The following is a 115343-nucleotide window of genomic DNA, read 5'->3' as shown; positions in this document are numbered from 1 at the left end:
AGCAACAGTACGTCAGGTTTGGAAACAGCTACATCCCGGTCGGTGAATACGGCGAGGATTATGTTTGTTATGCCGCCGGGGGAACGTGTACATACTATCTCGCCAATCCGTTCAATCCCAATAGCTGGACACCCTGCCGCACCGGCGCATTCTCCTGGTTATTAAAATAGCCGTAACCTTTATGGTTAGCGGGGATTTTGCACAACGGCACTATTGATCGCAATTACATCTGGTGGAATGGGCAATACATACCTTTTGTCGCCGGGTGAAAGCGTATATGCCTGTTGTTTGAACCATCTTTTCAGGGTAATGGAAGCGCCCTGTTTGTTGAGCCTGCGAATGTCGGCCAGCCTGATGCCCCGGAACAGCAGCTCCTTACGCCGCTCAGCTAATATGAGCTCAAGAATTTCTTTGGCTGTATTCAATGGCGGTAGCGTATAACTTCCATTTTTCCATCTGCTTTTCATTAAACCGGAAAGATCCTGTAATGCGTCTGATAAATTATACATCCGGGCGTTACATTCTGCTCTTATCAGTATTACTTCATCTACAGCCAAGCCGCTAAACCTGGTAATGTTACCGGTGTAACTATAGCGTGGTACAGGCAAGTTGCTGTTGTCAAGAGAAAAGAACAGGTATTTCCTTAGGTCATCTATTGCAAAAGACCGGTACAACGAGGAATCAATATAACAGTTGCCGGGGTAAAACATAGAGGTTGTTGAGAGCAGGTTGCTTTGATACAACACTTCTGCATTATTGGCTGTAAACGGATAAGCCAAAGTGGTATCTATACTGTTATAGTCTATAAGGCTTGCATATTGCATCAGGCATGAGTCTGCATACAATTTGGCATTTTCGTAATCGCTCATACTTAAATAAACCCTGGCCATCAAAGCGAAGGCAGCCGGTATCGATGGCCGGTTTTTTCGGAGCGGGTCTGGGGCCTGGGGCAGATAACGCGCCGCATCACTTGCATCGCGGATGATCTGCTTATAGGTTTCAGATACAGTAGCGCGTACCGGTACCGCGAAAGGCTCCGGCGATAAAGGTAATGGAATTCCCATGTCTGATGCTGCGGTTGCAGGATCGTAGAGGTTGGCGAACTCCAGCGCTACATTATGAAAGGCATACGCCCTGATAAATAAAGCTGCGCCTTTAACATGAGTTCCCAGTTGTTCTTTACCGCCCGACAAATGCGGCAAGGCGTCGAGTATTGTATTGGCGTAAAACACCTGCCGGTAAGGTTGATACCAGTCCCCGGCCAGTTTCCGGCCTTCAAAAATGTCGTCTTTCCATAGATAAGTATTCAGTTCCACTTTGTCGAACACGCCGGAATCGGGAATGTAAAAGTTATCTGCCGAGATCTCGGAAAGGGCAGGGGTTTCCTGCATCACGATCATGTTGTCGAGCAGGGCCTGTGCATCTTCCACGCTTTTAAAAACAGTGAGATTACTGTCAGGCACCTTGTTGAGGTCTGATTGTTTTACGCACGCGGCGCAAATGATCATAAAAGAAAAGGGTAGGATGGTTAAAAGGTTAATCGGTTTGTTGTTCATTGATGTGGCTTTAATGCTTAATAATAATTACACTTTATTTGAAAGTTCCTCTAAAGCCGATGGTGTAAAGAACGGGTGACCGCAGACCGGTTAGTTGATCCGGATCGATGCCCCGTTTGTTGGCTCTCCAGATAATACCTGCATTACTGCAATTCAAAAAGAAATTGGCCATTCGCAGGTGCAGCTTTTTTAAAACGCTTCCTTCCAGGTTATAACTTAATTGTATATTCTGCAGCCGCAAATGATCGGCCTTTTCAGTCAGTACGCTTGAATAATTATAAAAAATATCCCTGTTCAGGTCGGGCCTCCGGGTAACGGGCATTGAAGGCACTGTCTTTGTTTCTTCATCGCCCGGTTGCTGCCAGCGTTGGCGGAAGTCGGCAGAACCGGCTGACTGGCCCAGGTATAGTTTATAGTAATTGACAGATTGTCTTCTGAAATAATAATTCAGCTTGTACAATAAGGTTACCGACAGGTTAAATTGTTTATAACTGAAGTCGTTGGTGATACTGCCGAAGATGCCGGGCGTAGCCCGCCCGTTATAAACAAGATCGCTGTCGCCATTTGCCGTTACCATGTTTACGTAATCGATGCCTTTATTCCCAAGCGGATTGCCGGCATTATCGAGCCCTTTAAAATCAAAACTGAAGAGACCGTACAGGGGTTTGCCTTTTACTGCGGTGATGTATTCCGGATCGCAATACATCCATGCCGGCAGTAACGTATCCTCAACTTTGGTTACTCTGTCTTTTACCACGCTTAACTGAAAGGCTGTATTCCACCGGAACAACCTGAGAATGTTTTTAGTTTCAACCACCACATCGAGGTTGTTCGAAGCCATTCCCGCATAATTTCCGGTGAGGGTATTATTCCCCGAGGTAGGATTAAGCGCTATGTAGCTGACCACGTTTCTTGCCTTTTTGCCATACCAGTTTACGCTGAGCTCAATGCGGTCGTTAAACGTTCTTGCATTGAAGCCGATATGTATATTGCGTACTTTTTCCCAAAGCAGTGAAGACATTCCAATGCTGTTTATAAACGCAAAAGGATCGCCATTTGTATTGTAACCGGCATAGTCGAGTGTCCGTTGTGCCAGGGCATTATAGGGTGGATTGCCGGTATGGCCATAGGTAATGCTGAACCTGGCAACCGGCAGCCATTTCAGGCGATAAAAGCGTTCAGCGCTTAATTGCCATGCGAGGCCGCAGGATAATAATGGTATAAAGCTTCTGTTTGTAACAGTCCCGAACAGGTTCGAACGTTCCTTTCTGGCGCTGGCTGAAAGATCATATTTTTCTTTCCACCTGAAAAGCGCATTGATATAGGTAGATGAATAGTTATGACTTATCGATCGTTCAAGCCGGTAGTAGGGGATGGGAATAGCCACAGATGTGTTGTAATACAATGGGAAAAGCTGGTTGTAATTCAGGTTGTCGGCGCCGGACCAGTTATTTTCTATATAGTTATATATCCGGTCGCGTAAATACTCTTCCTTACGTTTGATGTGGTCCTGCCCGGCCATGGCAATAAGCCTGCTGCCATACCACTTTTTTGTATAAACAAGCTGTAACCGGAAGTTGGTAATGTTATAGCCCGTTTTATAAACATCTGCAATATGGCCTTCAGGTACAGGCTTAAATATTTCATTTGGCCGTACCTGGGTAAAACTGTTTACCAGGTTGCGGGAAAAAAAACTTTCTTTGTCATGGATCTCCTTCAACCGGTTATCGGCCAGCTGTTGCTGAAAAAAAGCATTGATCTCGAGGCCGGGTAAAACGGGCGCTGCGTTATATTTTAATGCCACGTCGTAGCGGTAGTCAGTTTGTGTAAGGGTATTGTTACGGAGGCGGAATTCCTGCAGCGGGTAATACTTCCAGTCGAGCCCGGTTTTTTTCCCGGCTGTATCTACATAACCATGCCGGTACTGCCATGCGATGGCCGCCGGATGGCCACTGACATCTGTAAGCATTTCGTACGGCCGCATTATTTCGGGAACCCCATTTGTGTTATGCTGCTTCCGGTGTGCTGCGGAGAACCCTATAGAAAGTTCCAGCCCATTTAGTTTGGTGTTGAAATTGAACAGGGTGGTTTTGCGTTCTTCAATGGCCGATCGTACTTCGGGGTTGATGCGATCGTAACCGGTTGAAAAATAAAAATTGTGTTTATCACTACCACCTTCACATTGAATGAAGAAATGATGCCGGAAGCTTCGGCGGTAAAAGAATTTTTTTAGCTGTTGCCGGTTATCGAGCGAGCTCAGGGTATCAAAATAAGCCAGTCGTTGTGCAGGCGTTCTACCATTGTTATACAATGCTTCTACTACCGGCGATAATGCCGGGTGGCTGCGGTTCTTTTCCATCAGGTCAAAAAAACCGGTGCGGAACAAAGTAGTATCAACGAAGATGTGTTCGGCAGCGCTCATTCGTTCGCCCTGAAAAGGATCTGGCCGCGCAGCGGTACCAACGGAAGTATTGAATGATACGCGAAAGCGATCGATATATTTAGCTGATCTGGTTTTAATAACCACAACGCCATTGGCAGCCCTGGCGCCCCAGATGCCAATGGCAGTCGCATCGCGCAAAACCGATATATCCTCCACGTCGTCCGGGTTAATGTTGATGAGGTTCCCCTCCAACGGAAAATCATCGATAACGATCAATGCGTAGGGGTTAACTAAACTGGTGCGGGCGCCGATAGTTAACCCGGCAGGCTTATTAGTGGCAGGGTTATTATTGGTGACCAACAGTGCGGGCACTAATCCTTCCAGCCTTTGTGGAACGTTGATCGCTACCCGCTGCTGAAACGGCGCCTGCTTTACGGAGAAATTTGCGCTGGTATTGCTGTTTTTTTTAAAGTACTGGTAACCGGTATGAATAGCTACCGTTGCTACATTGGAAGAAAGCTTTTTTTCTACATAAATAACGAAGCCCCGCTGCCGCCCTAAATAATAGGTGTCAGTGATTATATTTTTACCTGACACTTTTAGGTAGGTATATGGTTTGAGGTCCTCGAACATGACCCACCCGTCACTGTTGGTAGCCTTGGAAATACCGGTACTCAGGTTTTTAACCAGGGCATCGGCAACAGGCTCTTCGTTTCTTCGGTCTAACACCTTGCCTCCATTGGGCGTGTTTGTTTTTTTTGTTTTGGCGGTTGATGCTTTTTCAGGTGGCTTTTTTTTAGTACGGGTGTCCTGTTGCGCACGGGTTAGCTGCGACATCAATAAGAGGAGAATTAAATAAATCACTGGTTTTAAGATCATCTTCCTGAAGGTTTCAATTGTTGAAATGGCAGCGCAATTGCCGCAGCCGTTGATAAAAATATTTGGGAAGTACGGAGGGTATGCGTTTAATGGTTGAAAAAGTTGCGCGGTAATACTGGTGCACTTCCTGCATCCAGGAAGTGCAACGCAGCATTGGTGGCAGAACGAGGCTAATGGTCAATGTAATGCAGTGACCAGAATACAACATCAGAACGCATGGGGCTTATTCGATGACCAACCTGCCATCTGCCAGCTTAAGATGTGGTTTGTTGTCGGAGGTTGTGAGGTTGTTAATTAAATTTTTTAAATCTTCAAGATGCAGGCCCCGGGTGCCGGTGAAGGAAATCCGGATATGTGATGGGGCTGTGCCATCAAGTGGAACGTCATACCAGCGGGCAATTTCGGCAGCAGCCCTGTTTAGCTCTGCATTGTTGAATTGGAATTCCAGCCTGGTATAGGCGCTTATAGCGTTGGGATCAATATTGTTATACACTTCAATTGGCGATCCTTTGGTAATGACAGCCATCTGGCCCGGTTGAACAGTGGCCTGATAGGGGCCTGCAGCCACAACCAGGTTGTTACCGGTGAGCGCCGTGATCTGTGTTTGCGCTTCATCTTCATACGCCCGTACGTTAAAGGTACCGCCGGCCGTTTCTATATGTACGGTGTTCGCCACTACGAGGAACGGGAATGCGTCAGCCTGTTTTGCTTCAATATATCCTTCCCCGTTAAGCTCGATCCTTCTTTTGTTGCCCTTAAATATATTGGGGTATTTAAGAGTTGAAGCCGCATTGAGTGTTATAAGGCTTTGGTCGGGTAACGGGTGGTCTTTCAAAAGGGATTTGTCTTCATTCTGTAAAAGATGTTCTGCCTGTCTGGGGCCGATGATGTTGTTGGCCATGGGTTTGTTTTTGGCGGCGAACTCCATGGGTATCTGCGACTGTTTGGTAGCGGAAGTTGGTGGCTGCGTTTCCGGATCGTTCGCCCATGGGTTGGTGCGGGAAGCTGCCCCGGTGGACTGTACATCTGTGGTTTTTTTGATCTGGTTTGTTAGCAGGGGTGTTTTTTTTACAGACTTACTTTTGTTCAACCGAGGCGATGCCGGTTGGTGGTGGTGTTTTACAAATGTTGTTTCCGGGTGTGGATGATGGACTGTTTGCTTTTTTGATTTGGTTAAGGTAGTTGCAACAGATGGAGTAATTGCAGCATCACGGGTAAGCGCCAGTTTATAAAGGTAGGGGGCTACGAGGATTAGGCACAGGATGGCGGCCGCTGCTTCATATTTATACCGCCATAGTTTTGCAATGTGTTTGTTCTGCCATAGTTTTGTTGCCAGGGAGGTTTTTGTTTTGTGCTCCCTTAGGCGTCGGTGGAAATCGTTGACGCGTTCCTGTAAATCTATTTCATCCAGTTGCTGTAAACGGGACCTCAACAACCTGTGATTATTGAACCGGTGGAGTAAGTTCCTGTTTTCTGCTGAAAGAGAAGCCCATTTTTCAAGCTGCGTTATTTCGGTGGGTGTGGCTGTGCCCAACAGGTAATTTACAACGAGCGTTGAAATAGGTTTATGTGTTTCTGACATAAACATAGTTTGTTATTAAATAAAGGTAAAGGCTTACTTCGTTTTTATTATCCCATATTAAAGACGAACAGGTAGTAAAAAACTGCCAGATTTTGAAAAGTTTTTTTTGGAAACAGTGCGGCACATACGATCGAAAGTAAAAGTATAACAGTTATTACCAGGCACTTATTCTTAAGCATTTTGCGTAGTTTATCTATGGCCGATTTCTTTCGCCGGTACAGCGTACTAGGAGAAATATTAAGTGTTGAGGATATTTCCGAATTGTTCCTGTCGTGCCAGAACCAGAGCTTTATTACCGCTGCTTCCTCGGGTGTAAGCCGGCTTATAGCCTTGTGCAGTTCATTGATGATTTCAGCTTCCTGCCATGCCAACAGCACCATCGGATCTTCAAAGTTATTGTTGTGGCGCAGCTCCCGCAACTTTGCCTTGTATCGCTTGTTTTTTCGGCATATGTCGATACATTTATTTCGCGCAACGATGAACAGATAGTCCCGTACGTCTTGTTCAGTTATAAAGCGCTCATCGGGAGTAGTCCACATCTTAACTAATGCCTCCTGTGTGGCGTCCTCGGCAGCCTGTTGATCTTCCAACAGGATCAGGCAGAATAAAAATATGGGTGGGATAAATTCAGCATACAGTATGTCAATAACTGTATTATCACGCTGGTTAAGTAGGTCGATTTCCAGGTTGCTAGGCATTTCTGATTATGCATTTGAAGTGAAAGAATAGATGCGCGGGGCACCATAGTTGTAGTCGCAACAGTTTCGCCATTGCTACATTTTATCTGTATGCAAGGCATATCAATGCGGAAAAGGTGGGAGATAAAAAACGAAGTAAGTGGGATGGCGCAAAAATGAAGCATTAAGTTGATGCAGCAAAATACGACAGCTGAAAGATGAGAATTTTTTGCTGTCTTTTTCGATTAATTGATTTTAATCAATTGGGTTCCTGGTACCTTAAGTTATAGTTGTACCTGCTATTTAATGAGAGAGGGGTAAGAAGGTTAATAATAACGAATGAACAGCATATTGCATAAGTTGTGGCAATGCAATTATAATCAATAAAAGTTGAGATATAGTACAATTTAATGCATTGTTATTCACCAGCAGCTTTAATGCAGCAATTCACTACACCGATCAGTTGTACTATATTGATTGCAACAGTTATATATATATCCCAAAAAGCTTCCCATAAAACGCGGCAATGCCTGTATGGATAGCCGCACCCTTTCCCTGGTTTACATCGTGCTTTATATATTTGAAGTAATTGATCGTCAGATCCGGTGTGTTCGATATATAGTTCTGTACAACTGCTTCCGTATTGTCGCTGGAGCAATCATTTACAATGATCACCTCTTTTTCTATATTCCTGATCAGCTTTACCTCATTGATCCGGATAAGGATCAGCGCTATCGTCTTTTCCTCATTACGTGAAACAATTACAAATAGGCCTCGATCCGTTCTTTTTATTTCTTCCGGTGGCAATTACCGGAGCTTCATTCGTTCTGTATGCAAGTTACACCGGCTCATTATAGATTTTTGCTTCATTATTATCGCTTATTGCATAAATGTTGTAGAAAATTGCAACATCCATGTGCGTTAGCTCAGGCAAAACGCGTTTGCCATTCGGTTGGCGTTAAACCGAACTCCTTTTTAAACGCGGCGGCAAAAGCGCTTTGCGATCTGTATAAACATTTAGCCGCCACCTGCTTTTTACTCATACCAGCTTCCAGAAATTTTTTGGATGCATTCAAACGTTGTTTTACCTGGTATTCTTTGATACCAAAGCCAAACACGTCTTTAAATGCTTTTTCAACGGAACTTCTATTGGGGGAACATACCTGTTCCAGCAACTCTGCGGATGTTTTGTAACAAAAAGGATTGTCATCTATGTGCTGTTTGATGCAGCTGATGGCATCCCGCACATACTTCGAATAAGGCTTCACAATATTGATCATGGCGCAACGATTTATAACGTTTTAAGCGTAAATAACAAGCGTTGCATTTAATAAGTAAGGTTTATGCTGCGCATGTAGCGCTGAGAATGGTCATAATTCCAGTTAAAATTACAGGTCTGGCTAAAATGTAAAAAGAAAATAAGTTCATGTTTTGCCCATTTTAGTCATAGTTTGCAATCTTTTGGTGTTACTTTAGTGCCGGGATACAGCCTAAAGCTGAAAGCTGAAAGCGAATACAGCTGAAACCCAAACGCCGAAAGCTTAAGGCGAATACAAATACAGCTTCACTTCATTCAGCATACTAATTTTTCGGCAACACCAATTTTGCTTTTTCCTTTACGCGTGATCGCATAAATATTTTTGTCTTTAGTAATAATAACCCGCTATATATAATTAAAAAAATAATGCCGCTAACGCGGCCATGCAACGTTACGCTTCCCTTTGAATTTGAATAAATTTGAAAGAACAAATGCTGACTGCTATGAGCGCTCATCCCGGAAATAATGGCCGACGTAGAAAACGCCCCAACTATATGCACGCCGTTTTGGAAGCGAAAGGATACATTGTTAAAGCATATGAAAAACGGCTGCGCAAACTCGACAAATACCTCAAAGATGGCATCATCACCGAAGAACAATACCTGCAACTGCGCACCGAGTTCGCCCGCAACGCCGATAAACTCCTTCGCTACGAAGTAAAAGACCAGCAGGATTATTCGCATATTCGATTAATGGCAGTGTTCGATACAGCAGAAGCCCACGAATTTAAATTGTGAGAATACAGCCCCAGGCTTTAAGCCGCAAGCTGCAAGCAATACAGAATACAGCTGCAGGCTTCACGTAATAAAGCTTAAGGCTTAAGGCTAAAAGCTTAAGGCGAATACAAATACAGCAAAACGCAGAACACTTAACGCAGAACGTTTAACGCAAATACAGCCTAAGGGTGAAAGCATAAAACGGAAAACCCGAATGTAACTGTATTTGCTTTTGGCCTTAAGCTTTAAGCTTTTAGCCTTCTGCCTGAAGCCGATAGTTAATACCTGATAGCCCGCACTTCGCCACATTAAAATTTAATGTTAAAATGACGCATATTCCCCGTTAATTCGATATATTGAACCTCATTTCACACCAACCAAACACGATGCTATGCCAGGGGATTCGCTCAATGTTAACAGCAAAGCTGTTGTCCAAAACACATATGACGCTATTGTCATCGGCTCAGGAATAAGTGGCGGCTGGGCCGCCAAAGAACTTACCGAAAAAGGCCTGAAGGTACTGATGCTTGAACGGGGCCGGAATATCGAACACATCAAGGATTACAAAACCGCCAACAACAACCCGTGGGATTTCGAACACCGCGGTAAACAAACCCAACAAATAAAACACGACCTGCCCGTTGCTACCCGCGACTGGGCCGGCGGTACCATCGTTCATGAAGAGAACCAAACCGCCTGGGCCAATGAAAAGGATTGTCCGTACGTGGAGAAAAAGCCCTTTACCTGGTGGCGCAGTTACCAGCTGGGCGGCCGCTCCCTCTTATGGGGCCGCCAAAGCTACCGCCTCAGCGATTTTGACTTCGAGGCCAATGCCAAAGACGGGTACGGGGTAGACTGGCCCATCCGCTACCGCGACCTGGCCCCCTGGTACGACCATGTGGAGCGCTTCGCCGGCATCAGCGGATCAAAAGAGGGACTGCCCCAGTTACCCGATGGTCAGTTCCTTCCACCCATGGACCTCAACTGCGTGGAGAAAGATGTGGCCGCCCGCATCAAAGCCCATTATAAAAATCAACGCCATTTATTCATAGGCCGCGTGGCCAACCTCACCGCTCCCATCGAGGGGCGTACCCAATGCCAGTTCAGGAACCGGTGCTGGGAAGGCTGCCCCTTCGGCGGTTATTTCAGTACCCAGAGCAGCACCCTGCCGGCTGCCATGAAAACAGGTAACCTCACGGTGCGGCCCTGGAGCATCGTTACCAAACTCATTTACGACAAAGACGCCAAAAAAGCCAAAGGCGTTGAAGTGCTGGATGCGGAAACCAACAAAACCTATGAGTTTTATGCTAAGATCGTTTTTGTGTGTGCCTCGGCGTTGAACAGCGCCTGGGTGCTCATGAACTCGGCTACCGACATCTGGCCGGGCGGCCTCGGCAGCAGCAGCGGCGAACTGGGGCATAATGTGATGGACCATCACTACATGCTGGGCGCCGCCGGACTGGTGGAAGGATATGAAGATAAATACTACTATGGCCGCCGCGCCAATGGTTTTTATATTCCGCGTTTTGTTAACCTGTTTGGCGACAAACGCGATTTCCTGCGGGGCTACGGTTACCAGGGTGGCGCCAGCCGCGACGGCTGGTCGCGCGATGTGGCCGAAATGGGCATCGGCGCCGAACTGAAAGACGCGCTGGTGGAACCGGGCGCCTGGCACATCGGCGCCACGGGTTTTGGCGAAGTGCTGCCCTACCATGAGAATAAGATCACCCTCGATACTTCGGTTAAAGATAAATGGGGACTGCCTGTGCTGGCCATGGATGCCGAACTGAAAGAGAATGAATGGAAAATGCGCAAGGATATCTTAACCGAATTAGTGGCCATGTTCGAAGCGGCCGGGGTGAAGAACATCAAAACCTGGAATGCAGACAATTATGCCATCGGGCAGGGTATTCATGAAATGGGTACGGCTCGCATGGGGCGCGACCGCAAAACATCGGTGCTGAACGGCCATAACCAGGTATGGGATGCACCCAATGTCTTCGTTACCGACGGCGCCTGCATGACCTCCTCGGCCTGTCAGAATCCTTCGCTTACGTATATGGCAATGACAGCGAGAGCCGCTGATTTTGCGGTGGGAGAGTTGAAGAAGCAGAATTTGTAAGGAAGAGGCATAAGGGCATAAAGGCAACGAGGCAACTAGGCAACGAGGCAACTAGGCAACGAGAAAAAGGCATAAAGGCAAAATAGTTCGGACTCCCGATTGTTCGCAAAACTGCGAATAATCGGGAGGTTTCATTTAGGGTAACAACAAACAACAAACTCCTTAATAATCGTGAAACGGCAAACGTGAAACGTGAAAGAAAACCCTTATTTGTGATTTATAACTAAACTTCGGCCTCCTGATTGTGCAGCAACACTGCCAACAATCAGGAGGTTTGCATTTAAGAAACCATAAACAAAAAACCATAAACCATAAACTTGCATTTAGGATAACCACAAACTACAAACAGCAAACCACAAACAACAAACTCATTCTTTATTCTGCTTTCTCCATTCCGTTGGTGGCATGCCTAATTCCTTTTTGAACAATGTAGTAAAATGTGTTACATGACTATAACCGATCTCATACGTTATATCGGTTACCGACATGTCGGTGGTAAGTAAGAGTTGTTTCGCTTTCTCCAGCCGCAGTTGTTGCAGATAGTTATGAATGCTTTGGTCGTATAATTCCCGAAACCCTTCCTTCAGTTTTGCTTCATTGATCCCAACCTGCCGGGCCAGTTGCGGAATGGTGATGTTTTTGTCGAAATTTTCTTCCAGGGCGGCGCGGGCCTGCCGGATATACACCATATCCTGTTTCTTTAATGGCATAAAATAAGGTTTACAATCGTGCGATCGCATAAATGTTGATTACATACGGCGATTCACAAACGAAGTTAATAAAAACTGCCTGTCTATGTTCGCTTTCTCTTTGCGATTTGTGGGGGAGGCCGGGGAGTTATATAATTTACGCCTGTTTTTGTATTTCCTGTTGCCAGTTGTCGGAAAACCGCATGAATTTTTCGCGCGAATACAGGTAAACATGTACGCCGGGCCAGTTGTAACGGCTGTTTTTGATGAAGCCACACTGATTGGCCAGGCCGGTAAAATGTTTTTCACGGTCATGCAGCAGCCATACGATGCGCTGTACATGCTCATGCGAAAAAAAATAATGCAGGCTTGTATACATGGCGTACATAAGCCAGTTGCGCGTGTTGATGACTGTTGGAGACATTATTATGTTGATCATATGGTCGCCCCTTTCGGCGATAAAACAACCCGCTTCGTATTCAGTCAACTGTTTTTCACCATCACAGATCTCGATCATAAAAGCCGGTTGTGCGTTTATGATGCCCACAAACGGCTGGGCGAAATCGCATTGCAACATCATGGCCAGGGTTTCCTGCAAGTGTTTTACCGGCAGTTGCCAGGGGTGCGTGGTAGAGCGGGAGAGATCCCGGTTCATCCATTTACTGATAACGGGCCAGTCGCCCGGCAATGATAAAGGCCGCAACGCAACGGTTACCTTATTGCGGTTAAAATGTTGTTTATGAACCAGCCGGCCCGTATTGTCGGGCATAAGCGGCGTATACAATGGCATAATAATGTCGTTCATGGCGCAATCACCCGGTTTAATAATTAATAGTACGTACAGCGATGAAAATTCACTATTCAATCCGGTAAAGGAATGAACAGCTATGGTTCGATAAAGGGAATAGTTACCGGCTACCGGTTAAGGTGGTTGGCCGGAATGAAGTAGTTTTAAACGGGAACCGCCATTGCACGCGGTAGGGGCAATATAAAGAACCTGAACCTCTTTTGGTTATGAAATTGGAAGAAAATATTTTACCGCGCTGGCGCGGTGACGTTTGGGCAGTGATTCCTGAAAGCATATTCGATTTGGCAAACCATATTGTCAGTATTTTTAATACCTTCAGCCCCTTATGTTACCAACCCCTACATGTTCCCCGTTACTTCGACTTCCTTTATTTTTTACCATGGCCTCACTGCTGGCCTGTAACCATAAAAAAGGGGAAGGCAACCTGGCCGGCTTCGCCGTTACCCCGCAGGCATATGAGCTTAGCAACAAATCACTTAACGAAGCCTCGGGTATTGCTGACAGTAAAACCAATACCGGCTTTTTATGGGTGCAGCAGGATGGCGGCAACCCGCCTGCCATAGACCTGGTACAACAAAACGGCGCCTGGTTGAAGACCATTCATCTCGCCAATGTGGTTAACCGCGACTGGGAAGACATGGTGTTATCTACCGGCCCCAAAGCCGGTGGCAACTACCTGTACATTGCCGAAACGGGCGATAATTTGCTGGTGCATCCCGACTACGCCATTTACCGGCTGGAAGAACCGGCCGCTGCCACCGATACCGTTAAACAGGTGGAGAAGATCGGGTTCTTTTACCCCGATGGCAGCCATAATGCGGAAGCCATGTTGGTTGATCCCGATACAAAAGATATCTATATCATTACCAAGGTGGATAAAAGGTCACGGGTATATAAACTCACCTACCCATATAGCACCACGATAACCAACAAAGCCGAACTGGTGGGCAGCCTCACCTATAACCTGGCAGTAAGCGCGGCGCTTTCGCCCAAAGGCAATGAAATTGTGGTGAAAACCTATGACGCCATTTATTATTACCAGCGCGCCGCCGGCGAAACCATTATGCAGGCGTTAAGTAAAGACCCCGTTAACTTACCTTATGAGCAGGAACCACAGGGCGAAGCCATTGTGTTTGCGAATAATGACAGCGGGTATTATACGGTTAGTGAAAAGGCGTTAGCTACTTCGGTGAAACTATATTTCTATAAACGGGGTAAGTAGTTCTTAGTTTACAGTTTATTGTTTATAGTTTATTGTTTCGTTGACTGTTCAGTTTTCATGACTATTGGCAGCCTCAAAACAAAAAAGCCATTCCGAACCTTCAGAATGGCTTTTCAATTTTATATTTAGGTGGCTACGGTTTATAGTGCGTCTGCAATTAAACAACCATAAACAAAAAACCATAAACCATAAACAGCCTGTTAATCGTACTTTCTTCCTTTACTGTAAAGAACTTCCCTATATGCCAACGAGAGTGTGAACTGAAAATAGTTTTCTCTTACTAAATTATTGGCAATCGTTCCTCTTCTGCCGGCTTCGAGCGCGAGGTTGAAGGAAAGTGCGCGGTTCAGGTATCCACCGAAACCAACGGTTCCGCCCAGTTCTTTTATTTCCTGGCCCTTTACCTCTAAATAAGATTTACCGGTAAAGAAACCTGCCGAGAAATAATTCTTTTCGCCGGTTACGCCATAACGCGATACCTGGTTGCTTAACTGGAAACCCGCTGAGATGCGTTCGTTGTTCACCATCGTCCAGGTACCACCGCCGGGGTTCAGTTTGTTCCAGTCGCCATAACTATAGTCAACCGTGAAGGTTGCACGGCCTTTGTGCACCAGCGCAATACCGGCATCGTACTGCCAGGGCAGTTTATAGTCTACCGCTTCCAGTACTTTATCCTGTTCTACAAAGGTATTGCCTTCGGTAACGGTGAGTGTTTTTTCATTCTGCAGATCGCTTTTGGCGGTAACCTTACCGCCGAGGTTGAGGCGCCAGTTCTTGTTGATCTTAGCGCCGTACATAGCGCCGCCTTCGAACCGGAAACCGCTGTAAAAATTGGTCACCTGCGAAACGATGGGCGAGCTGAGGGTATTGCCGGCCAGCGTTTCTATCTGGTTTATAGAACCGAAAATGATATTCGAACGTATGCCAAGGGCGAGGTTCTTTTTCTTGCCTATTGAAAATGCGTTGTTCCAGAATACATTGTGTAAACCGCCATTGCCTTCATACAAACCGGTGTAGGTGTCGCTCGAGCCTTCGATGCTTTTTTGCGCATTGAATGAATAGTTCACATAGCTGAAGGGTTTGAAGCCTACGCTGCTGGCCCAGTGGTTGCCTAATTTGGCCGAGATGGAAATGCGTTTGATGGTAACGTCGCGGGTGGAGCTGTTGTCGCCGCTGATCGAATTGCCTTTGAATGATACGAATTTACCTACCAGGCCGAGGTCGACCTGGGCTACACTTCTTTCCAGCCCGATGAGGGAGGCCGGGTTTTTATTGATGAGAAAGCCCGGGGTACTCATAATGGCCATGGAGGTGTTGGCCATACCACTGCTGCGGTCGGGCTGCAGCTCCTGGATCTCGCCCACCCCGTATACCGAATACGGTGAGCTCATGTTCTGCGCACCGGCTGTACTCATAAGCACCACAAAAAGCCCGGTCAATACAATTAGTTTTCTCATTATATAGTGGTTATTCAATTGTCAGAATGTTTAAGATCAGTTTGCTTTGGTAATTCTCGTTCTGCAGGCTGCCTATTACGGCCCGGTTTATCTGGGTAGCGTCCTGGGGGTCTTCCTGCAAAAAGAAGATGCCGTTCTCGTTGGTGCCCGGGGTGTTCAGCAATGCGTTGATATAAGAAGTGATATTGAATGTATAGGTGGTGTTGATGCCGTACAGGTCGTCGATGGTGGCAAAACGTTGCTGCACTTCCTGACCCGTAGTATCGAGGAGGGCCGAACCGGGCGCATTGCCAAGATCGGTAACCCGCATGGTTACGGGACCGGGCAGTCGTTGTCCGTACCGGTCATAAGTACCTTTTACGGGTTTCAATACCAGGCGGGCATCGATGAGCCGCACCACTTCATTTATTTTAAGCACCTCGCGCAGGCTGGGGAATTTCGCTTTCAGGTAAACGCCGGTACCGGTTTGCATGAAAGCATACGGGTTGGCGTCGGTAGCGAAGAATTCCTGTTGCTGGCTCGATGCCGGCTGCAGGGGCGTACCGCTTCTGTCGGTAACGATGCGGTTGAACTGGTAATTGGTACGCGTAGGGAGGAACTCAATTACTTTATCCTCTTTCAAAGGAAGCGAGAGGTGGTAATGTAACCTGATCTTCATGCTGCTGTCGGCCAGGTTAAACGCATACACCGCACCGCTGGCGCTGGTGGTTGGTTTAATGGCAAGGCCTTTGAAATAATCGAGGAAGAGCTCCTGGGTGCTGAAGCGGTTGTCTTTGCTTTGGATCTTATCGAAGAAATCTTTTCCTTTTGCCCAGGGCAGTACGATCACTACCGAATCGTTCACGTTTGGCCGCAGTGCCCTTGAAAAGCTGGCAATAGGACCGCCGGCAACGGGAACGTTTGATTTGTTCCAGATCTGTAACCGTTCGGCGTCGGCGCTGGGTTGTGCGGCCAGCTCATACACGGAGATCGAAAACGGCACGGTGGTATCGCCATAATAATACCCGTTGGGTTTCATATACAGCACAATGGAGTCGAATTGGGCCGATTTGGGCAGGAGGGTGGAAGCATCTTCACTCAGCGTTGGTAAACCTGGTTGAAAAAAGGTGCTGGCTGATGTTTTACCGAGGTAGCTGTCGTGGTAGTTGCCGATGAGCGCTATGTTATTATTGGCGGTGACAAAGGAATCCAGTACATAACTCGATAAAACCACGCCAACGGTATCGACCGTAATAAGCCGGGTATGGCTTTCGGCCAGCTCGCTGCCCACCTGGATATCTTTTTTATAACATGAAGACAAAAGACCGGTAAAGATGAAGCAGTAAGTAAGAACGAAAGTTGCCCTTTTGTGTATGTGCATATTATGTTTAGTGAGTGATTGTTAATGCTAAATCAGGTTCAGGTTTATATATAGCGCGTTCAGCCGCCTGTTTTTGCCAGCCGGGGTGTAAAGTAATAGAATATAAGGTTTATAGTTTCGGCTGCCGTGAATATTGTTTTCATTTTAACACCTCTTTATATTGATATACACCCGATCTGCTATAGCTTGTGTTCGCTAAAATGGAACAACTGCGCCAAAGCCGGAAGATCAGTACCATATTGACAATCTGAGACCCGTAATTTATACGGCAGGCAGCACGAAAATTTGTTATTATATATTATTGCCACCGGATAATCGACGAACCGTTTATTTTTGCCGGTGGAAACTAATTTATAAATGTGCAACCGAAATTGTGCAAATTTGCAAATTTATAATAAGCCCGGTAAAAAAGAGCAAAAGTGCGGATAGGAAAATGGAATGGGCGAACTGATATGTTAATACTTGGTTAATCTTGTGGTTTACAGTATTTAACATGCCGGTTGTTTGTGTAAGCTTGCAGCTTTTTCAGCAAAAAAGTTGTTTATTTAGCGAATTCTGTAGGGTAAAACGGTGAAAATTGACACCTTTGTGGCCCGAAAGATCATAATACCATGCTGGTCGACTTAATAACCTTATCTATCTATTTTATAAAGTTGTTTGGAATACACGGAAATATTTTTACCTGCCGATATAATTAATTTAAAAAACCGGGGCATGTGAAAATGCCTGCCATGACCGGGATCGACGGCTTTCCCGGTCAGTGGTATAGTTACAAAAAAAACAGTAAAAAAAACAAAATGAAGAATTTTCTGGTTTACTCCCTGGCCCTTGTGATTGCTACCGCACCAATCCTGATCATTCCTGCTTGTAGTAAAAGTTCCGACAGCTCGAGCGACCTGGTGGGTAACTGGGCAATCAGTGATTTTTTTGACGGTAATGCCCGTAGTGAGGCTGTTTCGTTCACCATCAACGACACTGTATATGTAGGTACCGGTTTAACTGCTACCAAACGTTTGGAAGATTTCTGGAAATACTCTATCGATAAAAAATTCTGGACAAGAGTTGCCGATTTCCCGGGCGGACAACGCAGCCAGGCTATCGCTTTTTCAGTTAACAATAAAGGTTATGTAGGAACCGGTCTGGATCCTGCGCTGAACTACCATAACGACATTTGGGAGTATAATCCCGCTACCAACACCTGGATGCAGAAGAACGACTTTGGCGGTACCCCCCGCCGCGATGCCGTTGCTTTCGTTGCCAATGGAAATGCCTATGTAGCTACCGGTTATGACGACAACTACCTGAAAGATGTTTGGCAGTACAATGCCGGCGCTGACAGCTGGACGCAAAAAGCCGGTATCGCCGGTGCAAAAAGAGCCGAAGCAACAGTATTCAACATCAATGGTAAAGTATACCTGGTAAGCGGTAACAACAACAATTCAGCTATCAACGACCTGCAGAGCTATGACCCTGCTACCGACAGCTGGACCACTTTAAGAAAACTCACCAACGTAACCGATGAGAGCTTCGATGATAAATACACTTCTATCATCCGTTACAATGCAGCCGCATTCGTTATCGATGGCAAAGCATACCTTACCACCGGTGAGAACGGCAGCATGAACTCACGCACATGGGAGTACAATCCCGGTGACGATACCTGGACCGAAAAAACTGCTTTCAGCGGTGCCGCCCGTACAGGCGCTATCGGTATTACGCTGAAAAACCGCGGTTTCATCATGAGCGGCCGCAGCGGTACAAATCCTTTCGATAATATGTACGAGTTTCAGCCTTCAGCTGACGATGACGACAATGACAATCAGTAAAAAACATACACTGGTACTGCTGGCAGCATTGATGATCGCCGCCGGCAGTACTTTTTTTTTGCTGGTAATTAAACCCGCACCCAAAGAAGGCATCTATTACAACGTTTTTAAAACGGAGCATGGGTGGGGGTACGATGTGCTGGTGAATGAGAACATAGTTATACACCAGCCTTTTGAACCGGGTAAACCGGGCAATAACGGGTTCCGCACAAAAGCGGCTGCCAGCGCCGATGCGCAAAATGTTATAGAAAAGATAAAGTCAACCGCAAACCCCGTAAATGGTCAAAAGGAGGAGCAACGTCCCGCCGGTCCACCTGCTCAATAATGGTTTGAAAAACCAACCAGATTGACCATGAGAATTAATTGCCTTCTTATCGACGATGACCCCTCGGTACTTGACCTCCTGGAAGCGTTTATAGAGAAAATTCCCTACCTGAACCTGGTGGCCCGCTGTGAAGGGCCGTTGGAAGCCTTCCCTTATTTTGAAAAAGAACAGATCGACCTGGTATTGCTTGATATTCGCATGCCCGACGGCAGCGGTACGCAATTCCTGAAAACGCTGCACAAAAAGCCGGCGGTGATCTTTGTAACCGCCCACAATGAATATGCGGTAGAAGGGTTTGAACTGGACGCCATCGATTATTTGCTGAAACCCGTTTTGTTCAACCGGTTTATGGCCGCGGTGAACAAAGCGTATGAGCATATCAGCTACCGCAGAACAAGGTCGCTCCTGAAAAAAGATGATTTCCTGTTCATCAAAACCGCGCACAAAATTCAAAAGATCTTCTATAGCGATATCCTTTACCTCGAAGGCCTGAAAGACTATACCAAAATACACCTCGTTGACAGCAAGAAACCCTTTGTTACCCTGCAAAGCCTGAAGTATTTCGAGAGCCGCCTGCCGCATGAGGATTTTATCCGCATTCACCGGTCGTATATCATTTCTTTGAGAAAAGTGGATACGGTTTCCCGTAAGGCAGTGCTGTTGGGAGAAACGGAGCTGCCCTGTAGTGAGCATTACAGGAATATGTTGTATAGTATCATTGGGGAAAAATTGTAGAGACGGCGGATACAAAAACAGCTGAAGGCTGAAGGCTGAAGGCTAAACGCGAATACACAATACAGCTGAAGACTGAACGCGGATACAAATACAGCTGAGGGCTGAAGGCTGAACGCTAAACGCGAATACAAATATAGCTGAAGGCTGAACGCTGAACGCTAAACGCGAATACAAATACAGCTGAAGGCTGAAGGCTGAAGGCTAAACGCGAATACAAATACAGTTGAATTTTGAACTGTGAACGTTTTCGGAATGCAGGAAAAGCCGAACATTCGCGGGTGAGCGTTAAGCCTTCAGCGTTAAGCCTTTAGCGTTATTATAAAGAAATGCTTATATTTGGTGTAGAAGGAAATCAAATACCATCGTTATTTTATGTCTTATCCGGCATCACTGATAGCCTATGCCTTCGTAAAAAAAGGTATCGAAGAAGGAAAGTTTGTGACGCAAATGAAGTTACAAAAGCTGGTATACTTTGCGCAGGGCGCACATCTTGCCAAGTATAACAAACCGCTTATCAATGAAACATTTCAGGCCTGGAAGTACGGCCCGGTAATTCCCGAAATATACCAGGATTTTAAACTCTACGGAAGCAGGCCCATCATCGATACGTCCGAGTTCACGCCCTCTTCTACCTACAAACCGCCTTTTCGCCTCGATGCGGATGCCCTCGATACCATCAACTACACCTGGGGGGTATTGAAAGATTTCTCCGCCATGTCCCTTAGCAATTGGACGCACCAGCCCGATGGCCCATGGTCGAAAGTATATGACCCCGATACAAAATCAACGCACATCGGTAACAACGATATAAAACAATACTTCGAAAAACTGCTAATAAAGGCATGATGAAAACGCCGCCGTCTCATCCTGGTCGTGCCTCGGAAAGCGAGGTAAAGGACCTTTTACAGCCCAAACTCGATGAACCGGCAGATGAACGGGTGAATATCAAGGATGCAAATGCCGAAGAGGTGGAGGTACTGAATGCCGAGTTCACCAAGGCCCAGTTGAAACGGCTGATAGACGATAACAAAGCGCGAAAGATCTTCAGCCAGCGCCTGTTCTTCATTACCGTTTTATGGATGTTCATTGTACTGGCCATCGTGATCCAGTGCGGCCGTAAAAAGATCACCCTTTCCGACGGGGTGCTGATCGCCCTTATCACTACCACCACCGCCAATGTATTTGGGTTTTTCTACGTTGTGGTGAATTACCTGTTCAACAAAGACAAATCGACCTAGCAGGGGCCGGGGTGCCGGATCCCGGTTCAAAAGTTATTCACATTTTCCCGCAAAACAAGGCTGTTTAAAAGTTGAAAACGGTTTACGACAATCGTTAATATGTCGTTTGGACATTCCCGGACTGATTATTGTTGCTGAAAATGGCTATTTTTAAAGATACCTCCACCGGAATTGTCTTAAGTGTAATTGAAAAAGGGTGGCTCCGGGGAGTGGTATTGATAAAGAATAGCAGATCGATTGGCAGGGAAGCCAGAACGTAAAGCTTTGCTTATTGCATTTTACCTGTTGCCCATTGATCCTCGTTCATTATTTCTGTACCGGATAGATGATGACCTGGTTTCATCGATCTATCGTAAAAATGCGGGAACGGATTCCATGCGACAACCATTAATCGTAAAACCGGGAAAACGGCTATACCTGTACCTGTTGGCAGGCATTGTAGCGTTCAATTCTTCAGTTACCCCTGCAAAAGCGGGTAGCAGAACGGGTTATCACCCCATTTCCGATACATCCACAGCGCCCAACGGCAATTCCTATTTCTCCATTTCAGGCAAACTGAGTGTGTACGACAGCCTGCACCTGAAAGCGGCCGGCCTGTCGAAAAAGGTATTTACCATGGCCTTAAAAGGAATGGCCAAACTGGTAAAAACCCGTCATATAAAAGATAACCTGCTGGCGATCGTTGATTTCAGTCAACCCAGCAACGCCAAGCGCATGTACGTTATAGACCTGAACACGTACCAGCTGGTATACAATACCTATGTGGCGCATGGGATGAAAACGGGTAAACTGAACGCCACTTCATTCAGCAATAAGATCTCTTCCAATAAAAGCAGTCTGGGTTTTTATGTAACTGGTCCGGCCTACCAGGGCAGCAACGGCTATTCGCTGCGGTTGCAGGGCATGGAAAGGGGCATCAACGACGGGGCTATGCGCCGCGGCATCGTGATCCACGGGGCCGATTATGTTTGCGAAGGATTGATTGAAAGCCAGGGGTATATCGGCCGTAGCTGGGGGTGCCCCGCGGTAGCGCCCGAGGTATCGCAGCCGCTGATCGACCTGTTGAAAGAAGGCAGCTGCCTGTTTATTTATCACCCAACGACCGCCTATACGAGCCGGTCGGCATTTTTAAGATAGCCGGGCAGCCTTTTAATTTCAGGATGTTATGATTAACGGGTTCATCCCGTTATCTTTGCGCCATTAAATGTATGTATGCTAAAGATCGGTGTATTCGGCGTAGGTCATCTTGGAAAATTTCATCTCAATAACTGGAAAGAGATCAAGGAGGTGGAAGTGGTTGGCTTTTTCGACCCTTCCGATGATGCCGCGCAGGACGTTGCTGCCAAATATCAGATCCCCCGCTTTCTGGATGCTGAACGGCTGATCGATGCCGTTGACGTGATCGACGTAATTGCTCCCACTCAATATCATTTCAACCTGGCCAAAATGGCCATCCGCAAGGGGAAACACGTTTTCCTGGAAAAACCCATGGCCCATACCATGCAGGAAGCCCAGGAACTGGTGAACCTGGTAAAGGAATCGCAGATAAAACTGCAGGTAGGGCATGTGGAGCGGTTCAACCCCGCTTTCCTGGCGGTAAAGGGTATGGACCTGAGCCCCATGTTCATAGAAGTGCACCGCCTGGCGCAGTTCAATGTTAGGGGTACCGAGGTAAGCGTGATCCTCGACCTCATGATCCACGACATCGACATCATTTTGAACCTGGTAAAAAGCGAGGTAAAACAGATCTCGGCCAGCGGCGTGGCGGTAATGACCGATACCCCCGATATTGCCAATGTTCGCATCGAATTCAACAATGGCTGTGTGGCCAACCTCACCTCGAGCCGTATTTCCATGAAGAAAATGCGAAAAATGCGGTTATTCCAGAAAGATGCTTACATTGGGATCGACTTTTTGAACAAGAAGACTGAAATCATAAAATTGAAGTCGCCACAGGACATTGACGCCTTTTCCTTCGATCTGGATACTTTACATGGCAAAAAAACGATTGCCGTTGTGAACCCCCTGGTGCCGGAAGTGAATGCCATAAAACAGGAACTGGAATCATTCCGCGATGCCATCCTGAACAATACCCCTACCCGGGTTTCGGAGGTAGACGGGTACCGGGCCATGGATGTAGCACACCAGATATTACAAAAGATCAAAAACAATAATATTATTGTGTAACCCTATACATGCCGTCTGTTAAACGTATCCATAGTACCTGGTACCTGCTAAGCGATTTTTTGGCAGCCATATTGGCCTGGATCGTTTTGTACTTTTCGCGACGGCTGTTGTTGCATGAAGATACCATTATCGACAACTACCCTTACCTCAATAACCGCTTCTGGTGGGGGGTAACCCTGATACCCGTTACCTGGATCATCTTTTATGCGCTGGTAGGCGCCTATAACAACCTCTACCGCAAATCGCGGTTATCTGAATTCATCGTCACCCTGCTTTGCTGCCTCATAGGCTGTACCATCATCTTCTTTGCCATCGTGATCAATGACCCGCAAACGCAATACACCTATTATTATAAAGCACTATCGTCTTATGTGGCTGCCCAGCTGTTCTTCACCTGGATAGGCCGCAACTTTTTATTGAACCGGGTGAAAAATCAATTGGTGCAGGGGGCTTTGCGTTTCAATACCTTATTGATTGGCGGAAACAGCATTGCCGAGCGCATATTTTTGGATACCCGCGACGGGCTGCGAACCGCCGGTTATCATTACACCGGTTTTATAAGCGCCGGCGAACCCAATGGTATCAGTCATCACATACCCTGGCATGGCTGGCTGCGCGATATGGAAAAAGTGATCCATGAACGCAACATTCATGCAGTGGTGATAGCGTTGGAGAAAGAAGAAGAGAAACAAGTGGAAAAGATCGTCGACCGCCTGAGCGAAATGGATGTGGAAGTGAAGATCGTACCTGATGTGCTGGATATTTTGTCGGGATCGGTAAAAACAAGCAGCGTGTTCGGGGCCATGCTCACCGATATAAAATCGGGCCTGATGCCGCAATGGCAACAGAACATAAAACGGGTGCTTGACGTTGCCATCGCCCTTATCGGGTTTATATTCCTGTTACCGCTGATGATCTATGTGCTCATAAGGGTTAAACTATCATCACCGGGGCCCGTGTTGTACTCGCAGGAGCGGGTAGGGTACAAGGGCAGGAAATTCCGGATCTATAAATTCCGGAGTATGTACCACCCGGCCGAAAAGAACGGTCCGCAGTTATCTTCCGCCACCGACCCCCGGGTTACGCCCTGGGGCCGCATCATGCGTAAATGGCGCCTCGATGAACTGCCCCAGTTATGGAATATCATAAAAGGTGAAATGAGCCTGGTGGGACCAAGACCCGAACGGGCTTATTATATAAACCAGATCCATGAACAGGTGCCGTATTACTCGTACCTGTTAAAGGTAAAACCGGGACTTACCTCCTGGGGCATGGTGCAGTTCGGGTATGCGGAAAATGTAGACGATATGATCAAACGGATGAAGTACGACCTGATCTATATAGAAAATATTTCCCTGGCGCTCGATTTCAAGATCATGGTGTATACGCTGCGGATCATATTTTCAGGGAAAGGACGTTAATGTGATAATTTGATAATGTGATGATTTGATATTGAAATACAAATACAAGAATACAGAGGAACAATGTGGTATATTGCTGCTTAGGCATATAATTCATTATCGAATTATCGAATTATCACATTAGCTAATTGACATTCATCATGAAACGATTTTACCTTCTACTGTTTATTTCGGCCATCTGTACGCAGGCCATAGCCCAGGACAATTACTGGCAGCAGGAAGTACGCTATAACATACAGGTAGCGCTGAACGATAAAAAACATAGCCTGAAAGGCGATCTGTCGGTTGACTATATCAATCATTCGCCCGATACACTTCGTTATATCTGGTTCCATTTATGGCCCAACGCCTACCGGAACAAAAACACCGCCTTTGCCAAACAACTGGCGGCCGATAAAACCAATACTAAAAAAACAACCTCCAACGAGCCCGGTTTTATCGATAGCCTGCGGTTTACCATAAACGGCCAACCCGCCGCTACCGAAAGCGATACCGCCCACATCGACATGATAAAGCTGGTACTGTCGCAGCCCCTGTTACCCGGCAAACAGTTGACCATTGCCACGCCGTTCTATGTAAAGCTGCCGAACTACTATTCACGGTCGGGCTACAACGGCCAGCAGTTTATGGTTTGCCAGTGGTACCCCAAACCGGCTGTATATGACCGCAAGGGCTGGCATGCATTCCCCTACCTCGACCAGGGCGAATTTTATAGCGAATTCGGCAGTTTTAAAGTGGATATTACCGTGCCGGCAGAATATGTAGTAGGCGCTACCGGCACCCTGCAAACCCAGCCCGAGCTGGACAAATACAAACAGATCGGGTTGCAAAACAGTAAGAACGAAAAAGCGGTCACCTACAAAACCACCACACCCGGAAAACGGAAAACCCTGCAATACTACGGCGAGCGCATCCACGATTTCGCGTGGTTTGCCGGTAAGGATTATGTGATCCGCTACGATACCCTGCAACTGACGCAGGACGATACCATCGATGTATTTTCTTACGGACAAACATCGGGTAACAAAACCTGGAAGAACAGCATCAGCTATATAAAAGACGCGGTTCGCCATTATTCACAATGGATAGGCAAATACCCGTACCCGGTGGTACAGGCGGTGGAAGGACCCAGCAACCTGTCGTCGGGCGGTATGGAATACCCCATGATCACATTGATCACCAGTCCGAACGCAAAAGAAGAAGAAATGGATGCGGTGATCACACACGAGGTAGGACATAACTGGTTTTATGGCATCCTCGGCAGTAACGAACGCGATCACCCGTGGATGGATGAAGGGCTGAATACCTATTTCCAGTTCAGGTATGAAGCGGAGAAGTACCGCAGCAACAGCGTGTTGGGCCCCATGATACCCCCTTATATAAAAGAGCTGCCCGATTCAGCGTTCCAGGAAAGGATCTACGAGGTATTACGGTCGGTGCCGGCAGATAAGCCGATCAGCACCGCTTCAACAGGTTTTACCAATAAAGACGATTATGGGATCGTTGTTTATCTAAAAACAGCCACATGGATGCACAAAATGGAAACGGAACTGGGCCGTGATGTGATTGATAAAGCATTGCAGTCATACTTTGCGAAATGGCAGTTCAAACATCCGCAACCCGAAGATTTTAAAAAGGAGCTGGAAGAAGTTAGTGGGAGGAATTTAGATACTTATTTCGCTTTATTGGACAAAGAAGGAAAATTGTAACTGTACTGGCTTCTTTTACAAGTTATTCAGTTATTCAGTTGTTCTGTTATTGAGTTATTGAGTTTGGGAGGTTCGGATGTAGTTGTGAACCCTGGAGTTAAGAACTGAATAACTGAACAACTATCGACCATTGACTATTTACTATTCACCAAAATGAAACATTTTTACCTTCTACTACTTGTTACAGTTGTGCGACTACAGGTTGTTGCTCAAAACGCCTACTGGCAACAGGAAGTGCATTATACCATCGATGTATCGCTAAACGATACCGAACATACGCTGGAAGGTTTTTTAAAGCTGCGGTATATCAATCATTCGCCCGATACGCTTCGTTTCATCTGGTTTCATTTATGGCCCAATGCGTTCAAGAACGATAAAACGGCCTTTACCGACCAGTCGCTGGAAAACGGCGAAACGAAATTCTATTTTTCCAACCGCGAACAAAGAGGTTATATCAACCGCCTCGATTTCAGGGTGGCCAATAATACGCTGAAAACCGAAGATCATCCCCAATACATCGATATCGTAAAAGTAAACCTGGCGGCGCCGTTGCTGCCGAACCAGGCAACAGAAATAACTACGCCTTTTCATGTAAAACTGCCGGCGAATTTTTCGCGGGGCGGTCATACCGGCCATTCCTACCAGGTAACACAATGGTATCCCAAACCGGCGGTATACGACCGTAACGGCTGGCACCCGATGCCCTACCTTGACCAGGGCGAATTTTACAGCGATTTTGGCAGCTTTGACGTGCGCATCACCGTTCCGGAAGGGTATGTGGTAGCGGCCACCGGCGAGCTGCAGAACGAAAAAGAAAAGACCTGGTTGAAAGAAAGGGAACACTATATTTCCAGGGAGCCTGAGGAATCGGCAAACGTGAAACGTGAAACGGCAAACGGCAAACGGCCATCGGCAGCGGAGCGAAAACAGATTGCCATAGAAAAAGCCAGGGCGTTGAAAGCGGCAAAGCGGAAAGGGCAGTCGGCAACGGACAATAGGCAATTGGCAAAGGAACAACCACAAACCACAAACAACAAACCACAAACTGTTCAAAATACCCGGGGCGCTTCCCGTGTTCCCCAAACCTTCAAAACACTTCAATACAAACAAAATAACATCCACGATTTTGCCTGGTTTGCCGATTCGGCCTTTTTCGTAAAACAGGATACCATTCAACTGGCATCGGGCCGGGTAGTGCAGGCCATGAGCTTTTACCGTTCGGCAAAAAGCAGGTCCTGGAATCAATCCATACAATATATAAAAGACGCCGTGCATTTCAGATCGAACGCCATTGGCGAGTACCCTTACAATGTAGTAAGTGTGGTAGAAGCCAAAATGGGTTTTCAGGGCGGTATGGAATATCCTACCATAACGAGTATATCGCCGGGGATGGATGAAAAACAACTGGATATGACCATCGGGCATGAAGTGGGCCATAACTGGTTTTACGGTATTCTCGCCAGCAACGAACGCGCATATCCGTGGATGGATGAAGGCGTGAACTCATATTACGACAGGCGGTACAAAGCCATCAAATACCCCGGGCCGCCCTATGGCAAATGGGTACAAAAAAGGGTACCCGATGATCTTGAAGAACTGGCTGTCGATGCACTGGCAAAGATCAAAAAAGACCAGCCGGTGGCAACACATTCGGCCGATCTTACTTCGGTGAACTATATGGTGGTCACTTACCTGAAAACGGGTTTGATGGTACAGCGTCTTGAAAACGCCATGGGCCGGCAGCGGTTCGATAGCTGTATGCAGGCGTATTACCGGCAGTGGCAGTTCAAACATCCTTATCCGCACGATTTTCAAAAAAGCTTTACGGTGGGCGATGGCAAAGCGGTGCAGTCGTTCTTCGATTCGCTGCAGCAAAAAGGCGGCATCAACCCCATCGTGCGCAAAAAGTGGAAGCCGGTGTTCCTGTTCTCCTTTAAAAATTATGACAGCGTAAGTTATCTCAACTGGATGCCGGCCATAGGGTACAACAGCTACGATAAGTTCATGTTCGGTGCGGTGCTGCATAATTATACTTTCCCTGCACATAAACTGCAATACATTTTTACACCCATGTATGCCTTCGGCAGTAAGGACCTTACAGGACTAGGCCGTATCGGTTATACCTGGCGTCCAAACAAAACATTCGATAAGATCGATCTGTCGGTAAGCGGTGCGCATTTCAACACCCGCGAAGGCACCGATAGTTTGGGTAAAAAAATACATAACGGTTTTTACAAAGTGGCGCCGGCCCTGCGGGTTACGTTCAATAATAAAAATGTACGCAGCAGTGTGGATAAATGGCTCGAATGGCGCACCTTTTTTATTTGGGAAAATAACTTCAGGTATGTGTTGAAAAGCGACGATGGCGGGTTTTATCCTACCGAAGGCAAAACAACCAGCAGGTACCTTAACCAGCTCACGTTCAATTTTGCCGACTACCGCACATTATATCCTTACGATGCGCAGTTGCAACTGCAACAGGGCGAAGGCTTTTACCGTGCTTCGGCCACGGCCAATTACTTTTTTAATTATTCCGGCTATGGTGGTTTGCAAATGCGCGTGTTTGCCGCGAAGTTTGGGTATATAGGCGAGAAAACGCTTTCGAAACAATTCAGCACGCTGGTATATCAACCCAAGCTCACCGCGGTGCGGGGCAATGAAGATTATACGTACAGCAATTATTTTATCGGCCGCAATGAACAGAGCGGGTTGCCGGGCCAGCAGATAATGGTGCGCGATGGTGGATTGAAATTACGCACCGATCTGTTCCAGGGTTTACAGGGCCGCAGCGATAACTGGATCGCGTCGCTGAACCTGAGCACTACGCTACCACAGGGATTGTTACCGGTGAACCTGCCGGTAAAGATCTTCTTCGACGCGGGCACCTATGCCGATGCATGGAAAAAAGATGCGGCCACCAGCCGTTTCCTGTATGTGGCCGGCGTACAGCTTACCCTGTTCAAAGACCTGGTACATGTATATGCGCCGGTGTTGTACAGTAAGGAATTCAGGGACAACCTGAAAACCGTGCCCGATGAAAATTCTTTCTTCAAAAAAATATCGTTCAGCATCGATATACACCGGTTCAATTTACGCCGCGCAACGGGCAATAAGATCCCGTTTTAACCATAAGGTGTGCCACACTTAACCGTGCGATCGGAGGAAAGTGTGGCACACCTAAATTAACTATGCACCGCAACCTGCAATACCTGCAACGTAAACACATCGACACCCAACAATGGGATCGATGTATTGCCAATGCAGCCAACGGGTTGTTATACGCTCATTCTTTTTACCTCGACTATATGGCCGGCAACTGGGATGCGCTGGTGCTGGGCGATTATGAAGCGGTGATGCCGCTGACCTGGCGAAAAAAATGGGGCATCAGGTATGTATACAGGCCTGCTTTTATACAGCAATTGGGAATATTTACCGGGACCGAGTTAACTGTTGAACTGGTAAACAGGTTTTTAAATGAGTTGCCTGCCCATTTTCGGTTTGCCGACTTTTTTTTGAATTATGCGCACCCCCAAACTGGTTTGCCCGGTCATTCCAATTTTCTTCTACCACTACAACTGTCATATGAACAGCTTCGGGCAAATTATAAACATGACCTGGTTAAAAATCTGAAACGGACAAGCCGGTTTAACTTATTGTATTCAAAAGAAAATACGTATAAAGAGTCGCTGGCTGCCTTCAGGGATCTGTACGGAAACCGGATAGCACATGTAACCGACGATGATTACAGCCGCTTTGAAAAGGTGCTTGCCTATCTGAATGAAAGAAATAACCTGGTCGCAAGGTCTGTTACCGAAGATGGTAAATTACTTTCAAAGGGAATGTTATTACGCGATAAACACAGGTTGTATTTAATCGCTTCTGTTACCTGGCCAGAAGGACGGAATAAAGGCGCTAACCATTTTTTGATCGACCGGCTGATCGATGAATTTGCCGGAAGCAGTTTGGTCCTTGATTTTGAAGGTTCTGATATACCGGGCATAGCGCATTTTTATAAAAACTTTGGAAGTTTTGACCAGCCCTATTATCATTTTTATTACAATAAACTGCCCTGGCCGGTCCGGTTGTTAAAATAGGAGGTTGGCGGTTCACTGATAGTGTTTGTACGCCACATATAAACTTTCATGCTCCAGGTTTTTTTCTTCAATAATAAAACCATAAGGCGTAACAGCTTTCGTGAACAACTGTAGGTTTTCCTCAGAATGAATTTCAACGATAATAGTATCGGTAATAGTGAGCCATTCGGTATCGTCGGTAAAAAGAAAAAACTCTGCACCTTCAATGTCGATCTTGATAAGGTCGATATGCGTTAACCGGTGTTGCTGCAGAAACTGTTGCAAGCGAATGCCGGGCACCGGAAAGTTGGTGACCATACCGGACAGTTGAGAATTGTAGGAATGCTTTGATCTTTGTAAATAAACAGTGCCGTTGCTATTGCTGATGGCAGCATGATCGGCAATTATAACCCCGTTGGCAAGTTGCGGCTGCAGGTTTTTGGTAAGCAAAGCATAATTGCTTTCGTCAGCTTCCACCGTGTACACTTTTGCGTTGGGGCAATGCCAGTGAAGCCAGGCGGCTGTAAAACCAATATGCCCGCCAAGGTCAACAATTGTTTTGGCGCGTTTAAACAATGGATCGGGGAACTGGTAAATAGAACGCCAGAAGATATCGTAAAATATCTGAAGATCACCGGCATAGGTGCGCAGGTAAAATGGCTGTTGTTGTTTATTGAATTGAAAAAGATAAGCACTGGCATTATCAACATCGATCGGCGAAGGGTTTTTGTGCGGCCATTTCGATCTTTTGGTATTTATGATAAGCTTTAGAAAACTGGTTGTGTTAACCGTTACACGATAACAAAAAAACAATTTGCCGATCGCTGTTTTAGTCCGGGTCCATATATGACTGATAGCCGGCATCAGGCGCGCAGATTTTCTTTCAGGATCTTTTCGGCCAGTAAAATATCGAGCGGCCGGGTTATTTTGATATTGGTGGCTTCGCCTTCTACCAGGTGAATGGCCACGCCGAGTTTTTCCACCACGCTGGCTTCATCGGTAAATGCAACATCGTATGGTTGTTCAAAAGCTTTTTGCAGGATGTCGCTGAAAAATGTTTGCGGGGTTTGAATGATGCGCACTTTGGTGCGATCGATTACCTGACTGCCGTCAGGGGTTTCAATACGCAAAGTGTCGACCGGTTGAATGGCGGGAATGGCATTTCCTTTTTCAACCGTGCTTTCGTAACAACGGTGAATAAGGCCGGTGGAAAGCAAACAGCGAACGGCATCATGCACGAACACCACACCGGGCGCCTGAATGGCGGCAAGCCCGTTCTTGACGGAATGAAAGCGGGTTTCGCCACCGGTGGTGATGGTTATGCGGGCGGGGTCGCTGGTAGTGCCGATGATCTCCTGCCCGGTTGGTATATGGTCTTTGGGTAGAACGAGAATGATGCGCATGTCGGGCGCGGCCGCCAGAAAGGTTTCGAGCGAATGCCACAGCACGGGTTTACCGCATACCGGCAGAAACTGTTTGGGCAATGTGCTACCCATGCGTACTCCGGAACCTCCGGCTACTATGACAGCGTATTTGTTCATGCCTCCGGCTTAAAGTTTTTGTTTGTGGTTTGTGGTTTTCCCTTGTTGCCTTGTTGCCTTGTTGCCTTTTCACCTTTAAATCAAATTTTAACATATTCGAAAAAGGGTGTTTTCGCCCTGAGATGATCGCGGAACGGGTGACACAACGTCGGGTGGCCTGAATTCATATTTTTATGCCTGAGCCGGTGAGCTTAAAACGTACAACTTTCTGTTTACAACTTAAAAACTATCCCCGAGTTCGCGTTCTATTTCTTCCATGTGCACGATATCCCATGCCTCGCTTTCTGTAGGTGCTACGTTCAATAATTCAAGCAGATCGGCGGCGTCGAGGTCTTTTTCCACCTGCTTTTGAAGGCAACAGATAACGAATGATGAACTTTGTGCGTAAAAGCTTTGTTGTATATTCACAAGGTGCTCACCGGCAGCGTTATCGACGTTTTGGATGTCTTGTAAATTAAGCACCACGTTTTTAACTTCCTGTTGCAACAGGGGCATTAAACAAGCATCCAATTCTCCTGTCATATTAGCAGATAAAGTCTGTTCTTTGATCTGAATGGCATGGAATTTCTCACTGGTATCAATTTTGAACTGCATAAGGTCTTAAAATTATTTTGATGCAAAACACGAAAACCATTAATAAAAGGGTACAACAGAATGTCAAAAATATTCGTTATTATTGTATAACACACAACAAATTATAATTAAATGGACAACAATTTTTCAGCCCAGGTGAAGGAGATCATTTCTTTTAGCAGAGAGGAGGCTTTACGGCTTGGGAACGATTTTATCGGAACTGAACATTTGTTGCTGGGGTTGATCCGTGAGGGAGAGAACACTGCTGTCCGTATATTGAAAAGCTTTAATGTGGATCTGTACGAATTGCGGAAAGAAGTAGAACTGGCAGTAAAAGACAAAACCGGTAAAAACATTGCTAACATAAACAGTCTACCACTTACCAAGCAAGCTGAAAAGGTGATAAGGGTAACTGTTCTGGAAGCAAAAGCGTTGAAGAGCCCTACAGTTGAAACGGAACATTTAATGCTCTCCATTCTCAAGAATAAGGAAAACATAGCAACTCAAATCTTAAATCAGTTCGACGTGGATTACGATTTATTCAGAAACGAATTAGGCGTTGTTAAAAGCAACGACGTACGCAGCGAATATGCCGATGAGAACGAAGATGATTTCGATGATGAAAAAAAGTATTCGCAGCAGAAATCGCGCTCTGCCGGTAATACGAAAAGTAAAACGCCGGTATTGGACAATTTTGGCCGCGACATTACCCGTTTAGCCGAGAGTGGTGCCCTTGACCCTATCGTTGGACGTGAGGAAGAAATTGAAAGGGTGTCGCAGATCCTGAGCCGCCGTAAAAAGAACAACCCGATTCTCATTGGTGAACCCGGCGTTGGTAAAACCGCCATCGTTGAAGGGTTGGCCCTGCGTATCGTACAGCGTAAAGTATCCAGAGTATTGTTCGATAAACGTGTGATCTCATTAGACCTTGCCGCCCTGGTAGCAGGTACAAAATACCGCGGTCAGTTCGAAGAGCGCATGAAAGCCATCATGAACGAACTCGAGAAGAACCGGGATGTGATCCTGTTCATCGATGAAATTCATACGATCGTTGGCGCCGGTGGTGCAAGCGGTTCACTCGATGCATCGAACATCTTCAAACCGGCCCTCGCACGCGGCGAGCTCCAGTGCATTGGCGCATCTACCCTCGACGAATACAGAATGTACATCGAAAAAGATGGCGCACTCGATCGTCGTTTCCAGAAAGTGATGGTAGAACCGCCAAGTGTAGATGAAACCGTTCAGATCCTGAACAACATCAAATCGAAATACGAGGACTATCATAACGTTACGTACAGCGACGATGCCATCGACGCCTGCGTAAAACTCAGCGACCGTTACATCACCGACCGTTTGTTGCCCGATAAGGCAATTGACGTAATGGATGAAGTTGGCGCCCGTGTTCACTTAAAGAACATCAACGTGCCGAAAGAGATCCTCGACCTCGAAAAGAAGATCGAAGATGTAAAGGTTGAAAAGAATAAAGTAGTAAAGAGCCAGAAGTTTGAGGAAGCCGCTTCTTTACGCGATACCGAAAAACGTTTGCAGGAAGAGCTGGAAAAAGCGAAAGCAAGCTGGGAAGAAGAAAGCAAACACAAACGCTATCCTATCGACGACGAAGCCATTGCCGAAGTAGTAAGCATGATGACCGGTATACCGGTGAAGAGAATGGTGCAGGCCGAAAGCGAAAAACTGCGCCGCATGGCCGAAGATATGCGTGGAATGGTGATCGGTCAGGACGAAGCGATCGAAAAAGTGGTGAAAGCCATACAACGTAACCGCGTTGGTTTGAAAGATCCCAAAAAGCCTATCGGTACCTTTATCTTCCTCGGACCTACCGGTGTTGGTAAAACCGAGCTGGCCCGTTCACTGGCCCGTTATATGTTCGACTCGGAAGATGCGCTCATCCGCATCGACATGAGTGAATACATGGAAAAATTCACGGTAAGCCGTTTGATCGGTGCGCCTCCGGGATATGTTGGTTATGAAGAAGGCGGACAACTGACAGAGAAAGTACGCCGCAAACCTTATTCAGTGATCCTGCTCGATGAGATCGAGAAAGCACACCCGGATATCTACAACATCCTGTTACAGGTGCTCGACGATGGACAGCTCACAGATGGTTTGGGAAGAAGAGTTGACTTCAAGAACACGACTATCATCATGACCTCGAACATAGGTGTACGTCAGTTGAAGGATTTTGGCGACGGGGTAGGTTTTGCTACCCAGGCACGCACACAAAGCGCTAATGAAAATAACAAAGCCGTTATTGAAAAAGCGTTGAAGCGTACCTTCTCGCCCGAGTTTCTGAATCGTATCGATGATGTGATCATCTTCAACTCGCTGAACAAAGACCATATCTTCTCGATCATCGACATCCTGATGAAAGGTGTTATGAAACGCCTGGCTAACCTCGGCTTTACGCTGGAGTTGACCACCGAAGCAAAACACTTCATCGCCGAGAAAGGATACGATCAGCAGTTTGGCGCCCGTCCGCTGCACAGGGCTATTCAGAAATACCTCGAAGATCCCCTTGCAGAAGAGATCCTGAGCCTGCACATTAAACAGGGCGATACCCTGGTGGCCGACCTCGACAAAGAGAACAGCAAGATCAGGTTCACGTTGAAGACCGAAAAGGAAAAATCGGAAGCCAACAACTAAGAATACAGAAATAGTTGAAACATCATATAGGCCCCAACGCTCGCCGTTGGGGCTTTTTTTATGCATTTTTGGCGCTGTGAACAACTAAACAGTTTACCTTTCGTTAATAATATCGTGTCCCTCGGTTTACAATACCCCCGGGTATCAGGTGGCATTTTCGACGTGCCGGCATATTATTCAGGGCATCAACTCTAAGGCGATGGACTGCTAACCAGGTGACACAGCGTAGTGTGCCAATCAAGTCCCACTACAAAACTGATGTCGTCCCTCAACCGGGGCGACATTTATTTTGAGAGAAATACAGCTTCAAGCTTCAAGCTGTAAGCGTGAATACAGGCGAAAGCGAATACAAATACAGCTAAAAGGCGAAAGCTCAAAGCTTAAAGCGAATACAAATACAGGGGAAAGGCGAAAGGCTAAAGCCGAAAGCAAATACAGCAAAGGCGCTGGTGGCTTGAGCCCAAATGATTAGTTTTTAACAGTTTGACTTTAGTTGCCCGCCCCGAATTTTAAGTCTTTCGCCTTGTTCCTTGCAACTGGTTCCTTTACTTTTGCAACCATACCTATGCAACAAAAGATCATTATCACCATCGACGGGTGGTCGTCGTGCGGAAAAAGCACCCTGGCCAAACAACTGGCCCGCGAGTTAGGGTACCTGTATATCGACAGCGGCGCCATGTACCGGGCCATTACCCTTTATTTTTTGCGTAATCACGTTGACTGGACCCACCACGACGCGGTTGATCAGGCGTTGCAGAATATCAAACTCAACTTCCATTCGAACCATAAAAGCGGCCAAAGCGAAATGTACCTGAACGAGGAGAATGTGGAATACGTTATCCGCGACCTGGTGGTGGCGGAAAAAGTAAGCGAGGTGGCGGCCATCAGGGAAGTACGCGAGTTTGCCGTTAAACAGCAGCAGGAGATGGGCCGCAACAAGGGCATTGTAATGGATGGCCGCGACATAGGTACGGTGGTTTTCCCCAACGCCGAACTGAAGATCTTTATGACGGCCGACAACGATATCCGCGTCAAACGCCGGTTCCAGGAACTATATGAAAAGAACCCCAACGTTACCATGGAAGAGGTGCGGGCCAACCTCGAAATGCGCGATTATATTGATTCCCACCGCGAAGTGAGCCCGCTGCGCAAGGCCGACGACGCCCTCGAGCTCGATAATACCAACATTACCATGAAAGAGCAGCTGGAGATTGCCAAGAAGTGGGTGCAGGAGCGTAAGAACGGGCAACAGGACAATTAAGAAAAGGCAACGAGGCAACGAGACAACGGGCAATGCCAAAGCGCAATGGGTCAAACCCGGCCGGCCTTCATATATTCAATAATTTATATTCTATTTATTGTTAATTCGATAAGGAGCCTTACATTTGTCGGGCTCTGTTATTATTATACTCCACTTGCATCATTCAATGTAAGCTTTATTCATTTGTCCTACAGCTAACCTTCAAAGGCATTATCCTTTTGTGCAACTCCGTACTATGAGATCTGGTTCAGGCATGTATTTCATTCCATGATGACCACTTGTTTAACCTCCCCGCAAACCCGCAAACCTGTTTAACAGGATCCATTATTCTGTACAAAAACGCCCCGATACATCCGTACGCTGATGTAAGCTATCCTCATATACATTGACAACTTTTAAACCATTTGTTTTATGAAGCGAATGCTACAATCATGCGCATTGCTACTACTGTGTGCTTTCTCAACTGGTATGTTACAGGCGCAATTAGAAGAAGATTTTACGCCAAATCCGCCCAACTGGATCTTAGCCAACGGGTATGGCATTCACAACGTAAACGGGAACGATGTGATCCTTTCCGCTGCGGGAAACAATCCGGGCACCATTGGTACGCCTATAGTACAAAAAGCCGCCAATACTAACACTGTCACCTATTGCTTCGATGTATTCGGTTATACGCCGCAAGACGGTTTGGGAGAATTGCCCTGCGGTACTACGGTTGATCTTTATTTTACCAACACAACGGTGAACAACGCCAATGACCTCGATGAAACGGATGATACCAAGGTGTACGGTTCGGTTAAAGACATCGCTGTGCCTGCCGACGGCGGCAGAGTTTGCCATGCATTCACCTTTCCGGCCAGCGTTACCGTAACGCAGTTCAGGGTGTTCCTGGTAATAAACAAACCCGATTGTATGGGCAACACCCGTTTTGCGTTTGATAATTTCACCATTACCGGTTTAAGCGAAGTATGTACAGGCGCAGCGTGTGCGCCTGTAGCATTGCCCGATGTATTTACCATCGTTGGTCCGCCCGGCATTACTTCTATAAACGTGGTATTGTATGGTGATAACCCCAGCTTCCCGGCGCCACCTGCCGGTTACCTGGTGTATGCGCCCGGTACCGACAACGACCCCAATGACACTTACAGCGCTTTGACCTGGACGTTGCTGACACCGCCCGACCCGGTTTTAGGTACGGTTACCATGAATCCCGGCGGACAGGGAACCGCAACCATTACGCGGAGCAGTTTGAGTATTACGTTAATGACCTTTGTATACCAGTTGTGCGATCCCAATGGCAATTGCGATACCGCGATCGTACGGGTGCTCTTCCCTGCGGGCGGCGCCCTGCCGGTAACGTTATTGAATTTTTCGGGCAACCGGTTTGGCGGCAATGTGGTGCTGAACTGGACCACCGCCAATGAAAGCGACAATGCAGGTTTTGAGATCCACAGGCTGATCGATGGCGAGTATAAGCAGGTAGGTTTTGTAAACAGCAGGGAAGGTGGCAACAGCGCGTTCCAGTTGAAATACCAGTACAGTGAAATAAACAATACCAATGCGGTTAGCTGGTACCGGCTGGTACAGATAAATAAAGATGGTACGAAGAAGATATTGCCAACGCTGGCGGTACGCGGCCTCGAAGATCTGAAGAAGATGCTGATCTATCCCAACCCGGGCAGTACGGTGAATGTGTTGTTTGGCAGTTCGGCAATAAGGGATGTATCGGTTGTTGACCTGGCCGGAAAACTGATAAAGCGCTGGAACAATTACAGCGATGACAACATAACGATAGCCGGGCTGCAGGCGGGCATGTACCTGTTGCAGGTAACAGACCGGAACACGAAAGCTAAGATGGAATCGAAAATACTTATCAGCAGATAATTATTTGAAAAAGTCATTTGGAAAAAACTTTTCCTGCCAGCGGCGGGAAAAGTTTTTTTTATATAAAGGGTTAAAAATATTTGTGTTATGTTTAATGTAGACTTGTTTAAAGTCAATTATATATTTTCCTATTGCAAATATGAAACTCGCATACTATTTTTGATTAATCTATTTCCAATACCCCTGATCCATCTACGTCCCCTTTAAAGCCTTCGGCAGATAATGATTCTCTTTCCTTGAAAATTCCTGAAACCAGTATTCTCTGAACTGCTGTTCAGAACCTCTATAACCGTAAAAAGAAAGTATGCATTAGATTGCCTCGCTATGCGCTATGCTATGCCATGCATTTCTCCTCCGGCTAATTAAGGTATAACAGCTACCAGTTTTTCAGTAATCAATAACGTCATCATATAACTCCGGTAAACCGGGGAACAGGATAGTATTGCACATACCCGTTGAAAAAAGTAAAGCCAATATACCGCTGTGAACCACCCCTATAATTTCCTAACCACAAAAAGTTTAATTTATGAAGCGGTGTTTACTATTTATTTTGTTTGCGACAATTACGACAATTACGCAAGCCCAACTGGAAGAGGATTTTGATCCGGCGCCTTCCGGTTGGATCTTATCACAAGGCGCCAGTTTCAATGCTGTAAATGGCAACGCGGTTGTTAATACCCCTGGTGTTGGTGGTAACAACCCCGCTAACATTGGTACCCCGGCCGTGAATAAAACCTCGAACACGGTAAAAGTTTGTTTCGATATCTGGGCGTACGATGCCAACCTGAACAATAAACAGCCTTTTCCATGTAACACATATGCGGATATCTTGTTTGTAAACGCTGCGGTTACCTCTTCGAGTCAGGCTGTAGACCCGGCAAATATTTATGCGCGGCAGGATAACTATTTATTGCCAACCAATGGCGGCACCAGCTGTTTTACATTTACTTTCCCGGCGGTTGTAACGGCAAGTAATTTCAAGGTATTTATCTCTTTTCATGCAGATTGTAAACAACCGGGCGTCAAGTATGTAATAGACAATGTATCAATAAGCGGTGTAACGCTTACCTGCTTCGATACCAACTGCCCCCCTGTAGCCCTGAACGATGTGTTTAACCGCGGCAATGGCCTCGAAACCACCTTTGACGGCGCGCTGTATGGTTCTAACCTGACTTATCCCGCAGGATATATTGTAGATGCAACAGGAACGGATAATGATCAGAACGATGCGTATGCCGATCTGCAATGGTCGTTATTGACGCCACCGGTTAATGGAACGGTTACCATTAACAGCAATGGTACCTTTACCGTTACCCGTAATTCAACCACTGTAACGAGTTTGACATTTACCTACCGGTTAATGGATAACGGTCCGGATAACAACATTGCCACTACGGCCGATAATATGTTCGATGATGCCACCGTAACCATCAACTGGCCGCCTGCCGGGCCGCTGCCGGTGACGCTGGTGAACTTCAATGGCAACCGTAAAGGCACCAATGTAACGCTTACCTGGACAACCAACATGGAAATGCAGAATACCGGCTTTGAGATCCAACGCAGTACCGGTAATGGCGTTTATGAAAAAGTTGGTTTTGTAGCAACCAGGGCACTGAATGGTAACAGTGATGTGCCATTACATTATACGTTCACCGAGGGGAATATGGCAAAAGCCAATAGCTGGTACAGACTGGTGCAGATAGATAAGGATGGAACGCGCAAAGTGACACCGGTAAGAGGTATTCGCGGACTGGAAGAAATTTCGAAGCTAACGGTATATCCTAACCCCGGAACTACCGGTAATATGAATGTGTTGTTTGGCAGCAGTGCGGCACGGGATATCATGATCATCGATCTGAATGGAAAGATCCTGAAGCAATGGAACAACTATCATGAAGACAGCATGCCCATCAGCGGACTGCACACAGGTGTGTATATGCTGATCGTGAATAATAAGGCAACCAGCGAAAGGCTGACACAAAAGATTGTGGTTTTATAGGAGAAGTATCAGATAGGTGCGAATGAAAAAGCCCCGTTATAGTAAAACTGTAACGGGGCTTTGTGTTTTTTAAGATCAATGATTACCGGCAAACGCCGCAGGAGCCGCCATTTTTAGCGCAATGGCCGCAACTGCTGCAGTTTTTACAGGCTGTACAGTACTTTGAGCCTTTGCAGGTAGCATGATGTTTTTTAAGATTGTAGGCATAACCGGTGTAAGCGGTAGCGAAGGCGGCAACGGCCACCAGGGCGGATACAGCAAGCATACGTTTCATAAAGTAGGTGAGTTTTGAATTAAGGGGTAATGTTAGAGAATATTTGGGTTATAGGAAATTGACGAAAGACAAGTTCGGATGAAGGGAGGTGGATGGGCGTGAGAAACAGGAGGTTGTGTAGGGGAGGGTGGGGAATTTGTTGACGGTGGTCAAGTATACTGTATAGTTGGTAAAAGGCGGATACCGTAGTTGCGTCGAAGGGAAAAAAAACGGCATACAGCAGTAAATTATTTCAATTCACTGTTATACGCCGATCTTCTGACAGATGCAATCTTTACAAGGAATTTTACTTACTACCGGTTCATCAATTTATGCCTTTACACCCTTACGCTTACTCTTAGTGGTAGTTGTTTTAGTAGATTTTGCCGATGCCGGTTTTTTCGTTTGTTTTTTGACGGTTGCTTTGGCAGTGCTGGTGTTTTCCTTTAACGGTAACTTACGTATACGCGCTATTTTAGAATCTGTTTCTCCTTTGTTGTAATAAAGATCGAGGTAAAAATGATCTCCTTTCCTGTTGTGGTAAATGCACCGGTAGGTGTTGTAGTTTTTGTCGGGGGTTACCACTACGATCGACAGTTTGGTTTTGCCGGCCACTTGTGAAAGCTCTTTGTGATACGCGGCCAGCGAATCGCGGTACTTTACTTTTTTTCTCAGGAAGGTGGGGGCTATGTGATCGATCGCTTCGTCGATGTCGCCTTTTTCCAAAGAAGCCAGGAAAATGGTGGTGTTCAGTCCCTGGGCTCTTTCAACCAGGTCGCGGTGGTCGTTTCTGGTAACTGATTGTGCTAATGTTGCTACATGGCCAACAATGAACATGGCCATAACGAGTACGGTTTTTTGCATAGATACGGATTTCTACTGTTTATGGTTCTGATATACTTACCTGCAATAGCTCGAGCAGTTCGTATATCATTTGGGTTTGCGCTGGTATCAGTTTTTGAATGGTCGTTTTTGCATTGAACCATTCAAATTTATCCAGTTCAGGAAATTCGGCCATAATTCCCGACTTCGGTGGCCATTCCATCTGAAATGTATTGCTTTTCACTTTCTCCATGCTGATCTCCTGTTCTATTGCCCAGGCATGTACCAGCTTGCCACTTTTCTGTTTTACGGGCGTCAGGGCCTGAAATTTGCCCTTTATCTCAATTCCTGTTTCTTCCTCAAACTCGCGAATGGCTGCCTTTAACGGCTCTTCACCTTCTTCTATCTCGCCTTTCACGATGCTCCAGAACCCATTGTCCTTCTTCCGGTAAAACGGTCCGCCCGGATGCGCTATGAAAAAGAAAAGCTCCTTTTTAACGAACCTGTATGGTATTATTCCGGCGCTTTGCTTTTTCATACCATTAAGTTAGCTCCCTTTTCTATTACTTTTTCACGTATTGACAATGCGTGGTGCGTTTTCACCGGTTCATTTGTCAATTTGTGTGGCCTGTTTGCCGTTTTTGACTATCTATTCGACAGGTTGACTATTGGTATGCTTAATTTCTTAACACAACTATCGATTCCTGCCCTGTAGATACGCTGAATTTACCGGCTCACTCAGCAGGTTTTAGATATCATTTGTTCTACTGCCGGTACAATTCTGCAAATGTATTGTACAATTCAGTACACTGCTTATTGTAATTGACAGGTGTTCAATAACATTCGCTCAACTGCCTGTTGTACCCGGTAAATGATTTATATAATTCAATGAACTGCTTATAGAACAGTGCAAAAGTGTTGTAGAAATTGGCAGGAACAATGTTGAATTCGACAAATGGTTTGCAGGTTTCGTTAAACCGGGTGTTGAATTCGATAAATGTATGCGTGAGTATGTCGATCGGGCAGGCATGTACGGTAATTCGATTGAATAATCTGGATAAAGCGGGCTGTAAAATTGGTTTACTCCATCCACGCCTTTATTCACTAACGTTCAATAACACGTGTGTTTTACCTGCTTTAGCAATTTTCATCGAACAGGAAAGACAGGATCCTTTTGCCGGCTAAGAACGATAGAAAAGCTGACCTGGTGGGGTTGCTTAATGAGTTGAGCGGGCAGGTGACTGCAAACGGCTCGAAATTCGGGTAGCGCAAGGTGGTACATCCTGCTGAACTATCGCGAGGCCATTGACCATTGACCATTCACCCAAAAGAAGAACCCCATCCTTGTTCAGAACGGGGCTCTTGCTTGTCATGTCAGTATACCTTCTTGAGTATATTTCCCTGTTTCTCCGCCGGCTGGCGAAGGCAGGTGGTATTAGCGTAAGAACAGCATCTCACGGTATTTTGGCAGCAGCCAGTACTCATCGCCTACCAGCAATTCGAGCTTGTCGGCATGGTAACGGATCTGATCAAAATACGCTTCTTTGATCGTATCGCAATAAGCGATCGCTTTCTCGCGGGTATCACCGATGGCGTTAGCCTTTTTACGGGCCTGGATCATCTTTTCAACCAGTTCGCTCATTTTGTTCACATGCTCAGAAACTTTGGTCAGGATCTGCTTTTGGTTAGCAGAAGCCGTTTCTGGTAAACCTACTTCTTTCAAACCTTTGATGTTTGCGATGAGCTCGTTCTGATATTTGATGGCAGCCGGTAAAATGTGGCTGGTTGCCAGCTCACCCATTACACGGGCTTCAATTTGTACTTTCTTGATATATTTTTCCAGCTCGATCTCATGACGGGCTTCCAGCTCAACATGCGTTAATACGTGGTTGCTTTCGAACAGCTGTTTAGCTTTGTCGTTAACCATCGCATCCAGCGCTTTTGGCGTAGTGCGTACGTTAGGTAAACCGCGTTTTTCAGCTTCCTGGTGCCATTCGTCGCTGTAACCGTCGCCTTCGAACAATACTTTTTCGCTGGCTACGATGTACTCGCGGATAACGTGCATGATGGCGATCTCTTTTTTCTCGCCTTTTTCGATCAGCGTATCTACGTCTTTTTTGAACTTCTTCAGCGTTTCGGCCATGATCGTGTTCAGGGTGGTCATGGGGTTGGCGCAATTGGCAGTAGAACCTACAGCGCGGAACTCGAATTTGTTACCGGTGAACGCGAACGGTGAAGTACGGTTACGGTCGGTGTTATCGAGCAACAGCTCAGGAATGCTTCTGTGCAGGTCTAACTTCAGGATAGCTTCGTCCTGCTCGTCGAACTTACCGCCTACTCTTTCTTTAACATCGTTCAGCACTTTGTACAGGTATTGACCAATGAAAACAGAGATGATAGCAGGAGGAGCTTCGTTTGCACCCAGGCGGTGATCGTTTCCTGCAGAGGCGATAGACGCACGCAGGATGTCGGAATAATCAAATACTGCCTTGATGGTATTTACGAAGAACGTAAGGAACATCAGGTTGGTCTTTGGTGTTTTGCCGGGCGCCAGCAGGTTGATGCCGGTATCGGTAGCCATTGACCAGTTGTTGTGTTTACCACTTCCGTTGATGCCGGCGAATGGTTTTTCATGCAACAACGCTCTTAATTTATGACGGCGGGCAACGCGGTCCATAACATCCATCAACAGGGTGTTGTGGTCAACTGCAACGCTAACTTCTTCGAAGATAGGAGCGCACTCGAACTGTGCAGGCGCTACCTCGTTGTGACGGGTTCTTAAAGGAATACCCAGTTTGTAAGACTCCTGCTCGAAATCGCGCATGAAAGCGTAGATCCTGTCAGGAATAGCGCCAAAGTAGTGGTCTTCCAACTGTTGGCCTTTGGCAGGTGAGTGACCGAATACGGTACGTCCGCCCAGTACCAGGTCGGGACGGGCATTGAAGAACGCTTCGTCAATTACGAAGTATTCCTGTTCCCAGCCTAATGTAGCGTTTACTTTGGTTACGTTCTTGTCGAAATAGTGGCACACTTCAACGGCAGCTTTGTTCAAAGCTTCCAGTGATTTTAATAAAGGTGCTTTATAGTCGAGTGTTTCACCGGTATAGGAAACGAAGATGGTAGGAATACAAAGTGTTTTACCCTGACCGATCTCCATAATGAAAGCTGGAGAAGAAGGATCCCATGCTGTGTAACCGCGTGCTTCGAAAGTTGCACGGATACCACCGCTTGGGAAAGAAGAAGCATCTGGCTCCTGCTGGATCAGTGCATCGCCGTCGAAAGTTTCAAGAGCAGTGCCATCACCTTTCAGTGTGAAGAAAGAATCGTGTTTTTCTGCAGTTGTACCTGTTAATGGTTGGAACCAGTGTGTATAGTGAGTAACACCTTTTGTTTCAGCCCACTGACGAAGTCCGGCAGCGATCTGATTCGCCATTGCGCGGTCAATTTTCTTACCACCCTTGATAGAGGCATTAAGACTTTTATAAGCCTCATCACTCAAAAACTCACGAGCGGTCTTTAATGTAAATACATTTTCACCGAAGATGCCGGTAATTTTGGTTGAACCCTCTACGTCCTGGCCATTCTGGTTGGTCAGGTCGTTGATTGCTTTAAAACGTAATGATTCCATCACTAAAATTTTTGCTTTTGTGCAAATAAACGACAATTACAGTATCAAAAAAAAATTTTGAATTTATGTGGCGGTTTTTTTGATAAAATACAGAAAAAGCGGCCCCGGTAGCGGCAAACAGTTTGAAAATAGGGCGAAAAATGCGATTTTTTTAAATATATAGTTTTTTATTAATCTTCCTGGTGAAGCTCCAGTTTGTACAAATTACCGGAACGGCAAGCAATAAAAGTTCGGCAATGGCTTTGTACCGCACAATGGCGCCGGGGAATGGAACTGTATATCCGATGAGTATATATAATATGATACCAAAGCCCAGGCTAAACAGGATCAGCGGTTTGGAAACAATGGTTTTCCAATACATTTCTTTTTTTATAATAGCCAGCAGAACCAGCAGCCAGAACAGCATGATGGCTGCCGCCGTCATGAGTTGCAGGGCCCCCTGCGCTTCCCATATATAAGGTCTTAGGAATGTATGGCTGGATGCCTGGGGCAATACCCGGGCAAAACTGCCAGGGGTGGGTTGCAGGCTGTCGAGCGGGAACCGGGTTCCCTTCAATTGCATAAATGCCTGTTGCCGGTGCACGATCACCTGCGGCAGGTTCCGGCCGGGCGACACCCAGGCCGTGGCGAAGAACAACAAACCACCCGTAGCATATACCGCCAGAAAGGTGAGCGTGGGTTTTCGGTTAAATTTTACCGGTATATACCAGGCTATAAGCGCCGGTATCAATAATAACAATACCTGACTGCGGAAAATGATTATGCCTGTGGCGCTGATGGCGCAGTAAACAAGCGATCCTGTTTTATTATAATACAACCACCGGCGAAAATGCAGCAGCAGCAGGGCGAGGAAAAAAAGTATCAGTCCATCCCCGCGGATGCCGCTTAGCCAGAATACGAGGGGCGGGAAGAAAAAGAACAGCAGCAGCAGCGGTTTTCTTTTTTCGGGGAATTCCTGCACATACAGGCTGAACAACCAGTAGTGTCCCCAGAACAGTATGAAATTGAAGAATACCACATTTATATAATAATTACTGCCACCGAAAATATTGCCGATGGTGAGGATCTTGATGATGAGGTTGTTTTCGAGGGTGTGTATCCAGGCGCTTATGCCATCCCAAAAACCGCCGCCTGCCCAGGCAAAGGACCCGGCGGGGCCCAGGTTGGTTATGAATTGAACCGGGTCGGTAGTCAATAGTTTCAATTCTTCCTGTGAATAGGCCTGGTACATCCAGGTGTCGTCGCCGTTATAAAAACGCCCATAGATATAACCGTATAAACAACCCAACGCTACTTTGAACAGAAAGGCCAATGCCAGTTCGGTTACGGATAACATGGCTTTTTTCCGGATCATCCGGTTTATTAGAAAAATAAATATTATACTATAAAAAATGATACCTATTATAGTCATATAGTTCTTAGTTCATAGTTCTTAGTTCATGGTTTCGGTGCTTGCGACTTTCGCCTGATGTTTTTTACCGTAAACTGTATTCTGTATTCGCTTTCAGCTTTTGGCTTTCAGCTGTATTCTGTATTCGCTTGTAGCTTGAAGCTTGCAGCTTGTAGCTGTATTCTGTACTCGCTTGCAGCTTGAAGCTTGTAGCTGTATTCTGTATTTCGTACAGCTTGCAGCGTGCAGCGCGAAGCTGTATTCTGTATTCGCATTCAGCATTCAGCTGTATTCTGTATTCGCTTGTAGCTTGAAGCTTGCAGCTTGTAGCTGTATTCTGTACTCGCTTGCAGCTTGAAGCTTGTAGCTGTATTCTGTATTTCGTACAGCTTGCAGCGTGCAGCGCGAAGCTGTATTCTGTATTCGCATTCAGCATTCAGCTGTATTCTGTACTCGCTTGTAGCTTGAAGCTTGCAGCTTGTAGCTGTATTCTGTACTCGCTTGTAGCTTGAAGCTTGCAGCTTGTAGCTGTATTCTGTACTCGCTTGTAGCTTGAAGCTTGCAGCTTGTAGCTGTATTCTGTACTCGCTTGTAGCTTGAAGCTTGCAGCTTGTAGCTGTATTCTGTACTCGCTTGTAGCTTGAAGCTTGCAGCTTGTAGCTGTATTCTGTACTCGCTTGTAGCTTGAAGCTTGCAGCTTGTAGCTGTATTCTGTACTCGCTTGTAGCTTGAAGCTTGCAGCTTGTAGCTGTATTCTGTACTCGCTTGTAGCTTGAAGCTTGCAGCTTGTAGCTGTATTCTGTACTCGCTTGTAGCTTGAAGCTTGCAGCTTGTAGCTGTATTCTGTACTCGCTTGTAGCTTGAAGCTTGCAGCTTGTAGCTGTATTCTGTATTCGCTTGTAGCTTGAAGCTTGCAGCTTGTAGCTGTATTCTGTATTCTGTATTCGCTTGTAGCTTGAAGCTTGCAGCTTGTAGCTGTATTCTGTATTCGCATTCAGCATTCAGCTATATTTGTTTATCCCGTTCAAATGTATAAATTTGATCCTAATATTCATTAATGTATAGCAAGGGACGTGCTCATAAGTTGATCGCATTTGTATCGAACAGCGCGTGGTCGGTCTACAATTTCAGGTTAGATGTGATCCGTGACCTCATGGCAAATGGTTTTGAGGTAATGGTGCTCGCGCCTGATGATGAGTATTCGGCTTACCTGAAAGAGAGCGGCTGCCGCTTCATTCCGCTCGACTTCAATAATAAAACAAAGAACCCCGTTGCCGAGCTGGCTTTCTACCGCCAGTTGCGCTCGCTCTACCGCGAACATCGCCCCGATTTTATCTTTCACTATGTGGCCAAACCCAATATTTACGGTTCGCTGGCAGCTGCCGCCATCGGCATTCCTTCCGTTGCCGTAATAACCGGACTGGGATACCCGTTTGCCAAACGCAACTGGTTGTACCATGTAGTGAAACAGCTGTATAAAAAAGCCCTGCGCAAAACCCGCGAAGTTTGGTTCCTGAACAATGAGGACGCCAAAATATTCATCAACGAACATATCGTGAATATTGAAAAGGTGAAGGTGCTGCCGGGGGAAGGCGTTGATACGGATTATTTTTCCAACCCGCATAGAGGCGCCAGGAAAGAAAGCGAGCCGTTTACTTTTTTGATGAGCACCCGGCTGCTCAAAAGCAAAGGCATCAGTTTGTACGCCGATGCCGCCCGCATCTTAAAGAAGAAGAACTATGCGGTGCGGTTTGAGCTCATTGGTTTTTTTGAACAGCATCACCCCGATTCTATTTCGCGCGAAGACCTCGACCGCTGGCATAAAGAAGGCCTGATCCATTATGGCGGATTTGCCAAAGATGTGCGCCCCTTTCTGCAACGGGCCGATTGTTTTGTTTTTCCCTCCTTTTATAATGAAGGCGTACCCCGCTGTTTAATGGAAGCGGCCAGTATGGAACTGCCGGTAATTACCAGCAATAACCGTGGGTGCAAGGAAGTGGTGGTGAACAACACCACGGGTTTCCTTTGCCATGTGCACGATCCTTTCGACCTGGCCGATAAAATGGAAAAGGTCATCAACCTGCCGGCGGAAGAACGGCTCCGCCTTGGCCGCAACGGCCGGGCGCTGGTGATCAAAAAATTCAATATCAGGAATGTTATAGATGAGTATGTGGCTACGCTGAATGCCGATTGGGCGGAGTAGTCAATGTGATAATTTGATAATGGAATACAGCCTGCAGGTCAAAGGCGAATACCAAAATAAGCAAGCGCGCAAATAGTTATTATTCACCGATAAAAGAACCACAAGCCATAAACCACAAACCGCCGCCTAAAACTTCAACTCAGGAAATTTAGCTTCCAAAAACTCCAGCACGCCACTATTCCGGATCCTGTTCTCCCAGGTCAGCGACTCAACACCAGGTTTTGAGAACGGGAATGCATTGACCGCCTCCCAGGTGAGGTTAGAGCAATCGGGTTGTAAATAGAAGAAGTTACCGCCATATTGTTGCTGAAACTGTTCAGCCCAGGCATACCGGGTGGTAATAATGGGCAGGCCGAGGGCGGCGTACTCGAGCAGTTTGGTAGAAGTTTGCCGGTTGAACGGCTCCTTATCTATCATATAATTGATACCAAACCGCGCTTTTAAAATGTAGGAATCCATGGAATTATAGGGGAGGGGCCCCATAAATACGATATTCTCATAACCGCCATAGGCGTTTTGAAGGTATTCGTAGTCTTTTCCTATCAGCAGCAGGGTTTGTTGCTTAAGCGCGCCGGTACTGAAGCAGTTGAGCAGGTTTTCGGGCTGCCGAACGGGCGACAGGTCGCCGGTATATACAAAGTCGTATTCTTTTTCGTGTAAAAAAAGATCGGTCAGCAGCCAGTTTTCCGGTACGCCCATATCGCGGTAACCAAAGGGAATGTGATCGTGAAAATTGAACGCCCTGCGTACGTATTCATTCAAAAAAAGCCGGAAATCGGGTTGGGCATTGAAAAAACTTTTCCACCAGTTCTTCCACCGGCGCCAGGGGGGTACCGAGGAGGAGCAATATTCATGGATCTTAAAAATACCTTCTTTGGGTTTGGTGAGGTCGGTTCCCATCATCCACCACTCCACATGACGGTGCATCAGGCCCAGGTCGTTCTTATTGACTGTTTCACACGTTATATTGTAGCCCGAAAAGAAACGCGTGTAGGCGTCCATTTCGGGCAAAAAGGCTTTATTATTATGAACAAATGCGATTATCATGGGCTGGTAAATAGGGATAAATTTATCAATTAGATGACAGACTGTTTGTACTTTTGCGCTTTCTTAAAAAAGTCGGTTGGGATTTGGGGGAGCTGTCTCTCACCAGCAAATTAACACTCAATCAGCATTTTACATACAATTAACATGGAAGTAACAGTAAAAACGGCTAAACAACTACGTCTTACCGAAGAAGAATTTGAACTGATAAAACAAAAACTCGGCCGTACGCCCAATTTTACCGAATTGTGCGCTTTCAGCGGTATGTGGAGTGAGCATTGCAGTTACAAAAATTCAATTAAGTGGTTGAAGACATTGCCCCGCGAAGGCAAAAAAATGCTGGTAAAGGCTGGTGAGGAAAACGCGGGTTTGATGGATATTGGCGATGGCTTCGGTGTTGTATTTAAAATAGAATCTCATAACCATCCCTCTGCCATTGAACCGTTTCAGGGCGCTGCTACCGGGGTTGGTGGTATTCATCGTGATATTTTTACCATGGGCGCACGGCCGATCGCCTCGCTCAATTCATTACGGTTCGGTAACCTCAAAGAAGCCAAAACACAGCACCTGCTGGCCGGTGTGGTACACGGCATCGGCCATTACGGCAACTGTTTTGGCGTACCTACCGTTGGGGGTGAAATTTACTTTGAACAATGTTATCATACCAACCCGCTCGTGAACGCCATGAGCGTGGGTATCGTAAAAAATGGCGAAACCATTTCTGCTACCGCCAAGGGCATAGGCAACCCGGTGTTCTTTGTAGGTTCTGCCACCGGTAAGGACGGTATCGGCGGCGCATCTTTCGCTTCGGCCGATATTACCGCCGAAAGTGTTGAAGAATTACCTGCGGTACAGGTGGGCGACCCCTTCCAGGAAAAGAAACTGCTCGAGGCCTGTCTTGAAGTAATTAAGACCGGCGCCGTTGTAGGCATGCAGGATATGGGTGCGGCCGGCATCATTTGTTCTACCGCCGAAATGAGCGCCAAAGGCGAAGTAGGTATGCGTATCGACCTCGATAAAGTGCCTACCCGTCAAAAAAATATGAAGGCCTGGGAACTGTTGCTGAGCGAAAGCCAGGAGCGGATGCTGATGGTTGTGGAGAAAGGCCGCGAAGCCGATGTGCTGCGCGTGTTCGATAAATGGGACCTGCCCTGTTCCGAAATAGGCGAGGTAACCAATGACGGCATCCTGCATTTCTATATGCATGGCGTGCTGGAAGCTACGCTGCCTGCCAATGAACTGGTATTGGGCGGCGGCGCTCCGCAGTATACCCGCGAGTACAAAGAACCTGCTTACTTCGAAAAGATAAATGCATTCAAAGCTGACACTGTTGAAGTGCCTGCCGATCTGAAAGCAGTGGCCGAACAGCTTATTACCATTCCCAATATTGCCAATAAACGTTGGGTGTATGTACAATACGATAGCATGGTTGGCGCCGGTACTTCTACCACCAATTTACCTGCCGATGCAGCGGTGGTAGTAGCCAAACCCACCAATAAAGGACTGGCCCTTACAACCGATTGCAACAGCCGGTATGTGTATGCCAACCCGTTCGTAGGTGGTATGATTGCCGTATCTGAAGCAGCCCGCAATATCGTTTGCAGTGGCGGCCAGCCCCTTGGCATTACCAACTGCCTCAACTTTGGCAACCCCTACGATCCGCAGGTGTATTACCAGTTCGTATATGCATTGAAGGGAATGAGCGAAGCCTGTAAGAAATTCGATACCCCGGTTACCGGCGGTAACGTAAGTTTTTACAACCAGAACCCCGATGGCGCGGTTTATCCTACCCCAACTATTGGTATGGTGGGTTTGCTGGATAATGTGGATGCAAAAATGACCATGGATTTTAAACAGGCCGGCGACCAGTTATTCCTGATCGGTACCAGCAGGAACGATATCAATTCAAGTGAATACCTGCATAAAATAAAGAATGTGGAGTTCAGCGGGGCCCCGCATTTCGACCTGGAAGAAGAGGCTGCTTTACAGAACAAGATCGCTGAACTGATAAAAGCCGGTGTAATTGAATCGGCGCACGATACCAGCGAAGGCGGTTTGTTCATTGCGTTGATCGAAAGCTGTTTCAACCGCAACCTGGGTTTTGACGTAAAAGCTGCCAAAGCCGACATCCGCAAAGATGCTTACTGGTTTGGCGAGGCGCAAAGCCGGGTAGTGGTAAGTGTGAAAGCCGGTAAGGTAGAAGCGTTTAAAAAGGTATTGGGCGGCCACCCGTACGAGCAGTTGGGCCAGGTTACTGCCGGCGCCGTTACCATCGATGGTAATAACTGGGGCACTGTTCAATCGTGGAAAGATAAATACGATACGGCCATCGAAAAATTACTGGCAGGTCATGAAAGCGAACATGCATTGAGTGCGTTGTAAGTAGTTTACAGTTGGCAGTTTTCAGTTGGCAGTTGTCCTGTGCAAAGAGTATAATTAAGTGCAGGCATTCTTAATTTATGGATTGCTGATCACAAATTGCTAACTGAAGTGAAAGCATGTTGAATTTAATAGTTCAGTTCGAACTGTGATTAACTGCCAATTGCCAACTGCCAACTGCAGATGCTAATTAAATAACATAGCAACAGTTAATGAACAAAGAATCAATCATAGTAATAACCGGCGCCGCGGGTTTCATTGGAAGCTGCCTCGCCGGTTTTCTGAATTCGAAAGGATATAACAAACTTATTCTGGTAGATGATTTCAGCAAGGTGGAAAAAACGCCCAACCTCGAAGGAAAACAATACCGGGAAAAAGTAGAGCGTGAACAGTTTTTCGACTGGCTGGCTGAAAAGAAACCATCGATCGGGTTTATATTCCATATCGGCGCCCGTACCGATACTACCGAATTCGACTACAGCATACACCAGCATTTGAACGTAGACTATTCGCAGAAGATCTGGCAATACTGCACTGAGAATAAGGTGCCGGTAGTATATGCCTCTTCAGCCGCTACCTATGGTTCGGGCGAAGAAGGGTACAATGACGACCATGCCATCGTATATGCATTGAAACCATTGAACCCCTATGGCGTTTCAAAAAACGAGTTCGATAAATGGGCCCTGCAGCAAACAACGCAACCGCCGTTCTGGGCGGGGTTGAAGTTCTTTAATGTGTACGGTCCCAATGAATATCATAAAGGCCGTATGGCCAGTGTGATCTGGCATTCGTTCAACCAGATCAACCGGCAGGGATTTGTGAAATTGTTCAAATCGCATAAGGAAGGGTACAAGGATGGGCAGCAGCTGCGCGACTTTGTATACGTTAAAGATGTGTTGAAGGTCTGTTACTGGCTGATGGAGCAATTTGAAAAAGGGAATGGCAATGTAACCAGCGGGTTATATAACCTCGGTACCGGCAAGGCGAGAAGTTTTGAAGACCTGGCGAAGGCTACCTTCAGCGGTTTGGATAAAGAAGCGAAGATCGAATTCATTCCCATGCCGGAAGATATCCGTGACAAATACCAGTATTTCACCGAGGCCAATATGCAAAAGCTGAAAGATGCCGGGTATACCGATAGTTTTTATTCACTTGAAGAAGGTGTGAATGATTATGTGAGAAATTACCTGGCGAAAGGCGGTTATTATTAGTAAGGCGGTAGAAAGGTTAAGGTATAAAATTCAGGTGGTCAACGTTTGTTTTGAAAGATCGAATTGAGTAACCACAAACTATAAACTGCTACCTAAATCCACCAAACAGAATTTATGAATAAAAAGATTGCTATAATAGGTGGAGGTAACCTTGGAACCGCCATCGCAGAAGGACTGATCAATAGCGGGTTTACCTTACCAGAGCATATACTCATTACCAAACGGAATATAAAAACACTGGCTGCGCTGGAAAAACGCGGCGTGCTGGTGAGTGATAACAACGAAGAAGCAGTTCGTTATGCCGATATGATCATTCTGGCGGTAAAGCCGTTCCAGGTGGATGATATATTGGGTAAGCTGAAATCATTGCTGATTCCCGAAAGGCATGTGCTGGTATCGGTGATCACCGGTATTACCATTGGGCATATGCAAAAAGCGGTGGAGAATAAAGTTCCGGTTATCAGGGCCATGCCCAATACGGCCATTGCTATACAGGAAAGCATGACCTGCCTGGCAGGCTCACACGATGTAAGCAGCGATTATGTGTCCTATATGGAAGATCTGTTCAACCAGTTGGGTAAAGCGGTATGGATAGATGAAAAGCTGATGGATGCAGCCACTGTACTGGGGGCATGCGGCACCGCATATGCCATGCGGTATATTCGCGCCAACATTCAGGGGGGGATAGAAATTGGTTTCGATGCGGCTACCGCGAGTCTGATTGCAGCGCAAACGGTAAAAGGCGCTGCTGAATTATTATTGAAAAAAGGCGCTCACCCCGAGCAGGAGATCGATAAAGTAACTACACCCAAGGGCTGCACCATTGCCGGACTGAACGAAATGGAGCACCAGGGTTTTAGTTCGTCGCTCATCAAAGGAATTGTGGCCAGCTACGATAAAATTGCAAAGGATAGCTAACTCAACCGGGTAAAACCGGCCGCCTGTTAAATAAAATTTATGTTATAACGTTAATAGAGCGGTATATATGACCGAGGGCAGGAATTAAACGTGTTTTAGTTACGGAAAGCGTGAAATTACAGTAACATGTATTCGTAGTTGTACGAATATGGTAAAAAAGAATATGTTTGCTTGCAATTGAAACAAAATTTTCGTTGCTTTGTTGCGCGAAAAAGTTAAAACCGTACCCCTCAAGGTAATAACCCATCAGCACTTATGAAAAAGGAACGATTTAGTTTTTTTATACTTTTTGTTGAAATTGCAGCAATTATTTTTTTACATTCTGCCAAGAACAGGGAAGCGGAAGGAAAAGGTGTGGCCAGTTCAAAAAAAGCTGCCGTTACATCACCTTCCTACCAGTTAAAAGCCCTTTCGTTCACTAAAGTAAAATAGTACCATCTATATACTTTATTGGAGCCCCTGGCCCTGCCGGGGGCTTTGTTTTGAGCCCCATACATCGCCGAAACCTGCCTCTATAGCGCCAAACTGCTTCCTTTAGCGCCCAACAGGCTGATTTTAACCGCTTTTTAATGCAATTCACTGCCCATGGCCCGGTTTTCCACACCGGTAAAAATGGTGCTTTTCTGGCGCGGGAATTTGCCGTAACTTTGCACGACCTCCCGGAATTATTTTTCCATTAAGTGTTATAAATATCCGCTGGTCATGTGAATTGCTTTCAAATTATTTGTGGCTAATTACGGAGTAAAACGAATTGAAATAAATAACCATACATTATGGCCAAGCATATTTTTGTTACCGGTGGGGTAACTTCATCTTTAGGAAAAGGGATTATTGCAGCTTCGCTGGCAAAACTGTTGCAGGCGAGGGGATTGAGGGTAACAATTCAGAAGTTCGATCCTTACATCAACGTTGATCCGGGTACGCTTAACCCATACGAGCATGGGGAGTGTTATGTTACTGAAGATGGCGCCGAAACCGATCTTGACCTCGGGCACTACGAGCGCTTTCTGAACATTTTCACTTCACAGTCGAACAACGTAACTACAGGCCGCATTTATCAAACCGTTATCAATAAGGAACGCGAAGGCGCATATCTGGGTAAAACCGTTCAGGTGGTGCCGCATATAACCGACGAGATCAAACGCCGCATGTTATTATTGGGTACTACCAATGAATACGACATCATAATCACCGAGCTGGGTGGTACCGTTGGCGACATCGAAAGCCTTCCGTTCATAGAGGCATTGCGTCAGTTACAATGGGAACTGCCCGAAGAGGATACCGTTGTGGTGCACCTGACGCTGATCCCCTACCTGAAAGCGGCGAAGGAGTTAAAAACAAAACCAACCCAGCACAGTATAAAGATGCTGAGCCAGGAAGGTGTTCACCCCGATATCATCGTTTGCCGCACCGAAAAAACGCTGACACCCGATCTGCGCCGTAAGATCGCCCTGTTCTGTAATGTAAAACAGGAAGCGGTAATTGAAGCTGCCGATGCGCCAACGATCTATGAAGTACCGCTGGCCATGATGCGCGAGAAGCTCGATCTTATTTGTTTGAAAAAACTGAACATCACCGGCTATCACGAACCCGATCTGCAAAAGTGGAAAGAGTTCCTCGATAAACTGAAATATCCCAAGAGCCAGGTTACTATAGGCCTTATTGGTAAATATATAGAGCTGCAGGACGCTTATAAATCGATTCTCGAAGCCTTTGTACATGCCGGCGCCATGAATGAATGCAAGGTGCAGATCCAGAATGTGCACAGTGAATTCATTACCCCCGAGAACGTAGGTGAAAAGCTGGCTAACCTCGATGGTTTGCTGGTAGCGCCGGGTTTTGGCCATCGCGGGGTGGAAGGAAAGATCCTGGCGGTAAAATATGCCCGCGAAAACAAACTGCCGTTCTTTGGTATTTGTTTGGGTATGCAAATGGCCGTTATTGAATTTGCCCGCAACGTATTGGGATTGAAAGATTCGCATTCTACCGAAATGAACGCCAGTACGCCCGATCCGGTTATCGACCTCATGGAAGAGCAAAAAGCCGTTACCTCAAAAGGCGGCACCATGCGTTTGGGCGCATATAACTGCGAAACCATGGAAGGCAGTCTGGCCCGCCAGATCTACAACAACCAGGTGATCAGCGAGCGTCACCGTCACCGCTGGGAGTTCAACAACCGCTACCTGAACCAGTTTCAGGAAGCCGGCATGGTTGCCAGTGGTAAAAACATTGAAAGCCAACTGGTTGAAATTGTTGAACTGCCTGCGCATCCATTCTTTATCGGTGTTCAATACCACCCCGAATTAAAGAGCACAGTTGAGAACCCACACCCCATTTTTGTGAATTTCGTGAAGGCCGCCAAGGAGTATACCGAGAAAAAGGCCACGGTAAAGAACCCGCTGCTCCAGAGCGAAATGATATAAAACGGTTATAGTTGTGGCTTATGGTTTGTTGTTTGTGGTTATTGACGAAGTTCGAAGTGCCTGCTTAAACGGCGGCTGCTTTAATTGCAGAAATTTATTAAAAGATAATGCTGCGGTTTTGCAATTGTATCAGGCTGATATTCAGCGCAAACTGCTCAAAGTGCAGAACAACCGCAAACTACAAACAACAAACCACAAACTCGTATTCCCCTATCTTTGCACCTCTTCTAAACTAGTAGTATAATGAACATGGACCGCAATACGGTGATTGGCTTTGTGTTGTTAGCGCTTTTACTGTTTGTTTATCTTTTTATTTCTACCAAAAACAGTCGCGAATTACAGGCGAAACAGCAACAGAAAACAGATTCAGTCGCCCAGGTACAACGTGTACGGGATTCAATTCGCTTAGCTAACGATACCACCGCCAAAGTCACAACAGCAGTAGATTCTAACCAACTCGCCACCCGCGGTGTTGAAGAATTAACAGTAGTTGAAAATGAAGTAGTTAAGATCAGCTTTACCAATAAAGGCGGTCAGCCGAAACAGGTTGAGCTCAAAAGCTATAAATCGCTTATCAATGGTAAACCGGTGGTGCTGAACAATACGGCATTCGATAAGTTCTCGTACCCCATCAACACCGGTAATAACAATGCTGCCCAGATAGCCGATCTGTATTTTGCCACCCCAAAAGTGGTGAAAAATGCAGATAACAGTCAAACGGTAGTTTACCAGCTGGCGGTTCCCGGCCAGGGTGCGGTTACCCACCAGTTCACCCTCAGGCCAAATGATTACCTGATAGACTGGGCGGTTCAAATGGCGGGCGCCGATAAAATGCTTACTTCGGGAAAATTCAACCTCATTTGGCAGCAGCAGCCCAGCCAGCAGGAAACCGATGTAAAATACGAGCGCACACAAACCACCGTTGGCTATTATGAGGACAATGAGTTTGATTACATTCAGACAAAATCTGCCAAAGCATTTGAAAAGCCGGTACAATGGGTAAGCGTTTCACAGCAGTTCTTCAATACCACGCTTATTGCATCGAAAAGTAACTTTTCCGGTGGCGATATCAAATTCATCAAGAATCTTGAAGACACCACTTCGAAAATAGCCGAAGTGACCACTACGCTGCAAACACAGGTGCCATTGGGGCCAAACGCCAATGTACCGATGCAGTTGTATTTTGGTCCAAACGATTATAGCATTCTGCGCAAGCATAAGAACGAGATCCCCGAAATGGATAAGATCGTTAACCTTGGCCGCGACATGTATGCCTTTGTACGCCCCATCAACAAATACATTGTGATGCCGGTGTTCGACTTCTTTAAAAGCTGGGGCGTAGGCCTGGGTATTGCCATTGCCCTGCTTACCTTATTTATACGTTTGCTTACATCACCGCTGGTGTATACCAGCTACCTGAGCGGCGCCAAAATGAAAGCCCTACGGCCCGAGATCGATAAGCTGAAAGAAAAATACAACAACGATCAGCAACAGGTAGGCGTTGAGCAAATGAAATTATTCCGCGAAGCCGGGGTGAACCCGCTGGGCGGTTGTATACCGGCGTTGTTACAGATCCCGATCTTCTTTGCATTGTATAGTTTCTTTAACTCGAATATCGATCTGCGCGGGGTCGATTTCCTGTGGGCCGATAACCTGGCAGCATACGATGTTATCCTGCGCTGGGGTTTCCATTTTCCCGGACTGGGCAATCACCTGAGTTTGTTTACGATCACAGCGGTACTGACCAGCTTCCTGATCTCTGTATATAACATGAACATGACGCCCGATCAAAACAATCCGGCGCTCAAGTACATGCCCTATATTTTCCCGTTCATCTTATTGTTCGTGTTTAACGGGTTGCCGGCGGCGTTGACCTGGTATTATACCGTGTCGAACGTGATAACGCTGATCTTGCAGTTCGTAATTCAGAACTACATCATCGACCACGATAAGATCCTGGCGAAGATCGAGGAGAACCGGAAAAAGCCCAAAGGCAAATCGAAATGGCAGGAGCGGCTGGAAGCCATGCAGGAAGCACAGGCCCAGGCGCAAAAGGCCAAAAGCCAGCAGAAGAAGTAGGTTATAATAGGTTATAAGAAAATTTTGTATAGAAAGGTGAGTTTCCGAAAAAAGGAGGCTCACCTTTTTGATAGGAGATAAAAGTAGGAAGTAAGAAGTAGGAAGTAAGAAGTAGGAAATATGAAGAACCCGAATTTCGGGAGGGCTGAAGTTGCAGCGACTTCCCGTTTCCAGAGGTTAAATGTTTTTTGAAATCTGCATAATAAGGCTCTTCTTACTTCCTACTTCTTACCTCTTACTTCGGTTCTCTGGTCATAAAAGCTTCATTTTTAACATAATTATCAATAAACCACGAGTTTACTTTTCAAAATTTACCTTGTCTTTGTATTTTACATAGCAACTATTATCGGCTTGTGATCATCTTGCTATTATTTAGAACCCCAGATCATGAAAAAACATATTGTAATACTGTTAGTTAGTTGTTTTGGAACACTTTATACTGCCAATGCGCAGCGTAAGGTGGGCGAGCTTACGTTGGTATACGATGCCAGTATTTCAAGCGGAAGCAAAGAGCCTAAGCTGGCCGATGCCTTTGACGGGCATACCAAAACGATATATATAAAGGGCAATATGAGCCGTGCCGAAATAGCCAGCGCCATCTTTTCATCGGCGGCCATTCACGATTCCAAGGCGGGTACCTCGGTTGTATTGAAAGAAGTGAGCGGGCAGAAGCTACTTACCAGGATGACCAGTGAGAACTGGGCTGAAGCCAATAAACGCTACGATGGGATAACATTCGCCAATACCAGCGAAACAAAGACCATTGCGGGTTATAACTGTATAAAAGCGGTGGCCACTTTCCCCGACGGAACTACGTTTTCAGTGTTTTATACGCCGGATATTGTGCCGGAGAACAAAGATTATGAGTACCTTTTCAAGAACCTGAACGGCCTGCCGCTGGAATATGAGCTGGTGCAGGGAAAACTCACCATCAAGTACACGGTATCAAAAATCAATCTGAACCCCGTACCGGCTTCAAAATTCGACATACCTAAATCAGGCTACCGCGAAATGACCTATGAAGAGAGTAAAAAAATGAACGTCAATAATTGAGCTGAATAAAACCGGTTTGATTATTTACGTAACCGGATCTTCAGATCAAAAGCGTTCAGGTTGTTGCGATTGTAAGATGATTTATCGGGAGTAGTATTTACTACCCGGCTTCTGTTATAAGGCAGAATGAACACCTTATTGCCTTGCTGATAAGTCACTACAGTACTGCGTGTAATGAAGTTGTTGGAGCGCACACTGCTGAAGGTGCGGCTGCCTGTGTAAGCAGGACCTGCTTTCAGCGTGAAGCCATTGGTCGTTCTGATTGGAGTGAAATCGGGTTTGCGAAGCGCCTCTGCTTTCTTTTTATCACCACCTCCGCTGCTGGCCAGCGCAAGCGCAAATGCCCCGATCATCGCACAACTGATGATGGTCTTTTTAAGCATGTGGTTAAGTTTTAGCGTAGAGTTCACTTGCATATTGAGTACAAAAATATAAAAAAATATTTAGTTTTTTTTAACCGTTGAGATTAAAGTTTATATATCCCTTAACGATTAAGACACATAAATGTTACGGATTTCATAAAGAAAGGGTTGGTTTTTTTACAATTTTTTGGTTTCTATCTGTAAAACGCTGTTATCCAGCTGTAAATGTTTTTCCGCTCCTTCCATCCGGTTTAGCCGCGGATAGAATAAATACTACAATTACCTACAGGTAAGTAGTTATAATTATTGTCCACATGTGTCAAAAATTAAAATTGGTATACACCAGTGAAAATCCTATTTTACATTAACCTACTATTTAAATAAATGAGAGAAAATCCGTTTCGTCAGGATAATGAAGAAATCAGGGAGTTAGTTAAGCAGTTCCAGAATCTGAAAGCGGGTCGTGGCAATTCTTTCCTTGAGGAAGAAGCATTTGAAAAGATTATCGATTACTTTGATGATGTAGAAGACCTGCCGCAGGCACTGGAAGCCGCTGAAATGGGCATTGAACAATACCCCTATTCCTCAGCTTTGCTTATTAAAAAGGCCGATCTGTTAATAGCTACCCGGCATTATAACGACGCCCTCGAAATACTCGACCACGCAGAATTACTCGATAGCAACGATATCAACCTGTACATTTTAAAAACAGATGTTTACCTGGCGCTCGATCAGCAGGAAAAGGCGGTAGAACTGTTGGAAAATGCCCTGCAGTTGTTCGATGGCCAGGAACGGATAGAGTTGCTGTTCGAACTGGCCGATGTGTATGATGATTACGAGGAATTCGATAAGATCTTCGACTGCCTGAAACTTATTCTGGAACAGGAGCCCAACAATGAGGAAGCATTGTACAAGATCTGTTTCTGGACCGACTTTACCGGCCGCAATGAAGAAAGCATTACCCTGCATAACCAGATCATAGAGGAAAACCCATACAGCGAGCTGGCCTGGTTTAACCTGGCAGCGGCTTTCCAGGGATTGAAACTATATGAAAAAGCCATCGACGCCTACAAGTATGCCGTGGCTATCGACGAGAAGTTCGATTATGCCTACCGTAATATGGGCGACGCTTTTATCCGGTTACGGAAATACAGGGATGCCATAGAAGTGCTGGAAAAAGTGCTGGAGCTGTCGCGCCCCGAAGATGTGATCTACGAAGCAATTGGCCACTGCTACGACCGCATGAAGAACTTTGCACAGGCCCGCTTCTATTACCGCAAGGCTTCGCACCTGAACCAGGGCGATAGCAAGCTGTATTATAAAATAGCCTGTACCTATATTAATGAGGAGCAATGGTCCATGGCTGTTAAACAGCTTGAAAGCGCCATGCAGATCCACCGTTTGCAACCGGAGTACAACCTGGCGATGGGAGAATGCAAGATGCAGCTGGGCGATTACAAAGAAGCTATACAATATTTTTCTAATGTAGTACGGCAAAGGCCGCGTAATATCTCCAGCTGGGAGGCGCTGATCCGCTGTTTGTACCAGGGCGAGTTTTACGAAGAAGCGCTTGAACAGGCCAAAGCGGCTATCAAGATCACCGAATCGAAACCGATCTTTATATATTACCTCAGCGCTATTTACCTGGCATTGGGCAAAACCAAGGAAGCCCTGTTACAACTTGAAGCGGCGCTTACCGCCTCACCCAGGTTGTTGAAGAAGCTGATACACCTGAACCCCGCTGTTTTACGGCATCAGCTGGTAATAGAGGTAATAGCGCATCATAAGAAGAACAAGTAGGCAATAAGCAATAGACAATAGGCAAAGATCATACTGCAGGCCTCGCTGCAAGCAGGCATGCTACCTAATAAATAAAAGATGGAAGCCGCGACCGGTCACGAACCTGTTGCGGCTTTATTGTGTTAAAGGCTGAATTTAAATCCATTTTAACAAATGCTTTTGGTAGCCTGATGGTTTTTCGGGGTGGATGGTTTGTCTATTTGCACTTGTTACTTGCTAATTGTTTTGCCCTTTGCCAATTGCCTATTGCCTGTTGGTTCTCATTGTCAATTGTCAATTGATTCCATTATTTTTGCGGCTGCTTTAAAAATCGTTGCACAAAAAAACAAGGAATGAATTTTAACCTCACACAGATTCCCGAAAGGATAAAGAAACCACGCAATAGCGGCATTACAATGGTAATGGACAAAGGCCTGAGCATTCCGGAAGCGCAGAATATGATGAGTGTCGGACACCCCCACATCGATATCGTAAAGCTCGGCTTTGGTACATCCTTCGTAACACCGAACCTGCGCGAAAAGATCGAAGTTTACAAATCGTACGACATTCCCGTTTATTTTGGTGGCACTTTGTTTGAGGCGTTCCTGATCCGTAACCAGTTCAATGATTATATCAGTGTTTGTAAAGATTATGGTATAACTTATATGGAGGTGAGCGACGGATCTATCAATATCCCGCACGCTGAAAAATGCGGTTATATTGAAAAGCTGGCAAAGCACGGAACGGTGTTGAGTGAAGTTGGAAGTAAAGATGCTGCCCACATTATTCCCCCTTACAAATGGATTGAACTGATGCGCGCCGAACTGGACGCCGGTTCATCGTATGTGATCGCCGAAGCCCGTGAAGCCGGCAACGTAGGTATTTACCGCGGAAGCGGTGAAGTGCGTGAAGGCCTGGTACAGGAGATCCTTACACAAATTCCCGGTGAAAAGATCCTTTGGGAAGCGCCGCAAAAAGCACAGCAATTGTATTTTATCGAGCTGCTGGGCTGTAACGTAAACCTGGGTAATATTGCACCCACCGAAGTAATTCCTTTGGAAACGATGCGTATTGGTTTGCGCGGCGATACGTTCAATTTGTTCCTGAATGGAGTGGAGAAGAAGTAGGAAGGTTGATGAATTCATAATGTAACGTTTATAAGGTTACAGTTACCGGTTTCCGGTTCCCTGTTTCCGGGAAATACAGGCAGCCGGCTTCAAGGCGAACCTGGTAACTGGTACCCGGTAACTGGTAACTTTCACGTTTGCCGTTTCACGTTTCACGACTGAAATTAGCGGGGCAAACAATAGTTAAACACTTCAACAATGAGAAGATATGGCTTGATTGGCTACCCTTTAAGCCATTCATTTTCCCAGAAATATTTTACTGAAAAGTTCCGGCGGGAAGGCATCACGGATTGCGTGTATGAGAATTTCCCGCTGGAAACTATCGATGAATTTGCTGCGCTTATTCAAAGCCAACCCGGCCTGAACGGCCTTAACGTTACCATCCCTTATAAGGAAAAAGTAATTCCCTTTCTCTCCGCCCAAAGTAATGTGGTCAAATCTATAGGAGCCTGTAATTGCATAAGGATAGAAAATGGTATGCTCACCGGCCACAATACCGATGTGGTTGGTTTTGAAGAATCATTACGGCCTTTGTTGCAGCCGCATCACAGGAAGGCGCTGGTGCTGGGCACCGGCGGCGCTGCCAAAGCCGTGCATTATGTGCTTGATAAACTGGGCATCGCCTTTTATGAAGTATCCCGCACACCAGGTAACGCCCGACAACTCTCGTACCAGCAGGTTGATGAAACCGTTATACAAGAACATGAGGTGATCATCAATACCAGTCCGCTCGGCATGTACCCCAACGTCAATGAATGCCCGGCGTTGCCTTACCAGGCGCTTACGCCAAAGCATTACCTGTTCGATCTGGTTTATAATCCTGATAAGACCTTATTTCTGCAAAAAGGGGAGGAGCAGGGGGCTGCTATCAAAAACGGGCATGATATGCTTATTATTCAGGCGGAGGAAAGTTGGAGGATCTGGTCAATGTGATAATGTGATAATTCGATAATGTGATAATGGAATACAGCTGAATATGCTAATGTGCTGATTTGCTAATGTGCTAATGGAATACAGTTATGCATGAATGCTAAAAACAGCTTCAAGCAGCAAGCTATAAGCAAATGCAATTTTCGTTAAGCCCACTGGCGTTTGATGTTTTGGCTTTCCAACTTTTCTCGTTGCCTCTATGCCTTCATGCCATATTGATCAAAGTTTCAATTTTTCAACAACCTCTGTTGGGATGGCAGTAACTTTCTTTTTACTGTAATCGTAACAAACCATGCCGGTTTTGGCAACGGCTACCGGTACGGTTTTGTCGCCGGCGCGTTTTTCGAGTTTATAATACAGGTCGAAAGATATTTTTGAAAAGTCGCCCGCTTTTACGGAAACGAGCACTTCATCGCCATAGAACAGTTCGCTTTTGAATTCGATGGCCACATCGCTCATGATGAGCCCAACGCCCGCCAGATCGAGTTCGCCATAGCCCAGTTGCCTCAGGTATTGTACCCGCGCTTCATGGATCATAGAGAGAATGGTGTCGTTGCCAACATGTTTACCGTAGTTAAGATCGGTAATGCGTACAGGGATGGCGGTGGAAAATGTGAATTGCTCAGGTAGTTCAACTTTTATTCTGGCCATGGTTTATTAGAGTATTGCTCCTTTCTAATGCTTCATTTCTCATTTTATTCCTCATCCGCAACCAACAGATCTCTCAATTCGAGAATGTCGGTAAAACTGGTAGCGGTAGGAACGAAGGATGCCTGATGCAGGAATTTTTCTTTCCATTCGCTGAAGCGGATCTTCCACAGGCTGCTTTCGCGGGTCATGAGGTCGAACTCATCCTGCGGTTCCACATCCTGGTTGATGGCGCTGATGATATGCAGGAATTTGGAAGAAATACGGGTTTGTTCACCGTTGGGGCTGGTAACGGTGATATAACAATCATCGGGTGAAATGAGTTTTTTATCAAGGATGACCTGGCCTTTGGCATCGCGGATAAGCGGGGCCTCAACCGTTGGGTTGTTGTTCTCCGTGAAATCGACCTGCACATCATCCATACCTGAATAGCTGGTGGCTATGGGCTGATAATCGTACCAGGCAGTACGGCGGGCGCCATGGCGGTTGCCGTATTTCCGGTTAATGATGTTGGTTTCTACATCGGTTAAAGCAGCCAGCGGCTTTTGGCTCAGCTGTTCCCGCTCAACCGGGCGTTCGCCAATTTCAGTATCCATGGTGCGTAACCGGGCCGGGGAGCGGTCACTGACAGGTGAGGGTTGCTCCTGCGGCGTTACGGTGGCGATATCAGTTGAATTGTTTTTGGCTGAAAAATACCAGGCGCCGATGGCAAGTAAAACCATGGCAGCGGCGGCGGCAATGGCTTTACGGCTATGCATGGAAATAAGCCGGCCTTCTTTTTTGGCAGGTTGCCGGGGTAAGCGGGCGGCGATCTTTTTCCAAACGGCTGCGGGCGGCGTTACAAGCAGCTCATACATTTTTTGGCCAACGGAAGCTTCATCTGCCTTTAATTCCGTATCCAGTTGGACGGTAATATCGGCCCATACGCCGGGGGGCGGCGTTACCGAAATATCGTGCATTTTTTGTGCAACGGGAAGTTCAGCGGCATCAAATTCAGCATCGAGCCTCGACTCAATGTGAGGCCATACGCCGGGTGGAGGCGGAACTTCCAGGTTATAGAGCGTATGTTTAATATTCGTTGCCATATTTACGGTTACCGGGTGTAGGATTTTTGTGTGTCGCTTAAATATTGAGCGACCTTTTTTTGTAAAACTGATTTGGCCCGCGCCAGTTGCGATTTGCTGGTTCCTTCACTTATTCCCAGCATATCACCGATCTCTTTATGCGAATACCCCTCTACCACGTACAGGTTGAATACTGCCCGGTAGCCGGGTGATAATTCCTGAACAATTTTTATAATGTCTTTTTCTGCCAGGCTTTCAAGGGCGGTTATGTCGGTATCTTCAATCGTTCCCTCTTCCTTTTCGGTAACCATCGACAATTTGGTCGATTTCTTCCGGAAATGTTCAATTGAGGTATTTACAAATACCCGCCTGATCCAGCCTTCGAAGGAGCCTTCTGCCCTGAAATGGTGTAAGTTCCTGTAGATTTTAATGAAACCTTCCTGCAGCAGATCCTGTGCATCCTCTACATTGCTGGCATATCGCAAACATACCGCGTACATTTTGGGAGAAAAGCGGTGATACAATTCTTCCTGCATGCGCCTTTCTCCGGCGATACATCCTTTTATTAAGTCGGATTCAGAAATCGTATAGTTGCTTTTTGGCTCCAAAAAATTTTAATCTAATATTTAAAAGTAAAACGCTAAATGCTGAACCCTGAACGCTGCACCCCGGATTTCGGGCTGTTCCAGAATATTCGAGAAGAACCCGTTTTGGGAAGCTGCGTTGCGTGTTAAGCCTTTAGCCTTAAGCGTTAAACTATCGTGTTTTCAGTACCTGTTCCTGCAAAAATAGTACAAGTTTAGCAGCTGCTTTTTTGCGATGACTGATCCCGTTCTTTTCGGCCATGGTCATTTGGGCAAAAGTGCGGTCGCCGCCGGCCGGTATAAACACCGGGTCGTAGCCAAAACCACCCGTACCTGCTGGTTCCCGGGTGATCACGCCTTCACAAATGCCTTCAAAAAGCCATTCCTTTCCTTCCCAGATCAGCGAAATTACCGTACGAAAACGCGCTTTCCTGTGATCTGAATTGCCCAGTTTATTCAATAATTTCTCCACATTTTTGTCGAAAGCTTTATCCTCCCCGGCATAACGGGCGCTTTTAACGCCGGGTTCGCCGTTCAGGGCTTCCACTTCGAGCCCCGTATCCTCGCTGAAGCAATGCCCGCCGGTAAGCTGGTGAATGGTGCGCGATTTTTCAGAAGCGTTTGCTTCCAGCGTATCGTGCGGTTCGGGAATATCGATATCGATACCGGCCTGTTTAAGGCTGATCACTTCAAGCTGATCGCCGATCGCTGCCTGAATTTCTTCGACTTTATGTTGATTATTGGTAGCGAAAATTAGTTTCATTATTAACGATATATCAACTAATGGATGTATTTCATTATCACATTAGCATATTATCAAATTATCACATTGGCTATAAAAACATCCGTTTCAAACATTCCCACAACTTCTTCTTCAATCCTTTTGCCACATCGGTATCCTGGTTCAACTGGCTAAGCGCCGGTGTAAACAGGTAGGTTGTACCGGCATAAGGTTGCTCCTTGAACGCCGGAAAATTTATAGGAAGCTGAATTTCATCAGGTTCTACCCCAAATAACAACAGGAACCGGGGCTGTAACTGAACTTTCACCCTGTCGATGGTTACCGCGGCGGTGGCATGGTTTACGATGGCCACATCGGCCATGTTCAGCTTACAGGCGTCGAGCATTTTTGTCAGGAACTGCAGGTCGCCTTCTGGAACAAAAACGTCTTGCGGGCAGTTTACCACGACAGTGATCTGTTTTTTATTATTCCCAAGGATCTTATAAGGCGGCAGATCGGCCAAACCGGGCGTTTTGGCTGTAACTGGTTCCTGTACCGGTGGCTTGGCAACAGGTTGTTTTTCAACCGCTGCCGGCCCGGGTTCGGCAACCGCTGTTTCCGGAAGCGGCTGAAACCCATCGGCAGCCGAAGGCTGGATCAGCGTATTCCGGTACAGATCGGCAATTACAAAGCCCGGTAATTTTATATTAGATAAGCTCATTTTGTGCAATAGATTCCTAATCAAACAAATATCGGTAATCAGGCGCAAACTGTTATACGAACACTTGTTAGTAATTTATTTGACAGCCCCAAAGTTTATTTGTTTATTTGCGGCTCAAAAATACTTGATTATGGTTGAAGCTTATAGTATCCCTGTTACAAAAGTTGAACGTAGCAGGTTACCTGAAATTACGCTCAAAGACATTCCGTTTGGCCGAACCTTTACCGATCACATGCTGGAAGCGGATTACATCAATGGTGAATGGAAAAATGTTGAAATAAAGCCCTACCAGCCGCTGATGGTAAGCCCTTCACTGGCCGCCCTACATTACGGGCAGTCCATTTTCGAAGGCATAAAAGCCTATAAGAATGAGGCAGGTGAGGCATTTATTTTCAGGCCATATGACAATTATAAACGATTCAATTTATCTGCCGCCCGCATGGAGATGCCTACTGTGCCTGAAGATATCTTTATCGAAGGTATGCGGCAACTGATTGCACTTGACAGCAACTGGATCCCCGCCATGCACGACCACTCGCTGTACATTCGCCCGTTCATGTTCTCTTCAGACGAAATGATCGGTGTGCGCCCTTCGGAAAATTATAAGTTCATGATCATTTTGGCGCCCACGGGCCCTTACTACAGTACGCCCATGCGTATAAAGGTAGAAGAAACTTATACCCGTGCCGCCCCGGGTGGGGTAGGGCAGGCCAAGGCCGCCGGCAACTACGGTTCGGCCATGTATGTGACGGCCCAGGCCAAAAAGCAGGGGTTCGACCAGGTTTTATGGACCGATGTATATGAGCATAAATATGTACAGGAAGCCGGCACCATGAACGTTTTCTTTGTGATCGGGGATACGGCGGTTACGCCCGATCTGACGCCGGGCACCATTCTGGCAGGCGTAACCCGCGACAGCGTAATGACCATTTTGGAAGAAATGGGGCTTAAGGTGGAAGAAAGGCCCGTGTCGATCGATATGTTGATAGAAGCCTATAAGGCCGGGGAACTGCGCGAAGTGTTTGGTACGGGTACCGCCGCCACCGTTTCGCTGATCCGGGAACTGAAGTACAAGGATTTTGCCATGAGCTTCGACACGCAAAAATTTACGGTGACCGCGGAGATCAAAAACCGCCTCGATGCCATTCGCGAAGGTCATGCCCCGGATAAATACGGGTGGATGGTCAGTGTGTAAGCATTAAATAATATTTGGATAAGACCTCCCCGCCGGAGGTCTTTTTTGACCATTTTTGAATGATTTTTACGGGTAAAATTCCTCGTTTTCCGTTTATTTTGCACGAACCGGGTGGTTTATCCACATTATCCGGGAAAAATGAACGTGATTTTTTTGGTTATAAATTTTATCCGCTTAACTTTGCCGTCCCAAAATCAAAAGGTTCAGAATGCCTACTATACAACAATTGGTAAGAAAAGGAAGAGAAATCATTAAGGCTAAAAGCAAGTCAAGAGCTTTAGACTCCTGTCCTTTCCGTCGTGGTGTGTGCACCCGTGTTTATACAACCACTCCTAAAAAGCCTAACTCAGCTTTGCGCAAAGTGGCTAAAGTTCGTTTAACAAACAAAGTTGAGGTGATTGCCTACATCCCCGGTGAAGGTCACAACCTGCAGGAGCACTCAATTGTGCTGGTGCGCGGTGGTCGTGTGAAAGACTTACCAGGTGTACGTTACCACATCGTTCGCGGTAGCCTTGATACTGCAGGTGTTAAAGACCGTAAACAAAGCCGTTCCAAATACGGAACTAAAAAGGAAAAGGCTAAAAAATAATTAGTAAGACGCTCTACAAATTTTTATAAATGAGGAAGACAAAAGTCAAAAAGATTCCCTTAGCGCCTGATGCCAGGTATAATGATTTGATGGTGACAAGGTTCATCAACAACCTCATGTGGGAAGGAAAAAAGAATACAGCTTTCAACCTGTTCTATACCGCATTGGACCGCGTGTCTAAAACAACCGGTGAAAACGGGTACGAAATATGGAAAAAAGCCCTCAGCAATGTTACGCCTGCCGTAGAAGTACGCAGCCGTAGAATTGGTGGTGCTACTTTCCAGATCCCTGCCGAAGTTCGTGCAGACAGAAAGGTTTCTCTCAGCATGAAGTGGTTGATCCGCTACAGCCGCGAAAGAAACGGTCGCAGCATGTCGGAAAAACTGGCTAACGAGATCATCGCAGCCAGCAAGGGTGAAGGCGGTGCTTACAAAAAGAAAGAAGACACGCACCGTATGGCTGAAGCTAACAAGGCTTTCGCTCACTTCCGCGTATAACACTGATAAGTACATCTTACCATATACACCCACCGGTTTCCCGGTGGGTTTTTTAGTTTGTTTTCGGGCCACATAAGGGCAGAATAGTAAACAGACTTGTAGCCTGATGGCAGCGATATGGCCTCGACATTGTACACGAATCCTACAGGTATCCTACAGGGATGTATGTGTGCAAGGCCATTCCCAGGCAATACTCAGGCCATTCCCAGGCAATGCTCAGGCCATTACCTTACCATAACCCTGCCTGAAAACTCCTTCTTCCCGTTTTTCTGTATGATCACAAAATAGATCCCCGCTTTAAGCCGGTTCATGGGAATATTCTCCACTGTTTGCGTTAACCGGTATTGCAATGCTTTTTGCCCCAGGGTATTGAACAGGAACAGCCAGGTGCCGTTCTCCGGTTCTTCTTTGGTGAACACCGACATGGTGCCGGTTGCGCTTACCGGGTTGGGGAAAATAAGATAGCGGGTAGTAAGGAAATAATAAATGCTTTGCGGTTCGCTGTTGACAGACAACCCGTTCGTGAGGGTAACTTTAACGCGATATGTATTTACGCCATCGGCCAGTTTATTGTCGGCCGCTTCAAATTCGGGCGTTGTTACCGGCTGAATGGTTTGCAGCGGCTGCCATTCCCTGTTCACCAGTTTCTCGAACGTTATGCTTTTTACATTCAGCAAAGTGCCGATGGAAGCCGTTAGCCAACCCGTATTCCCGTTCTGCAGGTCGGCGAGAAAGTATTTCAGGTAGCAGTCAACTCCCTGTGTACGAAAATTGATGGTATATGCTTTCATGCCCTCGCGGGTACTGCTTATTACCGGTGCAATGGTATACCATAACAGGTTACCCGGCTGCCTGATGATAACACTGGTATCGGCCGCTGTTACCATCGGCTGCAGGTATTTTTCGCCAAGGCGGTAAACTGTGTATGATTGTATACCGGGTATTTTGTTCCAGTACAACATAGCCGAATCGGCACAGCTAAACCCCACGCGTACTGCAGGCGGAACGGAGATGGTGAAGGTGTCGGACGTAAATGTTTGTCCGTTGATGGTCATCCGCAGCAGGGCGGCGCTGTAAGTTTCAGGGGCCTGCCAGTACAACCTGCCTGTTGCCAGCGCCGTACCATTATCGATCGTTTGCCAGGTGAGGCCTTTGTCGATACTGAACTGCAGCAAACCCGTGTTGTTGGTGAAGGTGCTTGACCAGCGAAGCAGGTTGGCTTCACCGCCTTTTGCATAATCAACCGATGTGGGGTATTGCCATTGGAACTGATCGGCCGCCTGCGCCTGCCAGGCGATAAAAAACGACTGACTGCCTGAAGGAATCGAAAATCCATTTACCCTGATGGTATAGCTGCCGGCCGGGGGATTGTCGAGCGTGATCTGTTCTATATTATTAAGCGAATCTTTTTTGCGAACCGCAGGCGACAGCAGGGCGTTCAGGTTGGCTGTGTGGTTCAGCACCCAGGGTAACCAGCGTTGCGAGTTACCGTTATTCACCAGTTCCATATTCACATCGTTGATCAGGGCTTTGGGGGCATTGGCTGCGGCGGCAGGGTCGGTCCAGCAAATGGTTAATTTCAATAGCCTGGTATTGGCCGGAACCGTAATAGTATAGGTTTGCGTGCCGCTTTGCGATACGGCGCCGGAAAAAAAGCGGTCGTTCACGAGCGCCTGCAGTGCATTGTATGTGTTCAAAGTGCCAAAACCATTTTGAAAGTCGGGCCCATTTGTTCCCCGGTCATCGGCGCCATTCACCAGCACGGCCTTTAACAACGCTGACGGGGGCAGGCTGCCGCCGTTCTTTTCTTTATAATACTGTTGTAACAGCGCCACAGCGCCCGAGGTGTGAGCGGCTGCCCCTGAGCTGCCGTCTTCGCCAAAGGCTATCAGTTCGGGCTTTATGCGGCCATCGTATGCCGGGCCTCTTGAGCTGAGGTACGAAACGTTGCCAAACGAATCGGCGGCCCCAACCGTCAGGATGTTCTTCGCCATTTTGAAACTGCCGGTAAGGTTAGCCACATCGGGTATTCCGGCATACGCACCGGTACTTGTGTGGTTGCCCGAATTGCCCGATGAAAAAACATGCAGCAGTCCGGGGTTATTGATGGTGCTGGCGTCGTAAGCAGCCGCATCGGCGCCATAGTAATTTTCGAGGCCGGTGCCATAGGAATGGTTCTGTACAGAAACCCCGTATTGTTTGTATATGTTATCGCCATCGGGGAGGAGGGTGGCGAAATTCGATGAAATAATGGAGGCAGAGGGAACAACACCGCCGCCGGTATGAAAGGTGTTTCCGCCACCTGCAATGATGGTGCACATATAGGAGGCGTGTGATGAAATGAGTTCAGAGCTAAGCGGGGTGGAAATATAACGGCCGCGGAAATCGATGTCGGCTGTATCGGGTTTATTTTCTTTTACCGAAACGACCATGTTATTACCGTTCAAATTAGGGAAACGGCTATGCACCAGGTTGATGGTGTTTAAGCTGTTGTCGAACGGGTTTAAGGCCAGCTCTTCATACGGCTGGCGGGGAACATCCACAAAGCGAACAAAGGGCAGTGACAGGATGGTTGAATCAATGAAAGGGCCCTTTGCCGATACCACCAGTAAGCCGCCTGCATGTTCCTGAAGGATGGTAAGTGGTAATTTTTTATCGATAAAATAGTTTCGGGCAGAATCGGTGTTCGATGTTACGATCCAGAAAACCTGTGGCTGTTTATTGGCGAGCAGTTTGCGGTTGTTTTGAAGCACGGGCGACAGCTTGCGGCTGGTAACCGAAATAGCCTGTTGCGCCTGTAGTTGTTGTACGGTTAAAACAAGGATAAGCAGCAGAAGCCTGGTTTGTTTCATGATACAATCTACAAAATTTGGAAATGATGGCCTTACGCAGATCGATAAATAACAAAGCCGCAGCATTGAAAATTTACTAACACTACCGGGCATCCTAAGTTGATTTAAAACAATTTCTTATTACATGTTGCTGAGAACCATTCCCGGCTGATGGGTATAATATACATCTTATGCAACCCCGTTGCTTAATTTATTTAAGCGTTATGTTATAAAATTTATTAAATTGAAATTACCATTAATTTGTAAGCTATTAAAACGAAACACTTATGAGAATTGTTTACCTGAAGATGGCTGTTGCAATATCTGCCTGCGTTGTTGTATTGTTTGCCTGCCGTAAAAATGCGGCTACCGAACAGCTTACGACTCCCTCCGAAGAAGCCCTCGGTAAAATATACAACCTCGGATTCAGTAATAAGAATGTGCGCATCGATGAGGACGGGAATTACGTGGTAGAGGGGGATATTATTTTGAGCCGGGCCGACCTGGATGCTGCGCCCGGGATGCAGTTTTTTCGGGTAGGTGTGGAAGAACAATACCGCACGAACAACCTGGTTACCGGCCCGCGGGTAATTAAAGTGAGCCTTTCTTCGAAACTGCCAACATCATACAGGGCGGCGCTGGATGAGGCGCTTGCCCGTTATAATGCCGAAAACCTGTCGCTCACTTTTCAGCGGGTTTCTTCAGGCGCCGATATTTCAATAATAAAAGGAAATGGCAACTTCCTGGCATCGGCCGGTTTTCCTACAAGCACGGGCCAGCCTTATAGCCAGATCAAAGTAAATTCAAATGCAATGAACGGTCAGCCCCAGGGAACGGTAGCTTCGGTGCTGGCGCATGAAATAGGGCATTGCATCGGATTCCGTCATACCGATTATATGAACCGGTCGTACAGTTGTGGCGGCCAGGCGGTAAATGAGGGGGCGTCAACAGCAGGGGCGGTATATATTCCCGGCACTGCTGTAGGTCCTGATCCCAATTCATGGATGTTGTCGTGCATAGGTTCGGGGCAGAACCGTCCGTTCAATGCGAATGATAAGATCGCGTTGAATTTTTTGTATTAATAATTGAGGTCCAACAATAGGGCTAACTATAATGGTTGACCTATGGTTGCCGGTTGCCGGCTACCTGGTACCTGTTACCCGTTGCCCGTTGTTTGTTTCCGGTAACCTGTTTCCGGTTGTCCGTTGTTGTTCCCGGTAACCGGCCCCCGGAAACGCGCAACGCATTTTTGCTAATTCGTTGTACTAACCCTCTCGTATAGTGTATTTTAGTAATTCCTGAAATATTTTTCCACAATAACGGTGACCCTTACCGGTAACTGGGTAAAACCTGCGCGGTTCTGCAACCCCGTTGCCAATTTGCGAAAAAGCGAACTCGATAATTTCGTTAAATTGACAGAACGTTCACCACGCGTGCGCGGTGCAGTAACACTACCATTAACCGACATTAAATCTACAGTCACATGAGAAAGACTATTTTCACTTTAACTGCAGTTGCGGCAGCCTGCATGCTCACGTTATTTGCCTGCCGGAAAAATGTAAAAAGCGATAGCGATACCTCCAATTCTGCTGTTTCTGAAGACGTTCTGGCCAAGATCTATCAACTCGGTTTCAGCAACAAAAACGTAACCGCCGATGGAAACGGTAATTACATTGTTGAGGGCGACATCCTGATCAGCCAGGAAGAACTCGATGCGAAGCCCGAGATGCAGTTTTTGCGGGTTGGCGATGAAGAACAGTACCGGACCAACAACCTGGTTACCGGTTTGCCCCGAAACATTACGGTAAGTCTGGCTTCTGCCCTGGGTACCTGGTCAACAGCGCTGAATACAGCCATTTCGAGGTACAACGCGCTGGGGCTCAGGATCACTTTTACCCGGGTTACATCCGGCGCCAATATCCAGATCGTTAACGGATCGGGAAGTTTTCTGGCCTCTGCCGGTTTCCCATCGGGCGGAAATCCTTATAACAGGGTGATACTCAATAACAGCGCAGTATCAGGACAGCCTCAGAACACCGTGGCTACCATTCTGGCGCATGAAATAGGGCATTGCATCGGGTTCCGTCATACCGATTATATGAACCGGTCGTATAGTTGCGGCGGTTCGCCGGTAAATGAGGGCGCCTCTACTGTTGGGGCTGTGCACATTCCGGGAACACCTACCGGTCCGAGCGCCGGCAGCTGGATGCTTTCCTGTATTGGATCGGGCCAAAACCGTCCCTTTACATCCAGCGACATCACTGCTTTAAATTATCTGTATTAATTTTCCATTACCTGGTTGGTTACTGCACCGGAAAGTCCCGCCCATAGCGGGACTTTCTTTTGCGGAATCCCCTGATTCCGCTTTATTTTTACCCTTTCCCATACGAAATTCGATGGAATTTTTCTTACCTTTGCCCGCTCATTTTCAGGGCATTTTTCCCTGGAACATTAAAAAGAAAATATAACAAAGTCATGGCAGACTTACGATTACAAAGAAATTTTGGAATTGCGGCACATATTGATGCCGGTAAAACTACTACTACGGAGCGTATCTTGCGCTATACCGGTATGATTCATAAAATAGGAGAGGTGCATGATGGGGCGGCTACCACCGACTGGATGGAGCAGGAAAAAGAAAGAGGTATCACCATTACTTCTGCTGCTGTTAGCTGCCAGTGGAACTTCCCTACCGTAAAAGGTAAGGCAGATGCCAACACTAAAAAATACTACTTCAACATTATCGATACTCCGGGACACGTTGACTTCACCATTGAGGTAGAGCGTTCCATGCGCGTATTGGATGGTTTGATCGCCCTGTTCTCTGCCGTTGACGGCGTTGAGCCTCAGTCTGAAACCGTTTGGCGTCAGGCAAACCGTTACAAAGTTCCCCGTATCGGTTTCGTTAACAAAATGGACCGTTCGGGTGCCGACTTCCTGATGGTGGTTAAACAGATCAAGGAAATGCTGGGTGCAAAAGCTGTTCCCCTGCAATTGCCCATCGGCGCTGAAGATGACTTCAAAGGTGTAGTTGACCTTATCAAAATGAAAGGGATCATCTGGCACATGGAAACCGAAGGTATGACCTTCGACGAGATCCCTGTACCTGCTGATATGGTTGAAGAAGCAAATGAGTGGAGACAGAACCTGATCGAAGCTGTTGCCGAATACGACGACAAGCTGATGGAGAAGTTCTTCGATGATCCTAATACAATCACTGAAGATGAAGTGCATGAAGCTATCCGCAAAGCGACGATCGATCTGAGCATCGTTCCTATGATGTGCGGTTCTTCATTCAAAAATAAAGGCGTACAAACTGCGCTGGATGCCGTTTGCCGCTACCTGCCTTCACCAGCCGATATCGATGATGTAGTTGGTACCAATCCTGAAACCGGAGAACCAGAAGTTCGTAAGGCTGATCCTAAAGCGCCTTTCGCAGCCCTGGCCTTCAAGATCATGACCGATCCGTTCGTAGGTCGTTTGGCCTTCTTCCGTTGTTACAGCGGCCACCTCGATGCCGGTTCGTATGTAAAGAACATGCGCAGTGGTAAGAACGAGCGTATCAGCCGTATCATGAAGATGTTCGCCAACAAACAAAACCCCATCGATTTCATCGAAGCCGGTGATATCGGCGCCGCGGTAGGTTTCAAGGAGATCAAGACCGGTGATACCCTTTGCGATGAAAATCATCCGATCACGCTGGAGAATATGTTCATACCGGAGCCGGTTATCGCTATCGCTGTAGAGCCTAAAACACAGGCCGACGTTGATAAAATGGGTATGGCCATTGCCAAGCTGGTAGAAGAAGATCCTACATTACGTGTAAATACCGATGAAGATACCGGACAAACCATCCTGCGTGGTATGGGTGAGTTGCACCTTGAGATCATCATCGATCGTATGAAACGTGAGTTCAAAGTAGAAGTTAACCAGGGCGCTCCCCAGGTTGCTTATAAAGAAGCGTTCAGGAAAACAGTTGAGCATCGTGAGGTACTGAAAAAACAAACCGGTGGTCGCGGTAAATTCGCCGACATCGTATTTGAAATGGGACCTGCCGATGAAGAGTGGCTGAAAGAAAATCCTGACAAAGGCTTCCAGTTCGTGAATGATATCTTCGGTGGGTCTATTCCCCGTGAGTTCATTCAGCCAATTCAAAAAGGTTTTGAATCAGCTATGGGCACTGGCGTACTGGCCAGCTATCCTGTAGAGAACGTAAAGATCCGCATTTTCGATGGCAGCTACCACCAGGTTGACTCTGACGGTATGTCGTTCGAGTTGTGTGCAAGAAGTGGTTTCCGTGAGGCTGGCCGCAAAGCACAACCCGTGTTACTGGAGCCGATCATGAAAGTGGAAGTAATTACGCCTGATCAATATATGGGTGATGTTACCGGTGACCTTAACCGTCGTCGCGGTATGCTCGAGGGCATGGATACCCGCGGTAATGCACAGGTAATTAAAGCTAAAGTACCGCTGAGCGAAATGTTCGGTTACGTAACACAATTACGTAGCTTATCATCTGGCCGCGCTACCAGCACCATGGAATTCAGCCACTACGCACCTGCGCCGACCAACATCGCTGAAGAAGTGATCGCCAAGTCGAAAGGTAAAGTGAAAGCTGAATAATTAGCGTTCTCATATCTCTTACTATAGGCCCTTCCCGATCAAAGTCGGGAGGGCTTTTTTTGTGCCCTGCAGCCTGCACGTTCATCGGTTAAAAATGCGCGGTTACTGCAGTCAGTGGCATAGGCGAAGCCGGGGGGAATGTTTTTGCCGATGGCCCGGTTACCTGAAAAAAAGCGTGAGTTTTGAAATCAGGTAGCCCTTTCCCGTTCAAGGTTGCGGTTTCACGTTTTTTATTTTCGGTAACAGTTGTTTGCGTTCAAAGTCTTAATTTCCTGCCCCAAATTGTATAAACATGCATTTTTCCACCCTTCGGCTTCGCTCAGGGCAGGCCCTCACGACTTATTTATTGGTTATACTCACCGTGCTTGCGCCGGCAGTGCTGCTGGCCCAGGGCGGCGCCATAAAATGGGCGAAGAGCGGCAATGCCTATTACCGGTTTGACAACGGAGAACTGGGTTTATATAACCTGCCACAGCACACAAGAACCGTTGTGGTTTCAACGAAGCAGTTAACACCCGAAGGGAAGACCGCGCCATTGAACAGCCGCAGTTTTAGTTTTTCGGCCGACGAAAAAAAGATCCTGTTCTTTACCAATACCAAAAAAGTATGGCGGCTGCAAACCCGCGGCGACTACTGGGTATTTAATACAAATACAGGAAAGCTCACTAAACTGGGTAATAACCGCCCGGCTTCCTCCCTGATGTTTGCCAAGTTCTCGCCCGACGGCTCGAAAGTGGCATATGTAAGCGATTATAATTTGTTTGTGGAAGATTTGGCAACAGGAAACATACAGCAGCTTACGCAGGATGGCAACCGGAAATTCATAAACGGAACATTCGACTGGGTTTACGAGGAAGAATTCTTTTGCCGCGATGGTTTTCGCTGGAGCCCCGATAGCAAACACATTGCTTACTGGCAGATAGACGCCCGCAGAACAAAGGATTACCTGATGGTAAACAATACCGATTCCATTTATCCTTTTGCCGTACCGGTTGAATATCCCATTGCCGGCGAACCGCCTTCCCCTTATAAGATCGGGGTGGTTGACGTAGCTGCTGCCAAAACCCAATGGATGGAAATTCCTACCGATGCCGCATTGCAAAGTTATGTGCCGCGGATGGAATGGGCAGGTAACGGCAGTGAGCTCATTATACAACACCTGAACCGCCATCAGAATCAAAGCGACCTCATGTTGTGCAACGCACAGACCGGTGCTTCACAGGTCATTTATACCGAAAAAGATTCAGCCTGGATCGATATCCTTCCTACCTGGGACAATGATTACATATGGGGTGGCTGGGACTGGCTTGGCGGCGGTAAGGAATTTATCTGGGCCTCGGAAAAAGACGGCTGGCGGCACCTGTACCGGATTACGCGCGATGGAAAAAAAGAAGTTCGGATAACCAACGGCGACTACGATGTAATGGATATCGCCGGCATCGATGAAAAGAACGGTTACGTGTATTTTCTGGCATCGCCCAATAACGCTACGCAGAAATTCCTGTACCGTACCAGGCTCACCGGTAAAGGCGTGGCAGAACGGGTTTCGCCCGTTGGCCAGGAAGGTACCCATGAATATGACCTTTCACCAACAGCCGCATTTGCCCGCCATGTATTCTCAAATTATTATACAGCGTACACCGAGGAGTGGGTTTCATTGCCCAATCATAAAGGTTTGAATGGAGAAAATAAGGTAAATGATAAAATTGCCGGGGCCCAAAAGAATGGCATCGAATTCTTTAAGGTAAAAACAGAAGATGGGGTTGAAATGGATGGCTGGATGGTAAAACCCCACAATTTCGACAGCAGTAAAAAATACCCCGTTGTATTTTATGTATATACTGAACCCTGGGGGCAGAACGTGAAAGACCAGTTCGGCGCCGCAGATAATTTCCTGTACAAAGGCGATATGGCGGCCGACGGGTACATTTATATTTCAATTGATAACCGCGGTACGCCTGTGCCAAAAGGGCGCAACTGGCGCAAGGTGATCTACCGTAATATAGGGCGGGTAAACATCCGCGACCAGGCAATGGCGGCAAAGGAAGTTTGCAAATGGCCATATGTAGATGTTTCGCGCGTTGCTGTATGGGGATGGAGTGGGGGCGGTTCAGCCACGCTTAACCTGATGTTCCAGTACCCCGACATATATAAAACCGGTATTTCCGTAGCGGCTGTTGGCAGCATATTTACATACGATAATGTATACCAGGAGCGTTATATGGGGCTGCCCCAGGAAAACCGTGCAGACTATATACAGGGGTCGCCTGTAACGCATGCGAAGAACCTGAAAGGCAACTTATTGTATATTCACGGCAGTGGCGATGACAATGTGCATTATCAGAACGCAGAGCTGTTGCTGAACGAACTGATCAAATACAATAAGCAGTTTCAGTTTATGAGTTATCCTAACCGTACCCACAGTATTTCTGAAGGGGCCGGAACGTTTGAACACTTAAGCACTTTGTACACCAGTTACCTGAAGGCGCATTGCGAACCGGGCGGTAAATGAGCATCTCAATAATACGTTAATGAAGAAAAGAACGAACCGGTGGGTTTACGTGTCAGCAATTGGGGTGTTGATCTTCGCCCTTTTGTTTGTATACCGGCTTGATATAATGTTTGCATTTCAACGGATGCGCTTAAACCGCCTGGGGTGTACCGCTGATAAAAGGGTTGCGATCTCTGCCTCGATCGATGTATTACCGGTTTGTGAAAAGTTATGGGCCCACCGGGTGAACGGTACAGAACGGATGATGTACCTGAAAGATTACTTCTCAGGGCTGGAAACAGATGTCGTCTTCGATGGTGCAATAAATAACTTCAGGGTGTATCATCCGCCGGCTGCACCTTCGGCGCTGTTGCTTGATGAATACTTTAAGCAATTCAGGGTAGGCAATAAGGGATTGTGGATAGATGTAAAGGGCGTTGATCGGGCCGACTATAAAAAGGCTGTTGAATATTTTATGGTGTGTGACAGCCTTTATAACATTAAGAATTATGTTATCATTGAAGCGGCGATGACCCCGTTTATTAACCTGCTGGCTGAAAAGGGGTTTATAACTTCATATTATGTTCCGGTCACCTTCCTGTTACCTGAAACACCGGACGGGGTAACCGATTCATTGAGACAACAATTGTCGCCGGCGGTAAAATTTGTTTCGCAGGAAGATATTTATTTGTCTGCCCTAAGATCGAGGTTTCAAAACAGGAAGATCATTACCTGGGCATTGTCTTTCAAAAATTATCTCGATCTGTCGCATATAAAGACATTAATAAATGATACATCTATTAGTGTGGTATTAATAAACTGCAAAAGCAAAGGATATTTATAATATCAGGTACACTATGTTCAGGAAAGTAAAATTGGTTTGTGTTTTGTTTATTTGTTTGCTTGGTATTTATACCCTGTTACGGCTACTATTTTACTTTATGCATTTCAGGGCAGAACCGGTTCAGCATAATCTGCCGGGTGTATTCTATTGGGGAATGCGGCTTGACTTTACAGCCTTATTCTATATCAATCTGCCTTTTTGTATATACTATTTCTTTATTGATGGCTTGTTGCGGGAAAATGCACGCACAATAATTTCAATTTTATTATTGCTGCTATGTAACATCCCTTTCCTGGCCATCAATTTTATTGATCTCGGCTATTTCAGTTTTAACAACAGGCGCAGTACCATCGATCTGCTCTTTGTTGCGGCCGACTCATTTCAGGCAATGGGGGCGTTTTCAAAAGATTACTGGTATCTTTTTATATTGTTCGCAGTGACTGTTTTTTTATTGGTTGTCATTGTTAAGGCGATTTTTAAAAAATCAACAATTGATACAAACATTGCCTGGTATAAACGGTATATTCCGGCTGTATCGATTCTGTTTATTTTTGCCTTCGTTGCCAGAGGGGCAGGGGGAAGGCCTATAATGCCTTCAACCCCTCTGTTATATTTTGATGCCACCTGGCAGCCGCTTGCAAGTAATTCAACCATTACATTTCTTTATTCGCTAAAGCACCGGCCAACGCAGCTTGAAATAAAAAAATATTATACAGCGCAGGCGCTGGATTCTTTTTTTACCATTAAGCGGCAATACCTACATGCAAAGCCCTTTCAACGCAGGAATGTGGTGGTGGTAATGCTGGAGAGCTTTTGCCGTGAATACCTCGATGTGGAAAGCGTATACCACGCCGATACGCCCTTTCTGGATTCAATTATCTCTCAAAGCACCTGGTGCAGCAATGCCTATGCAAATGGCTTTACATCGAACCAGGGAATTGTAAGCATATTAGGGAGTATGCCGCCTTTACTCGAAGAGCCTTACTATAAATCGATTTACAGCAATAACAGGATCCGGGGGCTGGGTGCAATCTTAAAAGAGCAGGGATACTCGACCCATTTTTTTTATGGCGCTGAGCCTGATCATTTCGGATTCGGGAAGTTCTGTAAAGTAATAGGTATAGATAATCAACATACCAGGGAAGATTTTAATGATGAAAGGTATTTTGATGGGAACTGGGGTATTTATGACCATCGGTTTTTACCATTTGCCGGCAGCATACTGGAAAAACAAAAAGAGCCGTTCCTGGCTGTATTGTTCAATATATCTTCGCATCCGCCCTTTACTTTGCCGCCCGATGTAAAAGACCGCTTTAATAAGCATGCACAAAAACCGTATCAACGATCAGCGGCATACGTAGATTACAGCCTGCGGTTGTTCTTTGATAAGATCAAAAACACCGATTGGTTTAGAAACACATTATTTGTCTTTTGTGCCGATCACTCGCTTATTACCGCCATAAAAAAGCCCGTTACGATAACGACCGCCACACGCATTCCCATTTTTTGGTTTGAACCGGCCAACCCTGTTCACAGAGAGATCTCAAAAACGGTTCAGCAATTGGATATTGTTCCCACTATACTCGACCGGCTGTCTTATTCCGAACCATTTATGAGTTTCGGGCGCTCTGTTAATGATACAATTAACCAGCCTGCCGTCTGCAAATATGCAGGTCTTCAAATGATCGACAGTTCATTTGTGTTCCGTTTCAATCCCGAATTGAATGAGCCCGTTTGTATGTTTGACACGCGCAAAGATCCGGCCCTCACAAACAATTTGCTGAATATGCCTGAATATTCCACATTTGAAAAAAGAATGTTACTATTCGGTAAGGCTTTTATTCAGCGGTATAATAATGCATTAATTCAAAACCAACTCTATATTAAATAGTTTCTTTATCTGGTTTTTAGGCATCACTTTTATAATTCCTTAACTCTTTATCCCTGTTGATTATGTTAGCTTGTACATAAAAACATGCAAGGATCTTTACCCATTACCGTTATAATATGGCTTTTAGCCTCTTCCTGCAGCACCTACCAGTACGGTACCGTCAGCAGTGCAAAGATGCCGATGAATGAGAAACAGGAATTTGTATATGAGAACGACAGCCTGCGCCTGGTATACAATTTCAACGGCCCCAATGCACCCGTGAACATCACCGTTCATAACAAGTTGCAGGTACCGCTTTATATCGACTGGAAGAAGTCGGCAGTCGTCATCAACGACCAGGCTGTAAGTTATGTGCCGTCAGAATTGAGAATCGAAGGCGGCGTGCAAGGCAGCTCGTATAACACCGGCACACGAACAAACGGCGCCACTTTCGGTTCCGGCATTATAGATGCCACGGTAAGCCTGCCGCCAGCCATTGATTTTGTTCCGCCCCGGTCGTTTTTTACCAGGAGCCCCATCGGCTTAACCGACAGGCTTATTGAAAATGTGCCTGAGTCGGATTTTCACCGGCTGAAATACCAGGCGGCGGAGGGATACCGCCTGAAGGTGAAGGCGGCGGTATTCACTGAAGAGAATTCGCCGCTCAGGTTCAAAAGTTATCTTACGCTGATGGTGGGGGAGGTTACGGGTAAACCGGTATCGTACGAACATTCCTTCTTCCTTTCCCGGCTGATGTCTACCGATCAGCCCCCGGGTATTATATGGTTGAATGTACCGAACCGGGGCAACCAGTTCTATATTTCCCGAACGCCGTCTTCCGGGGCTGCGGTTGCTGTTGTATTTGGTACAATGACAGCCGGGTCGATGGCGGTTTGGGCAGATAAGAAGTCCAATTCGTCCAATTAGGGCGATAGTTGGCCCGGGTGGGGGAACCGGTACTTTCAACGGGCGGTGAACCAAAACCTGGCCGGCACGTTAAAAGGTACGGCAATTCAAAATGGGAAGAAGGGGTGGGGGAGCGCCATTAAATGAGCGTGGCCCAATCCCCGGGAAGCCCAAAAAATGCTGAAAACGGCGCCGGAGACCCCTGAAATGGCCTTTTTTTCGATTTTTTTCACGCCCGGAGCGAAAATAATTGAGAAATCTTTTGCTCAATAACTAACAACCCCTACCTTTGCATCCCCAATGGAAAAATTGGGTTTTGCAATATGTCTCAGCGAATCAGAATAAAATTACAGTCTTACGATCACAATCTGGTTGATAAATCTGCCGAAAAGATCGTAAAAACCGTTCGCAGCACTGGCGCTGTGGTAACAGGTCCAATTCCTTTACCTACACGTAAAAAAATATTCACCGTATTGCGTTCACCCCACGTGAATAAGAAAAGTCGTGAGCAGTTTCAGTTGTGCACCCATAAACGGTTGTTGGATATTTATACTTCTTCTAGCCGTACTGTGGATGCCCTGAGTAAGTTAGACTTACCCAGTGGTGTTGAGGTGGAGATCAAAGCTTGATAAGCATTGTATGAACCCTGTCAGGGTTCTAAAATCCTGACAGGGTTTTTTCATAAAGTTCTTTCAATCCCATCTGCAAACTTTGTTCCTTAACCGGGCAGATAAAGCAGCGCTGGGTTAACTAATTGAACCGCCTGTGAAAGCAGGAGTGTAAAGCACTCGGGAGCGGTTCCGAATGAAACAGGTTATAAAAATTTTAAAATATGAACTAGCCCTTCGAGGTTAGTTTACTGTTGGTACTTCCAGCGACCGCCATAGCTTTAGCGAAGGCGGTTATCCCGAAAGATTACGAAGACCATGCAAGCGGCACAAGGCCGCCTACGCTGAAGCTTCGGCGCCCAAAGGAAAAGGTCAACAGCAAACGGAGATTGAAGTTGCTCATGGTTGTGTGCCCGTTCCGATCCCATCGGAATGCGCCTCTTCAGAACGCCCCCGTTCTGCAATCATTACCGCAAATGTCTCTTCAACCACGAGGGCACAAACCGAACAACGATGAAAGGAATCATTGGTAAAAAGATCGGGATGACCAGCATCTTCAGTCCAGATGGCAAGCAAACAGCCTGCACCATCATTGAAGCAGGTCCCTGTATTGTGACCCAGGTTAAAACCGCCGAAACAGACGGATACAACGCTATCCAGTTAGCTTACGGTGACAAGAATGAAAAGCACACTATCGCTGCTGAAAAAAATCACTTCGCAAAGGCCAATACAGCCGCAAAGAAATTTGTAAAAGAATTCCGCAATTATTTTACCGCCAAAAATTTAGGTGATGCTATCACCGTTGACATTTTCGCCGAAGGTGAAAAAGTTGACGTTGTAGGTACTACAAAGGGTAAAGGTTTTCAGGGTGTTGTTAAACGTCACGGATTTAGTGGTGTGGGCGAGCAAAGCCACGGTCAGCACGATCGTCAGCGCGCTCCGGGTTCAATTGGTAACTCATCAGATGCCTCACGCGTATTCAAAGGTATGCGCATGGCCGGCCGTATGGGTAACGATCGCGTGAAAGTGAAAAGCCTGAAGATCCTGAAAGTATTCCCTGATAAGAACTACATCCTGGTGAACGGATCTGTTCCCGGCCACAATGGCGCGATAGTATACATTCAAAAATAATTTTGTTATTGCAGATTTATCCCGGCCTGGTTCGGGAGGTAATCTTAAATATAAAGTACGATGCAAGTAGATGTTTTAAGTATAAAGGGTGCAAAAACCGGTCGTTCTGTAGAATTAGCAGATGATATTTTCGGAACGGAGCCCAACAACCACGTCGTTTACCTGGCTGTAAAGCAATATCTGGCTGCACAACGTCAGGGTACGCACAAAGTGAAAACCCGTCTGGAAGTTAAAGGTTCCAGCAAAAAACTGCACCGTCAGAAGGGTACTGGTGGTTCACGTAAGGGTAACATCCGTAACCCGTTGTTCAAAGGTGGTGGTACCATCTTCGGGCCTAAACCCCGCGATTACGATTTCAAACTGAACCGTAAAGTGAAAGATCTGGCTAAGGTCAGCGCACTGTCTTATAAAGCTAAAGAGAATGCGATTGTAGTTGTTGAGGACATCAACCTGGATGCGCCAAAAACAAAGACATTCATTGATATCCTGAGCAGCCTGAAGATCGAAAACAAGAAAACGCTGGTGATATTACCTGAATATGATGAGAACCTGCAGTTGAGCGTTCGTAATATCCCCAATGCACTGAGCATTCAGTTCGCTGATATCAATACATACGATATCGTGAATGCCGATGTATTGTTGCTGACCGAAGGGGTGGCAAAGTTGTTCAGTGAAGATGGTGTTGAAGCATAATTAAAGGCTGATTAGCTAATTACAAATTTTTCAAACAGAGTAATATGAAACTCGCAGAAGTACTGATAAAACCAATCGTTACCGAAAAAAGCAACAAGCTGTCTGATGCCAAAAGAACTTTTGCTTTTCGTGTAGCCCGCAAAGCAAACAAACTGGAAATTAAAAAAGCAGTTGAAAGCTTTTACGGCGTAACGGTTACAGAAGTAAATACGGTAGTGGTACCCGGTAAAGCAAAGAACCGGTTCACTAAATCCGGCTTTATTTCCGGCGTAAAACCCGCTTACAAAAAAGCGTATGTTAAAGTTGCAGAAGGTGAAAGCATCGATCTGTACGGAAACATTTAAACCTTACCGTTAGTAAGGGTTGAAGAATGGCGAGTCAATCGCCGCAAAGAATTGACAAAAGATTTTATAACAGTATAAGACGAAAACATGGCACTTAAAAAATACAAACCGATTACAGCAGGAACGCGTTGGAGAATCGGAAATGCGTTTGCTGAAATCACTACCGATCAACCGGAAAAAAGTCTTCTCGAGAAAACAACATCTACTGGTGGCCGTAATGCTCAGGGTAGAAGGTCTATGCGTTATATGGGTGGCGGACACAAGAAAATGTTCCGTATCATCGATTTCAAACGTAATAAGAAAGATATTCCCGGTACTGTAGCTACTATCGAATACGATCCGAACCGTACTGCATTTATCGCGCTGATAAACTACAAAGACGGTGAAAAAAGATATATCCTGGCTCCCCAGGGCTTACAGGTTGGCGCTACCATTCTGGCTGGCGACGCCGTAGCTCCTGAAGTTGGTAATGCGCTTCAGATGAAGAACATGCCACTGGGTACCAACGTGCATAACATTGAAATGCAACCTGGCCAGGGTGGTAAACTGGTTCGCAGCGCTGGTACTTCAGCTCAGCTTACCAACAAAGAAGAGAGATACGCTGTATTGAAAATGCCTTCAGGCGAATTGAGAAAGATCCTCATCAACTGCTACGCTACTGTAGGTGTGGTAAGTAATGGTGATCACAACCTCGAAATGATGGGTAAAGCAGGCCGTAACCGTTGGAGAGGTATCAAACCTCGCAACCGTGGTGTTGCCATGAACCCTGTAGATCACCCGATGGGTGGTGGTGAAGGTAAGGCTTCTGGTGGTCACCCGCGTTCAAGAACCGGTAAATACGCCAAAGGTCTGAAAACACGCCAAAGAGGTAAAGGAAGCGATAAACTGATCATTCAACGTAAAAATGGTAAGAAGTTAGCCAAGTAGTGTGCTAATGATTTTAATTATCACATTATCTAATTATCACATTATCAAATTAACAAATAATGGCTCGTTCAATAAAAAAAGGTCCTTATGTAGCCGCAAAACTGGAGAAAAAAGTTCTTGGCATCAATGATGGCAAAGCAAAGAAAGGTGTGATCAAAACCTGGAGCCGTCGTTCTACCATCACTCCTGATTTTGTGGGCCACACATTTGCTGTGCACAATGGCAACAAATTCATTCCGGTATATGTAACCGAATTCATGGTTGGTCATAAGCTGGGCGAGTTTGCTCCTACACGCCAGTTCAAAGGACACTCTAGTAAAAAAGTTGGTTAATAAAATTTCAATATCCCCGGATTGAAATACCGGGGATCAGAAATCAGAAATAATAAAAATGGAAGCTGTAGCAAAACTTAGAAACTATCCCACATCACCCCGCAGAATGCGTTTGCTGGCTGATGAAATACGTGGTGTTGAAGTGGAAAAAGCGTTAGCGTTGCTGGAATTTCATCCTCAACACAGTGCCACTCCGCTGTACAAATTATTAAAGAGCGCCATTAGTAACTGGGAGCAAAAGAACGAAGGCCAAAGCGCTGCTGATGCCGGTTTAATTGTGAAAACGATTTTTGTTGACGGCGCACGCACTTTGAAAAGAATGTTACCCGCTCCGCAAGGCCGTGCTTACCGCCTGCGCAAGCGTAGTAACCACGTAACCATAATCGTTGATGTTAAATAATTAGCAAATTTTCAAATTATAATAAATGGGTCAGAAAACGAATCCTATTGGTGCCAGGTTAGGGATTATCCGCGGTTGGGAATCTAACTGGTATGGTAACAAAAAAGATTTTTCTACCAAGTTGATCGAGGATAACAAGATCAGAACTTATCTGAACGCCCGTATCAACAAAGGTGGTATCTCTAAAATCGTTATTGAGCGCACGCTTAATAAACTGATTGTTACCATTCACACATCTAAGCCTGGTATTATCATAGGTAAAGGTGGGAACGAAGTTGATCGCATCAAAGAAGAGCTGAAAAAGCTGACAGGTAAAGAAGATGTGCAGATCAACATCCTCGAAATTCGTCGTCCCGAGCTGGATGCCATGATCGTAGGAGATACCATCGCCCGTCAGATCGAAAACCGTATCAACTACAAACGCGCCATTAAAATGGCTATCGCTTCTGCATTGCGCATGGGTGCTGAAGGTATCAAAATAAAGATCAGCGGTCGTTTGGGTGGTGCTGAGATCGCCCGTACCGAAGAGATCAAACAAGGTCGTACGCCATTGCATACCCTGCGTATGGATATCGACTATGCCAACGTATTTGCGTTGACTGTTTACGGTAAGATCGGTATCAAAGTATGGATCTGTAAAGGTGAAGTACTTGGTAAGAGAGACCTGAACCCGAACCTCGTTGGTGGTAAGAGCGATGTAAACGACAGAAGAGACAGAAGAGAAGGTGAAGGCGGCGGCGATCGCGGACACCGTGGTGGTGGTGACAGAAGGGGTGGTGGCGACCGCAGAGGCGGTGGCGACCGCAGAGGTGGCGACAGAAACAGACAGCAGGATTAATTAGCTGATGTGCTAATATGCTAATTCAATTTTCAAATTTTCAAATTTTAGATAAATGTTACAGCCAAAAAGGACGAAACACCGGAAAGCGCAGAAGGGGCGCATCCGCGAAGTTGCAAAACGTGGTACTACCATCGCTTTTGGTTCTTTCGCTTTAAAATCCCAGGAAGCTATCTGGTTAACAAATCGTCAGATCGAAGCTGCCCGCCAGGCTTTAACCCGCGCTATGAAGCGTGAAGGTAATGTTTGGATCCGCGTATTTCCTGACAAACCAATTACCCGCAAGCCGCTTGAAGTGCGTATGGGTAAAGGTAAAGGTAACCCCGAATTCTGGGCTGCGGTAGTTGAACCAGGTCGTATCATCTTTGAATGCGACGGTGTTCCTGAAGCAGTAGCTAAAGAAGCACTGAATCTGGCGGCACAGAAACTGCCTATCAAAACCAAGTTCATTGTAAGACGCGATTATAGCGCATAATATATAATGTGATAATTAGCCATGTGCTAATACCGGTTTTGAATTATCACATCAGCTAATTATCGAATTATCAAATTGAATTTATATGGCAAAGAGATTAGATTTCAATAAAGGCCTGAAGGATATGAGTGAGGCAGATCTGAAAGCCCGGATCCAAGAGGATGAACTGCGCTTGAAAAAGCTGGAGTTCGCACACGCTATTTCTCCATTGGAGAATCCGATGAGCATACGTGACCTGCGCAGAGATGTAGCCCGTTTAAAAACTGAACTCAGAAAAAGAGAACTGGCTTAATCGCTGATGTGAAAGTGAAATACATTTCACACTTACACATTTTCAACTTTTCAAATAACAATAGATGTTAGACAGAAATTTGCGTAAAACAAGAATCGGGGTGGTTACCAGCAACAGAATGGAAAAAACCATTACTGTATCGGTAGAAAGAAAAGTAAAACACCCTATTTACGGTAAGTTCGTAAAGAAGACTACCAAATTCCACGCTCATGATGAGAAAAATGAGTGCACCATAGGCGATACCGTTCGCATTATGGAAACCCGTCCCCTGAGCAAGACCAAGAGATGGAGACTGGTTGAGGTTGTTGAGAAAGCGAAGTAATAATAGCTGTTAGCGGCAGGCTGCAAGCCTGTTTGCTAACGACGATTTCAAATAAATTTTTAATCATTCGCTATTGGTCCCGAAATCATCGGGGCTAAAGGCTGAGAGCTAAAAGCTAAAAAAATGATTCAGCAAGAGTCCAGATTAAATGTAGCTGATAACAGTGGCGCCAAGGAAGTACTGTGTATCCGTGTACTCGGAAACAGCGGCCAGGATTACGCCAAGATAGGCGATAAAATTGTAGTAACCGTAAAGGATGCTATTCCTGCCGGCGGTATTAAAAAAGGCACTGTTACCAAAGCGGTAATTGTTCGCACAAAGAATAAATTGCGCCGCAAAGACGGATCTTATATCCGGTTTGATGACAATGCCGTGGTGCTGTTGAATCAGTCTGATGAGCCTCGCGGTACCCGTATTTTCGGGCCCGTAGCCAGGGAGTTGCGTGATAAAGGATACATGAAAATTATTTCTTTGGCTCCGGAAGTTTTATAAAAACGCTAAAGGCTGAACGCAGAACGCTAAACGCTGAAATGCATAAAGCCTTAAGATCTCAATAAAAAATAATTGGTAACTGCGCAGTGCAAAAGCGTTAAGCGTCAAGCATTTCGCGTTAAGCTTTAAAAAATGAGCAACAGATTCAAACCAAAGTTCAATATTAAAAAAGGCGACACCGTAGTAGTTATTGCCGGTGATGATAAAGACGCTAAAAAGCCCCGCAAGGTATTGGAAGTATTTCCTGATAAAAGCCGTGTGCTGGTAGAAGGCGTAAACATTGTTACCCGCCATACCAAACCTTCTGCGCGCAATACCCGCGGCGGTATCGTAAAAAAAGAAGCAGCCATTCACATCTCTAACGTAATGTTGTGGGATGCGAAAGCCGGCGCTGGTGTGAAAGTAAAGCGTACCCGTGAAGAGGGTAAGCTGGTGCGTGTGAGCAAGAAATCAGGCGAAGCAATCAAATAAATGCTGAAGGCCCCGGCCCGAAGCTTTTTTATAAATCGAATTTCTCAATTGCGTTATGCTGTTTGCCAAAAGCATTAAACATAACGCGCTAAGCTAAATAAAATGAGTACAACAAAATATAGTCCCAGGCTGGCAGATAAGTACAAAAAAGAAGTTGTACCTGCTTTGATGAAGCGTTTCAGCTACAGCACCGTAATGCAGTGCCCCCGTTTGGAGAAGATCTGCATCAACCGTGGTGTTAACGGAGCTGTTTCTGACAAAAAGCTGGTGGATGTAGCCATCGAAGAGCTGACAACCATCTCAGGTCAAAAGGCTATCCCTACAATGTCTAAAAAAGACATTTCGAACTTTAAGTTGCGTAAGAACATGCCGATCGGCGCCCGCGTTACTTTACGTGGTACCAAAATGTACGAGTTTCTCGACAGGCTGATCGCTACTTCATTACCTCGTGTACGTGACTTCAAAGGGATCAATGAGAAAGCTTTTGATGGCCGCGGTAACTACACACTGGGTGTTACCGAGCAGATCATCTTCCCTGAGATCGACATCGATAAAGTGAGCAAGATCACCGGTATGGACATTACGTTTGTAACTACTGCCCAAACCAATGAAGAAGCTTACGAGCTGTTGAAAGAACTGGGTATGCCGTTCAAGGGAGCTAAAAAAGAACAGGCTTAAGTACATATCATTCAGAAATCTCAAAACGTAAAATAAATTATGGCTAAAGAGTCAGTTAAAGCCAGACAAAGAAAAAGAGAACGTATGGTAGCTCAGCATGCCGAAAAACGTGCTGCGCTGAAAGCTGCCGGCGATTGGAAAGCTTTAGATGAAATGCCGAAGAACTCTTCGAAAGTTCGTCTGAAAAACCGTTGCCAGTTAACAGGTCGTCCGAAAGGATACATCCGTTACTTCGGCGTAAGCCGTGTTACGTTCCGTGAAATGGCGTTGAATGGTAAAATCCCGGGAGTTAGAAAAGCTTCCTGGTAAGGCAAAGCATCCCGATCGCTATCGGGACAAGCCTAACGATATGAGAGCAAGCCTGTAAACAGGGACTACTCTTGAATAAAATTGTAAAACTGTTTTAATTTAAAATAAACATGGTAACTGATCCCATAGCAGACTTCCTGACTAGAATTCGTAATGCGCAGATGGCCGGACACCGGATCGTTGAGATCCCGGCTTCTAATCTGAAAAAACGGATTACCGAGATATTATACGATCAGGGATACATTCTGAAATATAAATTTGAGGATGATAACAAACAGGGTGTTATTAAAATAGCCCTGAAATACGATCCTCAAAGTAAAGAGCCTGCTATCAAATCTCTGGAAAGGATCAGCCGTCCTGGTTTACGTCAGTACGCCAGCCCTGCTGAATTCAAGAGAGTGAAAAATGGTCTGGGTGTTGCAATTGTGAGCACGTCACAAGGTGTAATGACCGACAAACAAGCCAAAAACCAGAACGTTGGCGGCGAAGTTCTTTGCTACATCTATTAACAATATGCTAAAGCGATAGTGTGCTGATGTGCCAACAGGTTTGAGAATAACGCGGGTTTTAAAAGCACATTAGCTAATTAGCACATTGGTTCTCTGATACATTAAGCTCTTAACCTATAGGAGCTGACCGGTCAGGTGAACTGGAAACAATAAACAACAAACTAAAAATTTAATTAGTTATGTCTCGTATAGGTAAAAAACCGGTGCCAGTTACAAGTGGAGTTACAATCGCAGTTGGTGCTGATAACATTATCACTGTTAAAGGTCCCAAAGGTGAATTGAAACAGGCTATCGACCGGGATATCAAAGCCGAAATAAAAGACGGCGAAGTTATTTTCACCCGTCCTACCGACCAGATCCGTCACCGTGCATTACACGGTTTGTACCGCGCGCTGGTAGCCAACATGGTGAAAGGTGTTACTGAAGGTTTCACAAAGAAACTGGAGTTGGTTGGGGTAGGTTATAAAGCAAGTAACCAGGGTAACCTGCTGGATCTTTCACTGGGTTATTCTCACAATATTCTGTTCGAAGTTCCCAAAGAACTGAAGGTTGCTACCGAGCAGCAAAAAGGGGAAAACCCGAAGATCACCCTTGAGGGTATCGACAAACAACTGATCGGACAGGTTGCTGCCAAATTACGCAGCTTACGTAAACCTGAGCCTTACAAAGGAAAAGGTGTTAAATACGTTGGCGAGGTTATCCGTCGTAAAGCTGGTAAAGCAGCTGGTAAATAAATTAGCTGATCAGCTAATGTGCTAATGTGCAGAGATTGCATTAGCACATTGGCAGATTGGCACATTATAACATTAACATTATCTTCCGGCAGCATCGGAAGAGTTAAAATAAAAGCAATGAATACCAAATTAGAACAAAGGCAGAAGATTCGCTACCGCATTCGCAAGAAGATTGCCGGTACAGCTGCTAAGCCACGTTTGGCCATTTTCCGTAGCAACAGCGATATCTACGCTCAGCTGATCGATGATGATAAAGGTTTCACATTAGCTGCTGCCTCTTCACGGGATAAGGATATCAGCGCACAAAAGATCACAAAGGTTGAAAAAAGCAAACTGGTTGGTCAGGCTATTGCCCGCAAAGCAAAAGACCTGGGTATTACCGCTATCGTTTTCGACCGTGGTGGTAACCTGTATCATGGCCGTGTGCAAAGTGTTGCGGAAGGCGCCCGCGAAGGCGGTCTTCAATTCTAAGACAATTCACAATTTACAATTCCGATAATTTCAAATAGAAATAATGGCAAAAGTTAATTTAAACAGGGTTAAAGCCGGCGATATCGAGCTGAAAGAGAAAGTGGTGGCTATTAACCGCGTGGTAAAAACAACCAAAGGTGGTCGCGCTTTTAGTTTTTCTGCCCTGGTAGTGGTAGGTAACGGAAATGGTGTTGTAGGTCACGGTCTGGGTAAAGCTAAAGAGGTTCAGGAAGCTATCACCAAAGGTATCGAAGACGCCAAAAAGAACCTGATTAAAGTGCCTATCATGCATGGTACTATCCCTCACGACCAATGGGCTAAAGAAGGTGCTGCCAAAGTACTGGTAAAACCTGCCGCTCATGGTACCGGTGTAATTGCCGGAGGCAGTATGCGCGCTGTGCTGGAAGCCGCCGGTATCACCGACGTTCTGGCAAAATCACTGGGTTCTGCCAACCCTCACAACGTGGTTAAAGCTACTTTCAAAGTGCTGGCCATGCTGCGTGAGCCGGTTACTGTTGCCCGTCAGCGTAAACTGAACCTGAAGAAAGTATTTAACGGCTAGGCCTCCCCCTGGCCCCCTTCGCAGGAGGGGAACAGATTCAGGTAAGCCACGTTAATTAAAATAATTCTCAACTTATAAACTTACTCCGTCAGCTGGCGGAGACAGGGTTATGAAAAAGATTAAAATCACTTTAGTAAAAAGTCCTATTGACAGACCCGAGCGCCAGAAGTTAACTTTACAGGCCCTGGGTTTAAATAAGACCAATGCTTCAAAAGAAGTAGAAGCTACTCCTCAGATCCTGGGTATGGTTCGCAAGGTGACCCACCTGGTGAAAGTTGAAGAGCTGGCATAAACATAATGAGCTGATTAGGCCATTTTTCTAATTAAAAGCAGTCATTCCTACCAGATTGATTGCTTTTGATGTTAGTAAATGATTTATATTCGCGGCCGCTTTAATCAGCGACCGCTACATATTAGCGAATAATTACATTAAATAAGCGAGGGGCGATTCCCCGTAAGTAAAAATCAAACAAGATGAAATTACATGAATTAAGGCCTGCAAAAGGCGCAACGCACAAAGAAAAACGTTTAGGCCGTGGTGAAGCTTCCGGTAAAGGTGGTACCTCTACAAAAGGTAACAAAGGTAGCCAGAGCCGTGCTGGTTATCAACGTAAAAATGCCCACGAAGGTGGTCAGATGCCGATCCAGCGTCGTTTGCCAAAACGTGGCTTTAAAAATCCTTTCCGCGTTGAATATAAAGTATTTAATCTGGGTCAGATCGAACACCTGGTTGAAAAATATGAACTGAATGATTTCTCTCACGAAACACTGAGAGAGTGGGGACTGGTTGGCCAGACAGATAAAATAAAAATATTAGGTAACGGCGAGCTGAAGAGCAAAGTGGCTTTCAAAGTAAATGCAATCAGCGAAAAAGCCAAGCAGGCGGTTGAAGCTGCTGGCGGCTCCGTGGAATTGGTAAAGTAATTTTGTGTAACTTGCATAGACGCATTGACCATGCGTCTTTTTTTTTCTTTGAGGGAAATTTAAAAATCTTGGCAAATCCGTGAAAAAGTTCATCCAAACACTGAAAAATATCTGGAGTATTGAGGAGCTGAGGAGTAAAATTCTGGTGACCATTACCCTGATAGCCGTTTACCGGTTAGGCACACACATTGTATTGCCTGGTATCAACCCCGACCTTATCACCCAGGGTAATTCCAGCGGTGGTATCCTTGGTTTGATCGATGCCTTTGCAGGTGGAGCATTTTCCCAGGCTTCTATCCTTGCATTAGGTATCATGCCGTACATTTCTGCATCGATCTTCATTCAATTGATGACCATCCTGTATCCTCCTTTTCAGAAACTGCAAAAGGAAGGCGACAGCGGTCGTAAAAAGATCAATCAATACACGCGTTACCTGACAGTGCTTGTAACCATCTTACAGGCCAGCGCTTATGTAGCATTCCTGAATACTACTAACGGTCAGGCAATGATCGAATCGTATAAACCATACTTCTGGTTGTCTACCACTGTTGTCCTTACCGCAGGTACATTATTCGTAATGTGGCTGGGTGAAAAGATCACCGACAAAGGTTTGGGTAATGGTAGTTCAGTGATCATCATGGTGGGTATCCTTGCACGCCTTCCACAATCTCTGTGGCAGGAGTGGGCCGCCCGTTCGAACAGAGGCGGTGGCGGTTTATTGATCTTCGTTATCGAGATCGCTATCCTGGTTGCCATCATCATGGGGCTTATCATCCTGATCCAAGGTGTGCGCAAAGTGCCTGTTCAGTATGCAAAACAAATTGTAGGCAACCGCCAGTTCGGTGGCGCCCGCCAGTTCCTGCCTTTAAAGGTGAACAGCGCCGGTGTAATGCCTATCATCTTTGCCCAGGCGATCATGTTCCTTCCAACCCTGTTGAGCAACTTCGACTCAACAAAAGGACTGGCCGCCGTATTTGGCAATCATAGCAACTACTGGTATATGGTCATTTATGCAGTAATGGTAATTGGTTTTACCTTCCTGTATACCGCATTGATATTTAACCCCAAGCAAATTGCTGACGACCTGAAACGTAATAACGGATTTATCCCCGGCGTAAAACCCGGTCAGCCTACTGCCGATTATATCGGTGCCGTAATGGATAAGATCACATTCCCGGGTGCGGTATTGCTTGCATTGGTTGGTATTTTGCCAGGTTTTGCACAAAGAATGGGCGTACAACAATCATTCTCTTCTTTCTTTGGAGGTACATCCCTGCTGATCATGGTGGGTGTTATTCTCGATACCCTTCAACAGATAGAAACACAGTTACTGATGCGTCAGTACGATGGTTTAATGAAGAGCGGAAGAATTCAGGGACGCCAGCAGGTTACCCCGGCTTCTTCTATGTAAAAATATTTATCAGCAAAACCAAACCTGACAGCTGTTGTTATAGTTGTCAGGTTTTGTTTTAGTATAAATTAATGAGATGATCTATTACAAAACGGAAGCGGAGATCGAACTGATGCGGGAGAGCGCATTACTGGTTAGTAAAACGCTGGCCCATATTGCCGGACTGTTGAAACCGGGCATCACTACGCTTTCACTTGATAAAGTCATTGGCGAGTTCATTCGCGATCATAAGGCTGAGCCTACTTTCCTCAATTATAAAGGATATCCCTTTAATTCCTGCATTTCTGTGAACGATGTGGTGGTTCATGGTTTTCCCGATAAAAATGAACTGCGCGAAGGCGATATCATTTCCGTAGATATCGGCGTGTACAAGAATGGGTTTCATGGCGATCATGCCTATACATTTGCCATTGGCGAACCAGCCGAAGATGTGATGAAACTGATCTGTGTTACAAAGGAATCGTTATACAAGGGCATTGAAAAGGCGGTGGCCGGTAATCGCATCGGCGATATTGCCAATGCCATTCAGGAGCATACCGAAAAAAAGCATGGCTACGGAGTGGTGCGCGAACTGGTAGGGCATGGGCTGGGAAGGTCGTTGCACGAAGATCCGCAGGTGCCGAACTACGGCCGTAAAGGTACCGGTCCGGTGTTGCGTGAAGGCCTGGTGCTGGCTATTGAACCAATGATCAATATGGGAAAAAAGGATGTATATACCGAAGAAGATGGCTGGACGGTGCGCACCGTCGATCATAAACCTTCGGTGCATTTTGAACATGATGTTTGTGTTCGCAAAGGAAAGGCTGATGTGTTAAGCGATTACAGCATCATTGAAGCGGCTGAGCAAACCAACCCTAATTTGAATGCAAAGTATTAAGTTGTAAGTAGTAAGTAATAAGTTATAAGAGTAAGTGAGTGATAAAAAGAAAAGACTGATAGTAATAGGAGGCGGGGCCGCCGGTTTTTTTTGTGCAGTGAATGCGGCCCGCCTGCATCCTTCACTTGAAGTGATCATTCTCGAAAAGACAGGCAAGCTTCTCTCAAAAGTGAAAGTATCCGGTGGCGGCCGGTGTAATGTAACCCACTCCTGTTTTTCCATCTCCGACATGGTACGCCATTATCCGCGCGGCGGCAATTTTCTTAAAAAAGCATTTCATCAGTTTTTTACTACCGATACCATTCAGTGGTTTGCCGATAGGGGCGTACAACTGAAAACGGAAGACGATGGCCGCATGTTCCCGGTCACCAATACATCGCAAACCATTATCGATTGTTTGATAAGGGAGGCGAATAAGTATGGGGTAGAGGTGAGAATGATGGCTGATGTAAAAAGTTTGAAGTATGAAGCAGGCGCTGACCAGCCGTTTACGCTTGAACTTGCTGATAACCGGTTGCTGAACGCCGGTTTCGTGTGCATAGCGAGCGGCGGTTACGCCAAATTATCGCAGTTCGGCTGGCTGCAACTGTTGGGCCATCACATTGCCGAACCGGTTCCCTCCCTTTTCACATTTAATATGCCCGGAAACGCCATTACGCAGTTAATGGGCGTATCGGTACCCGAAGCGCATGTTAAGGTAACCGGTACGAATTTATCGGCTAAAGGGCCGCTGCTGATCACCCATTGGGGAATGAGCGGGCCTGCGATACTGCGCTTATCGGCATGGGGTGCAAGACAACTGGCAATGGGCAATTGGCAATTCGCAATTATTGTGAATTGGCTTCCCGATTATAATGAGAATACATTACGGGAGCATTTACAGCAATTGCGGTTTGAGCTGGCATCGCAGAAAATAATAAACCGCAATCCGTTTAATTTACCGCAACGCTTGTGGCAGTACCTCCTGGCGCAATCGGGTATCCAGGAAGAAAAGCGCTGGGCCGATGTGTCGGCCAAAGAACAGAACAAACTCATTGCAAACTGTTGTGCGCAGGAATTCAAAGTGCAGGGAAAAACAACCTTTAAAGAGGAGTTTGTAACGGCGGGGGGTATTCAGCTTGCGGAAGTAGATGCCAATACCATGCAAAGCAAAATTATGCCCGGTTTATATTTCGCCGGTGAAATACTGGATGTGGATGGTATTACCGGCGGGTTCAATTTTCAGAATGCGTGGACGACCGGGTTTATAGCGGCAAAGGCAATTGCGGCAGGCGTTTAAGTGGCGTTGGTGATTTGGGGTACGGCTCACCGTGAAACGTACAGGTACAAAAGCTTCTTTGATAAAGTATGAAACGAACCATCAAACCCAATTCGAAGGCATGATGGTTCGTTGGTTAACCAGCCTCCTGCAGGGGGCGGTCAATTGGTATGATAACCAAAAACTATTTATTGCTCCTGGGGAAAACCAAGTAATCTTCTGTGATAATTGATCTGACCGGTATGATAGTTCAAATGGGTCAGCATGTGTAATAACAGGAACTCTGTTGTTACTGTTTCACCATTAATAGGCAATGGATAATTTTTTTCCAGTTCCTTTTTGCTGGTTTGCTCCAGTGCGTCCTTTACAGCCACTTTTGCGTTCTCTATTTCGTTCAGCAGCTTATGCTTGCTGATATTTTTAAGATTGAATTCTGCTTCCCGGTTTCTGATATATCCCGAATCGCCCAGTACATTTCCGATAAAATGTTGTAAGCTGCCGGTCAGGTGCAAACACAGGTTGCCGCCGCTGTTTTTGATGCCTTCCTTAACTACCCACAGGCTGCTGTCGTCAGGATATTGGGAGATCTCTTCAGTCAGTTTATTCAGGTCCCGCTCAAATAATGTGATCAAAACTGGTGTAATCATAACAAATAGTCAGTTGAAATAATTTTCGATAAATGTAAAAATAAAAAGCGCCTGTCAGAATAAGTGCACAAAAAAATAATTTTCATTAATTAAAAGCAATCTAAGTTATACACGTTTTCACAAAAAAACGTAAGGAGATCATCCTGCAGATTGTACCGTGACAGGGCTAATCGTTTTTGCTATGGCAATCATACTATTAACACAAATTTCTTTTCCTACCTTAAGAGTATAGTAATGCGCCCTGTAAGAGACCGGATGATACTTTTTCACAATGCCAGGCGATTGGTGAAGAAGTGACGACCGGTTCAAAATACTTGTTCAAGGCCGTGCAAATCAATTGGTTACCAAACCAAAAAAAACGCATAATCCCTTTACAATTCAGCATTTTGGCCTATCTTTGCAGCCCGAATTAAAATCATCGGGTTTTTTATCATGTTTCAATTATTTATTAAACAATTAAACGCTGATGCACAGGAGTCTTCTGCAGCCGATCAGGGTGCTGAAGCTACAGCGACACCAAAAGCACCTGAGGCTCCGGAAGTGGACAACACTGCCCACGACGATTTCGACTGGAGCATTGACAAACGTAACGTAGCATCTTACACCAAAGAGCAAAAAGAAAAGTACGATGCTGTTTACGAAGGAACTTTCAAAGCTGTTACTGACGGCGAATTAGTGAAAGGTCTGGTAGTTGCGCTTACTAAAACTGATGTGGTTATCAACATTGGCTTTAAGAGCGATGGTCTGGTTTCGTTAAACGAATTCCGTGATCTTCCTAACCTGAAAACTGGTGATGAAGTGGAAGTTATGGTTGTAGAGAAAGAAGACCGGGAAGGTCATCTTAACCTGAGCCGTAAACAAGCCCGCATTACACGTGCCTGGGAAAAAATCGTTGAAGTTCACAAAACCGGTGAAGTTATCACTGGTACTGTTACTTCAAAAACGAAGGGCGGTTTGATCGTGGATGTATTCGGTATGGAAACATTCTTACCGGGTTCACAGATCGATGTAAAACCTGTAACTGATTACGATCAGTTTGTAGGAAAGACCATGGAGTTCAAAGTAGTGAAGATCAACGAAGCTATCAAGAACGCCGTAGTTTCTCATAAAGCGCTGATCGAAAGCGATATCGAAGCACAACGTGCAGAGATCATGAGCAAACTCGAAAGAGGTCAGGTACTGGAAGGAACCATCAAGAATATCACCGACTTCGGTGCCTTTATGGATCTTGGCGGCTTAGACGGTCTGTTGTATATCACTGATATCAGCTGGGGCCGTATCAGCCATCCGGGCGAAGTACTGAAAATGGATCAGAAACTGAAAGTGGTTGTATTAGACTTCGATGATGAGAAAAAACGCATCAGCCTTGGTCTGAAACAACTGACTCCTCATCCGTGGGATATTCTGCCTGAAAATATTCACGAAGGTTCAGTAGTGAAAGGTAAAGTAGTGAATATTGAAGATTACGGCGCATTCCTGGAGATCATGCCAGGTGTTGAAGGTCTGGTACACGTAAGTGAAATTACCTGGGCTAACACACCGATCAATGCGAAAGAATTCTTCAAACTGGGTGATGAGTACGAAGCGAAGATCGTAACGCTCGATAAAGATAATCGCAAAATGAGCTTATCTATTAAGCAAATGAGCGAAGATCCATGGAGCACTATCGAAACCAAATTCCCCGAGAGCAGCCGTCATACCGGCCTGGTGAAAAACATCACTCCTTACGGTGTGTTCGTTGAACTGGCTCCTGGTATTGGTGGTATGATCCACATCAGCGATCTGAGCTGGTTGAAACGTTTCAATCATCCTTCTGAGTATACCAAAGTTGGTGAGAACATCGACGTTGTTATCCTCGGCATCGATAAAGACAATCGCAAACTGCAACTCGGACACAAACAACTGGAAGAAGATCCCTGGAATGCATTACAGGGCACATTCGCGGTTGGCTCTGTACATGAGGGAACAGTTATCCGCAGAGACGACAAAGGCGGTATCGTTCAGTTACCCTACGGTCTGGAAGGATTTGCGCCTAACCGTCACCTCATGCGCGAAGATGGTAAAAGCATCGGCGCCGATGAAACGCTGCAATTCATGGTTATCGAATTCGATCGCAATGAAAAACGCATCGTAGTATCGCATACCCGCCTGTGGGAGCAATCTAAGCAGGAAGAAAAACAAGCTGCTCAGAAAGAAGCCCGCGCCGAAGCCGACAAAACCAAGAAAGCAGTTAAGAACATTCAGGGTAAAGTAGAAAAAGCTACTTTAGGTGACCTGGGTGCGCTGGCTGAGATCAAGGAAAAGTTGAAGCAGGAAGAGCAACAGGGTGGTTCTACAGAAACGAAAGAGTAATCCTTAACGCTAAAAGCAAACGCTTAAAGCGAATGGATTTCCTGATGAATATAAAGCGTTCCGGCTTTGGCCGGGACGCTTTTTTTGCGTCTTACCGGTAACAAAACAGGCTTGTACGGGATAATGAAAAATGCAAACGCATATAACCGCCCCGTATATGTGACTGAAAATCATGGGAACTGCCAATTGTTTATTGGCGATTGTGTATTGGGTTCTTGATCAGGATTATTACTTATTAAATAATTACGCATATATGCTTGCATAAAGAAAATCTGTGTTATATATTTACGTCAGCAAGTCAACGGGAACACCATCCTGATCCTATCTGCACCTTAATAGCAACGCTCTCTTTCCAGTGTAATAACGTATGTGATACTTTGCCGTTATCCATCTTAACAAGCAACAAGGTTGTTTTGTATTTCAACAAATTAGTACCATATGAAGAAGCAATACACTTCTTTCGCATTTATTTTCATTTTCATATTCTTTTTTGCGCTTCATTGCAGCGCCTGACAGCCAGAATAAGCCGTCATGCATCACTAACCATTAATAATAGCTGATAAAAATATTACGTACACGGATGCCAGTGATTTTGGTACAGGCCCCGTCATGTACATAACTTAATTACATACAGGTTCATTTGGGTAGTAACAACTCAACGGATGTTCCGGTGTAACCGGGGTGTCCCGTTTGATTTTCCCGCCTTCAGGGGCGGGAAAAATGAAGAATGAAAAGGATAGCATGTTAAATGAAGAAGTAAATACAGTTCCGGATTGCAGGCTCGCATTTTATAGTGTCTCAAGCACTGTATTATTAAAACCTGATAACGAGGTCAACTTACGGTCAGCTGCATCCCAGCGGCCCTCATGGTGCACATGTGGGGCGGGTATCACAACACATTTCATACGCGCTGCTTTGGCGGCGATCATTCCGTTGAACGAATCTTCAAAACAAATACAGGTGGTGGGCGGAACCTGTAATAGTTCGGCGCAATTCAAAAATACCTGGGGATGCGGTTTGCCATGGGGAAGATGTTCGGCAGAAGTGATGGCATTAAGGTATGGCTGAATATTCAGTTTATCAACTACGGCTTCGATCAACCGCATGGGAGAGGAAGAGGCCAGTCCGATATGGAAATTATGCTGTTTGAAAAACTCCATAATGTACTGCACACCTTCCATGGCCTCGCCATGTTCTTTGATCTTATCGAGGGCGGCCTGTTCAATTTGCCTGGCTGCTGCTTTGGCCTGGTCTTTACTGATCGAAAAGTGCGTGAACCAGTAATCGACCCACTCGGGCGTGCGAAGGCCGGTGGTAAGAATATACTGCTCATCGGTGAGCGTAACACCATATTCCTGTAAGGTTTCTGCACCTGCCTGTTGCCATAAGGGTTCAGAATCTATCAGCAGGCCATCCATATCGAAAATTACCGCGCTAAATTTCATGCGCGCAAAGATACAGGGATATGGTAAAGGGAAAAAGGATAAGGTTCAAGGTTGATTATTTTATGGCAAACACCGCATTCACTTCCATGAATATTTTGAGCTTCCTGAAATCGATACCGCCGCCTGATAAGTCGCCCGAATTACCATTGTAAGAGAGGTTCTCCATTGTATTGGCCATAGACGCCTGGCTTACATTGAAGTACCCCGGTTGTACAAATCCGGCATTATATTCTGTAATTGTCACCGCTGTGCCCAAACTTTCACCTATGGCTTCGGTAAGATAAGCGGCTTTCTCTTTAGCGGCTTTAATGGCAAGTATTCTAACCTGTTTGCGGTATTCCTGTATTTTACTATGAGAAACGCGAACGACATCGAAGCTTTGGGTAGCTTCATCATCGAGTTTACTTACCAGTTCATCGATCTTTTTGCTGTTGTTGAATTTGATCTGATAGGAAATGGTGGCATATAATTCCTCTTTTGATCTTCTTTTCTTCAACAGGCTGCCTTCGTACGATGCAATTGTTATTACTGAATCGGGCAGGCCGGTGTTTCTGCAGGATGCGAGGAAGTCGGCCTTTATTTTTTGAAGGTCTGTTTTACCAGCGCCTTTTTTTTCATACTCTTTTAATGTTACCTGCACATAAATTTCATCGGGCACAATTTCTAAATCGGCGCTGCCGCTAACGCTGACGGTTTTGGGAAAGGGATTTGGCGCCTGCGCAAACAAACCGTTGATAACAAAAGCGAGGATGAGGGTAGTAGTAATTTTTTTCATGTTCTTTTATTTAATATCAGTATGATTTAAGGAAGACATAAATTACACAAAGAAACAGGCGGTTACAATAACCGTAACCTGTTTATTAACATTTCCTTAATTTCGATACAAATTGGTTGTCAAAACAACGCAGCATGAGTTCGTTTAGTGAAAGGATACGACATTTTAAACTGGTACGAAAAATATTATATCCCATAATAGGCATAATAACCTGGCCCGGTCTTGTTATCATAAACAAACTGCGTATAAGGGGCACTGAGCATATCGCCAGCCTGCCAAGGAAGAATGTGCTTTTTGTAAGTAACCACCAGACCTATTTTGCCGATGTAATTACGTTTCTGCATATTTTCTGTGCTGTGAAATGGCGCAAAAAGAACAAACTGGGCATTCCTTATTATTTGTTAAACCCGTTTACAAACGTATACTATGTAGCTGCCGAAGAAACCATGCGCGGCAGCTTTATCAGCCGGCTGTTTACGTTAGGTGGTGCGCTTACGGTAAAGCGAACATGGCGTTCTGCAGGGACCGAAGTTCGCAAGGGGCTCGATCCTTCAGATACAAGAAAGATCACCCGGGCCCTGGAGCACAACTGGGTGATCACATTTCCGCAGGGAACCACCACGCCTTTTGCACCGGGAAGAAAAGGCACGGCGCATATTATAAAATTGTGCAAACCTATTGTTGTGCCCGTGGTCATCAATGGCTTCTGGCGCGCCTTTAATAAAAAGGGATTGAAGTTCAAGAAGAAGGGAACATTACTTTCCGTTACGTTCAAGGAGCCGCTGCAAATAAATTACGAAGCGTCTGCAGAAGAGATCTTACAACAGGTGATGGATGCCATTGAACAAAGCAAATCGTTTATGATGAAAGGGGCGCATCACTGGAAATAATGTGATAATTCGATAATGGGATAATGGAAATACAGATAATTGGAAATCCCGCGCCTGGCGCGGGATTTTTCATTGAGAAAGTTATTTAAAGAACAATGCTTTTAATTCAGTAGCATCATCGGGTTGCATTTTACCGCCAAGGATCAATCGTACCTGTCTTCTGCGCAATGCGCCATCAAACAATTTCTTTTCATCTTCCGTTTCAGGTACCAGCGCAGGGATCTTACGCGGTTTACCATTGGGATCGAGCGATACGAAGGTGAAGTATGCTTCGTTGCTTTTGTATTTGTATTGGTGCAGGGCATCTTCGCCCCAAACACTCATAAAGATCTCCATAGAGGTATTAAAAGCGCGGGAAACCCTTGCCTGTATATGAACGGCGTTGCCCAGTTTAATGGGGTTTTCGAATGAGATATTATCAACCGATGCAGTTACCACCGGGGTGCCGCAATGTTTCATAGCGGCGAGGGCGGCTGCAATATCCATCCAGTACATTAATCTTCCGCCCATGAGGTTGCCAAACATATTGGTATCGTTGGGCAATACCAATTCGGTCATGGTGACCGATGATTCTTTGGCTGTTTTCGAAAACTGGTCCATGCTTTTTTTTGCGCAAAGATATACTCAGAAAGCTCAGGAAATGCGGAAAACCGGAAAACTCCGGTTCCCGGTGTAATGAAATATGGAATTGGCGTGTTGCCGGTTGTAGTTAAATGCTTTAGATAGTAACCTTTTCAAGCGTTTGCAGGAAGGCTTCATCGGCATCGGCGCCTATGCCCGGTGTGTCGGGCACTTCGAGGAAAAAGCCTTTGTATTGAACGCCACCGGTAACGGGGTCGGTTTTATGACCAAGCATACAGGTGTCCATGTCATAAAAAACGACATTATCGTGCGACAGCGCAAAATGCGCGAAGGCCGTCAGCGCTACCCGGCTTTCGAGCATACCGCCCATCATGCAGGGAATGTTATTTTCCCTGCAAACCGCGTGTATTTTGCGGGCTTCCCAAATACCGCCCGATTTGGCGAATTTGATGTTCACATAATCGCAGGCGCCGGCGGCAATGATGCGTTGAGCGTCGTGGTGGTCAAAAACGCTTTCATCGGCCATGATCTTAATGGGCGATTGTTTTACCAGCGCAGGTAATTTGTCATCGTCCCAATAACGCATTGGTTGCTCACAGAATTCGATATTATAGCTTCCCATGGCTTTCAGGGCAAAGACCGCATCTTCGTAACTCCAGCCCTGGTTGGCGTCTATACGCAGTCCAATGGATGGTCCGGCCGCTTCGCGGATGCGTTTCACCCGTTCCACGTCTTCTTTGGCATTTTTGCCCAGCTTTATTTTGATGATGCGTACGCCGCGTTTTACAAAATCGATGGCTTTGGCAGCCATGTTCCCGGGCGTATCGATACCTATGGTAAGATCGGTTTCCAGTTCTTTTCCGGTTCCGCCCAGATAGCGATACAACGGCTGGCCGGCCGCTTTGGCTGCCAGATCGTACAACGCCATATCGAAGGCGCTTTTTATGGTGGCATTGAATGCAGTATAGCTATGTAGTTCCTGCAACCGCTCTTCAATGGCTTCGGCGCTTTTGTTTTTCCAGAGTGCGGCAAAATCTTTGGCCATCTCGAAACACGTACTTTGGGTTTCGCCAACGATCATGGGAAATGCAGAACATTCACCTACCCCATATACGCCCGCATCGGTATGCACCCTGATGAAAATATTCTGGGCAAAGTGCATGGTGCCGGTAGCGATGGTAAAAGGATGCATGGGAATGCTGAACCTGTAGATATCGGTATGTAGGATTGTCATATCGGGCACAATTTACAAGGTTTGTGTGGAAGGAAAACCGGCAGGAACCGGCAATCGGGGAATCGGCAGACCCCGACTGTATCGGGGCAGGCTGTGAAACGGCAAACCTTTGCGTGGCCTTCATCGGCAATCGGTTCGAAATCCGGCGGGGCAAGGTCGTAAACAGATCCCAAAAATCGGGTGTCACTCACCATTCACCACCCGCCATTGACCATTCACCACTCACCATTGACGATATCATTTGCAACTAAAATGGTTTCGCTTTATCTTCGCGCCTAACATTCGTTAGTTCTATGTCAAAAACCGCCGTTGCTGTATCTTTTGATAATACGGAGAATGCATTTGCTTACAGGTCTGATAAAGCGTTAAAAAAGGCCTATTTTCTTTTCTCGAGCATGGGATACAAAGTTTTGGTTCAACTGGGTACCAGGCTTACGCCCTGGGCTATCAAAGTTGGTCTTCCAATAAAAAATCTCATTCGCAATACCATTTTCGAACAATTTGTGGGGGGCGAAACGCTGGAAGAAACGGCGCATGTAGCTGCAAAGCTGAAGCAGTTCAATGTGCAGGTGATCCTCGATTATGGGGTAGAAGGAAAGGAAGGGGAGGAGAATTTTGATCATGCCACCGACGAATTCATCAGGGTGATCAATTATGCCGCCACACAGCCCAATATTCCCTTTATGAGTGTAAAGGTGACCGGTCTTGCCCGGTTTGCCCTGCTTGAAAAATTAGATGCCGCCGCTGCCGGCAAAAGCGGGTTTGAAGGCAAGGTGCATGAAGAAATACTCACAACCGCGGAAAAAGCCGAATGGCAACGGGTTGTCGACCGCATCATTCGTATTTGCGAGGTTGCCGATACCAAAGGCGTAGGCGTGCTGATAGATGCAGAGGAAAGCTGGATCCAGGATCCCGTTGATGCGCTCACCATGCAAATGATGGAACGGTTCAACCGGAAAAAAACAGTTATCTATAATACGATTCAGTTATATCGCCACGACCGGCTGCAATTCCTGAAAGACAGTTTTGCTGTTGCTCAACAAAAAGGATTTGTACTGGGTGCGAAACTGGTACGCGGCGCTTATATGGAGAAAGAACGTAAACGCGCAGCTGCCATGAATTATCCTTCGCCCATTCAGCCCAATAAAACGGCTACCGACCGTGATTACAATGCGGCGCTGGAATTTTGCATCGATTACCTCAATCATATTGCGCTGATCGTTGCCTCACATAACGAGTACAGTAATTTATATACAACCGAACTGCTCGATAAAAAAAGTATTCCGCATAACCATCCCCACGTACATTTTTCACAACTGTATGGCATGAGCGATAATATCACTTTCAACCTGGCGAAGAGCTCGTTCAGGGTGAGCAAGTACTTACCGTTCGGCCCCATCGGTGATGTAATTCCCTATCTTATGCGCCGGGCGCAGGAGAATTCATCAGTATCCGGACAAACGGGCCGGGAGTTGGGGTTGATCAGGAAGGAGCTGGAGAGGAGGAAGGGTTGAGTTGACGAGTTGATGAGTTGATGAGTTGACGAGTTGATGAGTTGATGAGATAAGGCGGATGGTTACTTAAAATTTAAATCCCACGTTGATGCAGCGTGGGATTTAAATCTCCCGATACAGTAAGAAACGCAAGGCGCTTCATCCTACTTCTTACTTCAGAATTCAATTTGCACGGAACGTGCCCAATATTATTTAAGTTTCTCGTTAAAGAGTTTTATCGTGCGTTCCCATGCCAGTTTCGCTGCCGGCGCGTTATAACGCGAAGGCGCTGTATCGTTATGAAAGGCATGATTGGCGCCTTCGTAAACAAATAATTCATATTTGGTGCCTGCTTTTTTCAGCGCCTCTTCATAAGCCGGAATGCCCGCATTTACGCGCTCATCGAGTCCGCCATAATGCAATTGCAGGGCTGCTTTTATTTTAGGCACATCTGCAGCATCGGGTTGGCGGCCATAGAAAGCGACTGCGGCTTTCAGGTCGGGTACATGAACGGCTAACTGGTTGGCCATAGCGCCGCCCCAGCAAAATCCAACACAACCTGTTTTACCATTCGTATCGTTGAGTGACTTTGCATAATCGAATGCTTTTATGAAGTTGTTCAGATTTTTTTGCATATCCAGTTTTCCGAACATATTGCGAGCCTCATCTTCATTGGCCGGGGTACCACCGAGGGGCGATAAGGCGTCGGGCGCAAGGGCCAGAAAACCGGCCAGTGCCACACGGCGGGTAACATCTTCGATGTGCGGGTTCAACCCACGGTTTTCGTGAATGACCACAACCGTTCCGTATTTCCCTTTTTGTTTGGGTTTGGCCAGGTAACCTTTCATGGTGCAGTCATCGCCGGGGTAGGTGATATGTTCTGTAGTGATGCGGTCGTCCTGTGCAGGCACGGTTTGCGCCTGCGCGTAATTCACTTCCAGCATGGGCAGTACGGCAAAGGCCGCAGCCAGGCTGCCGGTGATCTTTGTAAGCCGGCGAAGGAACTCTTCGCGGCTGAGCGGTGCGTGGGTATACTCGTCGAAAAGGTTGATGATTTGCTGGTTCATAAAAAGGCTTGAATGGTGAAGTTCGTATCTAAAGATAATGAATTATGAACCGGGGGGCATCTATGAAGCTATTTTTAATGTGTACCCGTTGCCTGCTGCCGGGTATGGGCTTTCGTTTATATATCTAAAAAATTTGGGGAAGGCGAATGACTGTTTTACCTTCGGTCTCCTGTTTACGGACCGTTAGCTCAGTTGGTTTAGAGCATTACTTTGACAGAGTAGGGGTCACTGGTTCGAGTCCAGTACGGTCCACGATTTTGTAAAACCCGCTCTAGTAGCGGGTTTTGTTGTTTAAAGGAATCAGATAGTTCTTTCAAAGATTCTTTACACCTATAAAATCAACTGTCTATTGTTTCGAGTCCGGCAGTAATTCTTTATTATATCTTTATATATTGAAAATGAAATAAATACACGATTCGTGATTTGCGAATTAGAAACTGCCGATGTATATTTGTAGCATGAGATTACATAATGGGATGCGACCACAGGATATAGTCGTCTTGCTGAAAATCATTGCTAAAGAAGGGAATAACTGGCATAATAAAAACTTGTCGGAAGAACTTTTTATTAGCGCGTCCGAAGTGTCGGAATCATTGAGAAGGAGTGGTATAGCCGGATTAATAGATAAGGAGAAAAAGAAAAAAGTGTTTCGTCAGTCATTGATGGAATTCCTGCAGCATGGGATTCGATTTGTCTTTCCTGTGCTGCCAGGAACACTAGTCAATGGTATACCAACTGCTCATTCTCATCCTTTTATGCGGACCCATTTCAGCAGTGAGTCAGATTATGTTTGGCCCGATTCCCGGGGATATGACCGGGGGCTTAGTATTGAGCCATTGTATAAAAACCAGGTCAAAGCGGCTAAGCTCGACGCCAATCTATACAAGATGCTGGCATTGGTGGATGTGATTCGTGTGGGTAGAGTAAGGGAAACGATAGTCGCAGTGGATGAACTTAAAAAAATGATATTATGAGCCATCACGCAAATATTACCCGGATCAAGGCCGTAAGTAATGCGCTGGGGCCGTTAAAAAATGAGGTTGTGTTTGTAGGTGGAGCAACTGTGAGTTTGTATGCTGATAGACGAGCTATTGAGGTACGCCCAACAGATGATGTTGATATCGTAGTGGAAATTGCTACCCGGTATGAATATGCCCAACTGGAAGAGCAGCTTAGAACACTGGGGTTTCAAAGTGACATAACAGCCACATTTGTTGGTCGCTTTCTACTGCCTGGAATAATAGTAGATGTTATGCCTACCGACGAGACCATTTTGGGATTCTCGAATATCTGGTATGAAGGCGGCTTTAAAAACGCTGTCGATTATATCATAGATGAACATCATACCGTTAGGATTTTCTCGGCCCCTTATTTCATTGCTTCGAAACTGCAGGCATTCAAAAACCGAGGGAACAATGATGGAAGGATAAGTACAGATTTTGAGGACATCATTTTTGTATTAGATAACAGAAGCACAATCTGGGAGGAAATGAAAAGCGCTGATCACGAGGTCCGGAAGTTTTTACTGGAAGAATTCAAAACCCTTCATAGTAATAAATATGTCGAAGAATGGATTGCGGCGCATGCCGGTTACGGTTCTCCCCCAAGCACCTATATAATCCTGGATGATATCCTAAAATTTATTGAGTAGACCATTTCATTCTTTTGGCATAGGGAGTTAAGTCGATATGGCGTTTTCTGTTATCGCTATAACCGCTGTGTTGAAAAGCAACCATGGGACTGCAAACATAATACTTTCCTAATCCGGCTAATCGCCGGTCATAATCTTTGTCTTCCGGCAAATTCAGGATGATTTCATAAAATTGTTTCTTGGCAATGTATAACATGGTGCCTGCAAAGTCGGTTACCGTTTGATCGTTATGAATACTTCCCCATAGAATACCACCGAGGTAAAGGTCGAAAGCTGTCGGGGTGTGTTCGATGAAATAGGAAAATGCGCCTGGTGCAGCAAACTGAATGTCATCTTCAGCAATGCATATTTCCTTTAGCCCGTTTTGCTGTGCCCAAGAGATTATTTGTTTGTGTGATTTGATAATTCCTCTGCAGGGAAGTTCGTCATCCCAAATCCCATCCCATATCCTGAAATTGTTGATATTCTGAGTTGAGAGCTCGTTTGTTAACAAAGTGAAGCGATCAGCCCGGTGAGGAAGATGAATGATATGTAAGCAGGTGTTGTTCACCGGGTAAAGTTATAGTTCTGTGTTAATACTTGAGTAAAGTATAATAATAAAACCTTTTTAGATTCCCATGGTTTCTGCTACAATGGTCAATAGGGCCTAAAGCATTTCACAACCTATTATACAATGAATTTTGTTTATTAATTGTTTTACATTATTCATACGCTTAAAGAATTCCTTTAATTGGTTCGACAATCTGTCGGCGGACTCCACGGAATTGTAAAACCCGTGCTGATAGCGGGTTTTTGCGTTTAAGGAGTTCAAGTTGTTCTTGTTGATATGTCTTAGTCCCATAAAATGAATTGTTTCCTGGTTCGAATCCGGTGGTATGCTTTTGTAAGAACGTTTAATGAGATTTTGTGCATGGAGGACGTGTTTTGTTGTTGCCGTAATAAAGCATTTGTGTTATCATGAAACAGATTGACATATTCAATAAATTCTCTGCTTTTCAACTGACAGGTTGTTTTTTTATTGATTGTTATACTATTTTTGGCGTCATTACCAAACTTCAGTAATACTTCTTTTATGAGCAAATTCGGACGCACCTGGTGGGGCGAACAATGGCTTAAATCATTGGACCGAATTGATTTTTCGAACCGCCTTCCGCGTGGTCGCTCCTATGCAACAAAGGGAATGGTGGCTTCCATCAGTATAAGTGAAAACCTGATCCGGGCAAAGGTTAAAGGCAGTCGGCCCAAACCATATGATGTATCAATTGTAGTACCGCCATTTTTTGACGAAGAGAAGAAGGTTTTTATTGAGAAAATAAAAGGTGATCCACTGGTTGTTTCGCAATTGCTCAATCGTCAGCTCCCAATGGATCTATTGGAGATTGCCGAACGTGCCAGTATAAAGATCTTTCCGAAAAGCTGGCAGGATATTAAGCTGAATTGCTCCTGTCCCGACTGGGCAGTGCCCTGTAAACATCTTGCTGCCGTTATTTATACCATAGCCAATGAGATAGATCAGAACCCCTTCCTGGTTTTTAATCTTCACAGGTTTGATCTGGTTGCGGAACTATCTGCTCACCGGATGCAGTTACACGATCTCCAGACCGAAACCATTTTCTCCATACAGGATTGTATGGCCGCTAAAAAGGGCACTGCTGCCAAAAACGGTAAACCACCCGATACTCCTGATTTCTCTTTAATTGAAAATCTTCTTACTACACTACCGTTGCTATTTACAGCCAACCCCCTGTTTTATGATGGAGATTTCAAAGACGTGATTCAAAAGCAATACAGACGCCAGGCAAAATTTGAGGGGCAGTACCTTTCCACCCTGAAAAATGAAAAGCTTTCTTTGCCGAAGGATTATCGTTATTACGATTATTCGATCATAGCGCACGAGAATGGCGAGCTATTATTTATTGCAAGGGACAATGATGATCATAAATACCCGGTAAAAAAAGATAACCTGCTGGTTTTACTGGCGCAAACGGAAAGCAAACATCTGGATAATTACTCACCGTCCTTTGTACTGCTTTACCACACATTCAGGTTTTGTAACGTATTGGCAGAGCGAGGGGCTATATTGCCAAGGTTATTTAAAGCCGCTAATGAAAAATACCGTATTCAATGGATACCTGCATTGATCAACGGAAGCGTTAAAAAAGTATTTGACGATCTGCTTCAATGGTATCCTGCAAATATGGTGACAATAGAGAAACCATCTGTTTCCGAAAAGCAGAAAAGGTCAAAGTCCTCTTTATTGCCAGCCAAACAGGATGAAGCGCTTATATTGATCTGCAGCTTTTTTGCAAATACTTCGGTTCAGGCCTGTTATAACAAAGCGGAGGTAAGTGTAAAACCATCGAAAAAGCAGGCATTGAAAATAAATGAGCTGTTCTTCAGCGATACATTGAACTGCTTCGATGGTTTTTCAGAGAAAGAGATTCCCAATACCATTCAGCTTTGGCTTAACCGGTTTTATATCGGTAAAAAGGAATACACTCCTTTGTTGCAGGTAAGTGAAAATGGTAATAAAGGCTTTGAAGTGCAGGTACTGATAAAAGATAATACAGCCTCCCTGAAACCGGTAGAAAGCCTGCATGTTTTCATGAAACGTGATAGTGATAAGCAATTTTCCGCGCTTAAAGACCTACAGTTACTTGCACAATATCTTCCAGGCTTGAATAATTCCATCGCCTCTAAAGGCAATGAGAAACTATTTTATTCTTCCCAAACATTTGCCGAAGTGCTGACAGGTATTTTGCCTGCCATCAAGCTATTAGGTATTCAAACCTTATTACCTAAAAGCCTTCAGCATCTGTTACGGCCGCAGGTAACATTGGCTATAACATCAAAGGAAGGGAATAAAAAATATTTTTCATTAAATGATTTGCTTGATTATGACTGGAAGGTAGCCGTGGGCGATAGCTTTTTAAACAAAGACGAATTTTTTGTACTGGCAAACCAGGCAACCGGTCTTGTGAAGATTCGTGACCAGTACATTTTAATGAACCAGGATGAAATTGAAAAGGTTATCCTGAAACTGGAACGGCCTTCGGCGCCAAAAGCTTTTACTTTATTGCAGGCTGCACTTAGCGGTGATTATGAAGGTGCGCCGGTGCAAATTGACGGGGCGGTGAAGAAAAAAATACAGGAGATACTGAAAGCTGACGTTACTACCTTACCCGTTGCACTGAATGCCCGTTTACGGCACTATCAGCAGCGGGGGGTCAGTTGGTTGTATAAAAATGCCCGATTGGGCCTTGGGTCCTTGCTGGCCGATGATATGGGGTTGGGAAAAACATTACAGGTGATCGCTACTTTACAAAAATTTAAAGAAGAGGGGGCATTAAAAAATAAGCCGGCATTGGTAATAGCCCCTACTACCTTACTGAGCAACTGGAAGGCTGAAATAGAAAAATTCGCTCCATCACTCAATGCGCTGGTTTTTCACGGTACTACACGGAAAGCTGAATTTAAAGAAACAGATGTTGTAATTACCACGTATGGCATAGCCCGCACAGAAAATGAAATGTTGTGCAGGCAGAACTGGTATGCTTTGATCATTGATGAAGCGCAAAATATTAAGAACACGGAAACAGCACAAACCAAAGCCGTAAAGAAAATTAAATCAGGAATAAAGATCGCTATGAGCGGAACCCCTGTTGAAAACAGGTTGATGGAATACTGGAGCATTTTTGATTTTGCCAATCCAGGTTATCTGGGTAATTCAAACTGGTTCAATGAAGAATATGCCAGGCCTATTGAAATAAACCAGGACCGAAAAAGGCTGGAGAAATTTCGCAGCATAACCTCCCCATTCATTATGCGAAGAGTGAAAACAGATAAGGTTATCATCAACGATCTTCCTGATAAGATCGAAAATGATCAGTTCTGTAATTTAACCAAAGAACAGGCCGCTCTGTATAAAAGCATTACACATGACCTGATGCAGGAAGTAGAAATGGAAGAAGGAATAAACCGGCGGGGTATAATTCTGAAGTTGCTTACTGTTTTAAAGCAGGTGTGCAATCACCCGATGCAATACCTGAAAAATGGGGGCGACCTGCGGCCTGATCATTCGGGAAAAATGTTGCTGCTGCTACAATTATTGGAAACAATTTATGAGAACGGCGAAAAAGTACTGATCTTTTCGCAATATCAGGAAATGGGCTCCCTGTTGCGAACGGTAATATATGCGCATTTTGGTAAAAAGGCTTTGCAGTTGCATGGCGGTAATTCCAGGAAGGAAAGGGATGAAATGGTGCATTCTTTTCAAAACAACCCCCTATGCGATACTTTTATTTTAAGCCTGAAAGCAGGTGGCACAGGGTTGAACCTTACAGCGGGCAACCATGTAATTCATTACGACCTGTGGTGGAACCCTGCGGTGGAAGCACAGGCAACTGACAGGGCTTTTCGTATTGGCCAGGGAAAAAATGTAATGGTACACAGGATGATTACCAAAGGCACACTGGAAGAGAAAATTGACGAAATGCTTCGCGGAAAAAAAAGTTTGGCTAATCTCACAGTATCGAATGGTGAAAAATGGATCGGGGAGTTAAGTGACATAGAACTGCGTCGGCTGGTATCATTGGAAGTATAATTCTTTTTAAAGTACTTGTAAAAATCGAAGCGATTCTGTTCCCTTAAGAAGATTTACTAAATTATTAGCCTTCTAATTTCCTTGCATTCCCCGTGATTACCTCACGATAGGCTTTCTTCATAGTTTCAGGAAGGAAAGAAATAGATAGCCAATGGTAGG

The 115343-nt window shown here is 45.9% G+C and carries 105 protein-coding genes and 1 tRNA gene (1 of these 106 running past the window's edge); 71 read left to right on the top strand and 35 right to left on the bottom strand.

Annotated features, from left to right (window positions below):
* Positions 1–170, top strand: the 3' portion of a protein-coding gene (locus tag A4R26_RS15380) for a hypothetical protein (RefSeq protein WP_081164635.1). Its footprint begins 94 nt before the window's first position; 170 of the gene's 264 nt are visible here — the last part of the coding sequence; its start codon lies off the left edge, out of view; its stop codon occupies positions 168–170.
* A 15-nt stretch (positions 171–185) separates the two neighbouring features.
* Here A4R26_RS15380 and A4R26_RS15375 read toward each other — a convergent pair whose 3' ends face one another.
* The 6 genes from A4R26_RS15375 to A4R26_RS15350 form a co-directional block, all read right to left on the bottom strand.
* The gene (locus A4R26_RS15375) at positions 186–1556 is read right to left on the bottom strand and encodes a RagB/SusD family nutrient uptake outer membrane protein (RefSeq protein WP_081164634.1); all 1371 of its coding nucleotides are present in this window, start codon (positions 1554–1556) and stop codon (positions 186–188) included.
* Between the two features lie 34 nt (positions 1557–1590).
* Positions 1591–4818, bottom strand: coding sequence for a TonB-dependent receptor plug domain-containing protein (locus tag A4R26_RS15370; protein WP_081164633.1), 3228 nt, complete (start codon positions 4816–4818; stop codon positions 1591–1593).
* A 223-nt stretch (positions 4819–5041) separates the two neighbouring features.
* Positions 5042–6400, bottom strand: coding sequence for a FecR family protein (locus tag A4R26_RS15365; RefSeq protein ID WP_165760285.1), 1359 nt, complete (start codon positions 6398–6400; stop codon positions 5042–5044).
* Positions 6401–6447: 47 nt separating this feature from the next.
* Positions 6448–7098 carry an RNA polymerase sigma factor gene (locus A4R26_RS15360; RefSeq protein ID WP_081164631.1) on the bottom strand — a complete coding sequence of 217 codons (651 nt, stop codon included), beginning with the start codon at positions 7096–7098 and terminating at the stop codon, positions 6448–6450.
* 465 nt (positions 7099–7563) lie between these two features.
* Complete coding sequence (locus tag A4R26_RS15355) at positions 7564–7884, bottom strand: glycosyltransferase (RefSeq protein ID WP_081164630.1); 321 nt, start codon at positions 7882–7884, stop codon at positions 7564–7566.
* A 119-nt stretch (positions 7885–8003) separates the two neighbouring features.
* On the bottom strand, positions 8004–8357 hold the full coding sequence (locus tag A4R26_RS15350; protein ID WP_081164629.1) for a helix-turn-helix domain-containing protein: 354 nt from the start codon (positions 8355–8357) through the stop codon (positions 8004–8006).
* 481 nt (positions 8358–8838) lie between these two features.
* Between A4R26_RS15350 and A4R26_RS15345 the strand changes: the two genes are divergently transcribed.
* Positions 8839–9132, top strand: coding sequence for a hypothetical protein (locus A4R26_RS15345; protein ID WP_133054686.1), 294 nt, complete (start codon positions 8839–8841; stop codon positions 9130–9132).
* Between the two features lie 370 nt (positions 9133–9502).
* Positions 9503–11233, top strand: coding sequence for a GMC oxidoreductase (locus A4R26_RS15335; protein WP_081164626.1), 1731 nt, complete (start codon positions 9503–9505; stop codon positions 11231–11233).
* A gap of 368 nt (positions 11234–11601) precedes the next feature.
* Here the strand turns inward: A4R26_RS15335 and A4R26_RS15330 are convergent, their stop codons facing one another.
* Complete coding sequence (locus A4R26_RS15330; protein ID WP_165760284.1) at positions 11602–11943, bottom strand: helix-turn-helix domain-containing protein; 342 nt, start codon at positions 11941–11943, stop codon at positions 11602–11604.
* 136 nt (positions 11944–12079) lie between these two features.
* Positions 12080–12727 (bottom strand): GNAT family N-acetyltransferase, encoded by a 648-nt coding sequence (locus tag A4R26_RS15325; RefSeq protein ID WP_081164624.1) that lies wholly within the window; start codon positions 12725–12727, stop codon positions 12080–12082.
* 382 nt (positions 12728–13109) lie between these two features.
* Between A4R26_RS15325 and A4R26_RS15320 the strand changes: the two genes are divergently transcribed.
* Positions 13110–13952: a hypothetical protein gene (locus tag A4R26_RS15320; protein WP_081164623.1), complete on the top strand. Its 843-nt coding sequence runs from the start codon at positions 13110–13112 to the stop codon at positions 13950–13952.
* A gap of 200 nt (positions 13953–14152) precedes the next feature.
* Here the strand turns inward: A4R26_RS15320 and bamG are convergent, their stop codons facing one another.
* Together bamG and A4R26_RS15310 are read right to left on the bottom strand one after the other, a co-directional pair.
* Complete coding sequence (gene bamG / locus A4R26_RS15315; RefSeq protein WP_081164622.1) at positions 14153–15409, bottom strand: BamG family beta-barrel-assembly machinery protein; 1257 nt, start codon at positions 15407–15409, stop codon at positions 14153–14155.
* Positions 15410–15419: 10 nt separating this feature from the next.
* The gene (locus A4R26_RS15310) at positions 15420–16769 is read right to left on the bottom strand and encodes a DUF4270 family protein (protein WP_081164621.1); all 1350 of its coding nucleotides are present in this window, start codon (positions 16767–16769) and stop codon (positions 15420–15422) included.
* A gap of 797 nt (positions 16770–17566) precedes the next feature.
* Between A4R26_RS15310 and A4R26_RS15305 the strand changes: the two genes are divergently transcribed.
* The 11 genes from A4R26_RS15305 to A4R26_RS15255 all read left to right on the top strand — a co-directional run bounded on the left by A4R26_RS15305 (position 17567) and on the right by A4R26_RS15255 (position 30304).
* Entirely contained in the window at positions 17567–18595 is a 1029-nt protein-coding gene (locus A4R26_RS15305; protein ID WP_165760283.1) for a Kelch repeat-containing protein, read from the top strand.
* The gene (locus A4R26_RS15300; protein ID WP_165760282.1) at positions 18582–18920 is read left to right on the top strand and encodes a DUF4907 domain-containing protein; all 339 of its coding nucleotides are present in this window, start codon (positions 18582–18584) and stop codon (positions 18918–18920) included. Before A4R26_RS15305 ends, A4R26_RS15300 begins: the two co-directional genes overlap by 14 nt.
* Before the next feature lie 27 nt (positions 18921–18947).
* On the top strand, positions 18948–19655 hold the full coding sequence (locus A4R26_RS15295) for a LytR/AlgR family response regulator transcription factor (RefSeq protein ID WP_081164618.1): 708 nt from the start codon (positions 18948–18950) through the stop codon (positions 19653–19655).
* Between the two features lie 372 nt (positions 19656–20027).
* Entirely contained in the window at positions 20028–20501 is a 474-nt protein-coding gene (locus A4R26_RS15290; protein ID WP_081164617.1) for a Panacea domain-containing protein, read from the top strand.
* On the top strand, positions 20498–20893 hold the full coding sequence (locus A4R26_RS15285) for a hypothetical protein (protein ID WP_081164616.1): 396 nt from the start codon (positions 20498–20500) through the stop codon (positions 20891–20893). The genes A4R26_RS15290 and A4R26_RS15285 overlap by 4 nt, the downstream gene beginning before the upstream one ends.
* Before the next feature lie 264 nt (positions 20894–21157).
* Positions 21158–22030: a murein L,D-transpeptidase catalytic domain family protein gene (locus tag A4R26_RS15280; protein WP_242674916.1), complete on the top strand. Its 873-nt coding sequence runs from the start codon at positions 21158–21160 to the stop codon at positions 22028–22030.
* Positions 22031–22105: 75 nt separating this feature from the next.
* The gene (locus A4R26_RS15275; protein WP_081164615.1) at positions 22106–23080 is read left to right on the top strand and encodes a Gfo/Idh/MocA family protein; all 975 of its coding nucleotides are present in this window, start codon (positions 22106–22108) and stop codon (positions 23078–23080) included.
* Between the two features lie 8 nt (positions 23081–23088).
* The gene (locus A4R26_RS15270) at positions 23089–24501 is read left to right on the top strand and encodes a sugar transferase (protein ID WP_081164614.1); all 1413 of its coding nucleotides are present in this window, start codon (positions 23089–23091) and stop codon (positions 24499–24501) included.
* A gap of 140 nt (positions 24502–24641) precedes the next feature.
* Positions 24642–26210: a M1 family metallopeptidase gene (locus tag A4R26_RS15265; RefSeq protein WP_081164613.1), complete on the top strand. Its 1569-nt coding sequence runs from the start codon at positions 24642–24644 to the stop codon at positions 26208–26210.
* A 153-nt stretch (positions 26211–26363) separates the two neighbouring features.
* Positions 26364–29336, top strand: coding sequence for a M1 family metallopeptidase (locus A4R26_RS15260; RefSeq protein ID WP_133054684.1), 2973 nt, complete (start codon positions 26364–26366; stop codon positions 29334–29336).
* 62 nt (positions 29337–29398) lie between these two features.
* A complete protein-coding gene (locus A4R26_RS15255; RefSeq protein WP_081164611.1) occupies positions 29399–30304 on the top strand; it encodes a hypothetical protein in 906 nt (301 codons plus the stop codon).
* Positions 30305–30316: 12 nt separating this feature from the next.
* Here A4R26_RS15255 and A4R26_RS15250 read toward each other — a convergent pair whose 3' ends face one another.
* From A4R26_RS15250 to A4R26_RS15240, 3 genes are all read right to left on the bottom strand, one after another.
* Positions 30317–31096, bottom strand: coding sequence for an FkbM family methyltransferase (locus tag A4R26_RS15250; protein ID WP_165760281.1), 780 nt, complete (start codon positions 31094–31096; stop codon positions 30317–30319).
* Between the two features lie 50 nt (positions 31097–31146).
* The gene (locus A4R26_RS15245; protein WP_081164609.1) at positions 31147–31824 is read right to left on the bottom strand and encodes a 2-C-methyl-D-erythritol 4-phosphate cytidylyltransferase; all 678 of its coding nucleotides are present in this window, start codon (positions 31822–31824) and stop codon (positions 31147–31149) included.
* Between the two features lie 219 nt (positions 31825–32043).
* The gene (locus A4R26_RS15240; protein WP_081164608.1) at positions 32044–32418 is read right to left on the bottom strand and encodes an STAS domain-containing protein; all 375 of its coding nucleotides are present in this window, start codon (positions 32416–32418) and stop codon (positions 32044–32046) included.
* A gap of 111 nt (positions 32419–32529) precedes the next feature.
* Here A4R26_RS15240 and A4R26_RS15235 point away from each other — a divergent pair, with 111 nt between their 5' ends.
* The 4 genes from A4R26_RS15235 (at position 32530) to A4R26_RS15220 (ending at position 40202) form a co-directional block, all read left to right on the top strand.
* Entirely contained in the window at positions 32530–35058 is a 2529-nt protein-coding gene (locus A4R26_RS15235) for an ATP-dependent Clp protease ATP-binding subunit (RefSeq protein WP_081164607.1), read from the top strand.
* Between the two features lie 565 nt (positions 35059–35623).
* Entirely contained in the window at positions 35624–36319 is a 696-nt protein-coding gene (gene cmk, locus A4R26_RS15230; RefSeq protein ID WP_081164645.1) for a (d)CMP kinase, read from the top strand.
* 411 nt (positions 36320–36730) lie between these two features.
* Entirely contained in the window at positions 36731–38203 is a 1473-nt protein-coding gene (locus A4R26_RS15225) for a T9SS type A sorting domain-containing protein (RefSeq protein ID WP_081164606.1), read from the top strand.
* Positions 38204–38729: 526 nt separating this feature from the next.
* Positions 38730–40202: a T9SS type A sorting domain-containing protein gene (locus tag A4R26_RS15220; RefSeq protein ID WP_081164605.1), complete on the top strand. Its 1473-nt coding sequence runs from the start codon at positions 38730–38732 to the stop codon at positions 40200–40202.
* An 82-nt stretch (positions 40203–40284) separates the two neighbouring features.
* Here A4R26_RS15220 and A4R26_RS34635 read toward each other — a convergent pair whose 3' ends face one another.
* From A4R26_RS34635 to A4R26_RS15185, 6 genes are all read right to left on the bottom strand, one after another.
* Positions 40285–40476 (bottom strand): hypothetical protein, encoded by a 192-nt coding sequence (locus tag A4R26_RS34635; RefSeq protein ID WP_133054683.1) that lies wholly within the window; start codon positions 40474–40476, stop codon positions 40285–40287.
* 309 nt (positions 40477–40785) lie between these two features.
* Entirely contained in the window at positions 40786–41319 is a 534-nt protein-coding gene (locus A4R26_RS15215) for a hypothetical protein (RefSeq protein ID WP_081164604.1), read from the bottom strand.
* A 19-nt stretch (positions 41320–41338) separates the two neighbouring features.
* Positions 41339–41815: an NUDIX hydrolase gene (locus A4R26_RS15210; protein WP_081164603.1), complete on the bottom strand. Its 477-nt coding sequence runs from the start codon at positions 41813–41815 to the stop codon at positions 41339–41341.
* 897 nt (positions 41816–42712) lie between these two features.
* Entirely contained in the window at positions 42713–44905 is a 2193-nt protein-coding gene (locus A4R26_RS15200; protein ID WP_081164601.1) for a glutamine synthetase III family protein, read from the bottom strand.
* A 151-nt stretch (positions 44906–45056) separates the two neighbouring features.
* Positions 45057–46259 (bottom strand): hypothetical protein, encoded by a 1203-nt coding sequence (locus tag A4R26_RS15195; RefSeq protein WP_081164600.1) that lies wholly within the window; start codon positions 46257–46259, stop codon positions 45057–45059.
* A gap of 311 nt (positions 46260–46570) precedes the next feature.
* Positions 46571–47296 carry a hypothetical protein gene (locus A4R26_RS15185; protein WP_133054682.1) on the bottom strand — a complete coding sequence of 242 codons (726 nt, stop codon included), beginning with the start codon at positions 47294–47296 and terminating at the stop codon, positions 46571–46573.
* Between the two features lie 56 nt (positions 47297–47352).
* Here A4R26_RS15185 and A4R26_RS15180 point away from each other — a divergent pair, with 56 nt between their 5' ends.
* Positions 47353–48498 (top strand): glycosyltransferase family 4 protein, encoded by a 1146-nt coding sequence (locus A4R26_RS15180; protein ID WP_081164597.1) that lies wholly within the window; start codon positions 47353–47355, stop codon positions 48496–48498.
* 126 nt (positions 48499–48624) lie between these two features.
* Here A4R26_RS15180 and A4R26_RS15175 read toward each other — a convergent pair whose 3' ends face one another.
* Entirely contained in the window at positions 48625–49545 is a 921-nt protein-coding gene (locus tag A4R26_RS15175; RefSeq protein ID WP_081164596.1) for a glycosyltransferase, read from the bottom strand.
* A 144-nt stretch (positions 49546–49689) separates the two neighbouring features.
* On the opposite strand from A4R26_RS15175, the gene purL reads away from it, so the two are divergent.
* The 7 genes from purL to A4R26_RS15135 all read left to right on the top strand — a co-directional run bounded on the left by purL (position 49690) and on the right by A4R26_RS15135 (position 59605).
* Positions 49690–51924 (top strand): phosphoribosylformylglycinamidine synthase subunit PurL, encoded by a 2235-nt coding sequence (purL, locus tag A4R26_RS15170; protein WP_081164595.1) that lies wholly within the window; start codon positions 49690–49692, stop codon positions 51922–51924.
* A 209-nt stretch (positions 51925–52133) separates the two neighbouring features.
* Positions 52134–53132 (top strand): ADP-glyceromanno-heptose 6-epimerase, encoded by a 999-nt coding sequence (gene rfaD, locus A4R26_RS15165; protein ID WP_207625757.1) that lies wholly within the window; start codon positions 52134–52136, stop codon positions 53130–53132.
* Between the two features lie 114 nt (positions 53133–53246).
* A complete protein-coding gene (gene proC / locus A4R26_RS15160; protein WP_081164594.1) occupies positions 53247–54050 on the top strand; it encodes a pyrroline-5-carboxylate reductase in 804 nt (267 codons plus the stop codon).
* A 255-nt stretch (positions 54051–54305) separates the two neighbouring features.
* Positions 54306–54482 (top strand): hypothetical protein, encoded by a 177-nt coding sequence (locus tag A4R26_RS35005; RefSeq protein ID WP_165760280.1) that lies wholly within the window; start codon positions 54306–54308, stop codon positions 54480–54482.
* Between the two features lie 341 nt (positions 54483–54823).
* Complete coding sequence (gene pyrG, locus A4R26_RS15150; RefSeq protein ID WP_081164592.1) at positions 54824–56473, top strand: CTP synthase; 1650 nt, start codon at positions 54824–54826, stop codon at positions 56471–56473.
* A 249-nt stretch (positions 56474–56722) separates the two neighbouring features.
* On the top strand, positions 56723–58552 hold the full coding sequence (yidC, locus tag A4R26_RS15140; RefSeq protein WP_242674915.1) for a membrane protein insertase YidC: 1830 nt from the start codon (positions 56723–56725) through the stop codon (positions 58550–58552).
* 387 nt (positions 58553–58939) lie between these two features.
* The gene (locus tag A4R26_RS15135) at positions 58940–59605 is read left to right on the top strand and encodes a hypothetical protein (RefSeq protein ID WP_081164589.1); all 666 of its coding nucleotides are present in this window, start codon (positions 58940–58942) and stop codon (positions 59603–59605) included.
* A 20-nt stretch (positions 59606–59625) separates the two neighbouring features.
* On the opposite strand, the gene A4R26_RS15130 is transcribed toward A4R26_RS15135, so the two are convergent.
* On the bottom strand, positions 59626–59988 hold the full coding sequence (locus A4R26_RS15130) for a hypothetical protein (RefSeq protein WP_081164588.1): 363 nt from the start codon (positions 59986–59988) through the stop codon (positions 59626–59628).
* A gap of 363 nt (positions 59989–60351) precedes the next feature.
* Between A4R26_RS15130 and A4R26_RS15125 the strand changes: the two genes are divergently transcribed.
* From A4R26_RS15125 to A4R26_RS15115, 3 genes are all read left to right on the top strand, one after another.
* Positions 60352–61767, top strand: a complete 1416-nt coding sequence (locus A4R26_RS15125; RefSeq protein ID WP_081164587.1) for a tetratricopeptide repeat protein — start codon at positions 60352–60354, stop codon at positions 61765–61767.
* A 332-nt stretch (positions 61768–62099) separates the two neighbouring features.
* Positions 62100–62873: a phosphosulfolactate synthase gene (locus A4R26_RS15120; protein WP_081164586.1), complete on the top strand. Its 774-nt coding sequence runs from the start codon at positions 62100–62102 to the stop codon at positions 62871–62873.
* Between the two features lie 198 nt (positions 62874–63071).
* The gene (locus tag A4R26_RS15115; protein WP_081164585.1) at positions 63072–63806 is read left to right on the top strand and encodes a shikimate dehydrogenase family protein; all 735 of its coding nucleotides are present in this window, start codon (positions 63072–63074) and stop codon (positions 63804–63806) included.
* Positions 63807–64022: 216 nt separating this feature from the next.
* Here A4R26_RS15115 and A4R26_RS15110 read toward each other — a convergent pair whose 3' ends face one another.
* The 5 genes from A4R26_RS15110 to A4R26_RS15090 form a co-directional block, all read right to left on the bottom strand.
* Positions 64023–64454 (bottom strand): acyl-CoA thioesterase, encoded by a 432-nt coding sequence (locus tag A4R26_RS15110; RefSeq protein ID WP_081164584.1) that lies wholly within the window; start codon positions 64452–64454, stop codon positions 64023–64025.
* Positions 64455–64498: 44 nt separating this feature from the next.
* On the bottom strand, positions 64499–65536 hold the full coding sequence (locus tag A4R26_RS15105; protein WP_081164583.1) for a hypothetical protein: 1038 nt from the start codon (positions 65534–65536) through the stop codon (positions 64499–64501).
* Positions 65537–65544: 8 nt separating this feature from the next.
* On the bottom strand, positions 65545–66123 hold the full coding sequence (locus tag A4R26_RS15100; RefSeq protein ID WP_081164582.1) for an RNA polymerase sigma factor: 579 nt from the start codon (positions 66121–66123) through the stop codon (positions 65545–65547).
* Between the two features lie 148 nt (positions 66124–66271).
* The gene (gene rdgB, locus A4R26_RS15095; protein ID WP_081164581.1) at positions 66272–66862 is read right to left on the bottom strand and encodes an RdgB/HAM1 family non-canonical purine NTP pyrophosphatase; all 591 of its coding nucleotides are present in this window, start codon (positions 66860–66862) and stop codon (positions 66272–66274) included.
* 70 nt (positions 66863–66932) lie between these two features.
* Complete coding sequence (locus A4R26_RS15090; protein ID WP_081164580.1) at positions 66933–67541, bottom strand: hypothetical protein; 609 nt, start codon at positions 67539–67541, stop codon at positions 66933–66935.
* 130 nt (positions 67542–67671) lie between these two features.
* Between A4R26_RS15090 and A4R26_RS15085 the strand changes: the two genes are divergently transcribed.
* The 3 genes from A4R26_RS15085 to rpsG all read left to right on the top strand — a co-directional run bounded on the left by A4R26_RS15085 (position 67672) and on the right by rpsG (position 69822).
* Positions 67672–68736: a branched-chain amino acid aminotransferase gene (locus A4R26_RS15085; RefSeq protein ID WP_081164579.1), complete on the top strand. Its 1065-nt coding sequence runs from the start codon at positions 67672–67674 to the stop codon at positions 68734–68736.
* A 208-nt stretch (positions 68737–68944) separates the two neighbouring features.
* On the top strand, positions 68945–69325 hold the full coding sequence (gene rpsL / locus A4R26_RS15080; RefSeq protein ID WP_014220863.1) for a 30S ribosomal protein S12: 381 nt from the start codon (positions 68945–68947) through the stop codon (positions 69323–69325).
* A gap of 29 nt (positions 69326–69354) precedes the next feature.
* Positions 69355–69822, top strand: coding sequence for a 30S ribosomal protein S7 (rpsG, locus tag A4R26_RS15075; RefSeq protein ID WP_081164578.1), 468 nt, complete (start codon positions 69355–69357; stop codon positions 69820–69822).
* A 224-nt stretch (positions 69823–70046) separates the two neighbouring features.
* On the opposite strand, the gene A4R26_RS15070 is transcribed toward rpsG, so the two are convergent.
* On the bottom strand, positions 70047–72674 hold the full coding sequence (locus A4R26_RS15070; protein WP_165760279.1) for a S8 family serine peptidase: 2628 nt from the start codon (positions 72672–72674) through the stop codon (positions 70047–70049).
* Positions 72675–72940: 266 nt separating this feature from the next.
* Here A4R26_RS15070 and A4R26_RS15065 point away from each other — a divergent pair, with 266 nt between their 5' ends.
* Positions 72941–73735: a M57 family metalloprotease gene (locus tag A4R26_RS15065; protein WP_081164576.1), complete on the top strand. Its 795-nt coding sequence runs from the start codon at positions 72941–72943 to the stop codon at positions 73733–73735.
* Positions 73736–73941: 206 nt separating this feature from the next.
* Here A4R26_RS15065 and A4R26_RS15060 read toward each other — a convergent pair whose 3' ends face one another.
* Complete coding sequence (locus A4R26_RS15060) at positions 73942–74136, bottom strand: hypothetical protein (protein WP_133054681.1); 195 nt, start codon at positions 74134–74136, stop codon at positions 73942–73944.
* On the opposite strand from A4R26_RS15060, the gene A4R26_RS15055 reads away from it, so the two are divergent.
* From A4R26_RS15055 to A4R26_RS14910, 30 genes are all read left to right on the top strand, one after another.
* Positions 74137–74937 carry a M57 family metalloprotease gene (locus A4R26_RS15055; RefSeq protein WP_081164574.1) on the top strand — a complete coding sequence of 267 codons (801 nt, stop codon included), beginning with the start codon at positions 74137–74139 and terminating at the stop codon, positions 74935–74937.
* A gap of 191 nt (positions 74938–75128) precedes the next feature.
* A complete protein-coding gene (fusA, locus tag A4R26_RS15050; protein WP_081164573.1) occupies positions 75129–77276 on the top strand; it encodes an elongation factor G in 2148 nt (715 codons plus the stop codon).
* 292 nt (positions 77277–77568) lie between these two features.
* Positions 77569–79788 (top strand): S9 family peptidase, encoded by a 2220-nt coding sequence (locus tag A4R26_RS15045; RefSeq protein WP_081164572.1) that lies wholly within the window; start codon positions 77569–77571, stop codon positions 79786–79788.
* Between the two features lie 19 nt (positions 79789–79807).
* A complete protein-coding gene (locus tag A4R26_RS15040; RefSeq protein ID WP_081164571.1) occupies positions 79808–80611 on the top strand; it encodes a hypothetical protein in 804 nt (267 codons plus the stop codon).
* 97 nt (positions 80612–80708) lie between these two features.
* Entirely contained in the window at positions 80709–82502 is a 1794-nt protein-coding gene (locus A4R26_RS15035) for an LTA synthase family protein (protein ID WP_165760278.1), read from the top strand.
* 84 nt (positions 82503–82586) lie between these two features.
* Positions 82587–83408 carry a hypothetical protein gene (locus tag A4R26_RS15030; protein ID WP_081164569.1) on the top strand — a complete coding sequence of 274 codons (822 nt, stop codon included), beginning with the start codon at positions 82587–82589 and terminating at the stop codon, positions 83406–83408.
* Between the two features lie 302 nt (positions 83409–83710).
* Positions 83711–84016 carry a 30S ribosomal protein S10 gene (gene rpsJ, locus A4R26_RS15025; protein ID WP_014220852.1) on the top strand — a complete coding sequence of 102 codons (306 nt, stop codon included), beginning with the start codon at positions 83711–83713 and terminating at the stop codon, positions 84014–84016.
* Between the two features lie 492 nt (positions 84017–84508).
* Positions 84509–85126: a 50S ribosomal protein L3 gene (gene rplC / locus A4R26_RS15020; protein WP_081164568.1), complete on the top strand. Its 618-nt coding sequence runs from the start codon at positions 84509–84511 to the stop codon at positions 85124–85126.
* Between the two features lie 60 nt (positions 85127–85186).
* Positions 85187–85819: a 50S ribosomal protein L4 gene (rplD, locus tag A4R26_RS15015; protein ID WP_081164567.1), complete on the top strand. Its 633-nt coding sequence runs from the start codon at positions 85187–85189 to the stop codon at positions 85817–85819.
* A gap of 44 nt (positions 85820–85863) precedes the next feature.
* Positions 85864–86163 (top strand): 50S ribosomal protein L23, encoded by a 300-nt coding sequence (rplW, locus tag A4R26_RS15010; protein ID WP_081164566.1) that lies wholly within the window; start codon positions 85864–85866, stop codon positions 86161–86163.
* A gap of 87 nt (positions 86164–86250) precedes the next feature.
* Positions 86251–87090 (top strand): 50S ribosomal protein L2, encoded by an 840-nt coding sequence (gene rplB / locus A4R26_RS15005; protein WP_081164565.1) that lies wholly within the window; start codon positions 86251–86253, stop codon positions 87088–87090.
* Positions 87091–87149: 59 nt separating this feature from the next.
* Positions 87150–87422: a 30S ribosomal protein S19 gene (gene rpsS, locus A4R26_RS15000; RefSeq protein WP_081164564.1), complete on the top strand. Its 273-nt coding sequence runs from the start codon at positions 87150–87152 to the stop codon at positions 87420–87422.
* A 58-nt stretch (positions 87423–87480) separates the two neighbouring features.
* Complete coding sequence (gene rplV / locus A4R26_RS14995) at positions 87481–87822, top strand: 50S ribosomal protein L22 (protein WP_081146066.1); 342 nt, start codon at positions 87481–87483, stop codon at positions 87820–87822.
* 25 nt (positions 87823–87847) lie between these two features.
* A complete protein-coding gene (gene rpsC / locus A4R26_RS14990) occupies positions 87848–88660 on the top strand; it encodes a 30S ribosomal protein S3 (protein WP_081164563.1) in 813 nt (270 codons plus the stop codon).
* A 55-nt stretch (positions 88661–88715) separates the two neighbouring features.
* Positions 88716–89135: a 50S ribosomal protein L16 gene (rplP, locus tag A4R26_RS14985; RefSeq protein WP_081164562.1), complete on the top strand. Its 420-nt coding sequence runs from the start codon at positions 88716–88718 to the stop codon at positions 89133–89135.
* A gap of 85 nt (positions 89136–89220) precedes the next feature.
* Positions 89221–89427 (top strand): 50S ribosomal protein L29, encoded by a 207-nt coding sequence (gene rpmC / locus A4R26_RS14980; protein WP_081164561.1) that lies wholly within the window; start codon positions 89221–89223, stop codon positions 89425–89427.
* Positions 89428–89491: 64 nt separating this feature from the next.
* Positions 89492–89749, top strand: coding sequence for a 30S ribosomal protein S17 (rpsQ, locus tag A4R26_RS14975; RefSeq protein WP_081164560.1), 258 nt, complete (start codon positions 89492–89494; stop codon positions 89747–89749).
* A gap of 123 nt (positions 89750–89872) precedes the next feature.
* On the top strand, positions 89873–90241 hold the full coding sequence (rplN, locus tag A4R26_RS14970) for a 50S ribosomal protein L14 (protein WP_014220841.1): 369 nt from the start codon (positions 89873–89875) through the stop codon (positions 90239–90241).
* Positions 90242–90373: 132 nt separating this feature from the next.
* Entirely contained in the window at positions 90374–90712 is a 339-nt protein-coding gene (rplX, locus tag A4R26_RS14965) for a 50S ribosomal protein L24 (protein ID WP_081164559.1), read from the top strand.
* Positions 90713–90814: 102 nt separating this feature from the next.
* Positions 90815–91390: a 50S ribosomal protein L5 gene (gene rplE / locus A4R26_RS14960; RefSeq protein ID WP_081164558.1), complete on the top strand. Its 576-nt coding sequence runs from the start codon at positions 90815–90817 to the stop codon at positions 91388–91390.
* A gap of 39 nt (positions 91391–91429) precedes the next feature.
* Positions 91430–91699, top strand: a complete 270-nt coding sequence (gene rpsN / locus A4R26_RS14955; protein ID WP_081164557.1) for a 30S ribosomal protein S14 — start codon at positions 91430–91432, stop codon at positions 91697–91699.
* Between the two features lie 110 nt (positions 91700–91809).
* Positions 91810–92208 (top strand): 30S ribosomal protein S8, encoded by a 399-nt coding sequence (rpsH, locus tag A4R26_RS14950; protein WP_081164556.1) that lies wholly within the window; start codon positions 91810–91812, stop codon positions 92206–92208.
* Between the two features lie 179 nt (positions 92209–92387).
* The gene (rplF, locus tag A4R26_RS14945; RefSeq protein WP_081164555.1) at positions 92388–92942 is read left to right on the top strand and encodes a 50S ribosomal protein L6; all 555 of its coding nucleotides are present in this window, start codon (positions 92388–92390) and stop codon (positions 92940–92942) included.
* Positions 92943–93059: 117 nt separating this feature from the next.
* Positions 93060–93413 (top strand): 50S ribosomal protein L18, encoded by a 354-nt coding sequence (gene rplR / locus A4R26_RS14940; protein ID WP_081164554.1) that lies wholly within the window; start codon positions 93060–93062, stop codon positions 93411–93413.
* A 43-nt stretch (positions 93414–93456) separates the two neighbouring features.
* Entirely contained in the window at positions 93457–93975 is a 519-nt protein-coding gene (gene rpsE / locus A4R26_RS14935) for a 30S ribosomal protein S5 (RefSeq protein WP_081164553.1), read from the top strand.
* Between the two features lie 109 nt (positions 93976–94084).
* The gene (gene rpmD / locus A4R26_RS14930; protein ID WP_081146055.1) at positions 94085–94267 is read left to right on the top strand and encodes a 50S ribosomal protein L30; all 183 of its coding nucleotides are present in this window, start codon (positions 94085–94087) and stop codon (positions 94265–94267) included.
* 182 nt (positions 94268–94449) lie between these two features.
* Positions 94450–94899: a 50S ribosomal protein L15 gene (gene rplO, locus A4R26_RS14925; RefSeq protein WP_081164552.1), complete on the top strand. Its 450-nt coding sequence runs from the start codon at positions 94450–94452 to the stop codon at positions 94897–94899.
* Positions 94900–94978: 79 nt separating this feature from the next.
* Positions 94979–96310 carry a preprotein translocase subunit SecY gene (secY, locus tag A4R26_RS14920; RefSeq protein WP_081164551.1) on the top strand — a complete coding sequence of 444 codons (1332 nt, stop codon included), beginning with the start codon at positions 94979–94981 and terminating at the stop codon, positions 96308–96310.
* Positions 96311–96386: 76 nt separating this feature from the next.
* Positions 96387–97187 (top strand): type I methionyl aminopeptidase, encoded by an 801-nt coding sequence (gene map, locus A4R26_RS14915; RefSeq protein WP_081164550.1) that lies wholly within the window; start codon positions 96387–96389, stop codon positions 97185–97187.
* Between the two features lie 34 nt (positions 97188–97221).
* Positions 97222–98466 (top strand): BaiN/RdsA family NAD(P)/FAD-dependent oxidoreductase, encoded by a 1245-nt coding sequence (locus A4R26_RS14910; protein WP_081164549.1) that lies wholly within the window; start codon positions 97222–97224, stop codon positions 98464–98466.
* Between the two features lie 167 nt (positions 98467–98633).
* Here A4R26_RS14910 and A4R26_RS14905 read toward each other — a convergent pair whose 3' ends face one another.
* Positions 98634–99092, bottom strand: coding sequence for a DinB family protein (locus tag A4R26_RS14905; protein WP_081164548.1), 459 nt, complete (start codon positions 99090–99092; stop codon positions 98634–98636).
* A gap of 432 nt (positions 99093–99524) precedes the next feature.
* Between A4R26_RS14905 and rpsA the strand changes: the two genes are divergently transcribed.
* Positions 99525–101444, top strand: coding sequence for a 30S ribosomal protein S1 (rpsA, locus tag A4R26_RS14900; RefSeq protein WP_081164547.1), 1920 nt, complete (start codon positions 99525–99527; stop codon positions 101442–101444).
* 788 nt (positions 101445–102232) lie between these two features.
* Here the strand turns inward: rpsA and hxpB are convergent.
* Together hxpB and A4R26_RS14890 are read right to left on the bottom strand one after the other, a co-directional pair.
* Positions 102233–102889, bottom strand: a complete 657-nt coding sequence (hxpB, locus tag A4R26_RS14895; protein ID WP_081164546.1) for a hexitol phosphatase HxpB — start codon at positions 102887–102889, stop codon at positions 102233–102235.
* A 55-nt stretch (positions 102890–102944) separates the two neighbouring features.
* Positions 102945–103664, bottom strand: coding sequence for an SIMPL domain-containing protein (locus A4R26_RS14890; protein ID WP_081164545.1), 720 nt, complete (start codon positions 103662–103664; stop codon positions 102945–102947).
* 134 nt (positions 103665–103798) lie between these two features.
* Between A4R26_RS14890 and A4R26_RS14885 the strand changes: the two genes are divergently transcribed.
* Complete coding sequence (locus tag A4R26_RS14885; protein WP_081164544.1) at positions 103799–104554, top strand: lysophospholipid acyltransferase family protein; 756 nt, start codon at positions 103799–103801, stop codon at positions 104552–104554.
* 81 nt (positions 104555–104635) lie between these two features.
* Here the strand turns inward: A4R26_RS14885 and A4R26_RS14880 are convergent, their stop codons facing one another.
* Both A4R26_RS14880 and A4R26_RS14875 read right to left on the bottom strand, forming a co-directional pair.
* A complete protein-coding gene (locus A4R26_RS14880; RefSeq protein WP_081164543.1) occupies positions 104636–105154 on the bottom strand; it encodes an acyl-CoA thioesterase in 519 nt (172 codons plus the stop codon).
* A gap of 118 nt (positions 105155–105272) precedes the next feature.
* On the bottom strand, positions 105273–106370 hold the full coding sequence (locus A4R26_RS14875) for a mandelate racemase/muconate lactonizing enzyme family protein (RefSeq protein ID WP_081164542.1): 1098 nt from the start codon (positions 106368–106370) through the stop codon (positions 105273–105275).
* 293 nt (positions 106371–106663) lie between these two features.
* On the opposite strand from A4R26_RS14875, the gene A4R26_RS14870 reads away from it, so the two are divergent.
* Positions 106664–107884: a proline dehydrogenase family protein gene (locus tag A4R26_RS14870; RefSeq protein ID WP_081164541.1), complete on the top strand. Its 1221-nt coding sequence runs from the start codon at positions 106664–106666 to the stop codon at positions 107882–107884.
* Positions 107885–108072: 188 nt separating this feature from the next.
* Here A4R26_RS14870 and A4R26_RS14865 read toward each other — a convergent pair whose 3' ends face one another.
* Positions 108073–108930, bottom strand: a complete 858-nt coding sequence (locus tag A4R26_RS14865) for a dienelactone hydrolase family protein (protein WP_081164540.1) — start codon at positions 108928–108930, stop codon at positions 108073–108075.
* A gap of 177 nt (positions 108931–109107) precedes the next feature.
* Between A4R26_RS14865 and A4R26_RS14860 the strand changes: the two genes are divergently transcribed.
* The 3 genes from A4R26_RS14860 to A4R26_RS14850 all read left to right on the top strand — a co-directional run bounded on the left by A4R26_RS14860 (position 109108) and on the right by A4R26_RS14850 (position 110581).
* Positions 109108–109182 (top strand) — tRNA-Val (locus A4R26_RS14860).
* A gap of 206 nt (positions 109183–109388) precedes the next feature.
* Positions 109389–109904 carry a hypothetical protein gene (locus A4R26_RS14855; protein WP_207625756.1) on the top strand — a complete coding sequence of 172 codons (516 nt, stop codon included), beginning with the start codon at positions 109389–109391 and terminating at the stop codon, positions 109902–109904.
* On the top strand, positions 109901–110581 hold the full coding sequence (locus tag A4R26_RS14850) for a nucleotidyl transferase AbiEii/AbiGii toxin family protein (protein WP_081164539.1): 681 nt from the start codon (positions 109901–109903) through the stop codon (positions 110579–110581). The genes A4R26_RS14855 and A4R26_RS14850 overlap by 4 nt, the downstream gene beginning before the upstream one ends.
* On the opposite strand, the gene A4R26_RS14845 is transcribed toward A4R26_RS14850, so the two are convergent.
* Positions 110571–111131 (bottom strand): hypothetical protein, encoded by a 561-nt coding sequence (locus A4R26_RS14845; RefSeq protein ID WP_081164538.1) that lies wholly within the window; start codon positions 111129–111131, stop codon positions 110571–110573. The genes A4R26_RS14850 and A4R26_RS14845 overlap by 11 nt on opposite strands.
* Positions 111132–111653: 522 nt before the next feature.
* On the opposite strand from A4R26_RS14845, the gene A4R26_RS14840 reads away from it, so the two are divergent.
* Positions 111654–115184 carry a DEAD/DEAH box helicase gene (locus A4R26_RS14840; RefSeq protein WP_081164537.1) on the top strand — a complete coding sequence of 1177 codons (3531 nt, stop codon included), beginning with the start codon at positions 111654–111656 and terminating at the stop codon, positions 115182–115184.
* Positions 115185–115343 lie beyond the last annotated feature (159 nt).

The sequence above is a fragment of the Niastella populi genome (genome assembly GCF_002078015.1).
GTDB lineage: Bacteria > Bacteroidota > Bacteroidia > Chitinophagales > Chitinophagaceae > Niastella > Niastella populi.
Note: the sequence above shows the minus strand (reverse complement) of the source record. Positions and strands in the feature narration are given on the sequence as shown.

Excerpts from the sequence above, each read along its gene's own strand:
- A4R26_RS15115 (WP_081164585.1), top strand. The coding sequence starts at position 63,072 with ATGAGAAGATATGGCTTGATTGGCTACCCTTTAAGCCATTCATTTTCC.
- rpsN (WP_081164557.1), top strand. The coding sequence starts at position 91,430 with ATGGCTAAAGAGTCAGTTAAAGCCAGACAAAGAAAAAGAGAACGTATG.
- A4R26_RS15360 (WP_081164631.1), bottom strand. The coding sequence starts at position 7,098 with ATGCCTAGCAACCTGGAAATCGACCTACTTAACCAGCGTGATAATACA.
- A4R26_RS15365 (WP_165760285.1), bottom strand. The coding sequence starts at position 6,400 with ATGTCAGAAACACATAAACCTATTTCAACGCTCGTTGTAAATTACCTG.
- A4R26_RS15055 (WP_081164574.1), top strand. The coding sequence starts at position 74,137 with ATGAGAAAGACTATTTTCACTTTAACTGCAGTTGCGGCAGCCTGCATG.
- A4R26_RS15030 (WP_081164569.1), top strand. The coding sequence starts at position 82,587 with ATGCAAGGATCTTTACCCATTACCGTTATAATATGGCTTTTAGCCTCT.
- rplV (WP_081146066.1), top strand. The coding sequence starts at position 87,481 with ATGGAAGCTGTAGCAAAACTTAGAAACTATCCCACATCACCCCGCAGA.
- A4R26_RS34635 (WP_133054683.1), bottom strand. The coding sequence starts at position 40,476 with ATGAAACGTATGCTTGCTGTATCCGCCCTGGTGGCCGTTGCCGCCTTC.
- A4R26_RS14875 (WP_081164542.1), bottom strand. The coding sequence starts at position 106,370 with ATGACAATCCTACATACCGATATCTACAGGTTCAGCATTCCCATGCAT.
- fusA (WP_081164573.1), top strand. The coding sequence starts at position 75,129 with ATGGCAGACTTACGATTACAAAGAAATTTTGGAATTGCGGCACATATT.
- rplR (WP_081164554.1), top strand. The coding sequence starts at position 93,060 with ATGAATACCAAATTAGAACAAAGGCAGAAGATTCGCTACCGCATTCGC.
- A4R26_RS14890 (WP_081164545.1), bottom strand. The coding sequence starts at position 103,664 with ATGAAAAAAATTACTACTACCCTCATCCTCGCTTTTGTTATCAACGGT.
- A4R26_RS15305 (WP_165760283.1), top strand. The coding sequence starts at position 17,567 with ATGAAGAATTTTCTGGTTTACTCCCTGGCCCTTGTGATTGCTACCGCA.
- A4R26_RS15200 (WP_081164601.1), bottom strand. The coding sequence starts at position 44,905 with ATGGAATCATTACGTTTTAAAGCAATCAACGACCTGACCAACCAGAAT.
- proC (WP_081164594.1), top strand. The coding sequence starts at position 53,247 with ATGAATAAAAAGATTGCTATAATAGGTGGAGGTAACCTTGGAACCGCC.
- A4R26_RS15220 (WP_081164605.1), top strand. The coding sequence starts at position 38,730 with ATGAAGCGGTGTTTACTATTTATTTTGTTTGCGACAATTACGACAATT.
- A4R26_RS15130 (WP_081164588.1), bottom strand. The coding sequence starts at position 59,988 with ATGCTTAAAAAGACCATCATCAGTTGTGCGATGATCGGGGCATTTGCG.
- A4R26_RS15295 (WP_081164618.1), top strand. The coding sequence starts at position 18,948 with ATGAGAATTAATTGCCTTCTTATCGACGATGACCCCTCGGTACTTGAC.
- A4R26_RS15185 (WP_133054682.1), bottom strand. The coding sequence starts at position 47,296 with ATGCTGAATGCGAATACAGAATACAGCTACAAGCTGCAAGCTTCAAGC.
- A4R26_RS15110 (WP_081164584.1), bottom strand. The coding sequence starts at position 64,454 with ATGGCCAGAATAAAAGTTGAACTACCTGAGCAATTCACATTTTCCACC.
- A4R26_RS15270 (WP_081164614.1), top strand. The coding sequence starts at position 23,089 with ATGCCGTCTGTTAAACGTATCCATAGTACCTGGTACCTGCTAAGCGAT.
- A4R26_RS14855 (WP_207625756.1), top strand. The coding sequence starts at position 109,389 with ATGAGATTACATAATGGGATGCGACCACAGGATATAGTCGTCTTGCTG.
- A4R26_RS15255 (WP_081164611.1), top strand. The coding sequence starts at position 29,399 with ATGCACCGCAACCTGCAATACCTGCAACGTAAACACATCGACACCCAA.
- A4R26_RS15215 (WP_081164604.1), bottom strand. The coding sequence starts at position 41,319 with ATGCAAAAAACCGTACTCGTTATGGCCATGTTCATTGTTGGCCATGTA.
- A4R26_RS15275 (WP_081164615.1), top strand. The coding sequence starts at position 22,106 with ATGCTAAAGATCGGTGTATTCGGCGTAGGTCATCTTGGAAAATTTCAT.
- A4R26_RS14885 (WP_081164544.1), top strand. The coding sequence starts at position 103,799 with ATGAGTTCGTTTAGTGAAAGGATACGACATTTTAAACTGGTACGAAAA.
- A4R26_RS15325 (WP_081164624.1), bottom strand. The coding sequence starts at position 12,727 with ATGAACGACATTATTATGCCATTGTATACGCCGCTTATGCCCGACAAT.
- A4R26_RS15035 (WP_165760278.1), top strand. The coding sequence starts at position 80,709 with ATGCATTTCAGGGCAGAACCGGTTCAGCATAATCTGCCGGGTGTATTC.
- rplP (WP_081164562.1), top strand. The coding sequence starts at position 88,716 with ATGTTACAGCCAAAAAGGACGAAACACCGGAAAGCGCAGAAGGGGCGC.
- A4R26_RS15040 (WP_081164571.1), top strand. The coding sequence starts at position 79,808 with ATGAAGAAAAGAACGAACCGGTGGGTTTACGTGTCAGCAATTGGGGTG.
- rplB (WP_081164565.1), top strand. The coding sequence starts at position 86,251 with ATGGCACTTAAAAAATACAAACCGATTACAGCAGGAACGCGTTGGAGA.
- rpsL (WP_014220863.1), top strand. The coding sequence starts at position 68,945 with ATGCCTACTATACAACAATTGGTAAGAAAAGGAAGAGAAATCATTAAG.
- rpsH (WP_081164556.1), top strand. The coding sequence starts at position 91,810 with ATGGTAACTGATCCCATAGCAGACTTCCTGACTAGAATTCGTAATGCG.
- rplN (WP_014220841.1), top strand. The coding sequence starts at position 89,873 with ATGATTCAGCAAGAGTCCAGATTAAATGTAGCTGATAACAGTGGCGCC.
- cmk (WP_081164645.1), top strand. The coding sequence starts at position 35,624 with ATGCAACAAAAGATCATTATCACCATCGACGGGTGGTCGTCGTGCGGA.
- bamG (WP_081164622.1), bottom strand. The coding sequence starts at position 15,409 with ATGAGAAAACTAATTGTATTGACCGGGCTTTTTGTGGTGCTTATGAGT.
- A4R26_RS15120 (WP_081164586.1), top strand. The coding sequence starts at position 62,100 with ATGAATTTTAACCTCACACAGATTCCCGAAAGGATAAAGAAACCACGC.
- A4R26_RS14865 (WP_081164540.1), bottom strand. The coding sequence starts at position 108,930 with ATGAACCAGCAAATCATCAACCTTTTCGACGAGTATACCCACGCACCG.
- rpsJ (WP_014220852.1), top strand. The coding sequence starts at position 83,711 with ATGTCTCAGCGAATCAGAATAAAATTACAGTCTTACGATCACAATCTG.
- A4R26_RS15105 (WP_081164583.1), bottom strand. The coding sequence starts at position 65,536 with ATGGCAACGAATATTAAACATACGCTCTATAACCTGGAAGTTCCGCCT.
- A4R26_RS14880 (WP_081164543.1), bottom strand. The coding sequence starts at position 105,154 with ATGGACCAGTTTTCGAAAACAGCCAAAGAATCATCGGTCACCATGACC.
- A4R26_RS15370 (WP_081164633.1), bottom strand. The coding sequence starts at position 4,818 with ATGATCTTAAAACCAGTGATTTATTTAATTCTCCTCTTATTGATGTCG.
- A4R26_RS15335 (WP_081164626.1), top strand. The coding sequence starts at position 9,503 with ATGCCAGGGGATTCGCTCAATGTTAACAGCAAAGCTGTTGTCCAAAAC.
- A4R26_RS15375 (WP_081164634.1), bottom strand. The coding sequence starts at position 1,556 with ATGAACAACAAACCGATTAACCTTTTAACCATCCTACCCTTTTCTTTT.
- A4R26_RS15300 (WP_165760282.1), top strand. The coding sequence starts at position 18,582 with ATGACAATCAGTAAAAAACATACACTGGTACTGCTGGCAGCATTGATG.
- A4R26_RS14870 (WP_081164541.1), top strand. The coding sequence starts at position 106,664 with ATGTCAAAAACCGCCGTTGCTGTATCTTTTGATAATACGGAGAATGCA.
- A4R26_RS15195 (WP_081164600.1), bottom strand. The coding sequence starts at position 46,259 with ATGATCCGGAAAAAAGCCATGTTATCCGTAACCGAACTGGCATTGGCC.
- map (WP_081164550.1), top strand. The coding sequence starts at position 96,387 with ATGATCTATTACAAAACGGAAGCGGAGATCGAACTGATGCGGGAGAGC.
- rpmD (WP_081146055.1), top strand. The coding sequence starts at position 94,085 with ATGAAAAAGATTAAAATCACTTTAGTAAAAAGTCCTATTGACAGACCC.
- A4R26_RS15125 (WP_081164587.1), top strand. The coding sequence starts at position 60,352 with ATGAGAGAAAATCCGTTTCGTCAGGATAATGAAGAAATCAGGGAGTTA.
- rplX (WP_081164559.1), top strand. The coding sequence starts at position 90,374 with ATGAGCAACAGATTCAAACCAAAGTTCAATATTAAAAAAGGCGACACC.
- purL (WP_081164595.1), top strand. The coding sequence starts at position 49,690 with ATGGAAGTAACAGTAAAAACGGCTAAACAACTACGTCTTACCGAAGAA.
- rplW (WP_081164566.1), top strand. The coding sequence starts at position 85,864 with ATGAAACTCGCAGAAGTACTGATAAAACCAATCGTTACCGAAAAAAGC.
- A4R26_RS14905 (WP_081164548.1), bottom strand. The coding sequence starts at position 99,092 with ATGATTACACCAGTTTTGATCACATTATTTGAGCGGGACCTGAATAAA.
- pyrG (WP_081164592.1), top strand. The coding sequence starts at position 54,824 with ATGGCCAAGCATATTTTTGTTACCGGTGGGGTAACTTCATCTTTAGGA.
- A4R26_RS15320 (WP_081164623.1), top strand. The coding sequence starts at position 13,110 with ATGGCCTCACTGCTGGCCTGTAACCATAAAAAAGGGGAAGGCAACCTG.
- rpsA (WP_081164547.1), top strand. The coding sequence starts at position 99,525 with ATGTTTCAATTATTTATTAAACAATTAAACGCTGATGCACAGGAGTCT.
- rdgB (WP_081164581.1), bottom strand. The coding sequence starts at position 66,862 with ATGAAACTAATTTTCGCTACCAATAATCAACATAAAGTCGAAGAAATT.
- rpmC (WP_081164561.1), top strand. The coding sequence starts at position 89,221 with ATGGCAAAGAGATTAGATTTCAATAAAGGCCTGAAGGATATGAGTGAG.
- A4R26_RS15180 (WP_081164597.1), top strand. The coding sequence starts at position 47,353 with ATGTATAGCAAGGGACGTGCTCATAAGTTGATCGCATTTGTATCGAAC.
- A4R26_RS15290 (WP_081164617.1), top strand. The coding sequence starts at position 20,028 with ATGTCTTATCCGGCATCACTGATAGCCTATGCCTTCGTAAAAAAAGGT.
- A4R26_RS15085 (WP_081164579.1), top strand. The coding sequence starts at position 67,672 with ATGGTTGAAGCTTATAGTATCCCTGTTACAAAAGTTGAACGTAGCAGG.
- A4R26_RS15090 (WP_081164580.1), bottom strand. The coding sequence starts at position 67,541 with ATGAGCTTATCTAATATAAAATTACCGGGCTTTGTAATTGCCGATCTG.
- A4R26_RS15210 (WP_081164603.1), bottom strand. The coding sequence starts at position 41,815 with ATGAAAAAGCAAAGCGCCGGAATAATACCATACAGGTTCGTTAAAAAG.
- A4R26_RS15135 (WP_081164589.1), top strand. The coding sequence starts at position 58,940 with ATGAAAAAACATATTGTAATACTGTTAGTTAGTTGTTTTGGAACACTT.
- rplO (WP_081164552.1), top strand. The coding sequence starts at position 94,450 with ATGAAATTACATGAATTAAGGCCTGCAAAAGGCGCAACGCACAAAGAA.
- A4R26_RS15225 (WP_081164606.1), top strand. The coding sequence starts at position 36,731 with ATGAAGCGAATGCTACAATCATGCGCATTGCTACTACTGTGTGCTTTC.
- A4R26_RS15265 (WP_081164613.1), top strand. The coding sequence starts at position 24,642 with ATGAAACGATTTTACCTTCTACTGTTTATTTCGGCCATCTGTACGCAG.
- A4R26_RS15045 (WP_081164572.1), top strand. The coding sequence starts at position 77,569 with ATGCATTTTTCCACCCTTCGGCTTCGCTCAGGGCAGGCCCTCACGACT.
- rpsQ (WP_081164560.1), top strand. The coding sequence starts at position 89,492 with ATGTTAGACAGAAATTTGCGTAAAACAAGAATCGGGGTGGTTACCAGC.
- rfaD (WP_207625757.1), top strand. The coding sequence starts at position 52,134 with ATGAACAAAGAATCAATCATAGTAATAACCGGCGCCGCGGGTTTCATT.
- A4R26_RS15345 (WP_133054686.1), top strand. The coding sequence starts at position 8,839 with ATGAGCGCTCATCCCGGAAATAATGGCCGACGTAGAAAACGCCCCAAC.
- A4R26_RS35005 (WP_165760280.1), top strand. The coding sequence starts at position 54,306 with ATGAAAAAGGAACGATTTAGTTTTTTTATACTTTTTGTTGAAATTGCA.
- A4R26_RS14840 (WP_081164537.1), top strand. The coding sequence starts at position 111,654 with ATGAGCAAATTCGGACGCACCTGGTGGGGCGAACAATGGCTTAAATCA.
- A4R26_RS15350 (WP_081164629.1), bottom strand. The coding sequence starts at position 8,357 with ATGATCAATATTGTGAAGCCTTATTCGAAGTATGTGCGGGATGCCATC.
- A4R26_RS15285 (WP_081164616.1), top strand. The coding sequence starts at position 20,498 with ATGATGAAAACGCCGCCGTCTCATCCTGGTCGTGCCTCGGAAAGCGAG.
- A4R26_RS15310 (WP_081164621.1), bottom strand. The coding sequence starts at position 16,769 with ATGCACATACACAAAAGGGCAACTTTCGTTCTTACTTACTGCTTCATC.
- A4R26_RS15065 (WP_081164576.1), top strand. The coding sequence starts at position 72,941 with ATGAGAATTGTTTACCTGAAGATGGCTGTTGCAATATCTGCCTGCGTT.
- A4R26_RS15070 (WP_165760279.1), bottom strand. The coding sequence starts at position 72,674 with ATGAAACAAACCAGGCTTCTGCTGCTTATCCTTGTTTTAACCGTACAA.
- A4R26_RS15175 (WP_081164596.1), bottom strand. The coding sequence starts at position 49,545 with ATGATAATCGCATTTGTTCATAATAATAAAGCCTTTTTGCCCGAAATG.
- rplE (WP_081164558.1), top strand. The coding sequence starts at position 90,815 with ATGAGTACAACAAAATATAGTCCCAGGCTGGCAGATAAGTACAAAAAA.
- A4R26_RS15245 (WP_081164609.1), bottom strand. The coding sequence starts at position 31,824 with ATGAACAAATACGCTGTCATAGTAGCCGGAGGTTCCGGAGTACGCATG.
- rplD (WP_081164567.1), top strand. The coding sequence starts at position 85,187 with ATGCAAGTAGATGTTTTAAGTATAAAGGGTGCAAAAACCGGTCGTTCT.
- hxpB (WP_081164546.1), bottom strand. The coding sequence starts at position 102,889 with ATGAAATTTAGCGCGGTAATTTTCGATATGGATGGCCTGCTGATAGAT.
- A4R26_RS14850 (WP_081164539.1), top strand. The coding sequence starts at position 109,901 with ATGAGCCATCACGCAAATATTACCCGGATCAAGGCCGTAAGTAATGCG.
- rplF (WP_081164555.1), top strand. The coding sequence starts at position 92,388 with ATGTCTCGTATAGGTAAAAAACCGGTGCCAGTTACAAGTGGAGTTACA.
- rpsC (WP_081164563.1), top strand. The coding sequence starts at position 87,848 with ATGGGTCAGAAAACGAATCCTATTGGTGCCAGGTTAGGGATTATCCGC.
- A4R26_RS15260 (WP_133054684.1), top strand. The coding sequence starts at position 26,364 with ATGAAACATTTTTACCTTCTACTACTTGTTACAGTTGTGCGACTACAG.
- A4R26_RS15330 (WP_165760284.1), bottom strand. The coding sequence starts at position 11,943 with ATGCCATTAAAGAAACAGGATATGGTGTATATCCGGCAGGCCCGCGCC.
- rplC (WP_081164568.1), top strand. The coding sequence starts at position 84,509 with ATGAAAGGAATCATTGGTAAAAAGATCGGGATGACCAGCATCTTCAGT.
- yidC (WP_242674915.1), top strand. The coding sequence starts at position 56,723 with ATGGACCGCAATACGGTGATTGGCTTTGTGTTGTTAGCGCTTTTACTG.
- rpsG (WP_081164578.1), top strand. The coding sequence starts at position 69,355 with ATGAGGAAGACAAAAGTCAAAAAGATTCCCTTAGCGCCTGATGCCAGG.
- A4R26_RS15240 (WP_081164608.1), bottom strand. The coding sequence starts at position 32,418 with ATGCAGTTCAAAATTGATACCAGTGAGAAATTCCATGCCATTCAGATC.
- rpsS (WP_081164564.1), top strand. The coding sequence starts at position 87,150 with ATGGCTCGTTCAATAAAAAAAGGTCCTTATGTAGCCGCAAAACTGGAG.
- rpsE (WP_081164553.1), top strand. The coding sequence starts at position 93,457 with ATGGCAAAAGTTAATTTAAACAGGGTTAAAGCCGGCGATATCGAGCTG.
- A4R26_RS15235 (WP_081164607.1), top strand. The coding sequence starts at position 32,530 with ATGGACAACAATTTTTCAGCCCAGGTGAAGGAGATCATTTCTTTTAGC.